Raw genomic sequence first — 113,130 nt, 5'->3', positions numbered from 1 at the left:
ACACCCAAGGTGAAAAAAATCAAAAATTTGGAGCTAAAGGTTATGAGACTGCCAAAGAAGTTGCTTTATGGTATAAAGAGGTTTTTAAAGATGATTTTTATCTTGAACTTATGCGTCATGGTATAGTCGATCAGCTTTTTATCGATGAACAAATTTTAAGACTCGCTAAAGAGCTTGATATTAAAGTTATCGCAACGAATGATACGCATTATACTTTTAAAGACAGGGCTGCAGCACATGAGGCTTTGATGTGCATAAATATGGGCGTAAAGCTCAATGATCCGGATCGTTTAAGACACAGCGTGCATGAGTTTTATGTGAAATCAAGTGAACAAATGAACGAACTTTTTGCAGACTTGCCCGATGCCATTGCAAACACTCAAGAAATTGCTGATAAATGCAATCTTGAGCTCAACTTTGGTAACCCAACTCCGCCAAATTTTAAATTCACAAGAGAATACGCTAAAGAACACAGCTTAAACCTACCAGAACCAGAACTTGAGTTTAGTTTTCAAAACGATGAGCTTGTTTTTGAACATTTATGCAAAATCGGACTTGAGCAAAGGCTTAAATTTATCGATGAAAGCAAGCACGAACAGTATAAAAATCGTTTATCTATGGAAGTTGAAGTGATTAAAAATATGAAATTTTCTGGCTATATGCTTATAGTGCATGACTTTATCGCTGTAGCAAAAAGCAAGGGCATACCAGTTGGACCTGGTAGAGGTTCTGCAGCTGGTAGTTTAGTATCTTATGCTTTAAAGATAACCGATCTTGATCCCTTGCCTTACAATCTACTTTTTGAACGTTTTTTAAATCCAGAACGCGTTTCTATGCCTGATATTGATGTGGATTTTTGTCAAGATAGACGCGATGAGGTGATTGATTATGTGATTGACAAATACGGCTTTGATAAAGTTGCTCAAGTCATCACTTTTGGTAAAATGCTTGCAAAAGGCGTGATCCGTGATGTAGCTCGTGTGCTTGATATCAGCATACAAGATGGAGATGAACTTGCTAAGCTTGTGCCTGAAGAACTTAAAATTACACTTGAAGATGCTTACGCAAAAGAACCAAAAATCAAAGAATTTTTAGACAGCCACATTAAAGGTAAAGAATGGTGGGAATTTGCCCTTGCACTTGAAGGACTAAATCGCCATGCTGGCGTGCATGCAGCTGGACTTGTAATCTCAAATGAAAGTCTATGGAAAAAAACGCCTTTATTTCGCCCGAGTAAAAATGATGAGAAGCACCTTGTAACGCAATATTCAAAGGACTTTTTAGAAGATGTTGATTTGATCAAATTTGACTTCTTGGGCTTAAAAACTCTAACCGTTATTGATAATGCCGTAAAGCTCATCAAACAGCGATTTAACAAAGATATCATCTGGGAAAAGATAGATTTAAATGATAAAAAAACTTATGAAACTATACAAAGTGGAAATACACTTGGCATTTTTCAAATCGAATCAGGCGGTATGCAAGCTTTAAATTCAAGGCTTAGACCGGATTGTTTTGAAGACTTAATAGCTGTTTTAGCTTTGTATCGCCCTGGACCTTTAGAAAGTGGCATGGTTGATGATTATATTGATATAAAACATGGCAGAAAAAAGGCTATGTATGCTTTTGAAGACTTAAAACCTATACTTGAAGACACTTATGGTGTTATAGTCTATCAAGAACAAGTTATGCAAATCGTGCAAAAAATCGGTGGCTTTAGTTTAGGTGGTGCTGATAATGTGCGTCGTGCTATGGGTAAGAAAAAGAAAGAAATACTTGATGGCTTAAAGGCTGAGTATTTAGAAGGAGCAAAAAAGCAAGGCTATGACACACAAAAAGCTGATGAACTCTTTGAGCTTATCTTAAAATTCGCAGAATACGGTTTTAACAAGTCTCACTCTGCTGCTTATGCACTCATCGCCTTTCAAACAGCTTATCTTAAGACTTATTATCCAAGTGAATTTATGGCTGCGTTACTCACTAGTGAGCAAAACAAGGTTGAAAAAGTCGCTCAATACATAGAAGAAATGAAAAGAATGAATATCAAGCTTTTACCACCTAGTATCAACAAAGCTCAAGGTGAATTTAAAGCTATTAAGCTTGAAGATGGCAGCGAGGCTATAGTATATGGGCTAGGAGCGATCAAATCAGTTGGCACGCCAGCGGTTACAAACTTAATGAATGCACGTCCAAAAGAAGGCTTTAAAGATATAGATGAGTTTATGAGTAAAATCGATCCAACTAAAGTTAATAAACGCACCATGGAAAGCCTTATAAAAGTCGGTGCTTTTGATGAATATGGCTTTACACGTAGGTGTTTGATCGAAAATTTACCTAACCTGTGTGAAAACTCAAGAAAGATAGCTGAAATCAAGAGAAATTCAGCTTCATCTCTGTTTGGCGTTGATGAAGTAGCTGATAATATCAAGATTAATTTAAAAAATATAAGCGAATACGATCTCAAAGAAAAGCTAGATTTTGAAAAAGATATCTTAGGTATTTATGTTTCAGCACATCCGCTTGATGAATTTAGCGATCAAATCGCTGAACTTGAGTATTATAAAAGTCTTGATTTTGAAGAGCTTAAGGGCAATGGGCAAATTTTGTGCGTTGGACGCATAGAGGATTTTAAGGCAATGATGAGTAAAAACGGCAAACGATATGCCAAAATGCAAATTTTAGATTTTTACTCAAGCTTTGATGTGGTTGTTTTTGAAAAAAATATAGCTGAACTTGAAGAAATTTTTAAAGATGAAAAAAGAAGAGTAAAAGCTTATGCTTTTGTCATTAATTACAAAAAAGATGAAAGTGAATCAAACTTTATGATTAGCGAAGTTTTAGAGCTTGAGGACGCAAAAAAAAGAGAAATAAAAACTAAGGTTAGCTTTAGAAATAAACACAAAGAAAAAGAATTTACCCAATCCCCAATAGAGTTTGAAAATATGGTGCTAGAGCTTGATCTAAGCAAGCTCAATAAGGACATAATATATGAGATACACGAACTTGTAAGAAAGGCTCACGATCCAAGCAATGCCCAGCACAAAAAACTTGTCTTAAAAGTAAGATATGTCGGCTCTTGCTTGCTTTATAACACAGGCTTTGTTGTTTCAAATCAACTTGAAGAACAAATCAAGCAAAAATGTGTTTAATCATACAAATTGCACACCATTTTTCTTTGATTGAGTTTCTTAAAGCGATATGCTATTTTGCTAAACTCACAAAGTATTATAAAGCCTTGTTATTACCAATTTTTATAAAAAGCAAAGATATCTCAAGTTTGAAAATTATATCGTCAAACTCAATTTTCTTTAAAAAGCTTAGATGCAAACCTGCTTGCCCTACTTCGATCACTATGTTTTGTGATACTTTTATAAATTCTACTCATATATGCTTCTAGCACTTCTTGAGAATTCATACTTTTTTCAGTATGTGGCTTTTTGACATATTCTCCGCTACTTTCAAGTTCATACGCAAGCTCGTTATCACTAAGCTGAAGCCTTAAAAGCTCGGCTAATTTTGCCTTTAAAGTTTCATCAAATATAGGCGTCATCAGTTCTAGTCTTCGTTCTAAATTTCTTGGCATAAAATCTGCGCTTGAGATAAAATAACTCGGATTTGAATGTTTAAAATAAAAAATTCTCGCATGCTCTAAATACTTGCCAATGATACTTTTTACACAGATATTTTGGCTGTATTCTTCCTTAGGTCTAAGGCAGCTTATACCTCTGATGATGAGATCGATTTTTACTCCAACCTTTGAAGCTTCATATAAAGCCTTGATAATATCACTATCCACAAGTGAATTCATCTTTGCGATGATCACACCCTCTTTGCCTTTAGCGATCTCAACACCTATCATTTCAAGCACTTTTTCTTTGATTTGATTTGGACTCATTGCTAAGGTTTCTAAGCGACGATTTTTCGAAAAACCAGAAAGTATGTGAAAAAAAGTTGTGCTATCTTTAGCAATTTCTGCCCTACTTGTAAAATAGCTCACATCAGTGTAAATTCGAGCTGTGCTAGCATTATAATTACCTGTGCTTAGATGAATATAAAACTTAAGCTTCTCACCCTCTTGTCTTATCACTTGACAAATCTTTGCATGCACTTTAAAGCCAGCTATGCCGTAAATCACATGAGCTCCAGCATCTTCTAAGGCTCTTGCCCAATGCAAGTTATTCTCCTCATCAAATCTTGCCTTAAGCTCCACCATAACAGTAACCTGCTTGCCTTCATTTGCGGCATCAATGAGTGCTTGAACTATATTTGAGTTTTTCTCTACCCTATATAAAGTCATGCGTATAGAGATCACCTTAGGATCAGTGCTTGCTTCTTTGATGAGTCGAAACACCGGATCAAAGCTCTCATAAGGATGAAAAAGTAAAATATCTTCTTTGTCTATGCATTCAAACACAGACATATTTTCACTAAATGGTAGCAAAACTTTTGGCGTGTAAGAAGGCAAAAGCAAATGCGTAAAAGCTTTATTGCCGATGATTTGCCAAAGAGGAGGAAGGTTTAAAAGTATCTCGTATTCATACACATCTTTATGAAAAATTTTCATATGTGTATTTAAGAAATTTATGATTTGCTCATCAGCATTTTTTTGAATTTGAAGGCGAACAAAAGCTCCCTTTCTACGAAGCTTTAGCCTTCTTTCAAGTATCATCATAAAATCATCTGCTTCTTCTTCTTCTATACTAATATCAGCATTTCTTGTTACCCTAAAAGCTGCTGAAGCTAAGAGTTTATAGCCCGGGAAAATCTCCTCTGCGTGGCGATGAACTATGCTTTCTATAGGCACATAAACATTCATGCTTACCGCATAAAAACGTGGCAAAAGTCTTGGTATGCGAATCATTCCAAATTTAATCAATTCAGGCTGCAAAGCATCGCAAAGCTTTACAGCCAAAGAAAAAGAAAGGTTGTTTAGATGTGGAAAAGGATGCGTCGCATCAACAGCAATTGGCACGATCACTGGAAAGATATTTGAGAAAAAAAACTCATCACATTTTTCTTTAAGCTCGTGATCAAGCTCCTCATAAGGCTTGATAAATAAATTTTCTTTTTCAAGCTCGCTTCTAATCTGCATAAAATACTTTTCAAGCAAGGATTTTTCTTCGTGAAGGTATTTACGAATTTCTTTAAGCTGCATTAAAGGCGTCATTTCATCAGCCCCACTCAAACTTACTCCAGCGGCAAAAAGTTGCTTGAGTCCAGCTACACGTATCATATAAAATTCATCTAAATTCGTGCAATAAATAGCTATAAATTTGAGTTTTTCAAACAAAGGTATATCACGCGAGCACTGATCTAAAACGCGGGTGTTAAATCTCAACCAAGAAAGCTCTCTATTTAAAAACATTTTTGGGTCATTATGCATCTTCTAGCCTTTGAAAAGAAAATTGCTATATTTTAGCATATTTTTTCTCTCTTGGATAAAAAATAAAAAATTACAAATTCTTACTTTTTTTAAAAAACTCTATTTTTATTGATTTTTTAATGGGTTGCAAAATAAATTCTACTTGTAATAACAGCAAAAAAGGCTTATTCTAAGCTTAAAGATTGATTTGATCGAAATAGTAATAGTTTAAGTAAAAAATCAAAACAAGCCTTTTATTTTTATCAAAATTTAAATTCTAATGCTCAAATTCCTCTAATTCCTTTGCTGTGCCAAGCAAAATGACGCTATCTCCGGCATCAACTAGGGTGGTAAGAAGTTCTGGCAAAAGCTCCCAATCATTTGAGCCTTTCTTTTTGTATCCTATCAAACGCATATTTTGAGCGATTTGTTGCAAACTGCGTCCCACTAGACTATCATTGATGATGATTTTCACAGCACGGATAGTGTTTGCTGAAATATCAATCACCTCAAATTCAGTATGCAACAAAAATTCCTTAGCAAGCCTGATTGCACTTTCTTTTTCTGGATAAATCACCTTTGAAGAACCGAGTTTTGAAAGAATTTGTCCGTGTATTAAAGAAGTTGCTTTTGTAATCACGGTTTCAACGCCAATGTCTTTTAACGCCATTAAAGTAAGTATGCTCTTCTCGACATTTTCACCTATGCTAACGATGACAATATCGATATTGTGAAAGCCAGCTTCTTTAAGAGCAACAACATTAGTTGAATCAAGTATATACGCATAACTCACCTTGTCTTGTAGCTCTTTAAGGCTGTTTTCATCTCGATCAGCGACAATCACGCTTTGTCCGCCATTAATCAGTTCATTTGCGATCACCGAACCAAATTTACCAAGCCCTATAATCCCATAAATTTTTCCATTTTTCATAGATAAATTTTCCCTTCTGGATATTTAATATATTTTTCCTTATCTTTTGTAAAAATTGCCACTAAAAAGGCAAAAATACCAATCCTTCCGCTTATCATCATCACTATAATAATAAGTTTTGCGCTATCGCCAAAAAGCGCACTTAAAGAAAGCGTGCCTCCATCACCAACAGATACACCAACGGTTGCAAAAGCCGAACTTGTCTCAAAAAGCAGATAAATAAAACGCACCTCACCCTCAAGCAAACTTAAGAGCAAAACACAAATTACTATATAAGCAGCCGATCCAACAGCGATAACAAAAGCTCTTTTAACCACTTCATCTGGAATTTCATAATGAAAAACCCGCACGCGTCCGTTTTTAATCACCCAATAAGTATAAATGATCAAAACTGCAAAAGTTGTTACCTTTATACCGCCTGAAGTTCCACCCGGTCCCCCACCGATGATCATAAACAAAGAACCAAAAAACAAACTCGCATCTTTAAAAGTGCTCAAATCAAGCGTATTAAAACCAGAAGTTCGGTAATTTACTGCTGTAAAATAAGAACTTAAAAGTTTATCAAAAAAAGAAAGCGCACCAAGACTCTTAATATTTGCATACTCAAAACAAAATACAGCCAAAGTTGCGCTTAAAATCAGCACAAGTGTGCTAATAAGCACTATCTTAGTATGCACACTCAAACTTGAAAGACGTTTTCTTTGAAACAAATATAACTCTAAAAGCACAAAATACCCTATGCCGCCAATGATGACAAGACTAGTAATGACAAAATTGATCCAAAAATCACCCCTATATGCTACCAAACCTGTTTCAAAAATAGAAAAACCAGCATTATTAAATGCTGAAATTGAGTGAAAAAAACCAAACCAAAGAGCCTGATTTATAGGCATATCAAGGGCAAAACGTAAAAAAAGTAAAATTCCTCCAATGAATTCTGCTATAAAAACAAAAAACAAAATTTTTCGTAAAAAATCCACAACTCCTTCCATATGAGGATAGAGTAAGGATTCTTTAAGCATATTTCTTTCATGAAAACCGATTTTTTTACGTATTAATACATAAAAAAATACCCCAAGCCCCATATAACCAAGCCCACCAATTTGTATTAAAAATAAAATAATAATTTGTCCGCTCAAATTAAAATCAAGAGCGATATTTTTCACAATAAGCCCGGTCATAGAAATAGCTGAAACAGAGGTAAAAAGGGCATCAATAAAGCTAAGCTTTTCTTTAGCTACACCTCCAATACTTAGCAAAAAAGCACCCAAAAAAGCAATGATAATATAACCAAAAAACAAAAATCTCACAGTTTTTCTATCAAAATGCGTTTGCTTCAAAACAACTCCAAATATAAATTTGTATCAAAAAGTTTGTATTGTAGCACAAAAAACTTAAATTTAAGGATAAAATCAAGCTTTTGAATTTTAGCTTTATCTAAGCAAAAAAAAGCTATAATTTCAACTTCTATTTTAAATCGTGGTTGGATAGCTCAGTCGGTAGAGCAGCAGACTGAAAATCTGCGTGTCGGCAGTTCGATTCTGCCTCTAACCACCATTTATATATAAATTCACTGCAAACCAATACAAATCAAGCAAAACTTTAAATTACTGAAACTCCTATAAAATAAAACTTTAAAAGCATTTAAAGCTTATATAAAGTATAACTTGGATAAAATCCCAAGCAAAGAAAAAATTACTAACTTTTCTACTAACTTTTGAAGTTAGTTTTATAAAAGTTAGTAGAAATCTTTACTAAATAACTATTTTATATATATTTGAAAGGTATTGATTGCTAAGTGATAAAGAGATAAAGGCTTTAGAGCCAAAGCTTGATAAAAAATATTTAGTGGCTGATTTTGAAAAGTTATTTGTTCTTGTATATCCAAGTGGCAAAAAATCTTTTGTATTTGATTACAAAGACCCAAAAACAAGAAAACTTAAACGCATAACATTAGGAATATACCCTAAAATGTCTTTAAAGGAAGCAAGAGAGGAAAGAACAAAAATTCAATATAATCTGCTTACTCACAATTCTATCAATGAAAAATCTTCTATAAAAGAAAATTTCAAAGAACTTTGTGAAAAATACTTTATCCAAAAAAACGATGTTTTGCCAAAAACCTTGCAAACTCTTAAATCTAGGATTTATATCCATTGCAAAGATATATTAGATTATCAACTTAATCAAATCAATAAAAACGAAATTTTAGATATTTTTGAAAAGCTAAAAATTGCTAAAAAAGCTTCTGTTGCAAAAAAATTATTCAATGATTTAAATAATATCTTTATCTATGCTATAAATAAAGATTTAATAGAAAATAATCCTATGTCTAGTATCATCAAGAAAAATATTATATATAAAGCTCCTGTAAGGCATCTTGCAACTATTGTGGAAATGAACAGGGTAAGACAACTTATAGGGGATATTTTAGATACTGAAGCGAATATAAGCACTAAGGTTTCTACTTTACTTTCTTTATTTACCGCTCAAAGAAGTTTTAGTATAAGAAGTGCAACTTGGAGCGATATAGATTTGGATAAGGGCATTTGGGAAATACCTGCTGAAAAGATGAAAATGAAGAAAAAACACTTGGTCCATCTTAGCCCTCCTTGTCTTAAAATACTGAAATGGTATAGACAAGTAAGTTTCAATGACAAGCTTTTTGCTTCTTTGCATAATAAAAATGAAATTATGAGTGATAATACCATTCGTATGATGTTTAGGCGTATGGGGTACAGTAATGAAGATTTTACACCTCACGGTTTTCGTTCTATGTTTAGCACGCTTTGTCACGAACATAGAAATGAACATAATTTAAGCAGCGATATTATAGAGCTTTGTCTTGCTCATACTGATAAAAATTCGGTAAGATCAAGTTATAATTTCGCTTCAAATTTGGAAGAAAGAAAAAAACTCTTTGAATGGTGGGGAGAGTTTTTATGCAAGCTTGAACCTAGACTTAGAGATTTTAAGCTTGATTTCGTTTAATTTTTTCTTTAAAAAACCTTTAAAAAAGACTTTTGAAAGAAAAATAAGGGCTAGAGCAAGAAAGCCTAAAAGGGCTTATCTTCCCTATTGTAGTGTATCTCTTAGTTATTGTAGATAGCACACTCATCAGATAATTTATCCATTATAGGCTTAAATGTAAAATCTTAGGAAATGCTCCTACTAGAAGTATATCACTATACTTAGCATCTTTAATTGGAATTAATTTTTTAGGGTTTTTATCAAAATTTGCTACAAACACTTCATTTTTTTTCAATTCCATTTGAAATAATTGACTGAATTACCAAATGAGTAGGCTCATCTCGAACTGTCCATCGATGATTATCTAATGAATAAAACAATTTGAGTAATTTATCGTTAGGATTAGATGTATCCATAATAAACTCTCCTATAGAATAAGTTTTAAATCTTATAATTTTGATGTTTTTATCAGGAATAAGTCCATCTTTAGGTATAGGAGAATAAAATATCTCATCTACAACTTTCTTAAACCATTTTGTGTTTTTAGATAAATACTCATATATTTCTTTATGCTCTTTAATTAACAACATAATCATTTCCTTTCATATTGTTAAACTGATAAACCTGCTTGTTCAAGCACAGCCTTAAGGATAGGAGAAAATTTAGAACTATCTAAAGCGATAATTTCATCTACCAATTCAGGATCAATCTTAATATCGTAGCCAGATTCATCAGAACAAATACTAAAATCCGCATCTACACTTAAATGCAAAAGTTCATCTTCAGCAATTGTTACTGCCCTTAGATTTACTTCGTGAACAGGATCGATAGATTCTCCATCTTTTAGCTCTACATAATTTAGACAAATTAGCTCTGTGATAAGTTCATCTAAATCAAAGCCATACAAATCGCACAACTTCAAAGCTACTTCAACAGATGAGCGAGAACCAAAAAATGTTTCTCCTAAACGAGTATAATAAGCATCTATTCTTTTTTGCATCATATTTTTCCTTTCGTGTAAAGATGAAGCTACGTAGCTTCATCAAATGTTAGGGTATTTAGCTTTTTAGCACACAATAAATCATTTAAGTCTATCCCATCTACACAGTCCCACCTTGCAGTGAGATTAGGTATTCTAAGTAAATTTAAATGTTCTCTTAGTGCCTTTTCGCCATTAATACCAGCCTCATCTTTGTCAAAACTTATTACTATTCTACTCTTACCTTTTAATAAGGTTAAAAACTCTTCTTTATAAGCAAATACGCCATTAAAAGCGATAAAGCATACATCATCTGAGTTTTCATAATATTGCCTTAAAGAAAGCAAGTCGATGTGTCCCTCGCAAATCCATATCCACTTAGACATTCTCAAACTTTCATTTTCTAAGCCAAAAGGCATAGGATAGACTATATCAGAGCAAGAAATATTAACTTCTTTAGCTCCTTTATAAGAGCTATCTATACTTCTAAAAGAAAAGCCTGCAACCATATTTGAATATAAATCAAAATTTGGCACAACAGCTATATTAAAAGCATAATTAAAAGTATTCCTTATCTTTGAGAAAAGCTTAAAGCGGATTAAATCTTCTAAAGGAAAGCGTTCTAGCAAGTATTTTTCTAAGGTTTTGACATCATTGTAACTTAAAAAGCCTATTTTATCGACCAAGTGAAGTTTGGTAATACCTCGTTTAAGGTAATAGCTTTCTTTTGGTTTTTGATTGGTTTTAAGTGAAAACCTATATAAAGAAGTATAAATAAGTTTTAGCTTTTGAGCCTCACTCATTCTAGGATAAAGACTAAGATAAGCATCTAAAACTTTAATGTCCGCATACTCTTTATTTTCATCAAAAATCATATAGACTTTTTCTTTTGTAATTTTTGGTGTAAAAGCTACTTTAACCTGCTTGACAATATTATTATCAAGAGTTGGTATGTTAAAGTGCGAATGTAAAAACTCAGCAGCTTGTTTAAAATCCCCATTGAAAAACGCCTTAGTAATATTTATAGGTGTGCCTGAAATACCGCACGCAAAGCAAGAGCAAGAATTTGTCCTTTCATAGACTGCCATAGAGGCATTCCTATCATTATCTTTATGCAAAGCCACATTAAAGCAATGAAAATTCCTACCATTTCTAGCAGGAACTGCTCCAAGAGCTTCTAAAACATCTTTTATGGGTATACGAGCTAAAGTTTCCAAATCATATTTCATTTAGAGTCCTTTAAAATATGTGTTATAATCAACCAATTTGGCATTTTTAAAGAAAAAATGTGCCCAAGCTGGTAGTTTGCTAAATCTTTCTTTATAATCCTTTGTAAGCGTCTCATACCAATCCTTATCAAGTAAAAAAGAAATTGCTCTGTTTGTCCCTCATCAATATAGTCCATCTTGTAGCCAAGATAGCCTACATTACAAACCTTATCAAGCTCTAAAGCTACAGATTCAATAAAATCTTCGTCTTTAAGCTTATCAAGAATAATCTGCATAAGATTTACTTCTGCTAAACTCTCATAAACTCGAGCAATAAGTGCTTCATTGATAAGATTGTAAAGATGATTTGGGCAATCTTTTAATTCCAAGTCCATTCTGTCGTTATAAACAACATAAAGAGTTTTTATCGCTCTTTGAACTTCTTGATCTGAAAAAGGACTTATCAAACTTTGAAATTCATCAACCAAGCTCTTACTCATTTTTTATCTCCTATAAGCAAGCCTGTAGCAGCTATTTCATAGCAATCATTATTGCTACTATATAAAGTTCCCCAAATAGCTTTTTTGCAATTTAAATCCCTTAAAAGCTCATCTATTTCTTCATCAGAAATAACTTGACAATTTTTAGTATCTAAATGCTCTAAATGCTCTTTTATATCTTTTCTAGCAAACTCTTTGCTGGAAAAAATTTTAAGCTCAGGAATGAGTGTATCGCTATTGGTATAAGCTAATATAATTTGCATAATTTCTCCTTTATAAAATGCAAAATAATATTAAAGTAGGTTTTATTACCTACTAAGAGTGTTGTTGGAATAAGCAAAAGAAATCAAAGAAAGAGTGTTTTAAAGTATGCTATAAGAGCTTGCTTATGAGAATTGACACCATTAAGCACATAAGCTTGGCTTATAGTATCTCTTTGGATATGTCCATCTTCATCTATTAAACAAAATTTAATGCTTTCATAGCCCTCTTTAAGCTCATCAAGCTCAAACTCAGCTATGCTCTTATCTCTTGAAGAAAAACAATGCACTTCTAAAGGTTTAAGCATAGCATCAAGAACTTTATACATACTTGGCACTTCTAACTTTGAAAAATCTTCTAATTTCATTTTGTCTCCTTTTTTTGGTGAGATTTTAAATTTTTATAAAGAGCTAAAGCTCCTAAAAAAAGCCATCTTATTGTGTAAGACACACTTAATATATAAATAAGTAAAAGACTTATACCAGCAATAAGAGGGCAACCTACAAAAGCAAAAATAACCATAGAAAGAAAAAATAAACTTATCAAAGAGATAAAGTCGATAATTTCTTTACTTATTTTTGTTTTAAGTGTTTGATTTTGCATAATTTTCCTTTTTAAAAAATAATGAAAGGGCAGTGCGTAATAATCCCTATAGGGACTTTTGCAAATCCCTAAACTTGGGGTTATGTGTGAGTTAAGAATAAAAGTAAAAAGGTTTAAGATAGAGCAGAATCAATAGAATTTACAAAAGCCAAGTGGGCTTCAATTTCTTCTTTGCTTAACTCTTGACCTTTTTTTATACCAGAAAAATACTTATAAACCATCTTAAATTTGCAGCAACAAGACTGCAAATCATCTCTATGAGATATAATACATCTTGCATAAGATTTTAGCAAATGCTTTTTGCATTCTAAAGCTTCAGCAAGATTCTCATATGCTTTGTCTAACAATAGGCAAGTTTTTTCTGGAACTTCTAATCTCAAGACATTAAACCTTACTCCCAAATTAATAGAGGTAGGCATAATGGTGTAATACATATAATATTTAAATAGTGCTTTATCTTTCATCATTGTAACTCCTTAGATTCTTGAATAAAAACTTCAAAACCACTCAATACGAACAAAACCATCATCTCTAGCATATTGAGCTGTTTCTGCGATACGAATTAAATCAGAAAGATCGACTCTTTCTTGCTCATTAAGTTCTAAGCTATCAAGCTTGTCTTTAAGAGCGAGCAAATCCTCTGTATCAACTTCGAGATATTCTTGATTTTCAGTGTTGTAATACTGAACTCCAAGTCTTTCAAAAAACTCACTTAATTTGTCGTAGTTATCTTCATATAAAGAACCTCTATACTCAACTACTCTTTTTGCAACTAAATGTGCTCTGTAACCCATTGTTTCTCCTTTTAAATGTGTAAAATTGTGTAGAAATAAGAGAATAAATAAATCATTCTCAACTTATGTGCAAAACATTAAAACAAAGTTGGCTCTTTAGATTCGGATTTATAAGCTTGCACTGCTTGTATTATCTTGTCAATAGCCTCATTAACCTTTGTTTTAATTGGCAAATAAATTAAACGCTCTAAGTTAGGATTGGCTTCATTTTTATAAATAAAAAATTCAACACAAATCCTATTTTTATGTTTTACAGTTCCCCAACCTGCTGTAAGCACAAGTTGTTCTTCATCAAGCTCAAATTCCTCAGAGTCATATACACCAAAACTTAAATTTAAAAAATCACAAATATCATCTAAAATTAAGTCATTGTAGTATTTAAAAGCGGATTCTTCTATACTTTTGAAAAAGCCTCTAGCAACTCCTCTACACTTTTCATTTAATTTACGCCTTATTGATTCATACACATCTTTTCTTTTTTCTGCTGATGGAACGCAATATATTATTTCATCAGTATTAGTTTGTGACATTGTTCTTCTCCTTTAAAGCAAAGCATCAAGCTCTAGTATTGACTTAGTCTTATCTAAGATAAGATTGATTTGTTCAAGTGCATCATCAGGGATTGGACTAAAAAGCCAAGCACTACCATAACGATAAAGCGATCCCTTATGTTTAACCTCATACAAACCTATGCTTTTAAGATACTCGCATCTTTCATCATAATCTGAGTTTTTTCTCAAAGCACCTTTTTCATAAGCCATAGCTAAAGCTTCCTCTTGTTCTTTAGTGCCTGCGTGCAAGTCATTTAAATGATACTTGCTCCAAAGTTCTCTAATAAGTGCAAAACTTTTATGTTCTTTTGCAAGTTTATCGAGCTCTTTGGCATCAAGGCATTGACCACAATGAATGACATCTGTCCTTTTTAAATTCCAGATATCTCCACATACACTAAAGCGGTAAGTTCCATCACTCATCACTTTAAGGCCAAAATTAACACTTACTGCATTAATTTTTCTTCCTATGTTATGGTAATCAATCTTACCAAACTCAAGCACTCTACTCTTTTCTTCTACTATTTTAATAACCATAATTTCTCCTTTGTTTTTAGTTAATTTTTGTTTTCTAAGAGTTCTTCTAGCCATAGCAAAGGCTGAGTTAGAAACCAACGCAAAGAGCGTATAGGCTTCCATAATCTCAGATTTTGCTGCATAGTCTTATTTACAGCCCAAGAAATCAAGCTTAAAATAAGACAAAGAGCTAGGTAGAATAAGCTTATATAGCCTAAAATACACACTAAGCTCATAAAATACCTCTCTTTCTTAAGTCCATTACTTCTTCATCGCTTAATAAATTCTCTCCACCTTGCTTATAAGTAGTTACCAAAACAGCTCCCAATTCACCTTGTCTTTCAAGCACTATAACTATGCCTGAGTCATCAACAAATTTTTGAGATACTGCGTTATGATAACGACCATTTTCCAAAGGTTTGGTATTGCGAACAGCCCTTGAAATAGCAGTGTAAAGAATATCTGCTTCTTCAGCAGTAAAGCGTTGCACTACTCTATCCACAAAATGAGTGGTAGTTTTAATGCTATTTTTTACTTGCCTAGAAAACAAAGAGATAAGAAAATCAACAGATTGTTTAGTTTTTTTAGCTTCTTTATAAGCTAAGGCTCTAGCTATTTTTGAGGCAACTAAAGTGATGAAGCTACTGTTATCAGCAACTAATAATGTTGAAGTTTGCATTTTTGTCCTTTCTTGCAAAAACCTCACAAGAAATAGACAAAATCCCAAAGAGGATAAAGCTATCCCCTGTGGGTGTAGTGTAAAAGCCTATAAAAGGCAACTAAAAAATTGTTTGTGAGTATTACCTTAAAAACTAGTCGTCTTCATTATTGATAAAAGTTTCAAAAGTAACTTCTCCTTGCTCTAAAAGCTCCTTAAGCCAATCCAAAACAAGATAGCTATTAAAATATAGAAATACATATCTTGGTTTTAAATTAGCATCAGGATCAGAGTTAAAAGCGAAAAACCCTCCAAAGCCAAACATAGGAGCGTTAGTAATTCCAAAACAATTTGGATAAAGCAAGTCATTGTCAGGGCAATAATCTACTAAATCCATACCATTAGGAATTAAAAAATGATCTCTAAAATCTCCAAAATTATTAGCAAAATCCATCTCTGATGAGATAGATTCTCTATTAAAACCTTGTTCATTTAAATCCCATTCTTTAAACCATTCTTTTAAGGCTCCTGTGTATTTGATAGTAAAGCCTTTTTTACTAAATGTAAAACACTCACTACCATAATCTTTGTTAAGCTCATCAATAATTTCTTGTGTTAATTCTTGCATTATGCTACCTCCTCTAAGTCAAGTAAGTAATTATTGAGTTTGAACCAAATATTCCACATTTTAGGAGAAATATTATTGCCATTAACCCAATTTTTAAACACGCCAAATTTGTTTTCATCAGTCATTCTAAAAGTAACACTTTGATCAAGGCTACTTTCTCTAATAACTACACGAACTCTACCTAAGCGAGAAAAATCTTTTCCTGCCTTATCAAGAAGTTGCTTCAGCTCTTTAAATAAACGCTCATACAATGTTTCTTCGCTACTTTCGGTATAATCCCTATTAAAATAGTATATTACATTGTCATCTGCTTTATGTTGTGGCAAAGCTTTAGCACTTTTTGAATTGTTAATAAAAATATTTAATGTCATTGTGTATCCTTTGTGCAAAATAAACAAACCCAAAGTCTCTAAAATAAAAATTTAAGACTTTAAGCTTTTCCAAGCATAAGACTCTTAAAAGAGCAACTAAAGTTTGTCAAAACTTTCTTTTCTTCGATTTCCTTTCCAACCTGTAATAAGCTTTACTACACCTTTTTCACGCTCAAATTTAGCGACAATGGTAGCTGTTCCATTACTTACTTCAAAAAGATTGCAATGCGGATTAGTATTTTTAGCTATCTCGATATAAATTAAATTTATAACCGATAAGTCAAAATATCTTTCTCCGAGTTGATCTATGAAATGTTTGGTTGGTATAATGGGTAATTTGTTCAATGTCTCTCCTTTTTCTTTTGTAAAAATTCCTTAAATAACAATTGAGAAACTTCCCTATCTTTAAAGTACTCTTCATATTCTTTTATAGAAATGGTGTATTCAGTTGCATAAATTCTGCAAACTTCAATTCTAGGCTCTGGTGGATATTTTCGTTTTTTTAATCACTCAGATAAAATTTCCCATTTGAATGAAAAGCTACATCTATGCCATTTACCATCTTTAAAAAGATAGGTATCTTGTAATTTGACATATTATGTATAAGATTTTAAGGAAGTTTTTTTGGTATTGCTATTATAATTAGGGAGCCAAGAGCCATCATAAGATTTACAAAATCCACAACTGAGATGAAGTGTTTAAGCAGTGAGTTTTTTAGCCCAAATAGCCTTATCCTTGTAAAAAGAATAATTAAGACCTATAAGAGTATCGCTAAGCCCATAAGTAGAACCTACAACCTTAATCCAACCATCTTTATACTCATATTTAAGACCAAGTGCTTCTAGGGCAACTTGTTCTTGTTTAATGAGTTTTGCATTTTCGGCTTGTATATCTACACTTGCTTCAATGGTTTGAGTATCAATTACTATTTCGCCATTTGCATTTTGCGTGCCAATGCCAACTTCTTCAAGAGCCATTAAACCACTGATATTAAAAGCTTTACGCAAGGCTTGAGACTCTGCAACTTTTTTTATCATTGTTTCAGGCTTACTCTGCCAAAATTGTGTAGGCTTGCCTTGATTTGTGAATTGAACATATTCTCCATATGACACTTCAGCAGTAAAAGGTTTTTCGCAACCTTTTTTAAAGACCTCGCAAACTGCAACCAGATCACTTTCCATTTTCCACTTGTTATTTATAAGTTTAGGAACTTCCTTGATGAAAGCCTTTGTTTGTATACCACCAAATTCTCCTGATTTATGAGCTATGGCTAAAAAGCCATCTCTACCAACAAGAGGTTCAACCTTTTCTACCCACACACCATTATCACTTTTAGCTCTACGAGGCACAAAAAAGATTTGTTTTGTGATTGGGTTGAGATTAAATTGTTTGGCAATTTCTAAGCAATAAGCAATATCAAGCTCATTTGCTGTTTGAGGAAAGAATTGTTTTTTAACAAATTCTATTTCTTCTTTGTTTAACCAAGTATCGGTAGTATGTTTGATGATTTGTAAATTTGACATAGTGTTTTCCTTTCAAAAGAACGAGCCTGTCAAAGCTCAAAATGATGAAAGGATAAAAGTATAGTAATCCCCTATTGAGGATAAAACTTTTATCCTCAACGAGGGTTGTAATAATTTAAAAAGACTTTTAAATTTTATCGAGCTATGTTTGTTTAAATAAGATTTGTATCAACATACAATTCAAACTCTGCAAACAGCCTATCGGCCATCTTTCGCTCATCATAATCAAGACCCTTATAAGAAAGAATGTCTCTAGCCTTTCGTTTAAGAAAAGGGCGAGGTGCTTCCATTTTGTAAGCATATATTCCATCTTTTTTGATCTTTTTGACAACTGTATTTCGAAATTTTACAAATTTAGCAAACTGCTCTTTGTTTGGTATTTCGATTTCATCTTTAAACATTTTTCTCCTTAATTAGTGTAGTAAAAATTAAAAATAAACCTAAAAAAATTAAATTTTAGGCACCTTGTTTGAGTTCGTCTTTATTGCAATAATGTCTTAAATATTCTTCATAATAAGACCGAGCAACTATCTCATAAGTTCTTCTAACAAGCCTTGCTATATCAAGCAATAATTTTGCAAATCATGGATTTTCAATCTTTCTTGCTTTGTAAAGTTTATTATTTTCATTAGAAAGTAAAAAAACTTCATTGCTATAAGAACAATATTCTATCCTAATTGCAATATTTACAGCCATATCAAAGCTAATATACTTTTCAAGATAGGTTCTCAAAAAGCTATTTTTCCTTAAAAAATAACAATGTTTGTTAAGAAGATTGTTAAAATTATCGATCAAATCATTATCTGAAGTATCAATATTTATTTCTTTGATGAGTTGAGGATAAGCGTTAAGTTTTGGAAAAATATCCAAATCGTCATCTCTAATAAAACCAAAAGCTAAAGCCTCTCATTCACTACGAAAATAGCGATTATGCCTTATGTCATCAAAAATAAATTCTTTAAGTGTCATAAATTACTCCTTTTAAAATAAACTTAAAGTCAATCTTTAAGCTTATTTAACTCATCTTTAAGCAAAACGAAGTGATTTACAGATATGTGTTTAACCCACCATTGGTTTTGGTAGAATATATACACATACTCTATTGTAAACGAATTCAACTTTTTCAAGTCTTCAAGAGGATTAGTTTTTGAAACTTCATATTCATTAATTTCTAGTTCTTCTCCTCTATCTCTATGACAAGCTACTGTAACACCAGATTCTCTTTTGTCGAAGCTATGTTCTATACCATCACTTGGGTAAAGTTTCTCTTCCAAAAAAGATAGATCACCTAGAACAACAATTTCCTTTGCTTTTTCTAAACTATTAAAATGTTTAAAAAGAAGCTTTCCATTCCACTCTAAATAACCATCGCTATGACAATACACAACCTTAGCTTTTCCATCTTCTACATAACCTATATTTGATCTTGTTGACATTAAAAATCCTTTGAAATAAAAAGTAAAAAAAGAGGATAAAATACCCATAATGGGGCATAATATCCCCAACTTGGGCTAAGATTTAAAAGAGTTTAAGCATAAATTTTATTTTTATGCTTAATTTTACGACTAAACTTGCTTTTATCTTTACTTATCCTTGTATGCAAGGATATTTCACGCCTAAAAGCAAGCTCAATATTGTTATCTCTTTGGGTAAATCTTGTTTTCATTTGTTTCTCCTTAAAAATTAAGTTTATTCATTCTCACGATTAAAAATATCTGCACGCTCCATAATCTCATCGGCTGAAATTTCTACACACTGATCTTCTAAGTCAAAATTCACATAAACTTTGCCATCATTTTCATAAGCGTGTATATCTTTATCTTTGAAATATGCTATGCAGTCTTTTATCTCTTGCTCTGTTAGTTTTGGCTTGAATTGATTATCAAGCCTTACTTTTTTGCAAAATTCATTACTTAGTTCTTGGATTAAAAAATATAGAATTTCATCTTTGCAAAAATCATATATATGCCTTTTTAAAGCATTATCACAATCTGCGAGTTCACAATGCTCTCTCACAAAATTTCTAGCAAAGTTCCTACAATATTTTTTAGTTTTATTGTAAAAAGCTATTTTTATGTCTTTATACATAACACTGAATTCGTCTAATGTGTAATCGTATTTTGCTAAACTTACTATCATTTTGTAGTCTCCTTTAAAAATTGATTTAAAGGATAGAAATATCCTAGCTAGGATAAATCTATCCCAACTAGGGCTGCAAATAGTGTTTAAATCACTTAATGCTCAAATAACCTTTGCGATTTATAGTTTTTTGATATTTTGCATAAAGACTTTCATAAAGCTCAGGTTCGCTGTCTTTTAAAGCCTTTGTATCAAAACTCACGCTAGTGCTATCTTTACTAAGTGAAATAAGATTTTCATCAACCTTAACTCTACTTAGTTCTAAAGACCTCATTAAGTTCTCAAACTCAACTTTAGCTTGCTCCAAAGCCTTTTCAACTTCTTTTTTCTTGGTGTGAAGTTCAGTAAGTTTCCTACCAAGTATCAAAGCGTCATCACTAAGAGTTTGCACTCCTTTAGTGAATAAAGGACAACTTGCTTTATGAGGGCAAGTAGAGCAATAAAGCTGTTCTTTAGGTTCAGGTTCTATTTTTGTTTGCAAAGCTTGAATTAATTTTTTAGCATTGCTAAGCGCAAGTTCAGCTAGAGTAGCGTTATAAGACACATCAAAAACCTTATGCCAACCTGTATTAATATTTAATGCAATAACAAAGGCTCTTAAAGGCTTATTTGTGCTTTGTTTTAAAAGATGAAGCTGATATTGCACCTGAAATACCCAAGATGGATAAGGGGCGTCAACTTCACTTTGCACGCTTTTAGTCTCAACTATTACCAATTCTTTTGGAGCTTTAAGCAAAAAATCAATATGAGATTTTAGCTCAAAGCCCTCAAATTCAGTTTTGCACTCAACTTGTTTATCATAATTTAATCCATCAAGCATAGCAGCAACTATATTTTCAGAAATATGTCCACGCTGAAACCTGATCAGTGTTGCTAAGTCATAATTTGTTTCTGAAATTTTGTCTAAATAGGCTTTGCGTAAGCAACCACCAATGTCAGATGAACCAACATAAGTGCTTCTATCGCCTAAACTATCTTCACTTGCTTTTTTAAGTGCTTTTGGTAAATTTGTAGCAATAAATGCTTCAAATTTATTTACTGAAGTTTGATTTGACATAAATTTTCCTTTCAAAGAAGAACTTATCAAAGCTCAAAATGATGAAAGGATAAAAGCATAGTATCCCTCTATAAGGATAAAACTTTTATCCTCAACGAGGGTGGAGTGTGATTTAATGAGCAATGAGCAAGTTAAGCGATATTACTTAAAGCAAATGAAAGCATTACCCAAACTGCACCGACTATAGTTACAACAGTAGCAACAGCAGTACCCATAAGCCAAAAAATACCTTGATACTTAAGCTTATTGATATCTTCTTTAAGCTCAGTCCTTGCTTCAGCAATTTCAGCTTTAAGTTCAGCTTTTACTTCAGCAATTTCAGCTTTTAACTCATTTTTAGTAGCTAAAGTCTCAGCCCTTAAGGCTTTAATCTCAGCTTTAAACTCATCTTTTGTTACGAGATTCCAAAGCTCTTTGCGAATTTCATCTATAGCAATATTTTTTATATTTTCAGAACTAAGAACATTTTGCCTGCTTATCTCATTAAGCATTTTAATGGCTGATTCTTCAGTTTGTTCTTTAATAAAAATTGCTACAAGAGCTTTGGCACCGTCACTTAAATAATCTTTTTGCATAGTGTTTCCTTGCATATTCTTTCCTTGTATTGTAGCATAAAAATGCGAAAGTTAAAAAATTTGAAGTTGAATTTTACTCTTTGATGTGGAGTAGAAAAAAAGATTAGCTCCAAAAAGGAGCTAAAGTTTGGGCAACAACCTAAAAAGGAAGTTCCTCTCCCACTTCATCATCAGAATCTGTATTACTAACTTCAGTATTAGAAGCAGCAGGAGCAGGAGCTTGTTTTACACCTTGATGATTAGCATTTGGCTGGATAGCTTGATTAGAAGCATTACTATTGCTTTGTGGCTTTACATCAAGGAATTGAATTTTCTCAACAACTATCTGATAAGAAGTTTGACTATTGCCATTTTTATCAGTATAGTTATTTTGAGATAAGCGACCTGTCATAAATACTTTAGAACCTTTTTTAAGGTATTGATTGCATATTTCAGCAATTTTACCACTAGCAATGAAATTCAAGAATGTTGTTTCTTGTCTTTCTTCGCCATTTTTGGTTTTATATTTACGATTGGAAGCAACTGAACCTTTTGCAAAAGCATTTCCTGATTGAGTATAACTCAACTCTATATCTTTTGTAAGATTACCTAAAACTTGGATTTGATTGAACATTGTGATGTTCTCCTTTCAAAAAAATTTAAGACTTTTGTCTTAAACAAACAAAAGAGAACATACCTAACCCTATAAGGGATATGCTCTTATTTTGCTTGTTTAAAACAAAACAAAGCAATCCCAAAAGGGATTGTGAGAAAGTGTTTGAAAGTAAAAAGGGAGAGAATGGCTTAGCTAAAAGCCATTAATGAGAGTTAAGCTTTATTTTTCTTTTCTGTTTTTTTAAGCTTAAGATATTGATAAGCTACATAAGCAATAGTAAAAAGACTAAAGCCTATGCAAACAAGGGTAAAACCATCTCCTGTCATTATTTCTCCTTTTTTTCAAAAATGATACAAGCACCCATTGCAATGGTGCTAACCACAGCTAACATAACATTAAGAAAGGTAAAATTTCCATTCATAAGCCCATAAGTGCTATTGACGAAAAAACCTAAATTAATGTTTTTAAACAATTCTAGCATTATGTCTCCTTGAGTATAACATAAAAATGTAAGAAAAGTCTATAAAATAGACTTTTTAGTGTAAAAGTCTAAAAAGACTAAAAGTTTGGCAATCTCGTATGTTGTGCCTTAGTAACATAGCGATATTTTTCCTGATTGAACTCACGCCAATAAGGAAGTAAAGCAAGTATTCCCGATTCACATTGTCTGTCAAAGAAAAAATAAGCCTTGCTATATGGTTTGCTTTGAAGTCGCCTACTCGCAAAGAAATCGAGCTTTCCCTCAAGAACAAGCATTTTTTGTAGCGTCTTTGCTTTAAATAGCTTTCAATCTCAGATTGAATAGCGGCAGCAAGAACAGCACAAAGAATAGTAGAAACAAGCACAACAGACATTACGGCAATAACTAAAAGTGTAAAATCGTTCATTAGTATAAAATCAAACATTGTTTCCTCCTAGATTTTAGAAACATCAAAGTTGAATGCTCCTAAAAAAAGGAACAAAAAAGCGTGTGGGTATCAGTAAATAAAATTTTCTTGATGTTCTATACAAAACGCAACTTTTGTATACGCCTTACTTTCACATAAAACTACACGCTTGAAAGTTTTTGTGTAAAAAGCAGACAGCTTTATCTCACGATAAAGAACGGACTATATTTTTGCTATTTCTAGCAGAGCCCTCTCTTTGGAATGTCTTGCATATCCAAAATTCCCCTTATTTTTTCTTAGTGGTGGTTTTAATATCCTCTTTAGTCTCTGTTTTAACTTCAGGAGGATTATCTATTTTTTTCTTAGTGGCAATTCTTTCAACAACTGCATTTCTAAGTATTCTATTGTTGATGTCTCTTGGGCTATCAGCCTTTACAAGCAACTCCATACCAACATCTTGAAGCTTGTTAAGTTTATCTTGAACTTCTCTCAATCCTGAGAACCATACTTCCACCTCACTCATTTCAAGCTTATCACCCCACACACGCCTAATAGCCGAATCTAAAGAATCAATCATTCTCAAATTAAAAAATATTTGAGTTCCAGCCTTTGAATCACTTACAAATACAGCGGCATTAGTATTTTGATCGATGACTCTTTTCTTTCTTTCTGTGTTTCTTTGTATAATTTCGCTTCTGCTAAGTGTTGTTCTTGCATTTTGAGCATTGGTGCTTTGTGCATTTTTGCCACTACTAGTGGCGGTATTTTGTTTTTCAGCCATAATGAAATCTCCTCGTAAAATATATGATTAAAAATAGAGTCTTTACTCTACAACTCAATTTGGATAAAAAATAAGGGGAAAAAATTAAAAAGATATACTGCTTACATTCTACTCTACTCATTTGATTTAAGAATCAATTCAAAGGACAAATTTGTGCTTTGTCAGAGTGTAAAACAATTGTAATACAACAATAAGCACACTCCAAGCAAAGTCTTTTGATAAATTTTATGCCCTGCTTATTATTTATGCAAAGCACAAATTTGTCCTTAGTCTTTATTTCTTAAACCCACTTTCGATAGTCTCTGAACCTTTGCCATATATAATATAAATTATACTTAGGCACTTGGCTGCTGATTGCCTCTTGGATTAATGTTTTTACCGTACAATAAACATTACCCTATTTGCCTTGAGACTCATTTCTGAGATCAAGCGGTAATTAATCCCTTTAAAGCATTTCGTTAAAGGATATAAATATCCCTTAAAAGCTACTTTATTGCGTTATCGAGTAAGCACGCAAAACTTATCTTAAAAATCTAACTTTTTAAGAGCTTCCCAGCAATTAAAAGGGTTTTACATCGGCTAAGAATTAACCGATAGTGTCTCAAATAGCTCAACCACGATTTAGACAGTAATGAAACCGCAAGCACGGTTAGGAGCGGGGCGAGGACGCTTTATCCTAACTGCTAAAACCTATTCATAAAATGAATTAAATGTCGGTATTATAACGGAGCAAAATTCAAATGTCAATAGACAAAAATATCATATTTATCATTATTCTCACAGCTCTTATTATATTCATTAAAAAATGCTTTTAAAACACCATTTTATAGTAATTCAAAAAGAATATATATTTTCTTAAAAAATTACTTCTTTTTTTTACCTTTGAAAAAAGTGGAAGTGTCATAATAGAAAAATCACTTTCAAAAATCCTTTTTAACATAAAATGATAACATTCTATCAAAATAATAACTCTCAAAAGCCTATGAAATAGGCTATGGAAGTGTTATAATAGAAAAAAATCCCTATTTATAAGGCATTTTTGTGTTTTTTAATCAAAAATTTTATTCCTTTCTACATTTTTGCGGAAGTGCTATAATAGATTTTGGAAGTGTCATAATAGAAGTTTTCATTTTTTAAAAGGACTTGAAAGCCCATATACTCACAATCCAATTTTAAAAACAATGCTTTGAAAGACTTTTGTAAGCTCATTTGGAATCTGCGTAAATACCTATACAGCAAATATTTTAAAGCATATTTTTTTTCAAAAAAGTGGAAGTGTCATAATAGATTTTGGAAGTGTCATAATAGAAGCCTTATAGTAAATTTATAGAATTTGGTAAATAAAAAAAAGAAAATTTAAATTTAATTTATTTTTTAGAAATTAAATTTAAATTTTAATTTTTCTTTAAAAATTCTAAATTCAAAAAAAAAAAAAAAAAAAAAAAATAGATACCTTTGCTTTAGCTTAACTCTGCTAACAAACAAGACAATTTCATTTGCTTCTTAGATTTTACAATCTTAATATAAGCTCCTTTGTATTTTTATTTTTACATTACAAACTGTCTGCAAGGCTTTTATGGAATTAAATTTTGATAAACTTTAACCTACCTTTGCATTTTCAATTTAGTTTAATATGAAAGGTAGTTTAATCTTGGTTTTTATAACAGAGAGAAGTTTTTTTGATTGGAATATTGTTTTTAACAGCGTATGAAAAAAGTTACTTATATAGACTATTTACGAAGCCCTCTACCTTTTTAAGAGCCTTTTCTTTTTCCTCTTTAAGAGCCTTTTCTTTTTCCTCTTTAAGAGCCTTTTCTTTTTTAAAAAATGAGTCGTTGCTGATAAATTTAGGCTCATATCCTAATAAAATATAATTTGGACTAGCCCCATAAACTTCGTGCATAGAGCAAATCATATCTGCTAGACAATTAACCTTTCCAAGCTCTACTCTTGAAATAAAACTTTGTTTAAGTCCTATTTTTTTAGCAAATTCAATTTGATTTAAATCACTTAGCTCTCTTATTTCTTTTATTCTTTTCCCAATTTCCACTTGATTGGCTATATCTTTATTTTCTTGAGATTCTTGCCCAATATTATTCTTTATCATAACCTTAATTCCTAAAAAAATTATTTATCTTATCATTCATATCTTTAAAATCGACTTAACAAATTTTAAAAATATATTCCTAATTTAATATTAATAAAAATAATAAAGATACTATAAAATAACAATTAATAATATTATTTTATAAAATATGTATAAAAAAATATTATTATTAGTAATATTAATGCTATAATTTTGATTAAAATTTTTATAAGGTATTTCGGTGAAAAGAAAACATCTCGTAGTTATAGAATTATTTAATAGAGGGATAAGAACAGACTATTTTTTAAGACAGAACAATCTTAGCAAAGCAAGCTTTTATAATACCATATCAGGTAAAAATGTCGTTCCAAAGGTTTTGAAAGCACTTGAAAAAAATGGTTTGCTTGAAATATTTTATCACGAGTTTCCGCATTTAAGAGAAAAGAAATGACAAGCTTGGATTTTATACAAGGACTTTCTAAAAAATACAATGTTGAAGTTTATAGAGTTATTAAATGCTTAAAAACAGCCATCATAGAAAGTGGTAATTATGGAGAAATAAGTGATGAATTGAAAAATAATAAACTTTGTTTTTATGAAACTTTTTATAATAGATTTAAAGAAAAAAGAGTTAGAGAAGTTAAAATTACAAGATATACCTACCAAGCTATACTTGACAATTTCATAAGCAATCTTATTGATATATCTAACGAAGAAAGGCTTGCAAATCTTAAATCAAAAACTCTTGCAAAAAATAATATCATCAAAGGTAGAATTACAAGGATTAAAGCCATAGGACTTGATGTAATGACAGAACTTGGTTATGGCTTTGCTCCAAAGAAATTTCTTTTTATAAAAGATGTTAAAAGCCATTTTTATCAAATTGACAAGCAAATGTATTTTCATATTAAAAAATATCGCAAATATTCGCTTAAAATAAAAATTACACTCAGCAGAATTCATAGCGATGTAGATTTAGCCGAAGCAAAAGAATTGCTTAGTGATTGTGGAGTATATGCCACACAAAGAATTTTTGGCAAGGAAGTAAAAGTATATTGTGCAACAAAACCGAGCAAGTGGCAAATCAAGGCTTTGGCTACGCAGCTTAATGAAAAAATTAGCATAGAACTAAGGAGATAAAATGACAGGAACAAACAACACCTCATCATCAAGACCAAGCACTGGTGGTATAGGTAATAAGGGCGATGTTAATCAATATGGTTCAGGTAAATTTGCCCACCCAAACTTAGATTTTGGGGAAGCAAAAGAAAGAGAATGGCTTGGAGGTAGAAATATACTCAATGCCCTAAGCGAAATTCAACGCTATCACATTATAGAAGAACGAAGCGAAGAAATTCCAAAAGAATACTTTACTTTGGAACAAATTTGGGATTATCTTAAAATAGGCTTTAAAAATGGTATGCTTGAAAGTTTTATATTTTCGTGTTTGCTTTGCTTTTTGCAAGTGATTTATCCGAGCTATAAATACTATTTTCAAAATGAGCCTATTACACAAACAGAACAATTGTTTTTTAGCTTAAGCTCATACGCACCTATTGTTATTACAACGCTTTTTATGGTATATATCTCTAAATATTACAAAGGCTTACTTACAAGAAGAGCTATTTTTGCCTTAATGAATGGTAGAAGTGCTTCTTTTCTTCTTAAAGGCATAGCAATTTTTCTTCTTTTTTCGTGGATAATGAAAATTTCACTTGAAAACCCAAAACTTGTATATTCTTGGGCTGATTGGACTATGTGGATTTTTGAACCTTTTATCAGCGGTATTTCAGTAAAACAAGTTTATATATTTTATTATAAATACGCAATTCCATCTTTACACGATGCAGGCTATGAAATTCTCTTTTCTATGTGTATCTTTGCTTTTTTGCCTTATATTACCATTTTTTATAAAGGCTACAAAGAGAGAAGAGACAAACAAATAATCCAAGATGAATACCAAAATTATTAAAGTAAAAGGAAAAAGCGTTATGGATCAAGAAGAATTCATTCAAAAATACAATGAAGAAAGAGACAAATTAAGAGAAACTACTGCCATACTTGCCAAGCTAAAACCTGAAATAGAAAGAGAGCTTATGCGGACAGGAGAGCTTTCAAGGCGTATAGGCGAAGCTTTAAATATCCAAGATGAAGAATACTATCTTGCAGGTTATTATGCGAATTTGGGGTTTTTAGGAATTGAAAATTTTATACTTGATAAAAGACGCATTAACAAGCAAGAATATGAGCTTATTAAACGCCACCCTATAATCTCTGCTGAAATTTTGGAAGAAAAAGAACTACACAGAGCAGCCCAATTTGCTCTTTATCATCACGAAAAACCAAATGGAACAGGATATTTTAGAGTAACTAATTATCCTAAGGAATGTGCTTATATTAATATAGCGGATAGATTTCAAAGCTATATAACTCATCAAATTTATCGCCCTAAATTTACACTTAAAGAAGCTATTGATAAAGCTTTAAAAGACTATAGAGATTATATTTTTATTTCTAAAGATGAAATAGATGCTATCGAGCCTGTTTTAAAGGGATTTTATGAAGTTGTTTAAAAATAAAACATTCATTGGAAAAGGTTTTGAATTTGAAGATATTAAAAGTAAGAAAAAGCTCGTCAATATCTTTCAAGATGATGATAATCGATATAATCACACCTTTGTTTTTGGATCAACAGGAGTGGGTAAGACAAAGCTTATTGAGGGACTTATAGAACAAGATATTCCAAAAGGAAATAATGTTGCTATCATTGACCCAAAGGGCGACATAACTTTATTTTCAAAATTTTATGAACTTGCTAAACAAAATGGTAGGGAAAATGATGTGATGTTTATAAGTCCTATATACCCTGAGTTTTCTTTACAAATTAATCCGCTGAGTAATTACTATATGGAAGAAGAACTTATCGCTCATATAGTTGCAAGTGTGCCAGCTAAAGATGAATTTTTCTTTAATATAGCCAATGAAACCACTACAGTTATTGTTAAAACCTTGCTTATTAAAAGGCGATATGAGAAAAATACCGAGCCTCTAAATTTTAATGAAATAGCAGAAAAAGCATATTACTCAGGTTTAATTGAGCTTAGAGATGATCTTGAAGAGCTTAAAAATAATGGAGAATATGAGGAAGATGAGCTTGATAGACTTCTTGTGCTTTTCAATCAAGTCCTTTCTTCTCCTCAGGATTATTTTGCAAAAGTATCATCAACTCTAAGAACTACACTTACTCAAATGACTATGGGTAATACAGGCAAAATTATAGGATCAGCAAGAAGCAATGCTTTTATAGACAAGCTTGAAAAAGATGAGGGTGTGCTTTTATATGTAATGACAGGCTCTATGCTTACAAGACAGGTTTCAAGTATTATCTCAAAGGTAACTATTTCAATGATACAATCTTGCGTTGGGCGTATTTATGCTTCAGGGAGAAAATTTAAAAAGCCTCTAATGCTCTATATAGATGAAGCGGCTAGCTCGGTATATATAGGCATAGAAGTTTTATATGCTCAAGCTCGTGGTGCAAAAGTAGCCATTACAGGACTTACTCAAAGCTCAGCTGATTTAGTAGCCGAAATCACAAAAGATAGAGCCGATAAGCTTTTGGAACTTACCAATACTAAAATCATTATGCGTTTAAATGATACTAAATCAGCCAAAACAATTTCTGATCTAGGAGGCAAACACAGGGCTTTTTCTTATTTTTTGACAGTTGAGGGTGGCATTACTTCAAGGGAAGTTGAAGAACTTAATATTGAAGCTGATCATATTACAACCTTAGCTAAAAGAGAAATGTATTATTTTGGTTTTGAGGGGAGATTTAAAGGTAAAACTTTAAGAGTAAATGATGGTTCTTTAAAAATCACTTTTCCTGATATAACCAAAAAAAGTGGGGCAAAAGGCGATGCTTGATCTGATAGAAAGCACGATGAATTATATATACAAGCATTCTTTGATTAGAAGTGTAAGCTTTTATATCTTTGTTAGTTTGATTATATTTTTTTCTTTTATCTTTGTTTTACTTATATTTAATACTGAAATTTTTAGCCTAAGTGCTTTTTTTGATATAAACACCTATTGGTTTTTAATGCAAAAATACAAAGATATTATTGCTATCTTTCTTATGGTAGAACAAGTTGGACTTATCTCTATAATACTTTGGCAAGATAGAAAGCTTCAAATAGGCAAAAAAGCAAACACTCAAGTGCATATAGAAGAAATAGCTCATCTTTGGACCAAATACAATACACAAAAATATAAAAATAATAGTGAAAAAACCATATACAATAAAGACCAAAATATAGCCAATATCAACGAAAGTCTCCTTAGCGTGGCTCATTTTAATGAAATGCCAAGCTTGCTCTTTATAAATGAGACACTAAAACCTTATGTAAAAAAAATAAGTAGTGGGCATTTAAAGACTATTATTAAGCTCATCAATCTCCTTGAGCAAAACAAAGATTGCCCTAGTGTAGTTGCTTATGCCAAAACTGAACCTAATATGCTTTATAAAGATAGAGAATATGTGAGCTTTGATAAGAAAACAAGATTTGATATTTATGAACAAATTAGCGTGTATAAACATTCTTTGAGCGTTGCTAGACTCATCTTAGAGCTTATCAAACAAGCTAATGTGAGCAAAAAGGACTTTATAGGTAAGGCTATCATTGTGGCTTTAGCCCACGATATAGGTAAAATCAAAAAATATGAGATGAAAGGCTTTGGTGAAAATGGCAAGAGAGTTAATTTTAAAGAATTTAGCGAACAGCCCCATCAAAATCTTTCTTCAATTATTTTATATGATAGTTTTACTGATTGTCCTGATTTAAAGGAAATTGCTGAAGTGGTGCAAAGACATCATAGCGGAGCTTTGAGCAAAGATGAAGTATTGCTTAAATTTTTAATTGATGCAGATAAAGGCACAAGAGATATAGAGCTTGATTTATATAGAAAAGGCGAAGAAATTTGTGATTTAAAAGCCAAAACAATATCCACAAACACCATAAGCAAGCCAAAAGAAAACAAGATCATACCAAAACAAGAACCTATCCAAAGAGAAATGATCGAACCTAAAAATCTTGTAAAATTAGAAAATATATTTAATGAGTCTATATACACAAGCTCAAAGCCAAACTTAGCTCTTTTAAAACTTGATTTGGGCAACAAACTTGACAATAAAGAATTTGAAAGTCTTAACTCTATTTTGGAAAAAGAACTTCAAATAGATGAACTTAATTTTTGCACCCACGCTCAAGGACTATATCTTGTTTTTATGCAAAAAGATAGAAGTAAGGCGTTTAATCTAGCATACGATATAAGCCAAAGATTAAATTTAAGCGAGTTCAAAACTTACCATATAGGCTTAATAATGTCAAGAGACAGCTTAAATTATGAAGACTGCTTGGAAAAAGTAGAACTTGCACTCAACAAAGCTAAACAGAAAAAAAGCATTATTGTAGATTTTAGGGATATTAAGGGCGATCTTAAAGATAGTGAAAAAATTTCACTAAGTGATGTCAAGCAAGAAGAAACAACAATAGAGCTTAACGAAAAACAAAAGGAGAAAATTTTGGATATGGACTTTGAAGATGTATTTGAAAGTTTTGAAAATAAGGTTAAGGAAGTAAAACCAAACAATCCTATCAAAGAGCAAGCTTTTGATATAGAAAGCATAGAAAGAATTTTCTTAGAGACTTTGAGGACAAAAATCAACACTATGGAAAAAAGGAGTTTTAAAATAGCTAGCATTTCTTATAAAAAATTTGTGCTTTTTACCAAAACCTGCCTTATGCAAACTCTTAAAGAAATTCTCAAAAATGATGAAAATTTGGAACAAAAAATACACTATCTTATTAGATATTATCGCTATCACGAAGATGAAAATAAACGACTCGTTTGGTTTGTAGGCGTTGATAATGGATATTACGAATCGATGTATTATATTAAAAATCCCAATGAAGAGTTAAAAACATTTGCTTGTGTGCCTTTTGAAGCAAAGATGACTTTCAACCTAAGCATAAAAGAACTTGAGAGTATGAAAAAATCTAGTGAAGTATCATCATATAGCATTTTAGAATACAACATAAAAAAGGATACCAATGAAAAATAGACGGACACAAATTCTTAGAAAAAAGAATAGCAGGATTATAGTATCAAGAACGAAAGAGTCGGATATGATCTTAGATTTGGCTCAAAAAACTGATGAAATTTTCTTTAAATTACGCAACCTAGCAGGCATAGAACTTGAATATGAACAAGTCGATACTATGCTTGAAGCTTGGGAAAAAATAATGGTAAAAACTTCTGAAGCTTTAAGAAGTATATCTTCTCGCTTAGATTTAGAATATATAGAACCAAGCCTAATAAGCATTAGTAAAGAAAAAATCAAATAACAACAAAATTCAAAGGATAAACAATGAAAATTAATCAAATCTTAAGATTGATGAATAAAACGCCAAAGCAACTTTTTCTTGTGCTTATTTTAGGTATTGTATCAGCCTATACACTATCATTGAACCAGCAAAAAGCACAAGAAAATACTATTCAAGGCATAGTTATCAAAGTCATAGATGGCGATACTATAGATATGCTTGATTCAAACCAAACAAAACATAGAATTAGGCTATATGGTATAGACGCTCCTGAAAAGAAACAAAGCTATGGTAATAAAGCAAGAGAATTTTTAGCTTCACTTATTGCAGGCAAAGAAGTAAAAGTTCTTATCAAAGATAAGGATAAATATCAAAGAAGTATAGGCTTAATTCTTTTAGATGATATGGACATAAATAAGGAAATGGTAAAAAATGGCTATGCGTGGGCTTATATTGAATACAGCAAAGATTATGCCACAGAAGAAGTTGATGCTAAAACTTTTAAATTGGGATTATGGGCTGATAAAAATTCTATAAAGCCTAGTGAATTTAGAAAAATTCACAGATGAGAAAAATCAGCACCAATAGTATTATTTAATTGTTTTAGAAAGCAAAGTTAAAACAAAACAATATTACAACATCCCATTAAGATATTCTAGGAGGGTTCAAGATATGTCATCGAAATCAATTTGTTTTTTAATCATTAAAGGTGGAGTTAGTAAAACAACCACAACATACAATGTAGGTTGGGCTTTATCTAAGCTTGGCAAAAAGGTATTGTTAGTAGATTTAGACCCACAATGTAATTTGACAGGACTTGTATTATCAAACAAGGCTCTTGACGATGACTTTATGACTAGCTTTTATAAAAATAGCAATACATAACCTTTGAACCTACTATTGATAAAATTATAGCTGGAAGTAACGCGGAAGAATCAGCTAAAGATGGGGAGATATGCCCTGTTGATAATGAAAACTTATTTTTGCTTGCTGGAAGTTTAAATATTTCAGAGCTTGATAGTCAAATAACCACAGCATTAAAAATAACAACAGGATTACCTATACTTGGCAAAATCATAGAGAATTTCTTTTCTACTTTAGAAAAAATAGCTAGATATAACGATATAAACTATCTACTCCTAGATTTAAGCCCTAGCATAAGCGGATTAAATGAACTTGCCTTAATGGAAAGTGATTGTTTTATAGTTCCAACAAGCCCAGATTATTTCTGTTTACAAGCTATTCATTCTTTAAGCAAGAAAGTGATACAATGGCATAATGAAATAGGAAAATTTAAAGAAGAAACTAATATAAAATCAAAAATAAGCCATTGTTTTTAGGAGCTATACAACAAAGATATAGACTAAGAAACAAAGCTCCTACAAAGTCTTTTGAAAAATGTATAGATGAAATAAGGCAAACCATAAATAGTGTTTTTGTAAAACAATTGAATACGATCGGTTGCGTGATTAACGAAAGTAAATTTCAGAATGTTGTTAGTTCTTATTTCCCTAATTTGTCGCCCTACGATTTAGCTCAAATTCCAGATTTCAATACTCTTATTGCCATTAGCCAAAGAAGTAAAAAGCCTGTCTTTTTACTAGATGATAAAGATTTAAGCAATGCAAATCAATTTGGCAATGCCAAAGAAACAAGCGAAAATAAAATTAAAGACTTTAACAAGTTATTTATGAATTTAGCTGAAGTTCTCATTAAACTAACATAATGATATTGGCAATTATGTTGTCAAATTTCACTATTGATTTTCGTCATTATTTGGGCAATAAGACAAAACTTTTGCCATTCTAGCCAACAAATTTAAGTTGTAAAAGTGAATCACCTCTACTTCTTGAGGAGAAATGGGGGGGGGGGGGCGATTCACTTATCAATATCTGCAAAACCAAACATCATCTTCCCTTGCGAAACTCCTTGCCTTTTTTTTGTATCCGAAGCTTCATTGTATATTTGTGTTTTAACAGGACTAACAGCTGTTTTAGAGCTTATTTGAATAGCTTTTTCAGCTTTTAAAACCTTATCTCTAGCCATTTCTTCTTTAGTTCTTCTCTTTCTTTTTGGCTTTGTAATACCATCAAAATGAAAACTGATAGAGGGGTTTTTAGAGGCAAACTCAAGTATCGCTTGTTCTATAAAAGTTCCACGAACACCTCTTGGTACTTGCTTGAGTATTTGGGCAACTTGTTCTGACTTTGGAATAAATTTAACCCATTTATTTTCTTTCATTATTTCTCCTTATCCTTTATATTTTGCTTATCTTCTAAACCTTTACAATACCAAGCTAAGCCTTTTATATCAGCATATATACCAAAGATGAAAATAAAAAATAAAAGCGAAAATATACTTATGCCTGCGATTAGATTTGCTTGGCTATCTCTGTGAAAGAAAGCAATTACTATTATAATGATAAATACAATGCTTGCAAAGATAAGTTTTTGTAAACTTTCCTTGATGTAAGCTTTTATGCTGGTATTATTATGAAAATCTTTAAGCTTAATTGTTTTCATTATTTTTCTCCTTTATGAAAAGGTGTTTTCATACTTGCAATAGTTCATATTTATTGTTTTACTCCCTATGCTTCAATTCATTATCGCTTTCAAAAGCACCTCTATAATAACCTCTAGCATTAGAAAACTCATAAGGGATTTGCGTAAAAAAGATATGAGGGTATTCTTTTTGCATATATTCTTTATCTAAAAAATATGCTCCACCACCTGAAATAACAACGCTATCAGCAAGTTTAATAGTATCTCCTATCTTGTTGTAAAACTCGTCCATCACAAAATCAGCATACTGCATAGTCATTGCATTGATTGTGTCGCTAAAGTCTATGATTTGTCCTGAAATTTGCACTTCTTTGCTCATAAATATCTTTTTAGCCTGCTGTTCGCTAAAATCTATCTTATATTCTTTGGTTAAGAGTTTTTGTAAATCTACGATGATCTTATTTGCTCCTCCTTGATTAGCAAAACACAAATCGCTTCTTGGCTCGTTATCCTCAAAGGCTAAGAAATCAAGCGTGTTATAGCCTATATCAATGATACAAACGAGCTTATTGTCTTTTTGGCAAGGACATTCTATAAATATGCCTTGCCCTTGAGCAAATAAAGAAACATCAAGCTCAAATACCTTATCATCTACAATAAAATTTGTAATCCCAGCTAAAAAGCTTTGTGCTTCTTGGTAATTTAAAAGAGAAAGTCCTGTAGCAAGTGATATAGGCTTATTTATATCAATACCAGCTAAAGCAAAAGCGTGCCTTATGAGTAAAGGCGAATATTTTTGTAAAAAACCAAAACCTCTTGTGGCAATAGCATTTCTTGTAGCTTTTTGCCCTACTTTAAATTTTGAACCATTGAGACTATACACATCGTTTTCATTACCACCTAAACTCACTTGAGCTTGGCGAACCTGTTCTATGGCTGATGGAAATTTAAAGCATTTACCATCAAACATTACCTTTGTGTCGCCATATCCTATATCTATGGCTATGTTTTGTGCTGTCATACATTCTCCTTTAAAAAAATAATGTTTTTGTATTTATTTCTCTTCGTTTTAAACCCTTGTTGCTTTAATTTCTCTTTTCTAGCCTTTTCTTTATTGTAATTTTTAAAAGAAGCAATACAATCCTCAAAGCTCTCTCTTCTTGAACTTTGACTTGGGTTAAAGATAGGATTTATTGCTCCACAACTTACTGCTTCCATCAAACCTCCTTAAAATTTTGATAATTGGGATAATAAGAAATTGTATATATCTTGCCCTTGACTACTTTAATTTTTACCCTAGCTTGCACCCTATTTGGCGGAGTTTTATTTAACAAGCTTTTTTCATCAATAGGAATAAAAGCTTTTATTTCATTTAAAAACTTGGGTTCTTTAAGTTTTATGGTTATTTGACTAATACCAAAACAATCATTTATACTATTGGTATCTTTAATGGCTTGTAATTCTTCTCTTGCAAAGAAAACATTTTTATAACCTATACACTCACAAAGTCTTTCTAAATCTTCTATATGAAGAAATCCTCCAAAATTATCAAGCCAAGACTTTGTTTCTCCAAGCGGTCTTTGTCTTTTCGCAGAGATGAGCATAGCAATGCGTTCTAAATCTTTTTTGCTTTTTAAACCTACACTTTGCATTTTTATTCCTTTTATTTCAAATTATAATCAATAATCACACTTAAAAATTATTCATAATAGTAATATATTTTTACTTAATATTTTATAAAATTATGAATAATTAATTTACTTTTTTTGCTTAAATATATATTAAAATATCGCATAAAAAACAAAAAATATTCATTTGCGTTATCTCATCGTTTTAAACTAAAAAAGATAGGCAAAAGTTTGTTTAAAAAGGAATTTAATGTGATTTTTAAAGAACTTTCAAGGAACTTTTTAAATCAAAACAAAGCTTTATGCCATAAATGTTGCTTAAGATAACTTTAAAAAAGTCTTTCAAAAGAACTTTTAATATCTTACAAACAACTCATTTGCAGGAAATATAAAACTCTAATTAATTTTATGGGATAAAAAGAAAATAACAATTTAATCTGAGGCACAAGATTGCTCTAAGTTATTTTTGATTTCAGTAAAAACTACGGAAAAATAAACTTATGTTTTTAAAAAAAGTAATAAAAAACCCTATATATTCACTATTTTAAGCAACTTATTAGGCTTAATATGCTATAATACCTATGTTATAGTGAGGATTATCTTTGATATATCTTTGATAAAACAAACCTTATGTTCTAACCTAAAAAAGAAAATCCATAGAATGTCGCCACAAACGCTCAAAAACACCGCAAAGTTTAAGCTAATCTAAAAGACTAGCTTTTTTGAGATTTTTGCTTTGTGAGGCATCTTATTGCGTTTATGAGTGCTTTGTGAAATTTTATAATTGCTATACAGAGCCAAAAATGCCTCTTAAATCAAAAAAACTTTGTTTAAGAGGCAATAGGATATGTTTTATTTATCTTTTTTGTTTTTAGAGACATTTAAAGCAAGAATTTCAATAATTTTCTCAAAAGTTTCTATATCTTCATTTGTTAAAGCAAATTTATTGCTTAAGACAGCGTATTTGTAAGCTCGCTCTATTTCTAATTTTGGATATTTTTCTTTAAGAGTTTGAAGTTTTGGTGTTTTTGAAACTCTTTTAAGCTTTTCTCGTATAGTATTTTTAAGTCTTTTGTAGAGATTTTTACTTGCTCCAATAAGCTGTGGATTAGGTTGAGTTTGAGGGCTAAAAATTGATATAATGAAATTTAAACACACTTTTTCTCTATTCATCTTTCTTTTATCATTGGGATTTGCAAGCTGGTATTGAAAGGCTTTGATAATCCAAGTATGTATAATTTTCTCAAGGCGGCTTGGTTGTTTATTTTGTGTTTCTTGCATAGCTTCTACTCCATTATTTTGTGACTGTATTATAACATCATCTTGGCAAATTGTGCGGTATTTGTGGTATGAATTTGCAATTCTTGCATATTGATATTTACTTTGCAATCTTTATTTATAAAGCATTTTATTTGACTATATTGTGTGTTTTTTGAGTATATGAGTTCAAGAATGAGGCAGAGAATAAGGGTAAAAATGAGGTAAAAAATGAGTCCGATAAGCAAGGCTAGATTAAAAGTAGGGATATATGAAACATATAAAGAGCTTGAATTATATTGAAAGGGTTTGTGTGTGTAATTGAGTATGAATGAGGTAGAAAAATAGGTAAAAAATGAGAGGGGTGTTGCGTGTTAAATAATATTGTTTTGTGAGAGTAAAGCAAGGGTGTTAGAATAAGGGGAAAAAGGAGGGAGAAAAAGACGGTTGCTAATTGAAATTTATGGTATGAAAATAGGTATTTATATTACGAAGTAATGTTGCTTGCAACGAAAATATTTTAGCCCTTTCTAATTGCAAAAATCAGCAAATCTATTTTTTGGTATTTTATAAAATTTATGGTATGAAAATAGATATATTCATACTGATTTTATAATGAAAATTTAAACTACCTAAAATTAAGCTTTTGAAAGTATATCGTAGTATGAAAATAATATTATTCATACTGAATATGCAATGAAAGTAAATAGCGGTATTTTATTATGAAACTCAGGTATTTTTTATTTATTAAAGCATAATTAAGATTTTAAAAAATATAAAAAACTTTTAGAGCTTAACTACCTCTGCAAAAATTCTAAATAAAACAGGTTATTTTAATTAATACTTTAAATTTAAGTGCAATTTTAATTATAAATAGTTAATGGGCTTAAAAATAGACCACCATTTTATTTAAAATAACACAAGATAAGATGACTTATTTTTTAATTTAATTAAATTAAAAAATCAGAATAAATTTTATAAAAATAATTAATTATTCACTATAATTTTTATTAATAAAAAATCAATATTTTTATAAATATTATATTCCTAATAATAATATTTTTTTGATATAATTGTATTTGAGATTATAAATAAGGATAATGCTTTGTATAAAAAATATATGAGTATTGCATTAATAAGTTCTTTGTGCTACGCAAATGAGTATTTTAATATAGGAAAGAATGATTTTTTTTCTACTAGTAAAAGAGGCTGGCATTATTTTGAAAAAGATGACGTCAATAAAAGCGTAAATCTTGAAGAAAGAAAAAAAGAAATTGATAAACAAGATGAAGTGTTTATGTCTTCTATACCACTTAATTCCTTAGAGAATCTTACAGCCGAAGAATTTACTCAAACCTTTGAAAAAGCTAGAAAGATAGCCACAATGAAACCTACAAAAGAAAATGTTGCTATTTTACAAAAGATGAATAAGTGGCAATTAGAACAATCTGAAAAATTTGCAATGATATGGCAAGTTAATCTACTAGAAAATCCAAACTTGGAATTTCCTGAACTAGCAAGTGATAAATTTGGGCGTAACGATGCTTTGATACAAAGAGATAAAAAGGTAGAGCAATTCTTTAAAAGCCACAAAGACAACCTTGCTTTTGTGGTTTTTATGAGCAAATTTAACGAAAATACTAATATTAAACAAAAAGATATCTATGATACCATTAAAAGACAATACGATGTTACTGTTGAATATATAGATGTAGATATACGAAAAGATTTAATTAAAACTTTTAAACTTGAGACAACGCCTGAAAATTTTTTTATTTACAAAAACTCAAAGGGCGAAGCGATTTGGAAAAGGATAAGAGCTGGATTAAGCAATAAAGATGACATTATCAACAATACCATATTTTTGTTTGAAAATGCAATTTTAGAGGGGGATAAATGAAAAGGAGCATTTACATAAGCTTACTACTTTGTAATTTAACTTTAGCAGGATCAAGGATAGAGCTTAATCTTGGACAAAACTATGATTTTGCAGAAAAAGATATTTTAGAGCTTATTGATGAGCATATTAACAAAAATAAAGCTAATTTCGAGCAAAAAGCACGAGAAATAAACCAAAAAGGAGCTGAAAATGTTAAAAATTACAAGCCAAAAGATTTAAAAGCTCTTGAACCTGCAACAGAAGATAGAGTATTTTATCCAAATCTAACTTATACGCTGAATGAAGACATAAGAGGGGCTGATGGCAAGATAATCTATAAAAAAGGATATAGTTTCAACCCAGCTGATTATGTAAAAATAAACTATGCAATGATTGTTATTGATGGCACAAATAAAGCTGAAGTGGAATGGTTTAAGACAAGTGTCTATGCCAATTCTATAGCTTACCGCTTACTTCTTTCAAATGGAAGTTATTATGATTTAAATCAAGAGCTTAAGCAAGCTATTTTTTATCTTGTGCCTCAAATTCGTGATAGATTTAATATACAAAAAACACCAAGCATTATCAAGCAAGTGGGCAATGTTATAGAAGTGCGCGAAATTTGCCTTTCTTGCAAGGAACAAAACACCACACTCTCAAAGGCTCATCAATGAATACAAAACATTCCATTCTTGCTTTAACGATAGGATCATTCTTATTTTTTACTCCAAGCAAATCAGAATCTGTTTGCTTAGCTAATCCAGCACAAGTGGTAAATACTATGACTTCGATTTGCTATTCTTGTATGTTTCCTTTGTATATGTTTTCAGTTCCATTAATACAAGGACCAATGCCTGATGTAAGAGGCTCTTCATCAGCACCTATTTGTATATGCGAAGCTCCACCACCTCTTTTTATAAGAATAGGCTTTCCTATAGGATATTTTGAGGCAAGCAGAATGATTGATGTGGTAAAAGACCCATTTTGTTTTACAGGACTTGGATTGAATATGGGAGCCAATCTTATCAATACTTCATCAGGCACAAAAGGCGATGCCATAGATAGACAAAGAGTATTTTACCAATCGCATTATTATATCTACCCTCTATTTGAAATTTTAGGTATGTTTGTTGATTTATTATGTTTGAATGCTGGAGTTGGTATTGATATAGCCTATATGACAGAAGTTGATCCTTTATGGCAAGATGATGAATTGTCAGCTTTAGTCAATCCTGATGCCTTACTATTTGGTAATCCCATATCACACCTTTCTTGTATTGCTGATGCTACTTCAGCACAAACCAATATAGCACTTGATCCATTGTTTTGGTGCAAAGGTTCTTGGGGTAATGCTTATCCACTTACAGGCAATACAGGAAGTAAAGACTATGTAGAAGATGCGGCTTCTGTAGCAGCAGGTATGCTCTACAAGCTTCATAGAGAGTCTGTATTGTGGGAAAGTTCAGGACCACCTACCGTAAGTGGGATATGCACTGATTATCCTTTACCTATATGGCTTAAATCATCTTATCGCTTACAAATTATCGCTCCTATACCACACCCAATGGGTATGGCAATAGGACAATCAGGCTTATTGTGGAGTTATGCTAAAAATTTACCAGCTAATGGGGATAATTTTAGCTTTATTATCTTCAAGAAAAAAGAATGTTGCGTATTGTAAAAAGAAAGGAAAAATATGAAAAAAATAGTATTACTGAGCCTCATAGTCTCAAATATTCTTTTTGCTGAAACAGACAAAGAAAAACTATTCGAGCAAAAATATCTTAAAGATAAGGCTGACTTGCGATCAAGTATCAATGTAGATGAGCTTCACAACAATGCAAAAGATTTAAATCTCACAAGTATTGACACGCAAATGAAAATAACTTCTAAAGATTTCAATGAAAGCTATGGAAGCATAAAATATTATCAAAGCAAGCAAGCACAAAACATAGCTCAAGATATTACTAAGATGAGAAAAAGCAAGGAATTTGCTCGTGAAGTAAGCAAAAATGAGGATTATATTTTAAACGATAAGGGCTTTGATTTTGGTAAGCATACAGGACAATACTCAGAACGAACAAAAGCTATGATAAATGACTTGAAATCTAATAAACATTTGCTCAACACAAATAAATACCTTGAGCCAAACGAAAAAGTTTTTATTATCATAAGTTCATCTTTAAAAGATACCACCATAACAAACTACTTCAAAAGTTTAGAACAAGTAAATACCGATGTAAGCTTTGTTTTAAGGGGCGTTGTAGGTAATAATGTGCGTTATATGAATCCCACAAGAGAATATTTGCAAAATTTAATGATTAAAAATCCAAAAGGCGATTTGCAAAACAAAACAAACTATTATGAACACAAGATAGAAATCAATCCAAAAATTACAAGGCGATTTAAGATTGATAGAGTGCCTGCAGTCTTATACATACAAAATTATAATCCAGCAGTGCAAGACTACAAAGAAATTATAGGGGAACCTGATGAAAACGAAAATTATGTGATAGCGTATGGGGAAAGTGAAGTTGCTTATGCTCTGCAAGAAATCAATAAACAAGCCAAGAGCAAAGGCTTAGATAGGCTTATTAAAGCAATGGGCAGTGGCTCATTTTATAAATAAAAGGAAAGAAAAATGCTAAAAGAAAAATTTGCAAAGTTTTTTACAAATCTCAAAATAGGTTTTAAGCAAGTAGAAAGGCAAATAGAAAAGTCCTTGAATGAGATAACCGATGAGCAACCTCGCAAGAGTTCAAAGGCATATTTACTAGATAAAATTGTGTCAAAATTTAAAAAGAACCACACCAAAGAGGGAAGATAAATATGAAAAAGAGAACACTAGCCATCTTTGCAGTTCTTATGTTGTGTTTTTTAAATTTAAACGCAAAAACTTATGACAACATATACGATGCGGCTATACAAGCACAAAGTGAAGCTAAATTAATGATATTCTTTGTTTTAAGCGATACTTGTCAGTTTTGCCACAAGCTAATGAATGATATATCAAGCAATCAAGCCTTATTAAGTTATTTAGATGAAAATTTCATAGTAGCTACCACAAATTTAAATGCAGATGATGGAGTGATACCAAGAGATTTGCTTTTTAATGGAGTAACTCCAACAACTTACGTACTTACTCCAACAGGTAAAGTTATAGGACAACCTATTGAGGGAGCTATTGATTCAAATATGTTTTTAGGGCTTATTAAAGGCTTGGAGGAATATAAGAAACAAAGGCTTGGGTTTTAATTTTTTTAATATCTATACTTGTTTACTAAATAAAATAAGATATAATTAAACCATCCACCTATTATCTATATGGTAATAGCCACCCATTTTGGGTGGACCTTTATTTTTTGGACTTCTTATGCGTCGTGTTAATGCCTACATAGATGGTTTTAATCTTTATTATGCAATAAAATATCTGAACAATCCGAATTTTAATTAGTGCTTATACAAATTTTAATCCTCATAAAAAAGCTAAGCATCAGCTTTATACACAAGCATTAGAACAATTATCAAAAACAAAAGTAATATTAGGCAAATTTAAAAAGAAAAAACCTAGATACGGAAAATGTGATCAGCAATATGATACCTGCGAAGAGAAAGAAAGTGATGTCAATATAGCTATACAAATTTTAGAAGATGCTTTCTTAGATAGAATGGATAAAGTTTTTTTGGTAACAGCTGATACTGATTTAAATTCTACTATTGTAAGATTTAAACAACTTTTTCCAGATAAAAAAATCATACTTTTGATTCCACCAAAAAGGCTGAAGCAATCTTATGAGCTTCAACAAAACGCAAACACATTAAGGGCTGGGCAGTATAAAAGAAATTCTGTAAATCTCTTCATCTTCATTCACAAATTTATGAATTAAACTAACGACTTGATCTACATCGTTATAATTAAACTGTATATCTCTATTTCTTCTTTGTATTTTTTGAATATCTAATCTTAAATTTTCCCAATCAATAAAAATTGCAAGTTTTTTTCTTCATAGTTCTTCCCAAAGCATAAAAAAAGGGTTACCCTAATCCCCACTGCATCGGATTAAGAATATGCAGTAATGGGGAAGATTAAGATAACCCTTTTACAGCCCACCAACAATAGGCAACCATAGCACTCGGTATACAAATGCCATTTAAGGCATCTTTTCGGTGTCTTGATAAGAAATCATACTTTAAATAAACTTAAAAATAAATAAGTTTTTGTATATTGACTTTATTAACGCTTTTATGCTACAATGCTATAGCTAAAACGATGAAAATATAAAGCTTCAAAGCAAATTTAATCAATAACAAACATATAAAACAACACTCATCTAAAACCAAAGGATTTTACAATGCAAACAATAAGACAAGAAGCCACTCAAAAACAAAGCAAAGCATACATTGCCGAAAGAGAAGCTGTTAAAAAAACTATGGAAAAGATGGCAAAAGAACTTGAAAAACCACAAATTAAGGCTGTATTTCAAAGATTAAAAGATAAATGAAGTATATAGAAATTGACGAAGCTATTGCCATTCACGAAAAAATCATTGAAACGATAGGTGGGCTTAGTGGTTACAATGATACACAAATTTCTTACTTAACAAGTGCTTTGGAGCACATAAAAAATGATAAATACTATCCAACCATTGCTGATAAAATCACTCATTTAATGTTTGCTTGTATAAAATTCCACCCATTCTTAGATGGAAATAAAAGAACTGCTATATTTTTAGGAATGCACTTTTTAGATTTAGATGATAAATATAATGATAAATTTGCCGAAATTATGGAGGATATTGTCGTAGGTGTAGCTGACAATACTATTTCAAAAGATGACTTGAATAAAATTTTAAATGATTTTATTTCAAATTATAAAATGGTAAATTGATACTTCTTATTATATATCATTGACTTTTTAACATTTTTATGCTATAATATCATCATTAAAATAATGAAAATATAGGAGTTTGCAGATGAATTTAAAATTAAATATTTTACTCGCAACTTTAATTTTTACTACTTTTACACAAGCTCAAGAAGTCAATGAAAGATATGTTCTAACTTGTATGGCTAGGGATACAAACAACAAGCCCACAAGACAAAAAATGACAGAATGTATAACTCTTATCAAAAAATTGAATGCTGAAAAAGGTAGTCAATATGTAGTGGATAATTATTCTTTTGTTTGGAGCTCAAAAAAAGAAAAAGATATTTTAGCTAAAATAGCAGCAAGTGCCTCCTTTGAAATGGGTTATAAAGAACCAAACAATCAGGCAATGGAACAAGGGCTCAAAAAAATTGTGGAACTGAGTAATAAAGATGATTGGCAAACATTAAATTGCCTTTACTTATCCCAAATTGGTAAAACAAGGTGCTTGAAATGAGAAAAAGATTATGCAAATTGTTAATTTTACCTATAATAATCTGGAGTGTTTTTATAGGTTATGGTTTTTATATAAACTATGATTATAATCAACTTAAAGATTTTTATCAAGTTTTAATTGCTACTACCATTGGACTTATTGTAGCTATTATTGTTTTTTATTTTCTTGCATATGTAAAATATGGCACCACTATTGCAAGGAATAACCATAGTAATGATAATACACTAGACGATTATTTCGCTTCTGAACAAGATCGTTTAAATCCATATGGCAAAGATATTTCAAGTCCACACAATGTATATAATCCAATAAACCCCAATTATATTTTTAAAAATCCTACCATTGATTTATAATGCCTCCCAATAAGGCACTATAAATCAAAATATCCCTCTATCTAAATTTTTTCCTGTGCTGAATGAACTTCTACCAGCACCAATAGATTTTTGACTGCCAATATCTTTAAATTGTGCAGCTGTATCTGTCTTTCCGCCTAAGTTAGATAGATTTGCAGCCTTTCCGCCATTTTGAAAAGCTATATCATCGGAATTTTGGGAGTGTTCCCTTGTCAATGCCCCTTGAACAATATTACCATTTTTATCCACACCAAAACTTGATTGAAATTTAGCACTTCCAGCATTTTGACTATATTCTCCTGCTACCTTGTCATAGTTGAGATGATTTTTCATATCAGGTTTTTCAAGTCCGCTAGCATTAATGCTTTCATTGTTTTTCATACCAGCATAATGTCCCAATGTCTCAAAATCTCCTCTAGCACCTGCTTGCTCTAAAGCAACTAAAGCTTGAGCTAAGCCTTGATTTCCTTGAAGATTATGTTCATTCATATAATTTTGCACCATTTGTGTTTCTGTATTTGTGCCATATTGTTTAGAAAAGCTTTCTAATGCAGTAAAACTATCCAATTGGCTTTTTAGTTCTTGAGCACCTTTTGATTCGCTTGTGGAAAGATGATTGCCAAATGCTGCTCTAAATGCTTTATCTTGCATTAAATTCGCTACATCATTCTCGGTATAAGTATAGCTTTTACCTCCACTATGAGTGTTGTTTTCCGAAACATTCTCTGTATTTTGTATATTTTTGCCCATTGATTCATTAATTGAGCCATTAATACCTACATTTGCACCAGAAGCCCCTCTATCTCCTTTTGGATTTATACCTACACCTCCACTGAAAGCTGTATTAACATTTGTTTGATCGTGATAAGTGGTAGAATCACCTTTTCCACTACTACTGCTTTCTGTGCTTTGGATACTTGTATTATCCCCAAAACCAAATCCTTTTGCTCTACTACTAGAACTACCTGTAGAGGACATAAAATCTGATAAAAACTGTCGCCCCTCATCGGTAGAAAAATAACTATTAGCAGAATTTGTAATACTAGAAAGCCTAGTTTGACTTTCAGAATTCATTGCAGAAGTGCTTATTGTTGATACATCTCCAAGCCCAACACTACCATCTGAATTTAAAACGCCTTTTGAATTTGCGACAGTTGACACACTAGCATTAGCTCCATATCCACCCAAATTACTTACATTTGACATTTGCACAAAAGAACCGCCTGTATCGCTTGCATACACATCTTCTTTCCTCCCAGCATAAAGAGAGCTTGTCATAGAACCATCAGCAGAACTTATCTCACTTCTTGTAGAAAGTCCTTGTTGAGTAGAAAAGCTACTTGCTGATCTTGCACTGCCTGCTAGTTGTTGGCTTAAGCCTGAAGCTAAAGATACAAAGCCCATTTCAGAGCCTTTTGCTAGAGAAAAAGCTAATAAAGGAGTTAGCATTACGAGGTATTTAAGGTAGCTTGAATGTGAAGTTACAGCTTGAAACACTTCTTGATAATTTGCATAAGTAATAGCCCCTACTCCAGCATTGACAAAGGCGAAAGTATGTTGCAAGGTTAAATCATTAAGATAGTTAATAATGCTTAATATTGGTGTCCAAAGCACTAAAGATAAACATAAAACAAAAAACATTTTTATATATTGATATGAGCCAAACATTATAGATAAAATCGCCATAAGCCAAGAAAGTCCTACGATAATAGCTGTAAGATAAGCTTTAGCTATAGGCAGATAGGTTTGAGCAAGTTTGCCTTGAGCTTGCATGCCTGTAACATAACTTTGTTCTGCAACAGCTGCATTAGCCGCTAATGAATTTGGATCAATTCCTAAAACACTTGCTGTATTATTAATGCCATCATCAAGGGCATTAATAAGCACCATTTGTTGAATTTGCTCCCTTGCACCTTTTGCTTGCCCAAAATAAATTTGTGATACACCATTGAATTTATTCCTCCATTCAGTTACTGTGCCTACATTAGCAATATGAGCCTCAACTGCTTCTCTAGCTCCAGCAACTTGAGCTATGTCTCTTTTTAAATTTTGAGCTGATTCTCCACAAGAAATAAGGCTATCATTCATTTGTCCGTTATTGTTTTCATAATAAACTGTGAGTTTAGAATTTGTAGTTGGGAAAAGAACATTGATTAATTCATCACTTGTATGTATATCATTTATAGAAATTTTACCACTTAAAGTATCGTATTGTAAGCAATTTTTTACATAGGCATTTATATTGAGTTGCACATCAGGATTTGTTTTTTGAATTCTCAAAGTTGGTAAATCCATCATAGCATTTAATGAAAAACCTAATCCTGCTTGAGAATACGCTGTAGAATCAGGCGTTGAAAAATGTTTTTCCATTCCATCAAGCAAAACCTTTTCAAATCGACTCATTAAAGATAAAGTATAGCCTATACCCATTGGCACACGAGAAACAACATAATCTTTATTTGTAACTTCATCGTGAATCATAAATTGATTTTTAGAGGTATTTGCAGGACTTAAAAAGAAAAAATATACCACAGCATAAAGAAGTAAAAATTTACCAAATTCAAAGATAGGACTTGTCCTATCGCCCATAGCTTTTTGTATAGCAAAAATGAAAAAGGCTATAGTCATTGCAGCTTTGATGATATAATCAGCCTCAGTTGTCATACCTTTAACTGCTTGAAGCATATCATTCATTATATTGCCATAGCCCCAAGTGTAGATAAGCTGGGAATCAGGAATGTTTGTCGCTGCAAATACACTTGCAGGAAACAACAATAAAGCATTGCAGAATATTAATTTTTTAAACATTGTAATCCTTATTTAGATATATTATTTAGATTGCCTTGAACCTTGTCTTTGATTTTCAAAGAATCAGCTGAAAACTTACTAGAAATATCATTTGCATTTATCCTACCCATAAGATCAGCAACAAACTCACTTAAATCAATCTCACTAAAATCAAGTTTTTGAAATTCTTCAGGGGTAAAGCCTCTGCATTGTGGTGCTTCAGAGCTACCCCAGCCCATACCTATTTGGGGACGCCCTTGCTCGTGAAATATCCTTGCAAGTTTAGAATTAAAGCAACAAAACGATTTTCTTCTTTGTATGCACCCTATAAATCTCTTTCTTTTAGAGCAATATTCGCCAACTTCAACGCATTTTCTATCTCTATTGTCTTTAGCAAGCTTTTTCTCTCCCTCAGAACAAGATACGAGTCCTAAAAAGACTTTGTCTTTATCACAACAACCTCCACCTGCAAGTCCTCCAAATCTATCCCAACTTTTGCAACGATTATCCTTGCCATTGAAGATATAAATTTGTCCTCCACAACTACCATCGCTATTCCAACCATCATTGTTGGCATCTTGAGAGCCTTGAGGCGTGCCTAATTCTTCTTCATCACTGCCACCACCTGAAGTATTATTATTTTCAGTATCTAGGCTTGAACCAGAATTATCTGCATTAAAACAACTTGGCATAGTTTCAAATTCAAACAAAGCTTTATATTTTGCAGTTGAGCTTACATCACTCCACTTTTTAGATGAACTTGAAAGTATTACAAAATGCTCGCCTTTGTCCTTATCTATACCATTATCATTATTTTTGGCTCGATTATCAGGCTGTTTATCTTCCCAATTTTTAAAGCTCAAAGGCTCGTTATTAATATCTCTAAAGCGTGCATCATCATAGCTACACTGCTTGTTTTCAAAGCAATAATTATTCGTATAGCTTAAATCTGCTACACCTATGAAAGCATTAGAACCAATATCAATCATTGAGCTTAAGAAAGCATTTTCTTCTTTAGTATTTGGCACAGCCAAATAAGCGTTGGTGTCCTTACTTAAATTATAAGCTTCTTCAAAAATCATAGTTTTAGCACTTTGTGCGTAATAATGCCCATCAAACTCTTTAACTGTGCCTATATGAAAACAAGGCATATCAGCTTGGGCAAAAACACTTGCAAAAACTACACTAAGCATTGTTTGTATTGTTATTCTTTTCATTTTTTATCCTTATTTATGACATACGCTATCTTTTGAAACTTCTTCAACAGCTGAAAAAGAAGCTAAAACTTCGCCCATATCATTAATTTTTCCGCACTTGTGTTTAAGCTTTTCGCCTTGTTTTATAGGACAAGTATCTTGCTTACATTCTCTTATTTCAGCCTTATAAACAATATCATTGCTTGTAACATTTTTTCTATTTGTTCCATCACTAAATATAGTTGTATCAGTATTTGGCACACTAACTTCACAAAATTTCATATCAGGGTTATTTACAAGCTGAATACTACCATTGCCACCACTATAAGAGTAATTTGAACCTGACATTTTAGCACTTGATTTAATACTTGCTTCTTCACTCATTAACTCTTGTTTAAAGCTTGTATCAAGCCCTGAATTATCATTATTAAATGCTTCACTAAAGGCTGAATACACGCTATCTTCACTTTGAGCTTGTAAGCTTTTTTGTTGATTAGCAAGAGCTTTTAAATCACTATTTGTATTTGTTTGCACATAACTTGAACCTTTATTTAAAGCTGTATCACAAGCTGAGCTATCTTGCCCCTTATACACAAGCATATCACTTTTTAATTCAGCCTTAGACAAGATAAAATGCGTAGAACTTGCGATAAGATTTGATATAGGTGCAGCAATATCTTGCAAAATCTTAGCTTTATTAGTATGAGCTAAATTACCACAACTTTGGTTGATACAGTAACAACCTCCACAATCTTCTTTTTGAACTTCTTTTAAAGAAAGAATAGAGCCATTATACTGCCAAATATGATAAGCCATCTTATCAATCCAAACATATTTAGGGCGACCAAAAACATCATTACCCACTTTCTGCCTTATAGAAGTTGTTGTTACAACGCCATTGGCACATATACCGCTAACATCAGAAAAATAAAAATTTCTATCTTTTCTTTTATCAAGATTCTCATCAATTGATATGTTAATTTATATGTTTGATCTTGAGTCTATATTGTAAGAAAAACTTATAAAATCAGCACTCTTTGCTTCTTCGCATACTATCTTAGCACTCCCACTACTTTTACCATCAACGCTTGTAATAGCACTTCCATTTGTAATGGGATTATTTATCGTAGTATTCATATTGCTTTTAAAATGCTTAAGAATATCTGCTCCAAAACTTATACCATCATTTGTATCAGTAGCTAAAAGAAAAGATAGGAAACAAAGCATTAAAGATAAAGTCTTTTTCATAATTTATACTCCTAATTTTTGCCTGTATTGGTTAAAGGATTTGTTCTAAGCCCTTGCACGAGCATATTTTTGATTTGATCTGTTACGCCACTATTTATACCGATTTCTTCACTTATTTGGGCTAATTTGCCTTGAACAGCATTATTAAATTCCATTGAAGCTACTGCAATCTCTCTCATAAATTGAGCATCTTCTCTATCTAACTTTTTGCTTTGATTTTGATAAGCAGCAAGAGTTTGATTAAGCTCAAAATACAAATCGTCCATATAGGCTTTAAGAGTAAGCAAGGCGATATATTCGCTAATAGGAGTATTAGTTTTAAAACTAATTTTACCTGTTGAAGCAAGATTAAGCACATCTGCCACAGGTAAAGGAGCACCCTCAATAAAACTCTTATTGTCGGCTGTAAGTGGGGTATTTTGGGTAATATTTGTAAGGATTTCATCAAATTGTGCTTCCATAAGCTCTCTCATACTTTTATTCATCATAAGAGTTGCTTTTGTTGTTCCTATAGCAGGATCATTACACTTGCCATCATCACATTGAATATTATATTTGGTATATTGAACTTGATTTTTTCCACCTTTTTTTTCTTTATTATCCCAAACAACATTAATAAAAGATTCTGCTGAAATTTCAGGGCGTAACACAGCTATCTTTGGTTCTGCATTAGCTCCATTGCCTGTAGCAACAGTAGCTCCCTCTTCGGTGTAACCCACCACATCGCCTACAAGTCCTCTTATGATATGTTCATACTCATCATTACCAAAGGCTTTTTTAAAGAAACCATTTGATTTTTTTGTAGCATTTTTAATCAAACTAAATTGTTCTAACAATACCTTAGCCGCAGTATTATCCTGATCTGCTATAGGCGAATTGCCATTAACCCATTGAGTAAATTGACTAATTTTTTCTTTAGAATTTTTTGTTGTTTCTGAAAAACCACTTACCCAATCAGCTTGCTGACCACCTGTTATGTTTTCACTAAGAACCTTACCTAATTTGTTACTCCAATTTGTTGTCATTTGACAAGTATCAAAATTCATATTATTTATAGCATTAGCTATATCTTCAAGCTCGCTCATTATGGTTTGACAATCCTTGCAAAGTGTAGAAAGTGCTATTTGAAAAGCAAAAGCAGGAGCAGCAGAAGCAATCTTCTTTAATTTATCAACCAAATACTGAAAATTGAGGTAAGAAAAACCACCAAGCACCATATCAATACCATTGCAACCCACATTAAATTTAGGAGCTTGAACAGAAAAAGGTTGTATAGTCTCGCCTCCTCCCCAACGAAATCTTGCACTTCCACCTGTAACAAAGCCTGAAGCTTGTGATTTAAAATACCCAGCATTCTCACTTGTAAAACTTCCTCCAAGTGCTGAACTGATAAAGCTAGACATATCAGCTTTGGCTCCACTTGCCATTATAGCACTGATGCAAGCTATACTTAAACCTTTTTTTATAGCTCCCATATACTCACTCCTTGAATTAAATTTTTATCAACAAAACCCCAATACCTACTATCATAACTTCGCTCGTGAATCCCCATTACAAAATACTTGCCTTGAGGAATAATACCATCAAAAACAAAAGGTTTAACTTCTTTACCATTTTTATCTTTAGTCTTTGCAACACCTATAAGCTTACCATTACAAAAATACTCCAAACCCTTTACACTAAGCATATCTCCATCTTTACAACGCACATATTTGGCAAAATTTGAAAACTTTGTAAAATAAGGAGTGTCTTTAGGTAGCAAAAAATAAATCAGCTTATCTTTAAGTTCTCTGCTTTGAAAATCTTTTCTATAGATCATCACTTGCTTATCGATACTTTGGGTTCTAATAAAGCCTATCCCAAAGAAATTTGTTATAAAACCAATTGCAATGTATAAAACAACAAAAACAACTATAGATAAGGCTATAATGTTAAGAGCTTTGCTGATATTTTCTTTATCCAAGCTCATTATTTATCCTTTCTAATATTTTCATAGATAGCAAGCACATCTTTACTAATATCTTTTGCATAAGCATTGCTATTAGCCAAAGCACTTTTATAAAAAATAAGAGCATTATTCTCATCTGCTATCTTTTCTACTATAGTGTAAATTTCCTTTGAGCGTTCAAGCACATATTCTTCGCTTGGCACAAAACCTTTATTATTTAAAGCTATGCTAAGTATTTCTTTTCTTAGACTATCTTCTATAACTTGCATATCTACAAGATAAATTTTTGGAAATTTAGGAGCAAAAAACTTATCATAAGACACAATACAACAAAGCATTAAAACAAAAAATTAAATTTATAAACAAATCTTTGGTATTCATCTTTATCCTTTTTTGTGTAAAAGCGAAATCAAGTGATCAAAATCATAGCCTCTCGCCATAAGGAGGTTAAATATTAAAGCTATAAATTTTCTTTGAGAAAGTATATTTGGTATCATATAAATATGTTCTAACAAAACAAGTAGCTCTTCTTCTTTGTCTTTTAATTGAATGCTTTCAACTGAATACATATCCTCTTTATTCAAAGGCAAAGCAAAAAGCATATTAAATAAAATTTCTGTTTCTTCTTTTTCATTATTTGCTTGAGAATATAAATACAACTGTTTGATAAAAAATTTTACAAGATGTAGATCACTCACTTTATCCTCAACCATATCCTCAAATTTAAACATTACTTCTCCTTATCATAGTTCTTTGGCAAGTTTTTCTATAGCCTCTCCTAAATTCATTCCACTATCAGTAAGCTCTTTAATTCTTGCCTTGTCTTTTGGATCTGTGGAAGTAAGAAAATAAAAAAACCTATCCATTACAAGTCTATAAGGTAGTTTTATTTCTTCAGGAGTAATTACATATAGCTCTGAATATTCAGGCTTAACTGTAGAAACTGAGCGTAAAATTTGCTTATCCATTTCTCCAAGATTAAAGACTTCAGACTTTATAAGCATATTGATTGAAGTTTCAGTTTGCTTCATAAAGATTTTCCACGAAGAGTTGCTGATGATAGTTGAACCAGCCTTTGAAAGTCCTCCGCTTTTAGCATTGTATATATCATCAAAACCTTGAGTAGCAAGTATGATAGAGCCATCATATTTTCTTGCTCTACGATATGCTTGCTCAATGAAATCATCCATTCTTGGATTTTTACCAAGAAATCTATGAGCTTCATCAATGATGATTTGAATGCGAGATTTTCTATCTGCACTCATATACATAAGCTGATTGATATGATAAATAAGAAGCATTACGAGCGGATCTCTGATTTCAGGGTGGCTTTCAAGTCCTTTAAATTCAACTACTATAAATTCTTTACTGATATTAAACTCATTTGTCCCAGCTAAAAACTTTTCATAAATTCCACCCCTACAAAACGAACCAAGTTGATCCGCAAAGTCTTTAAATCTTAAATCTTGTTCGCCATACATAGCATTAATTGTATCTCTTATATTGGTTACTTCAATTTTATTGCCTATATCAAGATAAAGTTTTTTGATAATATCTTGAAGCTTTGTTTTTATCAGCTTTTCATCTTCTTGAGCTCTATTTTCAGATTTTGAACTACCAAGCATATAGATAAAATCTGCTAAATATGCCAAATCTTCCATTAATTGCTCTTCGTTCTTAATTTCAGAAAATGGATTAAAACTAATAGGCTTTTGAGGATCAAGAAATACATATTGTCCATCTAAAGTCTCACAAAGCTTTAAAAAGGAATTGTCATAATCTAATACAAAAACTCTATCGCCTCTTGCATAAGAATTAAAACCAAGCATATTCAAAAGCACTGATTTACCAGCTCCTGAAGTAGCAACAAGATAAGCATTAAAATTGATATTAGAAACAAACAAATCCACTCCTGCAAGCTGTGCTCTTCTTGAAAAAAGTATTATATTTGGAGTTGTGCCCTTGTAATCTGCTTCAAGAGGAATAAATTGAGACACTTGATCAGGAAATAAAGAACGATATTTACCTGTGGTAGAAAAAATATATTCTTTATTTATGCCCATAGGTAAAGATGCAATGAAATTAAGCTGATGAATACCTAAGGCTTCGTCCATTATCAAAGCTTTGCTTTCTCCGCCCTTGTTCCAATAACTCATCATAGTATGAGCGTTTTGAGCGGCATCTTCATAGCTATCTCCACTTACAATAACATTTAAATCAAAAGCATAAAGTTTTTCTTTTTGATTGTCTATCCTATCAAGGATAGATACACTTTCTTCTCTTGCAGCAGCAAATTGTCTAAACAAAGCTTCACTCCATTTTTGAGAAAGAATGACTGAGTGATTTCTTGCAACAGAACCTGTTTTTTTCTTAGGAAGTCTCATAATTGAACTTGTAATAAAGAAACTATCCTTGAATTGATTGGTGTCTAAAGCCCTACTGATATAATCTCCTATTTTTCTCCAAAATCACTTATATGAGCAATTTTTGGCAAGCTCTGTGTAGCAAGGGAAATATAGCTTTTATCATCTACTTCTATATGCGTGTCTTTAATGATGATTTTTGTGCTAGGAGCTATAATTTGTTTATTGATATAACAATTTTCATCATAAGGAGGGATAATGCCATTAATATCGTGATTTGGATTTAAAATTTCATATAGTATAGGTTTTAATTCTTGTGGTTTTACAAGATGTCCTCCAAAATGATTGGCTGAAAGTATATTTTTTAGAGTATCTTTATATTGAACTATATTTTCTTTTTTATCCGATTTGATACTGATTAAAAGAATAAAATTTTTAATTTTAGCTGTCATAGAGCGAGAAACCCCCTCCTTAGTTTTTGAATAATAAAACTCGCTCATATTGATTACAGCTTTTCTAAGAAGTTCATTGTTTTCAAAATTAGCCCTTTTTAGGTGCTCGTGCTTCCAATACTCTACATTATTTCGTATATTTTTAGAACCAAAAAGCATAAATTGCAAAAAAGTGTCATCAGACAACTTAGAAAGCATTTCTTCTATGGCTGTAGCTGTACTCTCGCCCATTCGTATGCGAGGAGAGGCAAAAAATATGCAACCATAACTATTGTCATTGTTGATGTAAATACCCTCATTTTCATCAAAGCTCATATAGGGCAAAAAATCACTAAATTTATAACGCTCAAATAAGGCATTGTAAGTTTGAGTAGGTAAAGAACTTAAATCCTTTGCAGGCTCTTTAAGTTTATCCATTTTGCTAGCAATAAAATCCATAAAAGACATATTATTCTCCATTTATTACATTGAAATCAAAGATTTTTTCTTTGGCTTCTTCTCCACTTCGTGGATCACTAAGAACAAACTCTCCATCTTTAATTTTAAGCCAGCTTTCACTATAGCTATGATAAAGCCCATCATCACTCACAAAGGGAAAAATAACCATTTGAGCAAATAAAGGCTGTCTAAAAAGTGGCATAGTGTTTGGTAACTTTGTGATATTTTCTCTTACAGCACTTTGTCTATTTTGCTGAGCAAAAGCAGGAGAGTTTGTTAAAAATTCTCTAATGAGCTCATCTTCATTGCCTTTTGGTAAAGCAGTGTAATTTATATCATCATTAATAAGGATTTTAAGCTTATTGTTTAAATCTTTATTTTTTGCCACAATAGGACTATCTTTAAAAGAACAAGCACTCATCAATAAAGAACCTACCAATGCAAATATAAGACTAGTCTTTCTCATTTTTTATCACTCCAAAAGGTAATGTTTTCAATATAAACATACGCTCCTTCATCAAGCTTATACCAATAAGAGCCTGTCTTAGACTGCACCAAATCTTTTACAATAAGCTTGCCACCCACAGGCACAACTGCTACCTTTTGAGCCTTAGTATCAGGTTGTTTTCTTACTGTAACAATCTTTACAGCCTTACCATAACTAAATTTCTTTTTAGCTACACTTTCTTTGACTAAGTCAAAGAAAGTGTAAGGATTTTGTGCTTTACCTTTTGGAGTGGTTTTATTTGGAAAAACATTCTTTTCTAAAAGAGCAATACGCTCTTCTAAAGCCTTATTTTTTTCAAACAAAGAAATAAAAGCTTGCTTTAAAAGAATATCCCCTTGCAATTCTTTATCGCTTTGCATTGCCATTAATAAACTTGGAGCTATTGTTAAACTTACAACAACCAACTTAATCTTGTGTGATAATGCTTTTATGTATAAATGTTCCATCGTTTAGTTTTACCCAACCATCTTGTTCATAAAGTGCAAAAAGCACTTCATCTTTGTTAGCTATCCTTAGCACCTTTGCTTTACAACTTGGCTCTTGTCTTATGTTTGCTGCATAGACACAAACCTTAACCTCTGCATTAATTTCTTTCTTAGTTCCACCGCTTGCAGAACAATTAACTAAAGTCTGTGACACATTGCTTGTATTTAAATCTCCTGCGAGCGTAGAATTTGTCACATTATTTTCTATTTTGCTTGCATTATTTTCTCCTATATTGTCCCATAAAGCACTCACCCCATTGTCATTTGTTTTTGAGCTTGCAAGAGCTTTTGTTTGAGAAGTTTTGGATTTATTGCCTTTTTTTGAAATCTTAGGCTTTTTATTTTTTCTAACCTTTGTCTGCGTGTTTTTACTAACTGTAGCAGAGTAATCACTATTCCACACCAAAGGTGTGCTCGTTGGCACTCTTTTATCTTCATCAAGATAAAATCTAAAAATCGCAGGGTGTTCATTTTGAATATTGCGAATTTCAGTAGCCTCTACCATCTCTTGAAGTTTTTGTTTAGCAAACATATCCTTTTGTCTTTGCTTTTCTGCTTCTAGCTCTTTTGCTTTTTTCTTTTGATCTTGAGCTTTACCACCATCAAGTGTTCTTGTCCTCAAGTCTTCCATATCAGAGCTTAAATCATAAATTTCAGATACCGAGCCACAAACTCCACTATTTTTGCCCTTTTGACACTGAAAATCATCTCTATAAGGAAGCATAGCAGAGCAACCCTGAATTAAAAAAGCTCCAAAGATAACAACACTAGAAAGCTTTAACAAATGTCCTTTCATTCCTTATCCTTAACTAAAAATTCATTTATCCTTTCAAAATTTGCCCCATCAATTACAGCTACAACCTTATTTTGTTCTATTTTGTCTATAACAAAGAGTTTTGGCGTGCCTGTAATATTAAGCTTTTCGCCTAAAGCTATGGTAGCCTTTAAAGTATTTTCAGCTTCCTTGCTTATACTCACATCGTTTAAATTCTTTTGAGTGGTTCTAATTTGCTTCATCGCTAATTTTATATCTTTGCTAGAAAGTATTTGTCCGCTCCATTTCTTAGCATTCTGATGGAAACTTAAAGGAAAAAAATTTACATATACATTCACATTTTGTTTTTCAAAAAATTCCTCAACTTTGGCGCAAAATGGACACTCTGGATCGGTAAAAATAACAAAATCATATCTTTTACTACCACTTCCATACACGACTCTTTTTGCATTTTGCAAAAGTTCTGTTGCATTAGCATCTTTTAAAGCCTTTTCATTAAGTTCAGCCTGCCATTTGCTTGCATCGTTAGCTGTTAAGCTTTCGCCTGTAGCTGTATAAAGTTCTCCTATAAATAAAACACGCTTGAAAGGATTAATGTAAAAGATATTGCCATTGCCTAAATAAGCCTTATAAAAGCCATCAATTTCAGCTCTTTCAACCTTATCTATCTTTGTGCTTGGTATAATACCTTTTACAAGAGCTTCTTCTTGTTGCTCTATGAGAGTAGTAGGCTCGGTTGCATTAAGAAAGCTAAAAAGAGCAAGACTTGATCCTAAAAAAGTTGTCAATTTTAATTTCATTGGTTTCTCCTTATTGATTTTGAATTTGTTGTTGATTATTTTGTTGAACTTGTGTTTGAGTATTTGGTTTTTTGCCATTTGCTGTTTGTTGATTATTTACTGTATCAAGTGCTGTCATTTCAGTTACTAAAACATTAATTTCTCTTCCTGCTGAAATTTCAATCACAGGGGTAACCTGATCAGCCATTTTAAGGTAAAAATCAGCCAATTTTTCAGCCGAACTTGAAAGTCCTTTAAAAGCTCCAGCTTGTAAACTTTCTCCTGCACTCATATTGCCTGTTTGTGTTGTTGTGCCACCCCAACCTGAAGTAATGATTTGATTTTGATTAGCAAATGATTCTCCTACACCTTGTAAAAATCCAGCAATAAGTGTCCTAGCAAGCAAGGCACCTTGCTTTGTAATGACTTCGCCTTTGAGCCCAAGCTTACCATCTTCGCCACTTACTGCACCTCTTAAAGCCATATCAATATGTTCTCTTTTATTAGTAATGCAAGAAATATTATTAACTCTGATATAAGCTCTTTCAGCAGTTAAATCCCCATAACCCTCACCCATTAAAAAACAATCCACAATATCATAGGCAAAATAATTTGGCAAAATAGACAAATCAGTTACTTTCATCAATATAGGCAAGGGAGAACTTTTAGCTTGTGTCATTGTAGGGGCGTCCATACCTGAAAGCAATACAGCTTTAATTATTGATCCCGTAGGTATGATATGCCCCTCTAACTTTTTTGGCTTTTCTTCCTTTGGCTTAGGCTGAGTAACATTTGTAAAAGAAAGTGTCCCCTCTATTGGTGTATAGCGTATCTCTTCTACCTCTTCTAAATCAGGCACTTCTCCAAGTTTTGTTAAACCAAATTTTTCTTCTTGCATTAGTGTTTGACTTTCGATTTTTGCTGTTGGCATTGGAAAATTCTTGTATAAACTATCATTGTTTTCAATGAAATTAGACTGATTGTTTGTATTTGTAGTTGTAGGTTGCAAAGGTATCTCATTGGCTTTAGCTTCATCTTTTGCATTATTTTTCAAATAATTTGCATTTTCTTTTTGCATATCAATAATAAGTTTTTTTAAGTCATTAACTTCTTTAGCAAGGCTTTCATTCCTTGTATTCAAGTTAATTAAATCTTTCTTGGCTAAAGCTAAATCATCGACTGCTGAACCAACCCATTGTGTTTTAGCAGTTGGATTTTCTTCAACAATTTTAAAGTTACCTGCTGTATTGCTACTCGTTGTTTGTTTTTTATCTCCAACCAAAAACATTAAACATCCAAGCGTTACAATGAGTCCTATAAAAATAATAATCTTATTTTTACTTTGATTTTTTTGAGCATTATTTGGATCTTTGTCATTGCTAAAGAATTTCAAAAATGGGTTATTCATCTTACAGCCTTTGTGATGATAACTATGCTAGCTCTTGAATAGGGTAAAAGATGATTAACCTCATTGTCATAATACACACTTATGGCTTTTGGGCTTTCTTTTGCGAATTTAATATAATCTTTTGGATTTAAAACAAGAGCTTTATCGGTTTTATTTCTTACTTCGATTAAAGCAGCACTATATATCACACCATCATAGGTATTAATTTCTTTCATCTCAAGCGTGCTATCATTTGCAATTATTTTATTTATTTTTTTAGTTTTATAACCTTGTGGCACGCCATTTGCAAATATACTTTGTGTGATTTTACCCATTGTAGCTATAAAAGGATCATTGCTTTCATATTTTAAAATTTCTTCCTTGCTTGCTGCAAAATCATTAATAACAATAGTTTCAGCCTCCATTTCCACAGGATTGAGCACAATAGAATAAGTTTTGGACTCAGTGATAAAAAACACCTCAGAACTTTGAGCTCTATCATAAATAGTTTCTGGCTGTCCTATAACTTCAACCTTATTCTTACCTGTTGTGCGTATTTTTTCTTTAAGCACAGGTTGATATTTAATGAAAGCTTGGTTATTCACAACCTTAATATCTACACCTTTTTCCTTAGAGTAAGAAACATCAAGTATAGTGCTTGGCAAGACAAGTCTATTAACACTATTGTTTGACACATTAATTGTGATAGCTTCACTTGGTGGATTGTCAATTACAACTATGGCATTTAGATTTGTAAAAGATATAATAAAAGCCATAAAAATGGCAACTTTTTTCCTAGTTATCACTTTTTCCTCCTTTTTCGTGTTTAATAGGCACAACATCAGTTAAAAAAAATCTGCCAAGTATAATGTCATACCTAATATCAAACTCAGCATTTTCAGAGCGGACAACTTTGCTATCAATAATATCCTTAACCACACCATAAACTTTAATAACACCTTTAACATCAGCATCGATTGAAGAGACAAAAAAAGTCCTTGAAATAGAGTTTTCTATGATATATCTTGCTTGCTCTAAAAGTTTTGATTTTACTTCATCATAAAATTTTGGATCAACTAGAGTGAGGATATTTTCGATATTGTTATTTGCATTAGATTTTGTAACATTCAACAAGTTAAAAGTAATAAATTGCCCCATCTCGTGTAAATAGGTTTTAGAAACTTCATTGCCTGCTATCCAAAATTCTTGATTGACAATTTTTGGTGGAACAAAAACAACTTTTTGAGAATCAGTTCTTGCTACGATGATATATACCAAGAAAATAATCACAATGCTTAGAACAATAGAGATTATTCTAAAAGTAATATTCTCGTAAAGGTATTTATCCATTTTATTTTTGTATTTATCAAATAACATTTATGCTCCTACAAAATATCTCATATAAGAGGGTGGCATTTTTTTAGGTTGTCTTATGCCTGTCATATAGAGCAAATGCAAAAAGAAACCTTTAATCCTTGATTTTTTAAGCTTTTCATAGATTTTTGAACAAATAATGCCTAAAACAAAGAAAATTCCAAAACTAATAGCCCCTTTAGTAAAAAGTATGGCAATAGCCACAAAAACAGAAAAAACAACAAGGGTATCAATTTCCCAATTTCCAAACATAGGCTTAGTATCAATAAATTTATTAATTTCTACATATCCATTTGAATCTTTAGCCAAAAACGATCCTTTCATTCGCACAATTTATATAGAAAAAGGAGGTAAAATCCTCCTTTTTCTTTTAAAACAAGCCTGAATTAAGTGCTTCGATAATAGAATTTCCTTGAGTTACCAAAACAGCAAAACCAAGCATTAAGAAAAATTGAAGTATAGAACCAGCAAAGGCTCTCCACACTCCAACACAAAAGAACAAAAGGGCTATAATTCTTGAAGCGTAAGTATCATCTAGCCAAGAACTTACCGTATCCCATAATCCTTTTGCACCAAGTCCATCAGTATTGCCCGCAAAGAGCGAAATTGCTCCAAAGGTAAATACAAACATTAAAAACAATAAAAGCTTTTTCATTTTTAACCTTAAATTTAGATTTGTAGTTCTTAGCCAAATAAAAAGATTAAAAAACTAAAGAGCCTATAAAAGCCCTCAACGCTTTCTTTGCTGTAAAAACAGCACCCATTATTGATTAAATCAATCTTAAAATTATATCATAAAAATATTATTATTAGTAATATTTTTTATAAAAAAATATAGATATTTATGAATTTATTTGCATTAAAAAATAAGATATTTATTTAGATAAATTCCTATAAAATAGATATATTAAAATAAAAAATATAAAAAAATTAACAATTTATATGAATATTTTACTTATTATTGTATAATATTATTATGAATAAAGAAAATGATATAAATGAAACATTTTTTAATCACAAAATTCAAAATACTATTTGTAGTGTGCAAGAATTGAGATTACCTATTTTTGCACCTATAAAAAGAACAAGTCCGAGTTCTGCCATTTATAAAGACTTCTTGGCAAATAAAAGAACAAGAAGCGTGCAAACAAAATGGGGCAAGGTGCAAATAAAAGGCTTTTTGCTCACTCAAGCTCATAAAGACCTCCTCGATTTGATTATATTTTGTGCAAAATATAAAAAAATTACTAATGATAATAGGCTTTTGGTTGAATTTAGCACCGCAAATGTGCTTAAATATTATGGAGACAAGGGCTTTAATTACAAGTGGTTTAAATCTATGCTTGATGAGATAATGTCTGCAGTTATCTATCTTAAAACAAATGATGGTATAGGCTATGCTTTTCACATTATTTCAACAATGAAATATAATGATAAAGAAGAATTTCTAGGCATATTTCTTTCAAGTGAGTATTTGAAATTTTATAAAGATACTTTTGCCATAAACTATAACAAAGAAACTTTAAATATAGTCAATGTAGAAAATTCCACAATAAAAACAGCTATTCGTTTTTTCATTTCGCATAATGCCTTAAATCTAAGTTTTGACAATCTATTGCTTGCTATAGGTGTAAAAGCAAACAAAGGCGATAGGTATTATAGAGCTATCAAACAAGAATTTAATAAAAATATTCACTTGCTTGCGGAATTTAATATTGTATTTAAAAATGATACTTTTACCTATAAAGGAAATGATAATGTCAGTTTCTTCCTTAACTAAAGAACAAGATCATATTGTAAATTGCGAATTTGAGAACATACTTCTCATTAACGCTTATGCTGGAACAGGCAAAACTTCCACTTTAGTAAAATTTTGCGAACAAAGAGCTAAGTATAAAATTCTTTATTTATCCTACAATTCTGCGATGAGGGTGGAGGCTGAATCTAAATTTAAACATATTAAAAATGTAAGTGTAAAAACTATGCACTCTCTAGCTTATGAAAATACTAATAAATCCATCAAAGAAAGGCTTGGTTCTTTAAGAGCCTTAGATTTAAATCCTCTTTTAAATGATCGTGATGAAAAAGAAAAAAACTTTTATGCAAGCTCTTTGCTTTCTTTGCTTCGTAACTTTTGCAATACAAATTTTAATCTTGAAGATTTTATCAACGAAGTAAGTAAAAATTTAAAAGACTATGGACTTAACCCTCGTATGGATACAAGTTATATTTTAAGAAAGCTAAGGACTTTGTGGCTGGAAAAAATTCCAAATGATAAAAAACTACTTTATGAACACGACTTTTACCTTAAAGATTTTCAGCTTAGCAAGCCTGTTTTAGATTATGATTTTATAGTTGTTGATGAGGCTCAAGATATTAATGGCTGTGTCATAGATATAGTTTTAAATCAAAAAGCTAAAAAAGTCTTTATAGGAGATACTTATCAAAGTATTTATAAATTTAGAGGAGCGCGTAATTCTTTAGAATTTCTAGCTTCATATCCAAATGCAAAAGTGCTTTATCTTACACAAAGCTTTCGTTGCCCTGAAAGCATAACAAAAGAAGCCAATAGATACTTGCAACTCTTGGGAGCAAAAAAAGAATTTAAAGGCTCTTTTAAACCAGATAAGCGTAAAAATTTAAATGAACAAAAAGCAATCATTACTCGCACCAATGCCAAACTTTTTGACATAGCTGTGCAAAACCTAGATAAAAATTTTTTTTAGTAGGTGGAGTAGAAAGCTACAATTTCAACGATCTGCTTGATATTCAAAATTTGCTTTGTGGTAAAAAAGAACGCATTCAAAATGCTTTTATTTCTAGATTTAACAATGTTAAAGAACTTATAGCCTATTCTGATGAAAGTAAGGAGATTGACTTAAAGCAAAAACTCCTTATTTGCTTTAAATATATGGGAGAAAATATTTTTGAGCTTATTAAAAAAATAAAAACAAGTGTAGTTAAGGACCCAACCAAAGCTCATTTAATTCTTAGCACAGGACATAAAAGCAAAGGACTTGAATGGGATAGAGTGGAAATTATTGATGATTTTATCAATTTAAGAGAAATGCTTGAAGAAAATTCAAATGTAGAGATAACCAAAGAAGAACTTAATCTTTTTTATGTTGCTCTAACAAGAAGTAAAGCTGAACTTATTGTAGATAGAGCTTATTTACTTGATGACAAGTTTTTAAAATATTGTAAAGATAGCATAACCATAACATAAGGAGGAATAATGAAAGAGTTTCTTATACTCGTAAAAGATGGCAAAAATATAAAAAAGCGTTATTACAGCATTAAAGAAAGTGCTGAATTTTTTGGTGTAAGTTATCCTACTATTAATAGATGGGTTAAAACAAAAGCTATAAAAGCTTCACGATTTGGCAGAGCTATTTACATAGAAGAAGATGAAATTATCAAACTTCAAAATGATTGTTTACAAGGGAAAGTTATAGGAGAAAACAATGAGTGAAAGAATATATTGCAGAAGAGATGAAGCTGCTAAAATTCTGCAAGTAAGTTGTGCAACCATTATTAACTGGGTTAAACAGGGTTATATTAAGGAATATCGTATTCATAAAAGCACTAAAAGCCCTTTATATAACATCAAAGAAATAGAAGAAACTCTTAAAAATCCAAAGGCTTGAAGATGCAAACTACTATCTTTAGAGCCACTGATAGAGGTAATACAAGGTATTATCAAATGAGTATGGAACAAACCCTATTCAACACTTTTTTAGTAGAAAGGAAATATGGCAATGTTAATTATAAATCGCATACAGGACTAAAAATAGATTATTTTGATGAATTAGAACAAGCCCAAGCTTTTTATGATAAAATGCTGAAAAATAAAGCAAAAAAAGGATATAAATAACATATCTATTTTTGAGATATTATTTATATCTAAAATTTAACATATTTAAAAAAGGATATATAATGAAACACGATGAAGTTATAGATATACAAGGAAAAGTATTTACAGTAAGCAATGAAACATTTGCCAAAGAATATAGACCTTATGCAAATGTAGATGATGCTTTTGTGAATAAAAACACCAAAAACATATATACAGCTGAATTTTTGGGAGACAAGGTAAAACTTGTGTTAGTAAGCCATAGCATAGCTATGGATAAGCTTATGAAAGACTTAATACCTTTTAGAAATAGACTCATTGATGAGCTTGGTTTTGATAAAAAGCTTAAGTGGTAATATATAAATTCTCATCTTTTGCTTTGGCAACCTTATATTAATAGATCGTCATAGTTATAATTTAAAGGTATTGATTGTGTAATATCTCCTATATTAATAGCATCTCTAAGGTTATACCCCATTCTCAAAAGCAAAATTTCCAAATCTTTTTGAAAGCGTATCTTAGTCGGCTTATTATGACAAATTAAATTTCTAGCTATACGAATTTGCCCAACTTTTACATCTAAATGCAATATGTTATAGGCGGGAAGAACTTGTCCTTTATATTGCTTTGAACCCAAAAAAATATCTTCAAATAAAAACCAATATTCTGATAAAATCTCTTGTAAATCTATTAAATAAAAACAATCAAAAATTTCAAATGTACTTGCTGCTTGTATATTGATGCGTGTGCATTTCCTACGAATTCTACTTTTCATTTGTTCTGACATATTGCTATTATCTAAGAACCAATTATCTTTAGCACCATTATATTTATTTGCAATTTTTACTGCTAGAGTGCTACGCAAAGCATTCTCAAAGCAATGCAAGAGTAGAAATTTAGCTTGATGTTGTCTTCTTCTTTTGTTATAAATATCCATAATTAAATCGAATAGATTGATGTCTTTGGAGCTAAGATTATTTTTGGACACCACCTTTTCTGCTTCTTTGCAAGAACCCCATAAATATTCAAAATGAAGAACTCTAATGCTTTTCTTAATTCTTTTTTCAAAATCTTCTGTAAGAATATCGTTATGCTTGTTAAATATTTTTTTTATTTTTAAATACACATTATTTTCCAAGCTAAACATAAAAAACCTTTTTTTGTTTTTTTTATTTACTTAATTATATTATAATTTTGGTAACCTAGAGAGTTCCAACGAAAGTTTGGATTAAAACCACTCTAGGTCTATTAATATTCTATATCCCTCATCGACTTTTTAGATTTTCTTATTTTAAGTCTATTCTAAAAATCTAAAAATTTGTATTTACAATACCAAAGATACTAAATTTATATAGTATAATTATGTAAAAAACATAACGCATTTTACATAATAGAGAATACATAATGAAAATTACAGAACAAAAAATCCATTTTTTTATGGTGGAATAGTCAAAGGAGAGTTTTTTTGCAATCGCATAGCTGAAGAAAAAGAGTTAAAACGAGACATTGCTAGAGGCTATATTTACAGATAAAAAATGAGCTTTTTACAAATCAGTTAAGCATTTTAGTATTGCAGAAATTTCTTTGACATCTTGGAAAGAATTTTTGCAGGATCGTTTTAGGGCTACGAGCAAAGAAATCGATGAAATTTATAAAATAACCAAAGGTTTTCCTTATTACACACAACAATCTGCTTATGAATTATGACATATAGTCAAGTACAAAGCTTCACAAAAAGACATCAAAGATACTCTAATTTTGATACTTCAAAGGGAATATAATTATTTCTTGATCGAATGGGATAATTTGACCAAAAATCAAAAAATTACCTTAAAACTAATCATAGAAAACAACGGAGAAAAGCTCTATGATAATACACAAATTAAAAATTCATCTTTGCAAACAACTGTTTGAGTTTTGGTTGAAAACAATTACAATCGATAATTTCAACCTAAAAATACCTTACAATATGGGAAGATAAGCCCTTTTAGGCTTTCTTGCTCTAGCCCTTATTTTTCTTTCAAAAGTCTTTTTTAAAGGTTTTTTAAAGAAAAATTCTTTTAAAATCCCACCAAAACCTCCGCTACATTTTTAGCTGTAGCTTTTGCATAAATGGTTGTGGTGTTAATATTAGAATGCCTTAGTATTTTTTGTATAACCAAAGGACTAACTCCTCTATCAGTAAGCCTCATTGCCAAAGTATGTCTTAATAGATGCAAACCTTTTTTTGATATAAGACTTTTTTCATAAATTTTATTAATGATAGCAAAGGCATTTGTTCTATTAAGCGGAGTATGATTTTTTGTTTGCATAATCAAAGCTTCATTATCAAGAATACTGCTTAGAAATTCTAAGTCACCAGCTATCTTTTCTTTATCTATGTAGGCAAATTGCTCTTTACCTCCTTTAGCTAATATTTTAATAGCATACATTTCATCTTGATCGCTAAAGTCTTTTAATTTTACACCTAAAGCCTCGCTTATTCTAAGTCCTGCGTGAAGCATTAATTTAACAAGCAAAGCATTTCTATACGATAAAAAATCACTTTTCTTTGCTTTTTGCCTTTCTATATACTCGCTTAATCTCAAAATTTCATCTTCATTAAGATAAATGAGTTTTTCTTCGCTTTTGGTATTGTCAAGCTTGATCTTTTTAAAGGCAAAGTCAAAAGTATAATTTTCATCGTTATTTTCAGTGATAAAAACAAAAAAAGAACGAATTGCTTTAACATAAGCACTTTTTGATGATTTTGAAAGTTTATAACCATTTTTAAGCTTTTTTGCGTTATTGCACACTTTTTCTTCCAAAAATTGCAAGAAAGCTATAATATAAGCTGTTTTTATGTGCTTAATAGACATTTCATCTTGAAACTCAAGGCTATACTCAATAAATTCATTAATCACTCTCTTATATAGCAAAATTGTATTTTTTGAGTAGTTAAGGGCTGATATGTGCAAAAAATATGCCTTAGCCCAAGTCTCCAAATCTAAGATAAAGTCGTTTTTGCTTAGTTTCATTAGAAATTCTCCATTTTGTATAACATACTAAATAGTATGTTATATTTTTATCTTGACTTCTTACAAGAAATGATAATTTTGCAAGCTTTTTTCTTTGTTAAGTTATGTTATATAAATATAATTATATATTATTTTTACTAATAAATATAGCTTATATATAAAATATTTGCAAAAATATGCTATAATATACTTAAATTTATAAAAAAGGACTATATATGGAAAATAATGCAAATAATGAAGTCAAAGAAGCAATTTTAGGCTTAAATGGTTCTAAAAAGACTTTAATGACACAAAAGAGGCTTGCTTTTGATGAAAAGACTATGAAACTCATAGAAATGATGTTACCTCTTTATAAGGAACAATTTGATGATAACCTTAATGAAAATGAAAAAATTACTGCTTTAATTCAAGTGGCATTAAAACATCTCTTTAATACAGACTTTTCTAATAAAATTAAAGAATTTTCTTAATTTCAAAGGTGTAAAAATAAAAGTAGAAAAGTTGGTTTATATATAGCTAACTTTTCTACTAACTTTTTAAAATATATATTCTTAAATTACTATATTAAAGATATTTAAGCATATCTATTCAAAGTTGCCTCTAACCACCATTTTAAAACTTCACTTGCTTATAAATTTTTACTCAGCTCAAAAACCACCTTTAAATTTTTCTTAAATAAGCATTATTTAAATGTCTTACTAAAAACACACAAAGCAAGCTACAAAGTGCCACAAAAACAAAATAATACCCCAAATACTTCTCATAAATTCCTTGAATGACAAAAGGCGTTACAAAAGCTAAAAGTGCATAGGATATATTATATGCAAAAGAAAGTCCGCTAAACAGCAATTCTGGCTTAAAAACACTGGTCATAAAAATAGGCGCAAAAGAAATAATACCTTGCATAAAACACGCCAAAAGATAATAGAATAAAAAGTGTTCATTGTATAAGCCAAGCCCTATACCAAAAATGGCAAAAAGTATGCTAAAAAGCACACAAATTTTAAAATTCCCAAAAAAGCTAGCCAAAGTTCCTTGTATGAGGCTTCCAAAGATGATAGCAACTATGGCTAAATTCGAGTAAATCAAGCTTTGATTTGTATCAAAGCCTAAAAGTGTATTAAAATGCTGGGGAACTATGGTTAAAGTCGCTACCCCGCTTGTTAAAACTACGCTCATTAAAGCACACACAAGCATAGCAAGTTTATGCGTTTTTAAAGCCTGTAAAAGCGGAAAATTAAGCAAAGTCTCATCTTTTTTAAGTTTTTCAAATACCGGCGTTTCGCTGAGTTTTTTTCTCAAAAAGCAAGCTAAAACCCCAAAAAATCCGCCCAAAATAAAAGGCAAACGCCAAGCCCAAGCCTTAAGCTCTTCTTGAGTGAAAATTTCATTAACAAGCAAACTTACAAGTCCAGCTAAAAGCAAGCCTAGTGTTAAAGTTGCTGAAATAAAGCCAAGTGCAAAGCTTTTATACTTTTGACTTACAAACTCGCTCACAAAAACCCAGGCTCCACTTACTTCAGCACCTACAGCCAAACCTTGCAAAATGCGTATCACAAATAAAATTATAGTTGCTGCAAGTCCTATACTTTCATAGCTTGGCAAAAAGGCAAGAGCAAAACTTGGCAGTATCATTAAAAGCATAGTGATGTAAAACACATCTTTTCGCCCCTTTTTATCACCAAAATGTGCAAAAACAACAGCTCCAAAAGGACGTGCTAAATACCCTGCTCCAAAGCTTATCCATACACCGATCTCAGTCCAAAAAGCATTATTTGGCGGAAAAAATATTTCTGCAAAAAGTTTAGCAAAAAAGACAAAAAGTATATAATCATAAAATTCTAAAATTCCACCCAAAGAAGCATATAGGGTGTTTTTAATCGCTTTTTTTCTCAAGAAAAGCCTTTTTAAGGATTAGAAGAAAAGAGGCTTAGAGCCTCTCTTTTAAATTAAAGCTTACCGCCTTCGATAACTACGCTTTCTGGATCAATATCATCAGTGAAAGCTTCTTTTAAAGTTGCATCATAAGCTTTATGAAAAAATTGCTCATCAGCAAGCTTTACGATAAGATCGTTGATAAAGTTTTTAAGTTCATCATTGCCTTTTTTTACAGCTGCAGCGATAACATCTTTGTTACCTAACTCTTGTATAGCAACTTTGAAATTTGGCTTATCTTTTACCCAAGCAAATAAAAGCGTATTATCATGAGCTAAAGCCTGTCCGCGTCCATCAAGCAAGGCTGCGAAAGTCTCGGTATTTTGATCAAATTTCAAACTTTTAATCTCTGGATAATTCGTGGTAAAAAACGCATCAGCTGTAGTGCCTTTGTTTAAGATAAGAGTTTTATCCTTAAGATCATCAACACTTGTTACATTCAAATCTTGTGGCACAACCACGCCTAAAGCCACTTTCATATAAGGCAAAGTAAAATCAACTTGTTCAGCTCTCTCTGGAGTTTGAGTAAAATTTGCCAAGATAATATCAACTTTATCAGACTTTAAAAACTCAACGCGATTTGCTGCCTCAACAAGCACAAATTGCACCTTATTTTCATCGCCTAAAAGTTCTTGTGCTATGCGTTTTGCAAAGACGACATCATAACCTTGATTTGCCCCTTTTTCATCAACAAAACCAAAAGGAGGTTTATCACCAAAAACGCCAATTCTCACTACGCCATTATTTTTGATCGTCTCAAGAGTTGAAGTTGCTTGAGTGCCAGCAGAAGTTGCGTTGGTATCTTCTTTTGAAGATGAGTTTGAGCAAGCGCTTAGAAACGCTACAAACAATGTCAAAATGACAGAAGAAATGATTCTCTTCATTTGTTCTCCTTGTGAAATTTATGATTGTTAAAAATCATATTAAATTACTACGAAATGTAGCCTTGGCATTATACACGCTAAAAGTTTAAAGTATGATTAAATTTGTTTTATTTAATTTAATAACTTATGGAGCTTAGATATAGTCCATTTGCTGGAGCTAAAATTCGGCTTGATATAGCTTTAGCCTCAATTTGATCTTGTAAATCTTTAAGAGTTATTCTACCTTCTAGCACCTTTAGCACAGCAGCAACACTAAGGCGGATTTGAGCTCTTAAAAAGCCATCGGCTTGAAAATAAAAGATCGTATAATGCCTAAATACATAAGCTTTTGCCTGAAACATCGTTTTAATAGTATTTTTATCACTTTGCTTTTGAAAATACACAAAGTCATGCTTGCCAAGAAATAAGCTTAAAGCAAGATTAGCCTTTTTTAAATCTATCTTTGGATAAAAAGTGCAATATGGGCTTAAAAATGGGTTAAAGTGGGCATGATTAAACACATAGCGATATGCCCTTTTTTGAGCATCAAATCTTGGTTGAAAGCTTTGGGGCACTTTATAGATAGCTTTTATATCTAAATTTGGGCGAGCGAATTTATTGATTTGTTTTTTAAGATACTCAAGATCGCTAAAATGCTCGCCACACTCCACGCTTGCGACATTTCTTAAGGCATGCACACCCTTATCTGTGCGAGAAGCAAATAAAGTTTGGCTAGAAATACCAAGATGAGCTAAAGCCTGTATTAAATGATCTTGCACGCTATTTTTGTGAGGCTGAATAGCTGATCCTTGAAATTTTGAGCCATCATAAGCTAAGATAAGTTTAAGTTTCACTTAATACCTGCTAAGAATTTTAATTTTAAAATACAGCACAGAAGTAAGCAAAAAGAGCAAAAATATCGCAATTACAGCAAGTAAAGGTGGTTGATAAAACACACTTAAAGCCCCAAAATAAAGTGCAATCACCCCAAAAATTCCAAAATACACAAAACCCTTTTCATAGCGGTAAGTTACCAAGCCAAAACACAAAGCAAAAAAGGTGCTAGCCACTGGAAAAAGAGCGATAAGCACATAAATAACAAATTCTTTTGCTTTTTTTTCATTTGAGTTCATATCATTCCAATACTTATAAAAAGGTTCTTTGTTTGTATCAAAACCGCTGAGTAAGGTATTGACAACTAAAGTATCAAAATGTCCCAAATACCAAGTATTGTTCTGTTCAAAGCTATATACCTTGCCATCACTTAGCTTAAACGCAAGGCTTTGATCGACTCGATCAAGCACGCCTTCTTTAGCGATGATGAGCTGTTCTTTAGGATTTGCTTCAGTGTTTGGGTGATACATGATGATATTTTCATACAAGCCTTGATTTTCTTTTTCTATAAACACGAGCCAATCTAAAAATTTCTGCCCAAATTCACCGGTTTTAAGATTAAGTTTTACTTGAGTTTTCTTAAAATCCACAAAATTACTCTGTAAAGAAGCTGCTACTGGGATAAATACCAAAGCAATTACAAGCATAAAAGCGCTGATCAAACAAGCGATTTTTAAGAAAAAATAGCCTATTTCTTTGGGCGAGAAACCAAGTGCAAAGCACACTATACTTTCATTTTCCCTTGATAAACGATATAAAGCTAAGGTTAAAGCGATAAAAAAACTTATGGGCAAGGTAAAAATGAGTATGCGAGGAATCATAAAGCTATAGAGTTTTAAAAAATCCAAAAACGAAATTTCAATACTTGCTGTCAAACGTGCAAGCTGGATAAAAAATACCATAGAAACGATGAGAAAAAGCACTAAAAAAAGCGATAAATTTGTACTTAAGAAGTGATTTAGGCTGTATTTATAAACGAGTTTCATAATACTTTTCCATAAAAAAAATACACACAAAAGCAAAGCTAAAAAAAGGCATCATCGCAAGTTTTGGTTCTTGTTGTCCTTTAAGCTTTAAGATAAGTAAAAAAGGTAAGGCTAGGCAAGCTGCTAAAAAAATCATCAAAAAACCAAGCTTAAAGCCTAGTATTCCTCCTAAGGCTGCTACGATTAAAACATCAGCCTCGCCCATACTCTCAAGCACCTCGTTTTGCTTTTTAAAATTTATCACAAGACTTACAAAGCTTTTAAGCAAAAACATAAAGCCAGCAAACACTAAAGCACAAAGCAAAAAACCTTGCCCGAAATGATCAAAAAAGACTAAGTTAAATAGTTCTTCACTTTTAAAACCAAGTAAAAAAGCACACATAAACGCCAGCCACAGCAAAAACTCAGGCACACTTAAAAGATAAAAATCAATCAAAGACAAAAGCAAAAGCACACTTAAAAGTAAAATAAGCACAAGAAATTCACTTAAATTTGAGCTAAAAACAAAGGCAAGTGCAAAAAGTAAAGCAGATAAACACTCCATTATCAAAAGCTCATAAGGAATTTTAGCTCCACAAAAACCACATTTTCCTTTTAAAAATACAAAAGAAAAAAGAGGGATTAAATGATACAATTTTAAGTCATTTTTACATGCAAGGCAAAAAGATCTAGCCTTAAAAAGTGGGATTTGAAAACAAAATCTTTGAGCTAAGGCAGCTAAAAATGAGCCTATGCAAAGTCCAAAAATTCCTATCAAAACTATCATTTACCAAAGGTTCTTTCTCGTTTTTGAAATTCTTTGATGTTTTTTTTAAATTCTCTTTTAGTAAGTCCTGGAAAAAGGGTATTGCTAAAACAAATTTCAGCATAAGCACACTGCCAAAGCAAGAAGTTTGAAAGCCTTTTAGCGTCCCCTACCCTTAAAAGCAAATCTACATCTAAAGCCAAGTCTAAATTTGCACTGATATTAGCTTCATTTGGCTCTAAGCCTTTTTCAATACACCTTTTTACTGCACGCACTATTTCATCTTTTGAACCATAGCTTATAGCCAAATTTACACATAAAAGCGTGCAATTAGCTGTTAATTCTTCAGCTCTTTTAATCTTAGCCTGCAAATGAGGCTCAAGACGGCTTAAATCCCCAATAGTCCTTAATCTAACATTGTTTTGAATAAAACGTTCAATGCTTTCATCAAGCACCTTTTCAAGCAAGTTAAAAATAAATTCAATCTCATCTTTTGGACGAGCCCAATTTTCAGTGCTAAAGGCAAAAAGGCTCAATTCTTTGATGCCTTCTTCAACGCAAACTTGCATTAATCTTTCTATGGTTTTTAGTCCTCTTGAATAACCAAGTTTTGCTAAAAAACCATTTTGCCTTGCCCAGCGCCTGTTGCCGTCCATTACCACTGCAAGATGATTGAGTGTATTCATTTTTATCCTTTAAAATCAAGCCGTTTTTTCACTTCAAAAAGAGCCGTGAGCTTAGTTTGCTGAAAAGTAGCAAATCCTAAATGTTTGCTCAAAAAATTCGCCACCTTAAAAAAAGGTGTATAAAGCTTTACGCCCTCTTCTTCAATGATAAGCTTTAAGCTTCCAAATACGCTAAAATACAAATAAAGTTCGGTTTTTTTTGCTCCCACCCTAAGCTGAAACAAACAAGTCTTATCTTCAAAAACAAAGGGGATATGATAAATATTTTCATAGCTTGCAAAAAGCATAGCCTTAAAAAGCTCAAAACTTGCCTTATCTTTAGCATTGATTAAATTTTCAATTACAAAAGCCTTAAAATCAAAATCTTGTTCTAAAAGCCTTAAAATAAGCTCAAGCCCCTCTTCATAGTATATAAGTTCTGGCTTTTGAGAAAGATTTTTAAAAGTTATTACACCACCTTTATCTGTATAAAGTTCAGCTAAATACTCAGCCCCCACAATAAGATCAATATGACTTTTAGTGCTGACTTTTTTATGATTTAAAAGCAAGATGTAATTATTATATCCTATTTTTTCAAGCACTTTCATTTGCACTGGCAAGGTTGCATTAATCATACTCATTTATAAGCCTTTACACAAATGAGCGATCTCAAAAGCGAGTTTTTCTTTATCCTTAAAATCAAGCTTTACGCTTTCATCCTTAAAGAAAAGCTCAAATTCGCTTTTTTGGGAGCCAAACTCGGCCCTGCCTTTGCTAAGTATATTTAAACATACCATATCAAGTTTTTTTTCTTTAAGCATATCTTTAGCATTTTTAAGGGCATTTTGTTTATCAAACTCCATTTTAAAGCCTATTTTTTTACCCTTAAATTCACAAGTTTTAAGCACATCAATATTTGTTTTTAAATGCAAATCAAGTCCTTGTGGGTGATCTTTTTTCTTTATCTTACCCTTAAAATTTTCACACACAAAATCACTTACCGCAGCTACCATAAACAAATAATCCTCATTTTTATAAGCTTTTAGCAAATTCACAAGTTCTTGTGAGCTTTCAAAGAGCTTTAACTCATAAGGGGTATCAAAATGCACCGAGCTTAAAAACTTAACCTTAGCTCCTAAAAAATAAAAAGCATCAGCTAAAGCCTTAGCCATTTTTCCACTTGAAAAATTACTAATGCACCTTACCTCATCGATCTTTTCTTTAGTGCCTCCGCCTGTGATAAGCACGCTTTTATCTACCCAAAAATCTTGTTTTAAAAGCATTCTTTTGCTTTCATTAAAGATAGTTTGCACTTCAGCTAAAGCCCCCACGCCCTCATCTTTGCAGGCTAAAACTTTTGAAATGGGCTTGATAATAAGGGCTTTGTTTTGCTCTAAAAGCCTTAAAGAATTTTGAGTGCTAAAATGCAAATACATAGCCGTATTTGCAGCAGGAGCGATGATAAGAGGAGCTTTTGTAGCGATTAGGGTTTGGATAAAAAGCGTATCGGCTATGCCTAGGGCAAGTTTGTTAATAGAATTTATACTTGCTGGAGCAAAAAGGATAAGATCACAATCCTTACTAAAAGCGATATGATTTTTATCATTCTCCCAGCTTTCATTTAAGCTACATAAAACCTCATCAGCTAAAGCCTCAAAGCTCATAATACTAGCAAATTTAAGCACACCATCGCTAAGTAAAACCTTGACTTTAAAGCCTTCTTTTTTAAACAAAGAAATAAGCTCATAAGCCTTATAAAAGGCTATGCTTCCACTTACGGCAAGTAAAATCGTTTTCATTGAAGTCCAAATTTTTTATAAAAAAAGTCTTTGACTATCTTTTTTTCAGCTCTATTGATAAATAAAGCTCCCTTTGGCACGCATCCACTTACACTACTACCAGCAGCTATAATAACTTCATCTTCGATCTCAACAGGAGCGATGAGCTGAGTGTCTGATCCTATGAAAACTTTTTTACCTATGATGGTTTTGTGTTTTTTAAGCCCATCATAATTACAAGTGATAGTTCCACAGCCCACATTTGTGCCCTCATTTATCTCACAATCGCCCAAATAACTTAAATGCCCAGCTTTTACACCCTTAAGTTTGGCATTTTTGCACTCTACAAAATTACCAATGTGAGTATTTACAAGCTCGCACTTTGGACGCAAGTGTGCTAAGGGTCCTAAGTCCGAGTTAATCACAACACTATCTTCAATCACACTTGAGCTTTTAATAATAGAGTTTTCAATCACGCTTTTACCCTCAATACGCACATGTTCATAAATTTCGCATTCTCCTTTAAAAACAGCCTCACAGCTAATAAAGCTTGAGCTAGGATTATGAAAAATCACGCCTTGTAGCATAAGCTTTTTTTTGATACGTTCTTGTAGCAAAGTTTCAGCCACACTCAATTCAAATTTATCATTTACGCCCATAAACTCAAGCTCATCAACAAAACAAGCTTTCACGCTAGCATTTAAGCTCTTAGCCAAAGCAATAGCATCAGTTAGATAATACTCCTTTGCAGCATTTTGGTTTGAAATTTGGGGCAAAACTTGAGCAAGAATTTCACTTTTGATCACATACACACCACTATTGCAAATGCTAATTTGCTTCTCGTTCTCACTTGCGTCTTTAAATTCGACGATTTTTTGCACTTCATCATTTTTAAGCACCACTCTGCCGTAGTTTTTTGGCTCTTTACTCTCAAAGACAGCTACCCCAAAATCAGCTTTTAAATCCCTCATTTTTTCCAAACTTTTTTGAGTGATTAAAGGCATATCTCCACATAGCACTAAAAGTCTTTCATATTTTGGTGTATAGCTCTTTAAAGCTCCTGCGGTTCCAGGATAATGTTCTAAGTCTTGAGTAAAAAAACGCACATTTTCAAAGTCTTTGCAAATTTCTTCTTTAATGAGCTCTTTTTGATGAAAAAGCACTACGCTAATATCATCGCTGATTGCAAAAGCTTGTTTAAGTATATGAAAGATCATAGCTTTGCCACTTAAACTTTGTAAAACTTTAGCCTTATTTGACTTCATTCTTGTCCCAAGTCCAGCTGCTAGGATAACGACAGAAATGCTCATTATATTTCCTTGAAAAATTTCTTATATTGTAGCAAGTTAAAGTTAAAAAGGCTTGATTTTGGGATGTAAAATAGACATGAAATTTTTGAATTTATCTTGATTTTTGCACATTTTTAACCCAAATTTCAGTGATGAAATTCTATAATCAGCTTTTAGATTAAAACAAGGCTTCATTTTGAAAATTATCTCTTTGCTTTTTTTGCTTGGCTCTGTTTTATTTGCTGCTCCTGAAGCAACTATACCGACCGTAAATTTAAGCCTAAGTGCACCAAATAGCCCACAACAGCTCGTTACCGTGATGAATATCATCATCGTTTTAACCGTGCTTGCCCTAGCTCCTACCATAGTTTTTGTGATGACTTCTTTTTTAAGACTTATCGTGGTATTTTCTTTTTTAAGACAAGCCTTAGGCACCGCAACCATGCCACCAAATGCCATACTTTTAACCTTTGCTTTAGTGCTTACCTTTTTCATCATGGAGCCAACAGCAACAAAAGCTTATAATGAGGGCGTGCGTCCTTATTTAGCTGAGCAGATAGGATATGAAGAAGCCTTTAATAGAGCAAGTCGCCCTTTTAAGGACTTTATGCTTAAAAATACAAGAGAAAAGGACTTGGCTTTATTTTACCGCATACGAAACCTGCCAAATCCTCAAACTATCAATGATGTGCCCTTAACCATCATCGTGCCAGCCTTTGTGATCTCTGAGCTAAAAACAGCCTTTGAGATAGGCTTTTTGATTTACTTGCCTTTTTTGGTTATTGATATGGTGATTAGTTCAGTTTTAATGTCTATGGGTATGATGATGCTTCCACCTGTGATGATTTCGCTACCTTTTAAGCTACTCATATTTGTACTTGTTGATGGCTGGAATTTACTTGTGCAAAAACTTGTCGAAAGCTATATGCTCTAAATTTTTGTGCCTTTTGTGTGTCTTGCATTTAATATATGCTTAACTTTTCTAGTAATCGTTGTTTTCTGCAAGTATATTTGTAGCGACAAACATTCCTGACTCTCAGCTTATCTATACTTGGGGCTATGGCAATGTAAAATTTTATCATAAAGAAATTTAAAAAGGGACTAAAACAACTTAGTATCTTATCAAAACATCATTACTTGTATCTGTATGTTATGTGATATCATGACTCGTAAAGCTAATCTAAGAAAGATAGATTTTGGTATAGTATTTGATAAAGAAAAAACAGTATTCAAAGACAATGTAAAAGAGAATATAGTAAAATTCTATACACTATAAAAAATAAAAAGAGATACTAGAGGTATATACCTCTAGTAATATTAATTTCCGTTTTTCATTGCTCGTTCTGTTTCTCTTTTCATTTGGTTTAGCATATCTTGATCAAATTCATCTCCGTACATATAATCGATTACCCATTTATTACGGAATTCATCTGTTGACATAACGCCAGTAAACCATCTGCATTTTGGACCATTAGTTACGAACTCTTTAAGATTACTACAATACCATTTCTTAACGTCTTCATAATAGTCTTTGTATGCTTTAATATCGTTTTTTGCTCTAGCTACTTCATCTACAGCTGTTGTGAGATCCATTACGTCTCCTGATCCACCTGTAGCACCATTTAATACATTAACTATATGCGTATGAGCATCATCCCAATCACCATTTAAACTTGCTCTGGTCAACTCTTTATATAAAACAGCAATAGCATAAAAGTAATCTTTATACTCTCTTTTAATATCTATCGAAAGCATCTGCAAATGCTAAACCTGTTAAAAGCACACTACTAAGTAGTAACTTCTTAAACATGTTTAATCCTTTTGAAAGTATTTAACATAGAATATATTATTCTATGTTAAATAAACTAAATTTGTTATAAAGAAATTTAAAAAGGAACTAAAACTTCATTACTATCTTTAATTTTCTAAGCAAACTTAGTGCCGAAAGAAGAGCTTCAGCGTTAAATGTGGCAAAAGGCTTTATGGAGCAGGGAAATGAGAGCTTTTCAAAAAGCTTTGAAAGAATGGAGTTCTTCAGATACTCTAAGCGATACAGAAAAATCAGCTTATAAAGATTTGTAAGCATTTTGCCTCATCTGCATCTATGACATAATAAGTGTAATCTTTTGAATTTTTAGTTGAATTTATACGCCTTGCTATAGCCATTATTTTTCCTTGTTTCCTATCCTTAATGGTTGTGTTACTGTAGCATAATAACTTAGAAAAAGCAAAAAATCTCTTAAATAAACATTAAAAATAATAAAAAATTTTATTTGTCAAACTTTTAGCAAAACTATATTATAACTTTATTTTATTTAAATTTTCGTCTATTTTTTCATAATGCTTGATAATTTTATAATGAATCCACAAAGAAAAAAACATTAAAGCTATGCCTATACTTATACGTACAAGTTCAGCTGTGCTAAAATAAACTTGTTTTTCTGGGAAAAAAAGCCAGATTAAAAGGGCATTTGCTAGCACAGCAGCTGGTATAAGAGCATTATTCATAATGGCAAGCACCCCGCTATCTACCATAGTCGCACCCTTGTTCCACCAAAAATATCCAAGCCCAGAGGCAATAAACCCAAGATAGATCAAAACAGCCCAAGAGCTTGCACTTTTTGGTAAATTTGAACTATCTCCAAGTGTAAAAAAGGCTAAACCAGCAATGAGACTTGCTCCTAAGTGAAAATACCCAAAAATACTTTTTTGATCCTTAATAGGCTCTTTTTCAAGCACTATTTTATAAAGACTTTGAGCTGTGCCAAAGACTAAATTTGCACCTTGAATGAGTAAAAAGCCGATGAGAAAATTTGAGCTTAATTCATTTGCTTTAATAATATAAGCTCCAAGCACACAAATACTTATACTTAAAAGATAAAAGGCTCTAAAACGACTCGAAAACAAATCATAAATCAAACTCACATAAAAAGGTGTAAAAATGGTAAAAAGAGCCACTTCAGCCACATTTAAATACAAAAAAGAATGATAATAAAATATATACATAATGCCAATTTGCAAGCCACCAATACCCATAAATTTAAGCTTTAAAGAGTTTTTGCACTGCCAATTCAAAAAAGGCAAAAACACCAAAAAAGCCAAAAATACACGCATAAAAATAGCAAAAAAGCTATCCATTTGTCCGCTGATAAAATACCCTATGAGGGGAAAAGAAAAAGCCCAAATACAAGTAACAATGATAAGATAATTCATAAGTTACTCATTTTTAGTTCAAAATTCTTTATATACAAGCTCTTTTTTCAAGCTCAATTTTCATACACCTATCTTGAACAAAATAAATTCCAGCCTTTTTGCATTCTTCTTTGACCCTTTCATTTGTGATACCAAGTTGAAGCCAAAAGTTTTTAATGCCTTTTTTCTTAACGATAGGTAAAAGCTCATCTGCAAACTCGCCCTTTCTAAACATCAGCACCAAATCCACTTTTTCATTTATATCCTCAAGACTAGGCACAGCAAGTTTATCAAAAAGCATAAGTTCTTTTGGATAAATAGGAAAAATCTCAAAACCATGCTCTTGCAAGCATTTGCTTACATAATGACTTGGCTTACTCTCATCTGGACTTAAGCCCACAACGGCAACTTTTTTGCAATTTTTTATGATATGTTCGATATTTTCTTGCATTTTCATTTCCTTTCTTTAGCTGTTTTCGCTAAAAATAAAGCCTTTGGAGTGTAAAATTTGCCTCAAGCTTTCTTGGTGTTCTTTGCCCTTAGTTTCAAGTGTAATGTTAATCATAGCATCACCATAATTAAGCTTAGTTGAAAAGCGATCATAATCGATTTTAATGATATTTGCTCCAGCTTCTTTTAAGGCTTCACTAAGCTCTAGTAAGGCTCCAGGTTTATCTACAAGAGTAACTGAAATGAGCATTTTGCGGTGGGCTTTAAAAAGCCCTTTTTCTATGATGATATTAAGCATTTGCACATCTATATTGCCACCACTTAACACTACACCTACTTTTTCATTGTTTTTAAACTCAATCTTGTGCTGAAGTAAGCTTGCTACACCCACAGCTCCAGCACCTTCAACAATGATTTTATGTTTTTCAAGCAAGAAAAGCACAGCTCTAGCAATTTCCTCATCATCAAGCTGGACAAACTCATCAACACTTTCTAAGATAAGTTCTAAATTGACCTTATGAGCGTCCCGAACGGCTATGCCATCAGCTATGGTGCGAACGGATTTTGAGTTTTTAATCTTTTTTGCTTTAAAGCTATCATACATTGCAGGAGCACCTTTTGCACTTGCTGCTATAATTCTTATCTTTGGATTGATTTGTTTTGTAGCACTAGCTATGCCCGAGATGAGCCCACCTCCGCCAACAGGCACGATTATGGTGCTTAAATCACTGACCTCATCAAGCATTTCAAGAGCAAGCGTGCCCTGTCCAGCCATAACCTGCTCGTCTTCAAAAGGATGTATGAAACTAAGTTTGTGTTCTTTGGCATATTGCACAGCAAAGCTATAAGCTTCATCAAAATTGTCCCCTTTCAAAAAAACTTCAGCACCTAAAGCTCTTGTGGCTGAGACCTTAAGAAGGGGAGTTGATTCAGGCATGATGATGATGGCTTTGGCGTTAAATTTTCTTGCAGCTATAGCTACGCCTTGAGCGTGATTACCAGCACTTGCTGCTATTACTCCAGCTTCTAGGGCTTTTTCATCAAGATTTGCGATTTTATTATAAGCTCCTCGTATCTTATAAGCTCCAGTAAGTTGCAAATTCTCATTTTTAAGATAAATCTTTGCCTTGCAAATTTCACTGAGCTGACTTGAGTAAGTAAATGGTGTTTTTATGATAAAATCAGCGATTTTTTGCTTAGCTTGATAAATTTTGTTCAGCTCTATCATTTTTTTAATATTCCTTTTTACTGAAAAAAAATCATAGCCTTATTTTGCTTAAAATTTGCAAAAAATATAAGTTTTATTTTAGCTTTAAATAAAATTTCAAAGCTAAATTATTTTCTTTCTAAAATCACCCCGCATTCAAGATGAGGAGTGTGAGCAAATTGATCAAAGATTGCAAAATGCTTGATCTTATGGCTTTTGCTTAAAACATTAAGATTATCTTTAAGCGTAAGTGGATTGCATGAGATATAAATGATATTTTTAAAGCTAGGGATAAATTCCAAACTAAGCTCGTCAAGCCCAGCTCTTGGAGGATCAACAAAGACATGAGAGAACTCAAATTCATCTAAGTTTATATGTCTTAGCCTAAAAAATGCTCTTTCTTTTTTAAAAGCTTTAATAAGTTCTTGGCTTGAAAGGCGGATAAAATTTATATTTTGACTTTGATTAAGTTTGCAGTTTTGAAGGGCAAATTCTATATTTTTCTTTGAAATTTCACTGGCTAAAACTCTGTGAAAAAGCCTTGAAAGGGGCAGGGTAAAATTTCCATATCCACAATAAAACTCTAGCAAATCGCTTTTATTATCTTTTTTGACTTTGTTTATTACCCAAGAAATCATAGTTTCATTCATGAAAGTATTTGGCTGGACAAAACAATCATTGCTAAAGATATATTCAAATTTATATCCATTTATATCAAGGCTTTGTCTAAGCTCTTCATGACCAAAGACAAGTTTTTTGCCCTTGCATCTTGTGATGATATTGGTATTTAAATCCTTGCTAAGCTGATCGAGTTCGTCTTGGAGCAAATTGATGTCTGTATGATAAAGCAAGGTTATGCTAAAGTCTTTTTTTGTACTTAAAAACTCTACGCCAAAAAGCTTATTTGAAAGGATTTTGCTAGCGTTTAAGCACACAAGCAAAAGAGGCATAAAACTTTGAATTTGAGGCTCTACAAAGTCAAGGCTTTGAATTTTTATCTTTTTCTTGCCTTCAAAACTTGCATAGCTTAAGCCGAGCTCGTCTTTATAAAAAACAAGTTCGACTCTGTTTCTATAAGCTTTTGAATGATTTTGAAATTCTTCGATCTTAAGATCATTTAAAAATTCTTTAAAAAGTTCTTTTGCAAACTGACTTTTTTGGATAAAATCAGACATTTACACCTTTTTGCCAATAAATCTTAAAAGCAAGATCATAACTACAAGTCCTAAAATAAGACTTAGCCAAACATTTAAACCAAAACTCACAGGCAAATACCCACAAAGTATGCTTATAACACAAACGCTAAGTGCATAAGGCATTTGCGTTTTAACATGAGCAAGTAGCTCACAACGACTTCCCATAGATGAAAGTATGGTAGTATCAGAAATTGGCGAGCAGTGATCGCCAAAAATCGCACCGGTTAAAACAGCTGAAATATTTATGACCATATAATGATGAAGTTCTGCTCCGCTTAAGTCATTGTGAAAGCCAACAGCAGCAGCAAGTGGTATGGTAAGAGGCATTAAAATTCCCATAGTTCCATAACTTGTTCCGGTTGAAAAAGAAATGATAGAAGCAAGTAAGAACACAGCTGAAGCTAGCACAAAAAGTGGTGTGGTGCTTGAAAGAAGTTCGATAAGGTATTTTGAAGTGCCTAAGTCTTTGATGGTTGAAGCTAAACTCCAAGCACACAGCAAAATGATAACTGTCATTATCATAGTCCTCCAACCATGAGTCCAAGTCGCTATACCTTCTTTTAAAGTCCAAATTTTACGCCAAATTCCCATGATAATAGCCACTATAGAGGCTAAAAGTGCGGCTTGAAAAAGCACCACAGAAGCATCAGCTGCCCCAAAAGTCTCACGTAAGGCAAAAAGACTTAATGGACTTGCGTTAATCTGTGCTTTTAAAGCTTCATCTTCAATGGCATTATAGCCACTAAAATAAAAGCCCACAAAAGCAAAAATAACCAAGATAAATAAAGGTATAAGGGAATTACTTGTTTTAAGGGCGATATGCTCTTTTGGCTCTAAAAGTTTGTCTTCTATATTATCAATTTGCTCATGTCCATGCGAAAATTTGCCTGCCCTTGCATTAAGTTCAGCCTTAAGCATAGGACCAAACTCACGCCCCATAAAGATAGTCAGCAAAACAAAAACGAGCATAAAAAGATTGTAAAAGCGGTAAGGCAAGGTTTGCACAAAAATTTCAAAAGCATTCAGCGAAGCTCTATCAACCCCAAGAGCTGTAAAAATTTCAGCCGAATCAATCAAATCATATCCACTTCTAATCAGTGAAACTTCAAGCCCTATCCAGGTAGAAATGATAGCAAGCCCTGTAATAGGAGCAGCTGTTGCGTCCATGATAAAGGCAAGTTTTTCGCGACTTACTTTAAATTTATCAGTAACTGGACGCATGATAGGTCCAACTATCAAAGAATTTGCATAATCATCAAAAAATACAAAACACCCCATACACCAAGTAGCAAATTGTGAGCTTTTAGCCTGTTTTGCTTTTTGAGAAAGCCACAAAGCCACAGCCTTAGTGCCTCCGCTTTTTGTGATTAAGGCTACTACCCCGCCTATGGTTAAAACTTGTAAGATAATGCCAGCATTTCCAGCACTTGCCATAGAATTTAAAAGTTTAAAAACAAGTCCGGTAAAAGCACCTATGGTAGAATGATACAGCATAGCCCAAAAGCCTACTTCAGCTGAATTCAAAGAAGTTTGATTTGCAAGCTGAGCATTTAAAAGTGTAGCTTCACTGCTAAGCCCATTTTGTACCAGTGCAAGCATAAAGGTGCCAGTAAAAGCTCCTAAGAAAAGCGATAAAACCACATCTTTACTTATAAAAGCAAGAGCGATAGCAACAATAGGTGGCAAAAGCGTAAAAATGCCAAAAATATGGGCATTTTGACTTGCTAAATCAGGAGTTTGAGCGATTGCAAAAAGTGGCAAAAATAAGAAAAATACAACTTTCATAGGGCTTGACCTTTTTCTACAAAAAGCCCGTTCCAAGTCTGTGTTACAGGCATGAGTTCAAGCTCGTTGATATTGATATGATCGGGCAAGGTTAGTATAGAGCAAATGACTTTAGCTATATCCTCAGCACTTAAATACTTAGTATTTTCATACAACTCATCAGCTTTTTTCTTATCGCCCTTAAAACGCACCTCGCTAAATTCGGTTTTGCAAAGCCCAGGAGCGATATTTGTTACTTTGATATTTGAACCTCTTAAGTCATTTCTTAAAGCGAGTGAAAACTGACGCACAAAGGCTTTGGTGCCACAATACACATTGCCACCAAAATAAGGATTTACCCCAGCAACTGAGCCAAGATTAAAGATATAAGCACTTTTTTGCTTTCTTAAAAGCGGAATTATTGCCCTTGCCACATATAAAAAACCTCTGATATTTGTATCTACCATAGTTTCTATATCCTCAAGAGCAAGTTCGTCAAATTTTTGTGTCTCAAGGGCTAAGCCAGCATTATTAACAAGTATATCTATAGCCTTAAATTCGCTTGGTAGATTCTCTACTGCTTCAAAAACAGCTTCTTTATCCCTTACATCAAGGGCTATAGTGTGGATTTGTTCTTTAAATTCCCTTGCGAGCGTCTCAAGTCTTTCTTTGCGTCTTGCAAGAGCGATGATCTTAAAGCCATCTTTGGCTAATGCCCTAGCTGTAGCTTCTCCAAAGCCAGAACTTGCTCCTGTGATAAATGCTGTTTTCATTCTAAAGTTCCTTCATAAAATAAATTTGCGTTTTCTTTTAAGCCTAATGTTTTAAGATAGGCTATGTTTTCATCTTTGTGTGCAAGTATAGCAAAATCAAGTGCGTTAAAACCCAAATCATCTTTTGCATTTATATCTGCTTTATTAGCGATTAAAAGCTTTAGGATATTCACATCTGCATAGCTTGCTGCGTGCATAAACACATTTTTTGAAGTATGCTCAAGTGCACAAAGCGTGATATAATAAGGCGTATTACCGCTTATAGCTAATTTCTCGTTATTATTGATATATTCTGCATTGACATCAGCCCCTTTTTCAAGCAAAAGCTTGACAATATTTTCTTGATTAAATTCTACTGCATAAAAAAGAGGAGTTTTGCCAAAAGCATTGCTTGCATTAACATCAGCCCCTTTTTGAATAAGAAATTGCGTATTTTCATAGCTTTCAAGAGCAAAAAATAAAGCACTTTCATAACCCTCATTTATCTTCGCACCAAATTGAATCAGCTCATTAATGATGCTTACATCTCTCTTGCTTAAAAGTGCGGTTTGCAAGGCTATGCTAAGATCAATATCGCTTGGTTTATTTGCATAAATATAGCCTTGAATTTGTCTTAAACCTTTACTTTTATCAATAATGAGTTTTTGAAACTCACTAATATCTTTAAAGATTTTCGTCTCACCTACAGCCCAAAATAAAAACTCATCTGCAGCTTTTTGTGCATAAATTCCAGCATCTTGTGCGTTCATCTTGTGCGTTTTTATAAAAAAATCCATAAAGGCTTTCTTGGCTTTTTCAAACTCTTCATTAAATGCACGGTAAAGCCTGAAATTTCCTATACTTTGATATGCCCAGTAACGAAAATATGCTTGGAATTCGTCTTTTTTGTCTGCCAAATATTTTGGCACTTGATACGAACTTGGATCAAGAGCAAGTTGGGCGAGCAAAAGATGAAAAGAGTCAAGACGAGCAAAATAATGAATTCCTCCACAAGAGCTGTTATTGCCTCTGATTTCATTGCTGAGCTCATAAAGTCTTTTACTAAAGGTTTGGTTTTTAAAACTTTTTTCACAAGTTCTTAATGTTTCTATGAACGTAGTATTAAGATCAAAGGCAGAGCGATTATTTGCGATTTGAAAGAGACTTTTATCCTGCTCTAAAAGCTCACAATCTGCATACGCATTAAAAGTAAAAACCGCACAAAAAAGAAAGAAAAATAAAAATCTCAAAAAATCCCCTCAAAAACTCATATTTTAAGGCAAAAGCCTTAAAATACTGTATTGCTTATAAACAAAAGTTAATTATAGTCAAAGTTCTCTTAATCCACAAGCTCAAAATCCTGAATCTCATTAAAATTAAGATATTTGTAAATTTCGCTTTTCTTGCTATCATCAAGCTTGTCTTTAACAAGTTCGAGATATTCACTCACATTTGGTAAGCGTCCTAGTAAGGCACAAACAGCAGCTAGTTCAGCACTGCCAAGATATACTTGTGCACCTATACCCATTCTATTATCGAAATTTCTAGTTGAGGTTGAAAATACTACAGCTCCATCAGCTACTCTAGCTTGATTACCCATGCATAGTGAGCAACCCGGCACTTCTATCCTTGCTCCAGCAGCACCAAATACACTATAATACCCTTCAGTGCTAAGTTGTGCTTTATCCATTTTTGTTGGTGGCACTACCCAAAGCCTCGTATCTATCATACCTTTGCCTTTTAAAATTTCACCCAAAGCCCTGTAATGCCCTATATTTGTCATGCAAGAGCCAACAAAAACTTCATCTATGTGTTTTGGACGTTTGCTATCAGCTAAAACTTCGCTTAAGCTTGCTACATCATCTGGATCATTAGGGCAGGCTAAAATAGGCTCTTTGATATCATTTAAGTTGATCTCGAAGACATAAGCATATTTTGCGTCTTTATCAGCCCTTAAAAGCTCTGGTTTTTCAAGCCATTTTTTCATCTTTTCAGCTCTTCTTGCAAGGGTTTTTTTATCTTCATAACCTGCTTGTATCATGGCTTCTATTAAAGTAATGTTTGATTTAATATACTCACTTACGCTTTCTACGCTAAGATCCACACAACAAGCAGCTGCACTTCTTTCAGCTGAAGCATCGCTTAATTCAAAGGCTTGTTCGACTTTTAAATTTGGCAAGCCCTCTATTTCTAAGATTTTACCAGCAAAAATATTTTTCTTACCTTGCTTAGCTACTGTTAATTGTCCTTCTTTAATCGCATAATAAGGTATAGCATTAACCAAATCCCTTAAAGTAACTCCGGGTTGAAGTTTCCCGCTAAAACGCACTAAAATGCTTTCAGGCACATTTAAAGGCATAGAACCAGTTACAGCAGCAAAGGCGACAAGCCCACTTCCAGCAGGAAAAGAAATGCCTATAGGAAAGCGGGTATGAGAGTCCCCTCCAGTGCCAACTGTATCAGGCAACACAAGGCGGTTAAGCCAGCTGTGAATGACTCCATCACCCGGCTTTAAGCTCACACCACCACGACTTGTTATGAAATATGGTAAAGTTTTATGTAAATTTGAATCACTTACCTTTGGATAAGCTGCGGTATGACAAAAACTTTGCATAACCATATCAGCATTAAAGCCAAGCGAGGCAAGCTCTTTGATCTCATCTCTTGTCATAGGTCCGGTTGTATCTTGAGAACCAACGGTTAAAGCCATAGGCTCTATATACATACCCGGACGCACCCCATCAACCCCACAGGCTCTACCAAGCATTTTTTGTGCTAGAGTATAGCCTCCGCTTGAGTTTTGAGGTTGTTCAGGCTTAATGAAAATTTGTTCTGTTTCTAAGCCTAGAAATTCTCTTGCCTTAGCACATAAACCACGTCCTATGATAAGTGGGATTCTTCCACCAGCCCTTACTTCATCATAGATAGTATTTGGGCTAAGTTTAAATTTAGCTATGACTTCGCCATTTTTGATAATTTCGCCCTTGTAAGGATGAATTTCAAACTCATCACCCATTTCAAGCTTACTTACATCACATACTATAGGCAAAGCTCCGCTGTCTTCAGCTGTGTTAAAGAAAATTGGCGCTATGGTTGATCCCATGACTACGCCAGCTGTGCGTTTGTTTGGCACACCTTTGATATCTTTTCCCATATGCCATTGTATAGAGTTTATGGCTGATTTTCTACTAGAACCTGTGCCTACGACATCACCTACATACACAACTTCGCGTCCGCTTTTTTTAAGCTCTGCTATCTTTTCAAGGCTTCCGGGTTGGCGGTTTTTAAGCATAGCTAGAGCATGAAGTGGGATGTCACTTCTTGTAAAAGCATCCCCTGCTGGACTTAAATCATCAGTATTAGTTTCTCCTGGCACCTTAAATACTACACACTTGATAAGTTCAGGAAGTTTTTCTCTTTTTTCAAACCAAGTTGCATTTGCCCAGTTTTCTAAGACTTCTTTAGCATAAGCATTGTTTTTACTCAACTCGCAAATGGTGTGAAAATCATCATGCACAAAAATGATATTTGAAAGCACTTTTGCAGCTTGCTTGGCTGTGTCATCTTGTTTTAAAGCTTCGATTAAAACCTTGACATTATAGCCTCCAAGCATAGTTTCAAGCATATCTAAAGCCTTTGTTTTATCGATAACTTTACAGCTGATTTTTGACTTTAAAATTTGATCCAAAAACTCACATTTAATCAAAGCTGCATCATCAACACCCGGATTAACTCGGTTTTCAAGTAAAAAAGCTAGTTCCTCGCTTGGTTCATCTTGTAAAGCTTTGCAAAGTGCCTTTGTTTGCTCTACGCTTAAAGGAAGGGGCGAAATGCCTAAGCTTTCCCTTTCTTTTGCATTTTCTTGATAATCTTTGATAAAAGACATTTTCAAACTCCTTAATTTTTTCTTTTAATTGTAACGATAAAAAGAAAAATTTTTCTTGAAATTTAAGAACTTCTTTGTCTTTTATTACAAAAACACACAAATTAAAATTAAAATGTATTTATTTGCAAGTATTTTTGTAGCCGTTTTTAATCCTCCTTAACTCAAAGAAAAATTTCACATATCCTCCTTTATACCAAGCCTTACTTGCTTTTATCAAAGCTTCTCCCAACTTATAACTTAAATGCTCTTTTGCTTTTATAGCTTCGTGATAATCTTCACAAGTTTGCAAAGGTGGAAGTTTTAAATTTGGATTTATTTTGATTTGTTCTTGATAGAGTTTTTGAGTTTTTTTGTGTTTGCTTTGAATCTTCAGTAAAGTAAAAGGTAAGCTTATAATACCTCTTGCATTTTTTGAGTTTTGTATCATTGCTAAGCCAAGTTTATATGAAAGTGTGTTTTGAATTCTTTCCTTAGCTCCTTTTGGTTTAAAAATTTCTAGTTTTTGAAGTTCTTTAAATTCTAAGTCTTTAAAGGCTATTTTGCTCTCATCTTTATATAATTTGCATTCACTAATATCACTCTCTTCAAACAAAGCAAAACGATTTTTTTCTGTGTTGTTGTAGATATAATCATACACAAATTCTAGTTTTTGTAAAGCTGTATCCATACTTTCTAGTTCTTTTTCTATTAAGGCTGGATTTAAGAATTTTTCTTTTTCGAAGGTGAATTTGAAGTCTTCGGTTTGCATGGTTATATGCTGCTTGGTTTGAACTTTACCCCAAGCACACGGATCTAACCTACTCCAAAATATTTCATTTTTTATAAATTGACTTGGATTTCCTGCATAAATTGAATTGGAAAACTTTTTGCCAGAATTTACACTTTTTGCTCCCAAAATGCTTCCACTTGCTACAACACAACCTTTTAAAATCGCACTTTCTTGTCCGCACCACACATGATCACCTATATAAATGCTTTTACTGAAATTATTTCTTGCATAAGTCTTGCTATTAAAAATCAAGTGATAATCGCAGGTGCTTAGCCAAATTCCCCAAGAATACATAACATCATCGCCTAAAATGATATTTTTACCCTCATGTACTCGAAAATCTACACCATTGCTTGTGCTGTTTTTGCCTATATAACAAAGTCCATGCGAATTTAGAACAAAGCTTCCATATAACCAACCACCATTCCCTGAAATAAACAAAAGTGTATTGTCTCCATAAAAAGTTGCATTAACATTTGCACTTTCTGCGGCAAAGAAAAGTATATTATCCCGTCCTTTAAATTCAAATTTAAGATTTTTTTGCTTGCTTAAATCCCCGTAAATGATATTATTTTTCTCATCTTTTTGAAAAGTTATCATAAATATTGTCCCCGCCCCATACTTAATGTTTGAAAAATAAAGTCCTAAATTTACCCTTTTTTACTTTAAAATATCCTAAATTTACCTTGTTGTATTTTAAAGCTAAAAAATATATGCTTGTGTAAAAATTTTTGGAAAAAGTGATGACTCAAAGAGATTTAGCAGGCAGACTTGATATCAATGTCAAAACCTTACGCAAATGGAAAAAAGATCGTCCAAGAGTATATGAACTTTTAATGCTAGGACTTGAAGCTGAAAATATGCTTAAAGAATTACGGCAAAATGTACAAAAATTTGAAGAGCTTTTATACAAGCACAGCGAAAAAGAAGCAAGACAAAAGTCTTAAAATTCAAATCCTTAACCCCATTTTAAGCCAAAATAAGCTAAAATCAGAGCTTAAATTTATAAATTCAAACACACTCAAAAAAAGGTAGAAATGACTTATTTTTCTTTAGAATTCGCACTAATGTTTTGTGCTTTTTTTGTGCTGCATTGGTGTTTTAAAGAAAGTTTTCGCATACAAAATATATTCATTTTAGCATTTAGCTATATAGTATATATTTTGATGAATCCTTATTTTGTTCTTGTGCTTTTTGTTTATACCTTTTTTATTCATTATTTTGCTTTGTTGATTTTTGTGCGTCAAAAAAGATATATTTTTGCTACTTGCATTTCTTTTGTGGTTTTAAATTTATGTTTTTTTAAGTATTTTACAAGTATTAAAGATAGCTTTGATCAATTTTTGGAGTTTTTTGGTTTTGAGTATTTAAACTCTGATCTTATTTTTCCAGTAGGCATTAGCTTTTATACTTTTGCTTCGATCACCTATCTTGTGAGCGTTTATAAAGAACATAAAATCGAAACTTTTTTAAATTTAGCCACTTATCTTTCTTTTTTTCCGACTTTATTAGCCGGTCCTATCATGAGAAGTGAGTTTTTTTTCAAACAAATTCATCAAAAAAAGGAATTTTCAAATGGTGATTTAATCATTTTCTTGCTCGTCTTGGGCATCATTAAAAAGGTATTAATCGCTAATTACTTAGGCATTTACTCTAAAGAAATTTTAGCAAATCCTAGCACGCATAATTTCTTAGAGCTTTTGTGTGCGATATATGCTTTTAGCGTGCAAATTTATTGTGATTTTAGCGGTTATGTAAATTTGGTTACAGCTTTTGCTTTAATGCTTGGCTTTAACTTGCCTAAAAACTTTGATATGCCCTATCTTTCAAAAAACTTAAAAGAATTCTGGAACAGATGGCACATTTCGCTTTCAACCTTTATAAGAGATTATATTTATATCCCTTTAGGCGGAAGTAAAAAAGGGCGTATGCGAACTTATGTGAATTTATTGATCGCCTTTGCACTTTCTGGAATTTGGCATAATAACACTATTAATTTCTTATTTTGGGGACTTTTGCACGGGCTTGGGGTGGTATTTTTACATTTACCATTTGTGCAAAAGTTAAATTTGCAAAAAATTCCATATCTGGGTAGTTTTTTAACCTTTCATTTTGTGGCTTTCGCGTGGATATTTTTTTATTATCCAAGTTTTGATAAAGCGTTTGAATATCTCAAAGCCTGCGTGGATAACTTCTTTTTTGAGCTTGAATACAAGGATATTTATATCTTTGCGTCCTTTGTGGCTTTGTTTATCATCTATCCTTTATTTGTGAATTTTCAAAAACATTGTATGCGAATTTTACATATCACACCTTTGTTTTTAAAACCTATTTTGCTGGCTTTAATCTTGCTTATAGTTTTTGCTTTTATGCCAAATGGAATACCTCAATTTATTTACGAGAGTTTTTAAGATGAGAATTTTTAGATTTTTCTTTGTGATACTAAGCACTTTTTTCATTGTTACTTTTGTAATGAATAAAAGCATAGCTTCGTATCTAGAGCAAAAATACCACTTACACATAGCTTTTCAAAATGATATTTTAGATGAAGCAAACGGCTTTAAAGTAAAGCTTGAACAAATTCGAGCTGTGCTAAGCAATGATACTCAAGCCTTGTATTATGGCTCTTTGAGTGAATTTAATACCAATGATATAAATGATATAAACGTAAGTTCTAATGAAGCTTATCTTATCGGTGAATTTGATGAAAACATAAGCAAAATAATGCTTGATTCTGATGAAAACATAAGCATACAAAGCCCTGATGCGAACTTAAGACTCATTCCAAGCAAACTTGTGATCCAAAAAGGCGAAGAGTTCTTGCTGATAGGGGATTCTTTAATGCAAGGCGTAGCTTTAGCTTTGACAAGAGATTTAAGCAAACTTAAGATCAAAAGCACAAATTTAAGCAAACAAAGTACGGGTTTAAGCTATAAAAGCTATTTTAACTGGGCAAGTGCAATTCAAGCAGCATTTGTGGAAAATAAAAACTTAAAGTATCTTGTTGTCTTACTTGGTGCAAATGATCCTTGGGACATTAAATTTGAGGGTAAGTATAAAACCTTTAACAGCGAACAATGGCGTGAAATTTATGCCAGTCGTGTCGATGAGATTATCAAAATCGCCAAACTTCACAATGCTAAGGTTTTATGGTATGAAATTCCTCCAGTGAAAAAAGACAGCCTCAATGAAAAAATCAAAATCTTAAATGAAATTTATCGTAGTGAAAACCTTAAAAATAATGAAATTTTCATTCAAACAACGCAAGCTTTAAGCGAAGATGGCAAGTATTCAAGCTATATTAGAGATGAAAACAATAAAAGTATTAAAGTTAGAGCTGATGATGGCACGCATTTTAACATAAAAGGTGCGAAACTTATGTCCGAGCTTTTGTTTGAAAAGCTTGATACAAACGAGCTTAAATGAAAAAAATCTGCTTCTTTCTTTTGTGTGTTTTTGGGCTTTTTTTTATCAACGCTTGCGTGTATATGAGTGTGCCAAAAAGCATACGAGTAAGCCAGTCTATCGGCAAAAAAGAGCTTTTAAACAAGCCAAGATCAGCTTTAATTAGCTTTGCAAGCTCAAATGATCTTGAACGTTTAAAAGGATATCTTAGCGATAAAAAAAACTTGAAAATTCGTATTTTTGGCGACTCTCACATGGCAGCTGATTTTTTTTCAAGAGAGCTAAGAAAAATGCTAATACGAGTCAATGCCATAGGCTTTAGCTACCCTTTACAACCCAAATACCAACATAATTTAATGTTAAATTATGAAAGCAAGGGCTTTGAGCTATATAATTCTAAAAACGATAGCACGCAAAACTACGCCTTAGGCGGTATAAGTATAAAAGCCTTAAGAAAAAATGCTTTCGTAAAACTTAGCTCAAATCTCAAAGAGCAAAATTTCAAATTTGGCGTCATTTTTGAAAGCAAAAGCAAAAAAGAAGCCTTTATACTCAAAGACTCTAAAGGCAAAACTTATACACTCAAAACAACGCACTCTGGGCTTAACTATAAAGAATTTAACAATATACATTTTCCTATCAGTATCTATGCCCTTGAAAAAGGGGTAAATCTAAATGGCTTTTTTATCTATAATGAAAAAAATAATCTTATACTTGATACACTTGGCATTAATGGTGCAAGATCTGATTTGTGGCTTAAGTGGGATCAAAAAGCTTTACCAGTGCAATTAAATATAATAAAGAGCGATTTTATCATACTTGCGTATGGTTCAAATGATGTTTTATTGGGAAATTTCAACAAGATTAAATTTAAAGAAAATTATAAAAATTTCATTGCTATGCTCAAACAAGCAAATCCTAATGCCGTGATTTTGCTGATCTCTCCACCAAGCATTACACAAAAAATCGCTAAAGATTATCAACTTTCAAACGATTTTTACCCAGTAAGAGATGCTATTTACGAACTTGCCAAAGAGCAAAAACTCTTGCTCTTTGATATGCATAAATTTATGCAAGAAAGTGGAGGTAAAGACTTGTGGATAGAGCAAGGATATTCAAAAGAAGATGTGCATTTAAGCGTGCAAGGTTATGAGCTTATGGCGGATAAGTTTTATAAGGATTTAAAAGCTTTGTTGCAGTTTTAAATGTTAAATAGGCTGTGTGTTTTTATCGCTTTGCTCCGCACAGCTTTTTGCTTTTGATTATTCACTATGTTTGCTATCTGCACGAAAATCAAATAAATTTAAAAATTTCCTTGCTCTTTGGGTTTTGGGTTGGGTAAAAAACTCTTCTGGGATTGAAATTTCAACGATTTGTCCAGCGTCCATAAACACTATCTTATCAGCCACAGCCCTTGCAAAGCCCATTTCATGTGTAACTATAAGCATACTCATACCATCTTTTGCTAAATTAAGCATAACATCAAGCACCTCACGCACGATTTCTGGATCAAGGGCAGCTGTAACTTCATCAAAAAGCATAAGTTCAGGGTTCATACACAAGCTTCTTACTATAGCAATGCGTTGTTTTTGTCCTCCGCTAAGCTCTCTTGGATAAGCCTTAAGTTTATGTGCTAAGCCCACTTTTTCAAGCCAAGTAATAGCCTCTTGTAAAATTTCTTCTTTTTTGCGTTTTTGCACTTTTAAAGGAGCTAAAAGCAAGTTTTGCTCGACATTTAAGTGATCAAAAAGCTCGTAAGATTGAAATACCATACCAACTTTTTGACGAATCTTTTGCCAATCCTTAAAATTTGTATCAATTTTTTCTTTATCGATATAAATTTCTCCACTTGCTATACTTTCAAGCCCATTAACACAGCGTAAAAGCGTGGATTTGCCACATCCACTAGGTCCTAGTATTACCACGACCTCTTTTTTATTTACACTTAAATTTATATCTTTTAAAACATGGTGTGAGCCGTAGTATTTTTGCAAATGGCTGATCTTTAAAATTTCCATTTTAACTCCATTTTTTCTCTAAAATTTGAGAATACCAAGAAAGCGGATAACATAATAAAAAATATATAAAAAATATTATACCATAAATGACAAAAGAAGCATAAATATTGCTATGATGAAGCTCGATGATTTGTTGCCCTACTTTAGCAAGCTCCACCGCTCCGATTAAAAAAGCAAAAGTTGTGCTTTTGATCATCCTGGTAAGCAAATTTATACTTGCTGGAGTTAGGCGTCTAAGGGCTTGAGGTAAGATCACAAAAGCATAAAGCTCGTAAGTATTTAAAGCAAGGCTAATAGCTGATTCGTATTGATGTTTTGGTATGCTTTGTAGGGCAGCTCGCACCAAATCCATCATTTCAAACACGCCCCAAATACTAAATACTAAAATCGCTGCACTCACTGCACTTAAATTCAGTCCAAACCAACGCGATAAGCCAAAATAAATCACAAAAAGCCACACGATTAAAGGCATAACGCGTATAAACTCAAGGCAAAATCTACAAAATGCGTTTATAAAAGGATTTTTAAGATTATACAAAACGCCCATAAAAAGCCCACCTACAGAAGAGATGATGATACTAACAACAGAAATTTCTAAGGTGATCAAAAGTCCTTCAAGTAGTCTTGAAAAGGTATTTAAAGTAAGTAACTCAAGCATAACGCAACCTTTTTTCAAGATAGCTTAAAAACAAAGACAAAGGCAAAATTATACATAAATAACTCACAAAAAGCATAAATAAAAGCTCATCTGTCTTATAAGTGAGCGAATTTAAACTCGTCATTGCATAAACTAGATCAGGCAAAGCAATGATAGTAACAACTGAAGTTTCTTTAAACAAAAAAATGGTATTTGCACTAATACTAGGCATAGCCACGCTCAAAGCTTGAGGCAAGATCACAAAGCGAAATACCTGATAAGGGCTTAAAGCCAAGCTTAAAGCTGCTTCAAACTGCTGTTTTTTCACCGCTTCAATGCCAGCTCTTAAGCTCTCTGCCATATAAGAACCGCCCAAGAATGAAAGCCCTAAAACCGCACAACTAAAGCTCTCAAGCCCAAATCCAAGCCGTCCAAGCCCATAATACAAAAAGAAAAGCTGAATAAGCAGAGGTGTATTTCTTGAAAACTCTATATATACTCTGCAAATTTGACTTAAAAGTTTCAATTTAAAATACTGCACCAATACACAAAAAAGACCTATACACAAAGAAAACAAAAGCCCCAAAACAAACACCTCAAGTGTAAGTAAGGCCGCATTTGCAAAATTTGGCGTGTATTTGAGTATAAAATCAAAATCCATCTTTTTCCTCTTAAAAATTTTTCAAGGCTAATTTTAGTCTAAATAAGTTAAAAATTCTTTTAAATTTTGTCATTCTTTTTTATCAAGTGCATGAATAGCTTCTAATATCCGCTTGCAATTTTGCCCGTCTTTAAAAGCAAAGGCATTATAAGCATTGCTTTTAAAGGGTTCTTGCAGTTTGCATTCATTTTCAAGTAAGTTTTTAAGGGCTTTTAAAAGCTCATCTTTTAAGCTTACGACTTCACCAAAGCCATCTTTTTTATAATCAAAATAGCCCTTTTGCCAATGTGTTTTAAAAAAATATTCTTCATCAAATTGATAATACAGCACAGGCTTTTGCAAATACGCCATCTCAAAAGCCACACTTGAATAATCAGTAATCATCATACTTGAATGCGTAAAAAGCTCTTGCAAAGAAAAGCTTTCATCCTGCACACATTCTATAAATTCTGGTAAAGCAAAGTCTGAAAGGTAAGGCTTTAAATTTGGGTGAGGATTAAAAAGCACCTTATACCCAAACTTTTTGGCTAGGTTTTCAAGTTCTTTACTGCACAAAAACTCGCTCCAAACTTTAAAAAACTCACTTTGTTTAAAATTTGCATTTTTTCTTCTTTGCATAAGTTTTTTACTAAAGCTTCCTACAAGCTCTCTTCTCCAAGTTGGCATGATAAGAATTTGCTTTGTGTTTAAGGCGTTATTTTTAAGTAAGTTATCATGCCTTGCAAGTCCTGTGAGCTTAACTTCTTTAGAACTAAACTTATAATGATTTATTCCTTTTGCTATAGAATTATATTCTTTTAAGCTTGCTGTGATAAAAAGATCAATTTTCCTTAAATTCAGCCAAGCAGAAATATCATTTTTTATAATACCATGCTGCAAAAAGATAAAATCCTTAGCTAAAAGAGTATTTTTACCAAAAGTCCCATACAAATAACGATCAAGATGAGAAGAGATGATCTTATCAGCCTTAAATAAAAGATATAAAAAATAAAGCGAATTCATATCTACAAGCTTAAAACCTTCTTTTTTTAGTCTTGTAAAATCACTTGATTTTTTACTTAAGACAAAATAGCATTTTTTAACTAAGTTCTGTTCTTTAACAAAGCGGTATAAATGTTCGCTATTATCATCAGCTTTAAAAATCATATCCGCGAAAAGCCAAATATTGGCATTTTTTATCCTCTTTTTTTGCAAAAATTTCATCTTTGCATACACATTTTCTAAGTTTTGAAGTTTTTTATCTTTAAAATAAAGCTCTATTTCACAAGAGTTTTCAAATGCTTGCAAATGCTTAGCTTGCTTTGGTAATTTAAGCCAAATTCTTTTTTCATAGCAAAATACCCTGCTTAAAAAATCATGCTGCATTACTTTTTCATAGCAAGGTTTTACCTCGTTTTCATCAAAGAAAAAAGAAAGCTTTTCATCAAGGCTAGCACAAAAATAAACAAGCAAAATAAACTCTTTTTTTTCATCAAATTCTGTAATAAAAGCTCTTCTAGGAAGACTTTTTTCATGCTTAAAGCAAGATAAAATGCCAAATTGATAAAAAAAATTGAGAGCTTGCATCTTGAAATTCAAGATATTATGTTTTTCTATATATGCAAAATTTTTATCTAAAAGCTGCAAAAATTGCTCTTTCTCCTTTTCATCTAAGCTTTGAAGTAAATTTTTATCTTCAAAGACATCTTGTATTTGCCAAAAAAGATGATATAAAATTGTCTTTTGAATAAAGCTATGAATTTTTTCTTGGGTATTAAGAGCATATTTTGCAAGAGCTAAGGTGCCTATATCATTTACCTTAAGATAAGTATTCTTTGCTTTTACTCCCAAATCAAGAGTTGAATTTTTTGCCCTTCTTTTGCGGTAATAATACCTTGCATTTTTCAAAAAAGCAGTTTTAGAATTTAAATGATGAAGCAAATACTCATTGATGAATTTAGCATCCTCAAAAGCCGGTTTTAAATCTTCATCAAACTTTACTTTGCATTTAAAAAGTTTTTCAAAAGAAAGCAAAACGCTATTACAGCTTAGCTGGATAAAATCATCTAAATTTTCATTTTCTAAAATCGTATTTGTTCTATTAAAACGATAATTTAAAGCATGAGCGTCTTTATAAAGGACTTTAAAACCTTCTCTATAAAAGATAAAATTTGCACTAAGCATTGAAAAATTTTCATTTTTATGCTTGTTTAAAAAACGCTCTACTACATAGAAAAAATTCCTATCTAAAAAATCATCACTATCACAAAAACCTATCCAATCAGCCCTTAAGCCCTCTTTTTTGATATACTCAAGCCCAAAATTCCTTGCACTTGCTTGTCCGCCATTTTCTTTGTGTAGATAGATGATATTATTAGGAAAGTGCTGTTCATATGCTTTGATAATTGAAGCTGAATCATCCTTTGAGCCATCATCAACCAAGATTAAAATGATATTTCTTTTAAAATCAAGCCTTTGCGTGATAAAGGAATCTAAAAAATCTTTTAAATAAATACTTACATTATACACAGCCGAAACGATGATATAGCTATGTTCTGCCTTATATTTTTTAGGCAAAAAACGCTTAAAAGCATTGCTTAGCGGCGTTAAGATAGCTCCTTTGAGAAAAAATGGAGCCATTTTTAAGCTTTTTTCACTGATATAAAACATTTACTTATATTCCTTTATCAAAGCTCTTAGAAAAGGCAATTTAGAATCTTTAAAAAAGTCTTTTGGCGAACAAACTAGCTTTCTAAATAGTCGGTAAAACTTAGTTTGTGAAAGCTTAGCCTCTAAAAAAGCTGGTAAAAGCTTAAATTTAGTATGTTTAAGCTCATAAATATAAGGCTTAAAAATGAGTGATTTTAAAGGATAAAAGCTTTTTTCATAAACTTGAAAATTGCTTATTTTTTCAAGCAAATTTTCATTTATAATTTTGCTTTGAAACTCTTTAAAATGCCAAATTTCAAGCCCTTTTTCATCTTTTTGAAGCTCGCACATTCCATACTCAAGCCCGTGTTGTTTCACGCACTCTAAAAACCGAGCTTGAAGGTGCAAATAAGAGGTAAAAAACAAAATCAAAGCGATTTTTTCTTGCTTAAGAAAGCTTAAAAATTCAGCCTCATCTTGAAACTCCTTATATACAAAAGATCCAAAATACACGCTTGCTATCCTAAAACTCAAAAGCTCCTTACTTAAAATAAGCACTTTTTGATCTTGTGCTTCTTTGCGTTGCAAAACTTGAGGTAGGCTTTGCAAAAAACTTTGTTCATCTTTAAAATACTTTTCTAACTTTGTAAAAAATAAGCGATGATTAGCTTCTTTATTGCCTAGATAATTGTTTTGATTAGGCTCAATGTGCCAAAAATGATACACAAAAAGCGAGTAAAAAGCACTTTCATAGCCAAGCAAGGAAAATAAAGCCCTAAAGCCTTTGAATTCATTAAAATGCCAATTTCTACTATCATAAGCTAAATTTACTGGCATTTTCTCAAAATGCACACAAGCTTTTAAGACCCGAGCAAACAAATCAAAATCCTCATAGCCATGCCCAACAAAAGCTTCATCATTGCCACCAAGTTCAAGAAATTTATATTTATTCACCACAAAAATACTTGATGAAGGGCTTAAAAACTTACACATTTTTTGCTCATTAAGCAAATCATTTTGCACTAAAGTATCCCAAGAATTTGGACTTTGAGTAAGTAAAAATTCACTTGCTTCTTGCTTAAGATAAACACAAGGTAAGACAAGCAAAGCATTTGGGTTTGTATCAATGCCCTTTACACATATAAGATTAAGAAGCTTTACAAGACTTTGAGGTGAAATTTCACAATCTACATCCAAAAACATTATCACATTTGCCCTAGCATTGATCGCAGCTAAATTTCTACATGATCCTAAACTAAAAGCTTGATTTTTTTGCTGTTTTTCCTCTTTTATATAAATATGCCCATATTTTAAAATATACTCTTTTACACTCTTATCAAGCCAGCTTGAAAAGCCCTCAACAAAGATATACTCCACCTTCTCATCGCTTTTATAAGTGCAAGCTTTTTGCAATACTCTTTCTTTGATATAGGCTCGCTCAACACTTAAACCAAAGGGGATAATGATACTTAGCTTGGGATTTTTCATGATTGTATTGTAGCAAAATCTGCCTTTATAAAAGCTTGAAAAGTTCGTTTTTATTTATGATTTTAATCTTGCCCTTGTGTATATTGATTAAAGCTTTATTTTTAAGCAAGAAATATAGAAATTTTTGCTTCAAATCAAGGCTTCGTGTGCCAAACTCTTTTTTTAAAATTTGAATCTTTTTAAATAAAGAGCCAATAAGCATTAAAAATACCTTCAAATCCTTTTCATATAAGGTTTTAGATTACTTAAAATCAAGCTCTAAAACTTCACTTTCTTTTTTGCCTTCAAAAAAACAAAATATTTCCTTTTTAATATCGCTTTTTTCTACCTATGAGAAGAAAAATTGCAAGCACATTTTGCATATTTTTCCTTAGTTTTTTATCTTAATTTTAACACAAATCAATAATTTTTAAAGAAAATTTTCTTATACTTTAGTTTTAATTTAATAAGGAGAAAAAATGAAACTAAACACTATAAATAAAGAAGGTATTGATCGTTTAATGGAAATTTTTTATGAAAAGATTAGACGCGATAAGGACTTAGGAGCGATTTTCAACGCTAAAGTTGGCACAGATGATGAAGCATGGCAAAACCATAAAGCAAAAATCAGTAATTTCTGGCAGGGTATGCTTTTAGGACAAGGCAATTATAACGGACAGCCTATGAAAGTTCATATTGAGTTACCATCTTTTCCGCGTGAGTTTTTTGATACTTGGTTAAAACTTTTTGAAAAAAGCTTAAATCAAGTTTTTAACGAAGAAATGAGTATGGTGATCTTGCAAAGAGCGCAAATGATCGCTAGAAATTTTCAAAATGTTCTATATGCTAGGCGTTAAGGTGTATTGAAAACAAAATCAATCTTAAGTTTATACTTTTTACTTTGTGCGAGGTATAAATTTAAGATTTGTATGTTTAAAAGCGCAAAAATAAGTAAGTTTTTTTTACTCTTTATTTTTATACTCATATGAAAATACAGGCAAAGCCCAACCATAATAAATCGCTAAAAGTCTAAAAGCGACGCCGAAAAAAAGAGTGATTAAAGTAGTACTTAAGCTGTTAAACTTGACAAATTCTATCAAAATATAATACAAAGCCCCAGCACTCATCGAAACAGCAGCATAAAGCTCTTTTTGAAAGACAAGAGGGATTCTTGCACACAATGTGTCTCTTAAAATTCCACCAAATACACCAGTAATTACAGCTGCACTCACAGCGATGATAAAGCCATAACTTTCTGCTATAGCTATGCTCGCTCCTAAGATACTAAATACCACAAGTCCAACCGCATCAAGAGCTAAAAAAAGCCCTTCAAGGCGAGTGATGAGACGTGGAATTTGAGTTGCGATGAGCGCACAAACACAGATTAAGATCACATATTCAGGATGAGCAACCCAAGTTAAAGGATAGTGTCCTAAAAGTATATCTCTAATGCTTCCTCCGCCAATAGCCGTAACCAAAGCAATAAAGATCACACCAAATAAATCCATCTTATGCCGCCCAGCAGCAATCGCTCCCGTCATCGCTTCAGCAGAAATTCCAATGATATAAAGTGTAGTTAAAAGCATAAATTTTCTTAAAAGTGCGTTGCGAATTTGCAAAATGTCAATTCATGGTGCCCAAGGTCGGACTCGAACCGACACAAGGTTGCCCTTACTAGATTTTGAGTCTAGCGCGTCTACCAGTTTCACCACTTGGGCTTATAAAAAAGTGAGATTATACACTATTTAAATTTAAAAAAGACTTTAAAGCTTCAAAAAAAAAGTTTTTAGCCGATTTAGCCTTAAATTTAAAAAATGGAACTCTTTTTGCTTATATCACGCAAAAGAAACTATGATCAAGGACAAATAATGCGAATCACTAATCAGCTCACAAATTACCATTCGATCAGCTCTTTCCAGCAAGCTATGTCAAATTTTTATAAAGTTGGTAACCAAGTCAGCACAGGCTTGCAAATTCAAAACTCCTTTGAATCAGCGAGTACCTATATAGACAATACCCGCCTTGAATATGAGCTTAAAACCCTAGAACAAGTCGAAAAAGCTGGCTCACTTGCCAATGAAATGACAAAAAACACGGACAAAGCTTTAGGTGATACCGTTTCACTTATTGAGCAGTTTAAAGTCAAAATGACTCAAGCAGCAAGCGACAACCAAACGCAAACTTCAAGAGAAGCCATAGCAAAAGAACTCACCCGCATCAAAGAAGAGATTGTAAATATTGCAAATACCAGTGTCAATGGGCAGTTTTTATTCTCTGGATCACTTACTGGAATAAAGCCTTTTGATCAATCTGGAAATTATTATGGTGATAACAAATCAATGAATATCGTTACAGGAGACAGCACACAAAGTGCTTATAATGTTTCAGGTTATGATCTTTTTTATAAAGCGGACAATGACTTTAAAAAGCAAATCACCACAAATGTAAGCTTTACAGACAATCGCTATGATTTAAAACAAAACCCAGATAAAACAACTTATCTTGACGGAAATGCTGCGATTAAAAATTTGATAGGACTTGGCTATGTAAGGGAAAACAATCCTCCTCTTGATCCAACAACGGATTTTGAAACAACACCAAAAGACTTTCCACCAACCGCCCTTTATGTGCAAGGCACAAGACCAGATGGGACGAGCTTTAAAAGTGCTGTGCTTATGCAGCCAGATGATACTTTGCAAGGTATGCTTGATAAAATCGGTGCATTGTATGGTAATACCGATACAAACAAAGTCGTTGATATAAGTATTAACAATAGCGGACAAATTCAAATCACAGACTTAAAACAAGGCAACAACACTCTTGATTTTCACGCTGTAGCTTTTACTCCGCAGGTTCAAAACTCTACTGAATTAGATCGTATCAATGAAGCTTTGCAAGCTCAAGGTAACACCACAACAGATTTAACAAATATAGTTATGCAACAAGCCTTAGGAGCAAATGGCGATCTTACCAATCTTACAAGCCCGGTAAATATAGGCATAAACGGAAATAATTACTCTATAAGTTTGCAACAAACTGATTTTATCTTCAGCAAGATGACTGATACGCTCGGTAATGCAACAAATGGAGCAGATTATGATAATGTCTTTTTTGAAACAAGTGATAACAAAGTTATAGGCAATATCTCACAGATCACAAAAGCAGGCGGAGCGTATGCCACAGCTTCAACCAAGCTTAGCGAAGTCGCAACAGGAGATTTAACCAACACCACGCTTAATCTAGTCGTGAATTCAAAAGGTGGAAACACCTATAATGTTACTATTAACTTAGGAAATTCAAGCGTAAGTTATGAAGATCCAGCAAATCCGGGGCAAAATATTACTTTTCCTATCATGCATACCAATCCAGCTACTGCAAATAACGGCGTAGTAACTCCAAGCAATGATATTACTTATAAGCAACTTAACGATGTGATAGGACTTTTTGCTTCAGATCAAATGCCAACAGCAACTATACCAGCAAATGCAAATCAAGTTACAGTAGCTGATTTTCAAACCTACAATAATGCTTTACAAAATTCAAAATCAACCGTTGAAGTAAGTCTTGATTACAAAGGACGCATTACGATCACAGACAAACTTTCAACCGGCACAAACATAGGCGTGGCTATGCATGATAGCCAAAGCACACAATTTCCAGCTCCACCGCTTACTGCCACAGCCCAAGTAACAAATGGTGCAGCTTTATCCTTTAGTGCAAATAATGCTTTAATCATTGATGAACCTCATGTTGATCTTATAAAAGATTTAGGACTGATGATTGATTCTGTTTTAGAAGGCAATATGAGAGCTGATTTTGAAGGCAAAGATCCAAGAAATACAGGTATGCAAGGAGCACTTGAAAGGCTTGATCATTTAGGCGAACATTTAAGAAAACAAAGAACGCAAATCGGTGCAAATGCAAAAGCTATCGACGATACTGTATCAAGAGTAAAACTCTTAAAAGTCAATATCCAAAGTGTAAAAACAGAAGTCATTGGCACTGATATTGCTGAAGCACTTACAAATATGATGCAAACACAGCTTAGCTATCAAGCAGCGATGAAAGCTTCAACAACGCTTTCTCAACTTAGTTTGCTTAACTATATGTAAAAGAGCTTTGCTATAAATTTAAAAAAATGCAAAAAATTTATAAAAAAGCTTCAATTATATTTTTTGTAGCCGATATAGTCTTGTAAAGGAAAGACTATTCTTAAAAGGACTTAAAATGGAAATAGCAAAAATAAATGGCTCAAACTTGGATTTATCCATGAGTAAGCTTGTAGCAAGCGAACCACGAAACGCTTCGCCAAAGCAAAGTATTCGCAATGCTATACAAAATACGCAACAAAGCAGTGACGATCAGCAAAATGATCAGCTTGTCAAGAATAAGGATTTAAACCAAATCGCACAGAATTTAAACGAGCAAATGAAGTCTTTAGATACAAACATTCGTTTTGCATATAGTGATGAAATAGAAGGACTTTATATCAGTGTTACTGAAAAGGACACAGGTAGGGTTATTCGCCAAATTCCTAGCGAAGAGGCAATGAAAATGGCTGAACACTTTAAAAACGCCATAGGCTTAATATTTGATAAGGAGAGTTAAACAATGGCACTAGGTTCTTTAGGAAGTATAGGTATAGCTTCAAGCGTTTTAACAACAGATCTCTTAAATAAAATGAAAGAGGCTGAAGAAAAAAATATCATCGAGCCTTATACCAAAAAAATGGAAGAAAATACCGCTAAGCAAAAAGCAATTACCGAGCTTAACACCAAACTTTTATCTTTTCAAACCGCTGTTTCTTCACTAGGAGATGCAACAGCTTTTGCCAAAAGAACGGTAAATGCCAGCGTAACAGGCGATAATGCCGCAGCAAGCTTAAGTGCAAGTAGTGGGGTAAATACACAGAGCTTGAATGTAAAAGTCGATCAAATCGCTCAAAAAGATGTATTTCAAAGCAAAGGCATTGCTGCTGATACAGATAGAGTTTTACAAACCGGACAAAATGCAACAAGCTTTACTATCGTGCAAGGCAAGAGCAAATACACCATTAGGGTTGATGCAAATACAACTTATGCGGATTTAGCTGAAAAAATCAATTCAGCAACGAGTGGAAAAGTCCAAGCTAAGCTTGTAAAAACAGGTGAAGCAAACACACCTTATCGCCTTACTCTATCAAGTAAAGAAACAGGCACAGATAATGCGATCAAACTCGTTGATGGTGATGGCACGCTTGATGCGAATGGAAATTTTAACTCAACTCAAGATTCAGCCAATTTACTTGCTAATATCGGTTGGGAACTTGATAAAACAACAGCTAATGGCAAAGAAGGCTATGCTATAAAAGATCCAAACGGAGAATATCATATCAAAAAAGCTCAAAATGCTGAATTTACACTTGATGGTGTAAAAATGATACGTCAAAGCAACGAAGTCAAAGACATAGGTGCTGGACTTACTTTAACACTTAAAAAAGCGGGCGAGATTAACTTTGATATCAAGCAAGATACCGAAGCTTTAAGCAAGGCTATGGATGAACTTGTTGAAAAATACAATGATCTTATGACTCAACTTGAAACAGCTACTAAATATGACACCGAAACAGGTGAGGCTGGTGAATTGCAAGGCTTAAGCGTAGTCACGAGCATAAGATCAAAAATAGTTAATTCACTCTTTCAAAGCCAAGCTGTAGAAGGAACAGAGCTTGATAAAAACGGAAATTCAAAAACTACAACCGTTATGCTTTCTATGCAGGATTTTGGTTTAACACTTGATAAAACAGGAACCCTAAGCTTTGATAAAAGCACTTTTGATGAGAAAATGGCTAAGGATATTGACTTAGCGGAGAAATTTTTCGCCGGAACAAGTGGCTTTGAAAAACTCGAAGTTACAGGTTTAGCAACTCAAGCGAAATTTGATACAGATATAGACTTTAATGGTAAAGAATTTAAGATTACTTTTAATGATAAAACTTATAACTTGTCCAAAGATAAAGATGGCAATATCTTTGAGCTTAAAGGGAACACGCCCCAAGAAAGAGCTCAAAAACTCATCGATCATATCAATAGCTTTGGTATAGAAGACTTAAAAGTATCTATGCAAGAACTTACTATCGGCAATAGTGGCGGACAAGCTATCAAAGGCTATGCGATCAAATTTAAAAGTGATAACGGCTCAGACTTTGAACTTACTGGCGATACAGATGTGCTTGAAAAAATGGGTTTAGAAAAAACCAAAGTTACACCACAAATCGAGCAAGGCACAGGTGTTTTTGCTGATCTAAAAGGTGTGCTTGAAGGTATAACAAGCACAAAAGATAGAAAGAAAGGCTCTTTGACACTTTATAGCGAACAGCTTACTACTGAAAATAAAGCTATGAAGGAATCAAAAGAAAAATCTCAAGCAAGCATAAATGCACGCTATGATACTATGGCAGAGCAATGGATACAATATGATAGGATCATTTCTAAGATTCAAACACAAGGGCAGTATATCACTCAAATGATCGATGCTCAAAACGGCAAAAGTTAATAATTTAAGAGGAATAAATAATGAATAATCTTGCATATAATGCTTACTCTCAAAACCAAGTTGGCATAGAGTCGCCACAAAAATTGGTTGAAATGCTGTATGAGGGGCTTTTGCGTTTTTGTTCTCGTATCAAAGTTTGTATTAAAAATGAAGATATAGAACAAAGAGTATATTATGTCAAACGTGCTACAGCGATTTTTATCGAGCTTTTAAATAGCCTTGATTATGAAAAAGGTGGCGATGTGGCATATTATCTTAGTGGGCTTTATACAAGAGAAATTCAACTTCTTGCTTTAGCAAACCTTAAAAACGATGAAGCTAAGGTTGATGAAGTGATTAATGTCGTCAAAGGCTTACTTGAAGCTTGGCGTGAGGTTCATGAAAATGCAAGCGTGGCTCAGTAATTTAAAACTTGCTATTATAGAAGAGGATATAAATGCTCTTGAAGATTTGCTTGACAGCTTTGCACCCCAAAATATGAATACTCAAGAGCTCATAGAAGCAAAGGCTTTGATCGAAGAAGCCTTTGTTCTTATGCAAAACAAAAAAGCCGTCCTTGCAGTAAATATGAAAAAAATTCAAAGAGCAAAAGAATTTCTTAAATCCTAAAAAATCCTACCCTATTCACTATAAAAAACTCAACTTTTAAAGCAAATTACATAGAAAACACCAAAAATAAATATACTTTGTTTTTATCATTATAAGTCAAAGTAGTATTTGCAAGAAAAAGCGATAGATATGAGGATAAGAAGTTAAAAAAGATAAAATCAAAACATAAAAAATAAGCGATAAAAAAGTCCTAAAAAGATTAAAGAAGCAAATCAAGCCTACTCAATTTTGTTTCGTAGGCTTATATGTTTATCTTATTTGCAAGGTTTTTGCGATTAGCGAGATAAAAAAGCTAAATAAAAGAAGTTTATTTATTTGCTTTGCCTAAATACTCTCCACTTGTGGTATCTACACGCACTACCTCACCTTCTAAAACATGGAAAGGAATTTGCACCACAGCTCCTGTTTCAAGCGTGGCTGGTTTTTTGTTTGAACCTTGAGTGTCGCCTTTGAAATTCGGGGCAGTTTCTATAATTTTAAGCTCAACCACTTGTGGCACTTCTACGCCTATGGCTTTGCCATTGTGAAACAACACATCAACCATCATACCATCAAGCAACCATTTTTTAGCGTCTGCAACATCTTCATCGCTAATTCCCACTTGCTCATAAGTTTCAGTGTCCATAAATTGGCAGTTTTCACCATCATCATACAAATACTGCATTTTTTTATCTTCTAAATTTGGAGCTTCGCATTTATCGCCTGCGTGAAAGGTTTTTTCAAGCACTTTGCCGTCGATGAAAGACTTTATTTTTATACGCACAAAAGCTGGTCCTTTGCCCGGTTTGACATGTTGGTATTCAACGATTTTAAAAGGCACACCATCAATTTCTATCTTTAAGCCTTTTTTTAAATCGCCCATAGAATAAGTTGCCATTTTTATCCTTTTTAGTAAAATTAAAAGTCTTATTCTATCAAATTTTAAATTAAACTCAGCAAAATTTCGCTAAAATACGCTTTCAAGCATAGTAAATGCTCACTTTTACAAAAAGAGGAAAGTCCGAGCTGCAAAAGACAAACATTGTATCTAACAGATACCAGCAGTAATGCTAGGGAAAGTGCAACAGAAAGCAAACTACCACGAAAGTGGTAAAGGTGAAACGGTGGGGTAAGAGCCCACCAGCGAATTTGGCGACATTTTCGGCTTTGTAAACCCAATGTGCAGCAAGAAGGGATGGTTAGTGTCTTTGAGAAAACCCTTCGCTTGATTTTGTTTGCGAAAACAAAACCAGATAAATGAGCATTCACGACAGAACTCGGCTTATCGCTATGCTTTGATTTTATTTCTGCTTTTTTATGTAAAATATTTTTGTAATTTAATCCATTGTTTTAATTTCATAAAATACTTATATTAGCTGTTTTATTACTCACCAAGATTGATAAGGTTTGTATCTATTTTTTTAACTCAGATACTATTTTTGTGAAATGTGCTTATTTTTGATTTACGATTTTGATTTACAATAAAACTATGAAAAAAATATGCTGTTTGATTTTTCTATGTTCTTTCATTTGTGCTGATAATCATGATGCTTGGAAAAAATATGAAAGAAACATCACACAAAAGCCAGATCAATTTGAAGAGCAAGCACCGAATTTTCAAGATAGCTTAAATAATTCTCTAGCTCAAGTGCTTGAATTTGGAAATTCTGCAGACCAAACTTCATCAAATTTTGGTTTTGACTCTCAAAGTTTTGAGCTTAAAAATATGAATTTATTGTATGAAAACCGATTTGGCGTTTTGCTTTTCCAAAAAGAATTTATGATCAATCAAGAGTATTTAGATTATTCAAATGGCTTGATTAACCGCTACCAGCAAGGAAAAATACTTTTTGGACTCAATGGTTTTGCTGATAGAGTGCAGGAAAAAAACAGCTACAGCATAGGCACAGAGCTAGGTTTTAGCTCTTATTTTAGGGCTTATACGAATTATTATATCTTCGATCAAGACAAGCTTAGCGATGAACAAAAGAAAAATTTACAACTTGGCTTTGCTTTTGTCTTACCCATATACACGCCACTTGGTTTTGATCTTAGTAAAGATAATGAAAAAGTGCGTTATACGCTTAATTATTCGCCATTTTCGATTTTTAACTTCAGCCTTAGCCAGCAAAAGTTAAAAAACCCAGCCCAGATCAATGATACAGACACAAGTTTGCATTTTGGCTTTAAACTCAACTTTAAAGAAAATTTTTTAAAACAGCTCAAAAGAGATCAAAATAAACCTTTTGAACTCGATCAATATGAGTTTTACAAAAGAAAAAAACTATAAATTTTTATCATTACAAAAAAATAAGGCAGATATAAGAAAATAAAATAGGGACGTTAAGTGTCAAATTTAAAGCAATGATAAGGATTTAAACAGCTTTATTTTTAAAGTATAGCACTAACAAATAAGACAACTCTAAATATTTTAATAAAAAATCCTAATATTTTATTATTAATTTAAACTTAATTTAATATATTTTTATACAAAAATTTTATTTATATTAAAAATTTAAATTGAAAGTTCATTTTAAAGTATTTTTTTAGATAGATTAAAATAAAAATATCTTTCAAGCTGAAATATCAAGCATAAATACCAATAAAATTCAGTAAAAAATTCAATTTATGATAATATTTTTAATTTTATTATAAAAAATATATAAAAAAATTCTTAAATAAAATTTTATTTTAAGGAAATTAAATATATAATTCTTTGATTTTTTACAAAAAGGAGCGAAGATGAATGCAGCAAATTCAAGCTTTATTATGTTGTGTGCTTTGTTGGTGCTTTTGATGACACCGGCTTTGGCTATGTTTTATTCTGGTATGGTAAGGAGCAAAAACACCTTAAATACCATTATGAATTGCTTTATCGTTTTTGGTGTGATTACCTTACAATGGGTTATCATAGGCTTTAGCCTTGCTTTTAGTGAAGATAGTGGAGCAGGATTGGTTGGAAGTTTTGCAAATTTTATGCTTGAAAATATCAGTGGATACAACGCTGCTGGGGTGCCAAATATACTTTTTGTTGTTTTTCAGCTTATGTTCGCACTCATCGCTTCAGCCATCATTACCGGTTCTTTGGTAGGCAGGATTAAGCTAGGGGTTTTGGTGATATTTTTGATCTTTTGGAGTACTTTGGTGTATGATGTTTTAGCTCATATGATATGGAGTAGCGAGGGCTTTTTACTTCAAAGAGGAAGCTTAGATTTTGCTGGTGGAGGCGTGGTGCATATAAGTTCTGGGGTTGCTGGACTTGTGGGAGCTTTACTCGTAGGAGCAAGAAAAGATAAGTCAAGCAAAGCTTCAGACAATGCTCATTCTATACCTTACGCATTTTTAGGGGCGATTTTGCTTTTCATTGGCTGGCTAGGCTTTAATGCTGGAAGTGCTGGAGCTATCGACGATATAGCGGTAAATGCCTTTGTAGTTACCATACTTTCAGCATCAACTGGCTTTTTGGTTTGGGTTTTAGCTGAGTGGCTCATACATAAACGTCCAAGTCTACTTGGTAGTTTAAGTGGGCTTGTGGCTGGGCTTGTTGGCATTACACCAGCATGCGGTTATGTTGATGTAACGGCTTCTTTGATCATAGGGGCTTTATCAGCTGTGTTTTGCTATGCTGGCTTAAGTTATATCAAATACAAACTCCATCTTGATGACACCTTAGATGCCTTTTCTTTGCATGGCATAGGTGGTGTTTGGGGTGGGATAGCTACTGGACTTTTTGCAAGCGGGAGTGTTAATCCAATCGTCGTGACTGATGGGGCTTTGGGCGGGGGTTTGCTCATCAGTGGAAGCTGGGATTTGCTTTTAGAACAAATTCTAGCTATATGTATTTGCATAGGACTTTCAGCTTTTGTAAGTTTTGTTATCTTTAAGCTTATCTCGCTTTTTACAAGCTTAAGGGTAGAAGAAGAACTTGAATTTGAAGGGCTTGATCGAAGTATTCATGGAGAAAAAGCGTATAGCTTAAGTTAATTTTGAGCCAAAAGGCTCAAAAATTGCAAAGATTTTAAAATACCTTACTTTTAGCTTTGAAATTTATTTTTTTTAAGAACGAAAATTAATTGAGTTTTAATTTTCATTTTTTAACAAACCACAATAGACTATCACAGCTTTTCCGCTATCTGCGTATAATAATTTCTAAATACCCCTTACTCCTAATGAGTAAGTTTTTATAAAGTAGTGTTTGGATTTTTTCCATATCCTTATCATAAACGCTATAAAGTTCCCCTATGAAACACCCTGATTTTTCCCTCTAGCTCTAACATTTTCAAGTCCTGCTAATTTACCTGAAATAGTTGTCTCTCCTCTAAAAAAGTGTATATTTTGACTTCCTGCAAAAAATGCCGTTAAAACACCACCTTTAAACATAGTATCATCTGCATTTTTATACATATTTTCACCTATATTAAATTTTGGTTCGAAAATATCTGCATTCTTATCAATAAAATCTATACTCAATTTATTTAAACTAGGAAAACTTAAATCATCTTTTAAGAATGAACACAAAAGAAGCACAAAATTATAAAAACCTTTTCACAATAGCTTAAGCAAATATATCTAAAAGTTTATCTTTTTTGTTGTCTGCTTTGTTATATTCTTCTTTTTTAGCTTTAACTTCTACTTTTTTTGTATCTTCTTGTTGTTCCATAAGTTTTAGAGTGTCATAGATTTGATGAACTTCCTTAGGCATACACTTATGGAAACGATGATTTGAATTAGGATTTAAAACACTTAACATAATATTCTTAAGCTCTTATATCTATACCCTTTATATTATTTAAACCCATTTGAGAAATAATCTTTCTAAAATTATCATTACTTGTATTATCATCACTT

At 32.3% G+C, this 113,130-nt stretch carries 133 protein-coding genes, 2 tRNA genes and 1 other RNA gene (1 of these 136 only partly in view); 47 read left to right on the top strand and 89 right to left on the bottom strand.

Features of this window, described 5'->3' with window-relative positions; genetic code table 11:
• Window positions 1-3,149, top strand: the 3' portion of a protein-coding gene (gene dnaE, locus DMB91_RS04160; protein ID WP_034902840.1) for a DNA polymerase III subunit alpha. The gene continues 436 nt to the left of window position 1, outside the view; only the last 3,149 of its 3,585 coding nucleotides appear in the window; the start codon falls outside the window, past its left edge; the stop codon is at window positions 3,147-3,149.
• A gap of 149 nt (window positions 3,150-3,298) precedes the next feature.
• Here dnaE and DMB91_RS04155 read toward each other — a convergent pair whose 3' ends face one another.
• The 3 genes from DMB91_RS04155 to DMB91_RS04145 form a co-directional block, all read right to left on the bottom strand.
• Window positions 3,299-5,383 carry an RNA degradosome polyphosphate kinase gene (locus tag DMB91_RS04155; RefSeq protein WP_034902837.1) on the bottom strand — a complete coding sequence of 695 codons (2,085 nt, stop codon included), beginning with the start codon at window positions 5,381-5,383 and terminating at the stop codon, window positions 3,299-3,301.
• A 256-nt stretch (window positions 5,384-5,639) separates the two neighbouring features.
• On the bottom strand, window positions 5,640-6,293 hold the full coding sequence (locus DMB91_RS04150; RefSeq protein ID WP_034902835.1) for a potassium channel family protein: 654 nt from the start codon (window positions 6,291-6,293) through the stop codon (window positions 5,640-5,642).
• Window positions 6,290-7,633 carry a TrkH family potassium uptake protein gene (locus tag DMB91_RS04145; RefSeq protein ID WP_034902832.1) on the bottom strand — a complete coding sequence of 448 codons (1,344 nt, stop codon included), beginning with the start codon at window positions 7,631-7,633 and terminating at the stop codon, window positions 6,290-6,292. The genes DMB91_RS04150 and DMB91_RS04145 overlap by 4 nt, the downstream gene beginning before the upstream one ends.
• 141 nt (window positions 7,634-7,774) lie before the next feature.
• On the opposite strand from DMB91_RS04145, the gene DMB91_RS04140 reads away from it, so the two are divergent.
• Window positions 7,775-7,850 (top strand) — tRNA-Phe (locus tag DMB91_RS04140).
• Window positions 7,851-8,084: 234 nt separating this feature from the next.
• Entirely contained in the window at window positions 8,085-9,284 is a 1,200-nt protein-coding gene (locus DMB91_RS04135; RefSeq protein ID WP_034902830.1) for a tyrosine-type recombinase/integrase, read from the top strand.
• 260 nt (window positions 9,285-9,544) lie between these two features.
• On the opposite strand, the gene DMB91_RS04130 is transcribed toward DMB91_RS04135, so the two are convergent.
• From DMB91_RS04130 to DMB91_RS04000, 29 genes are all read right to left on the bottom strand, one after another.
• Window positions 9,545-9,853, bottom strand: a complete 309-nt coding sequence (locus tag DMB91_RS04130; RefSeq protein WP_034902827.1) for a hypothetical protein — start codon at window positions 9,851-9,853, stop codon at window positions 9,545-9,547.
• Window positions 9,854-9,873: 20 nt separating this feature from the next.
• Window positions 9,874-10,263, bottom strand: a complete 390-nt coding sequence (locus DMB91_RS04125) for a hypothetical protein (protein WP_143116823.1) — start codon at window positions 10,261-10,263, stop codon at window positions 9,874-9,876.
• A gap of 29 nt (window positions 10,264-10,292) precedes the next feature.
• Complete coding sequence (locus DMB91_RS04120) at window positions 10,293-11,471, bottom strand: toprim domain-containing protein (protein ID WP_034902820.1); 1,179 nt, start codon at window positions 11,469-11,471, stop codon at window positions 10,293-10,295.
• Complete coding sequence (locus DMB91_RS04115; protein WP_034902818.1) at window positions 11,468-11,950, bottom strand: hypothetical protein; 483 nt, start codon at window positions 11,948-11,950, stop codon at window positions 11,468-11,470. Before DMB91_RS04115 ends, DMB91_RS04120 begins: the two co-directional genes overlap by 4 nt.
• The gene (locus DMB91_RS04110) at window positions 11,947-12,213 is read right to left on the bottom strand and encodes a hypothetical protein (RefSeq protein ID WP_034902816.1); all 267 of its coding nucleotides are present in this window, start codon (window positions 12,211-12,213) and stop codon (window positions 11,947-11,949) included. The genes DMB91_RS04115 and DMB91_RS04110 overlap by 4 nt, the downstream gene beginning before the upstream one ends.
• An 83-nt stretch (window positions 12,214-12,296) precedes the next feature.
• Complete coding sequence (locus DMB91_RS04105; RefSeq protein ID WP_034902813.1) at window positions 12,297-12,578, bottom strand: hypothetical protein; 282 nt, start codon at window positions 12,576-12,578, stop codon at window positions 12,297-12,299.
• Window positions 12,575-12,814: a hypothetical protein gene (locus tag DMB91_RS04100; protein WP_034902810.1), complete on the bottom strand. Its 240-nt coding sequence runs from the start codon at window positions 12,812-12,814 to the stop codon at window positions 12,575-12,577. The genes DMB91_RS04105 and DMB91_RS04100 overlap by 4 nt, the downstream gene beginning before the upstream one ends.
• Before the next feature lie 113 nt (window positions 12,815-12,927).
• Entirely contained in the window at window positions 12,928-13,281 is a 354-nt protein-coding gene (locus DMB91_RS04095; protein WP_034902807.1) for a hypothetical protein, read from the bottom strand.
• Between the two features lie 30 nt (window positions 13,282-13,311).
• Window positions 13,312-13,608, bottom strand: a complete 297-nt coding sequence (locus DMB91_RS04090; RefSeq protein WP_034902805.1) for a hypothetical protein — start codon at window positions 13,606-13,608, stop codon at window positions 13,312-13,314.
• 77 nt (window positions 13,609-13,685) lie between these two features.
• Window positions 13,686-14,138: a hypothetical protein gene (locus DMB91_RS04085; RefSeq protein WP_034902803.1), complete on the bottom strand. Its 453-nt coding sequence runs from the start codon at window positions 14,136-14,138 to the stop codon at window positions 13,686-13,688.
• Between the two features lie 12 nt (window positions 14,139-14,150).
• Window positions 14,151-14,696, bottom strand: coding sequence for a hypothetical protein (locus tag DMB91_RS04080; RefSeq protein WP_052043137.1), 546 nt, complete (start codon window positions 14,694-14,696; stop codon window positions 14,151-14,153).
• 20 nt (window positions 14,697-14,716) lie between these two features.
• A complete protein-coding gene (locus tag DMB91_RS04075; protein WP_052043136.1) occupies window positions 14,717-14,911 on the bottom strand; it encodes a hypothetical protein in 195 nt (64 codons plus the stop codon).
• Complete coding sequence (locus DMB91_RS04070; RefSeq protein WP_052043135.1) at window positions 14,908-15,354, bottom strand: hypothetical protein; 447 nt, start codon at window positions 15,352-15,354, stop codon at window positions 14,908-14,910. Before DMB91_RS04070 ends, DMB91_RS04075 begins: the two co-directional genes overlap by 4 nt.
• 133 nt (window positions 15,355-15,487) lie before the next feature.
• Window positions 15,488-15,961 (bottom strand): hypothetical protein, encoded by a 474-nt coding sequence (locus DMB91_RS04065; protein WP_034902800.1) that lies wholly within the window; start codon window positions 15,959-15,961, stop codon window positions 15,488-15,490.
• Complete coding sequence (locus DMB91_RS04060) at window positions 15,961-16,332, bottom strand: hypothetical protein (RefSeq protein ID WP_034902797.1); 372 nt, start codon at window positions 16,330-16,332, stop codon at window positions 15,961-15,963. The genes DMB91_RS04065 and DMB91_RS04060 overlap by 1 nt, the downstream gene beginning before the upstream one ends.
• A 96-nt stretch (window positions 16,333-16,428) precedes the next feature.
• Window positions 16,429-16,677 carry a hypothetical protein gene (locus DMB91_RS04055; RefSeq protein WP_034902794.1) on the bottom strand — a complete coding sequence of 83 codons (249 nt, stop codon included), beginning with the start codon at window positions 16,675-16,677 and terminating at the stop codon, window positions 16,429-16,431.
• A 353-nt stretch (window positions 16,678-17,030) separates the two neighbouring features.
• A complete protein-coding gene (bet, locus tag DMB91_RS04050; protein WP_034902791.1) occupies window positions 17,031-17,855 on the bottom strand; it encodes a phage recombination protein Bet in 825 nt (274 codons plus the stop codon).
• Between the two features lie 152 nt (window positions 17,856-18,007).
• On the bottom strand, window positions 18,008-18,256 hold the full coding sequence (locus DMB91_RS04045; protein ID WP_034902788.1) for a hypothetical protein: 249 nt from the start codon (window positions 18,254-18,256) through the stop codon (window positions 18,008-18,010).
• Window positions 18,257-18,437: 181 nt separating this feature from the next.
• A complete protein-coding gene (locus DMB91_RS04040) occupies window positions 18,438-18,725 on the bottom strand; it encodes a hypothetical protein (protein ID WP_034902785.1) in 288 nt (95 codons plus the stop codon).
• A 128-nt stretch (window positions 18,726-18,853) separates the two neighbouring features.
• Entirely contained in the window at window positions 18,854-19,291 is a 438-nt protein-coding gene (locus DMB91_RS04035; RefSeq protein WP_034902782.1) for a hypothetical protein, read from the bottom strand.
• Between the two features lie 92 nt (window positions 19,292-19,383).
• On the bottom strand, window positions 19,384-19,521 hold the full coding sequence (locus DMB91_RS08840; RefSeq protein WP_185900257.1) for a hypothetical protein: 138 nt from the start codon (window positions 19,519-19,521) through the stop codon (window positions 19,384-19,386).
• A 23-nt stretch (window positions 19,522-19,544) separates the two neighbouring features.
• The gene (locus DMB91_RS04030) at window positions 19,545-19,994 is read right to left on the bottom strand and encodes a hypothetical protein (RefSeq protein WP_034902779.1); all 450 of its coding nucleotides are present in this window, start codon (window positions 19,992-19,994) and stop codon (window positions 19,545-19,547) included.
• A 91-nt stretch (window positions 19,995-20,085) separates the two neighbouring features.
• On the bottom strand, window positions 20,086-21,051 hold the full coding sequence (locus DMB91_RS04025) for a PD-(D/E)XK nuclease family protein (protein ID WP_034902776.1): 966 nt from the start codon (window positions 21,049-21,051) through the stop codon (window positions 20,086-20,088).
• A gap of 131 nt (window positions 21,052-21,182) precedes the next feature.
• The gene (locus tag DMB91_RS04020; protein ID WP_143116822.1) at window positions 21,183-21,626 is read right to left on the bottom strand and encodes a hypothetical protein; all 444 of its coding nucleotides are present in this window, start codon (window positions 21,624-21,626) and stop codon (window positions 21,183-21,185) included.
• A gap of 139 nt (window positions 21,627-21,765) precedes the next feature.
• Window positions 21,766-22,239, bottom strand: a complete 474-nt coding sequence (locus DMB91_RS04015) for a single-stranded DNA-binding protein (protein ID WP_034906951.1) — start codon at window positions 22,237-22,239, stop codon at window positions 21,766-21,768.
• 307 nt (window positions 22,240-22,546) lie between these two features.
• Window positions 22,547-22,702 carry a hypothetical protein gene (locus tag DMB91_RS08835; protein ID WP_156104148.1) on the bottom strand — a complete coding sequence of 52 codons (156 nt, stop codon included), beginning with the start codon at window positions 22,700-22,702 and terminating at the stop codon, window positions 22,547-22,549.
• A 55-nt stretch (window positions 22,703-22,757) separates the two neighbouring features.
• Window positions 22,758-23,126 carry a hypothetical protein gene (locus DMB91_RS04010; RefSeq protein WP_034906953.1) on the bottom strand — a complete coding sequence of 123 codons (369 nt, stop codon included), beginning with the start codon at window positions 23,124-23,126 and terminating at the stop codon, window positions 22,758-22,760.
• A 268-nt stretch (window positions 23,127-23,394) separates the two neighbouring features.
• Window positions 23,395-23,889: a hypothetical protein gene (locus tag DMB91_RS04005; protein WP_052043266.1), complete on the bottom strand. Its 495-nt coding sequence runs from the start codon at window positions 23,887-23,889 to the stop codon at window positions 23,395-23,397.
• Window positions 23,890-25,606: 1,717 nt separating this feature from the next.
• Entirely contained in the window at window positions 25,607-25,996 is a 390-nt protein-coding gene (locus DMB91_RS04000) for a helix-turn-helix domain-containing protein (RefSeq protein WP_143116821.1), read from the bottom strand.
• 220 nt (window positions 25,997-26,216) lie between these two features.
• Between DMB91_RS04000 and DMB91_RS03995 the strand changes: the two genes are divergently transcribed.
• From DMB91_RS03995 to DMB91_RS03945, 11 genes are all read left to right on the top strand, one after another.
• Window positions 26,217-26,426, top strand: coding sequence for a hypothetical protein (locus DMB91_RS03995; protein WP_034906568.1), 210 nt, complete (start codon window positions 26,217-26,219; stop codon window positions 26,424-26,426).
• A complete protein-coding gene (locus DMB91_RS03990; RefSeq protein ID WP_034906566.1) occupies window positions 26,423-27,115 on the top strand; it encodes a hypothetical protein in 693 nt (230 codons plus the stop codon). Before DMB91_RS03995 ends, DMB91_RS03990 begins: the two co-directional genes overlap by 4 nt.
• A 1-nt stretch (window position 27,116) precedes the next feature.
• Window positions 27,117-27,947, top strand: a complete 831-nt coding sequence (locus DMB91_RS03985; RefSeq protein ID WP_052043251.1) for a hypothetical protein — start codon at window positions 27,117-27,119, stop codon at window positions 27,945-27,947.
• Between the two features lie 19 nt (window positions 27,948-27,966).
• The gene (locus DMB91_RS03980; RefSeq protein WP_185900256.1) at window positions 27,967-28,548 is read left to right on the top strand and encodes an HD-GYP domain-containing protein; all 582 of its coding nucleotides are present in this window, start codon (window positions 27,967-27,969) and stop codon (window positions 28,546-28,548) included.
• Entirely contained in the window at window positions 28,535-29,902 is a 1,368-nt protein-coding gene (locus DMB91_RS03975) for a type IV secretory system conjugative DNA transfer family protein (RefSeq protein ID WP_034906561.1), read from the top strand. The genes DMB91_RS03980 and DMB91_RS03975 overlap by 14 nt, the downstream gene beginning before the upstream one ends.
• Complete coding sequence (locus tag DMB91_RS03970; protein ID WP_034906558.1) at window positions 29,895-32,099, top strand: HD domain-containing protein; 2,205 nt, start codon at window positions 29,895-29,897, stop codon at window positions 32,097-32,099. The genes DMB91_RS03975 and DMB91_RS03970 overlap by 8 nt, the downstream gene beginning before the upstream one ends.
• Window positions 32,089-32,382 (top strand): hypothetical protein, encoded by a 294-nt coding sequence (locus tag DMB91_RS03965; RefSeq protein ID WP_034906556.1) that lies wholly within the window; start codon window positions 32,089-32,091, stop codon window positions 32,380-32,382. Before DMB91_RS03970 ends, DMB91_RS03965 begins: the two co-directional genes overlap by 11 nt.
• Window positions 32,383-32,405: 23 nt before the next feature.
• The gene (locus DMB91_RS03960) at window positions 32,406-32,930 is read left to right on the top strand and encodes a thermonuclease family protein (protein WP_034906554.1); all 525 of its coding nucleotides are present in this window, start codon (window positions 32,406-32,408) and stop codon (window positions 32,928-32,930) included.
• Window positions 32,931-33,033: 103 nt separating this feature from the next.
• Window positions 33,034-33,246 carry a ParA family protein gene (locus DMB91_RS03955; RefSeq protein ID WP_143116820.1) on the top strand — a complete coding sequence of 71 codons (213 nt, stop codon included), beginning with the start codon at window positions 33,034-33,036 and terminating at the stop codon, window positions 33,244-33,246.
• Window positions 33,243-33,701, top strand: coding sequence for a ParA family protein (locus DMB91_RS03950; RefSeq protein WP_143116819.1), 459 nt, complete (start codon window positions 33,243-33,245; stop codon window positions 33,699-33,701). The genes DMB91_RS03955 and DMB91_RS03950 overlap by 4 nt, the downstream gene beginning before the upstream one ends.
• On the top strand, window positions 33,692-34,087 hold the full coding sequence (locus DMB91_RS03945) for a hypothetical protein (RefSeq protein ID WP_143116818.1): 396 nt from the start codon (window positions 33,692-33,694) through the stop codon (window positions 34,085-34,087). Before DMB91_RS03950 ends, DMB91_RS03945 begins: the two co-directional genes overlap by 10 nt.
• A gap of 152 nt (window positions 34,088-34,239) precedes the next feature.
• On the opposite strand, the gene DMB91_RS03940 is transcribed toward DMB91_RS03945, so the two are convergent.
• From DMB91_RS03940 to DMB91_RS03915, 6 genes are all read right to left on the bottom strand, one after another.
• Window positions 34,240-34,602 (bottom strand): hypothetical protein, encoded by a 363-nt coding sequence (locus DMB91_RS03940; protein WP_034902528.1) that lies wholly within the window; start codon window positions 34,600-34,602, stop codon window positions 34,240-34,242.
• Window positions 34,602-34,883, bottom strand: coding sequence for a hypothetical protein (locus DMB91_RS03935; protein WP_143116817.1), 282 nt, complete (start codon window positions 34,881-34,883; stop codon window positions 34,602-34,604). The genes DMB91_RS03940 and DMB91_RS03935 overlap by 1 nt, the downstream gene beginning before the upstream one ends.
• Window positions 34,884-34,941: 58 nt before the next feature.
• Entirely contained in the window at window positions 34,942-35,883 is a 942-nt protein-coding gene (locus tag DMB91_RS03930) for a ParM/StbA family protein (RefSeq protein ID WP_034906921.1), read from the bottom strand.
• Complete coding sequence (locus tag DMB91_RS03925; RefSeq protein ID WP_034906922.1) at window positions 35,880-36,080, bottom strand: hypothetical protein; 201 nt, start codon at window positions 36,078-36,080, stop codon at window positions 35,880-35,882. Before DMB91_RS03925 ends, DMB91_RS03930 begins: the two co-directional genes overlap by 4 nt.
• Window positions 36,080-36,514, bottom strand: a complete 435-nt coding sequence (locus DMB91_RS03920; protein WP_034906924.1) for a hypothetical protein — start codon at window positions 36,512-36,514, stop codon at window positions 36,080-36,082. The genes DMB91_RS03925 and DMB91_RS03920 overlap by 1 nt, the downstream gene beginning before the upstream one ends.
• Before the next feature lie 828 nt (window positions 36,515-37,342).
• Window positions 37,343-37,771 carry a hypothetical protein gene (locus DMB91_RS03915; RefSeq protein WP_034906926.1) on the bottom strand — a complete coding sequence of 143 codons (429 nt, stop codon included), beginning with the start codon at window positions 37,769-37,771 and terminating at the stop codon, window positions 37,343-37,345.
• A gap of 1,081 nt (window positions 37,772-38,852) precedes the next feature.
• Between DMB91_RS03915 and traF the strand changes: the two genes are divergently transcribed.
• The 11 genes from traF to DMB91_RS03865 all read left to right on the top strand — a co-directional run bounded on the left by traF (window position 38,853) and on the right by DMB91_RS03865 (window position 45,363).
• Window positions 38,853-39,647, top strand: a complete 795-nt coding sequence (traF, locus tag DMB91_RS03910) for a conjugal transfer protein TraF (RefSeq protein ID WP_260604873.1) — start codon at window positions 38,853-38,855, stop codon at window positions 39,645-39,647.
• Window positions 39,644-40,300 (top strand): chromosome segregation protein ParM, encoded by a 657-nt coding sequence (locus DMB91_RS03905; protein ID WP_034903139.1) that lies wholly within the window; start codon window positions 39,644-39,646, stop codon window positions 40,298-40,300. The genes traF and DMB91_RS03905 overlap by 4 nt, the downstream gene beginning before the upstream one ends.
• Window positions 40,297-41,307 carry a TraU family protein gene (locus DMB91_RS03900; RefSeq protein ID WP_034903136.1) on the top strand — a complete coding sequence of 337 codons (1,011 nt, stop codon included), beginning with the start codon at window positions 40,297-40,299 and terminating at the stop codon, window positions 41,305-41,307. Before DMB91_RS03905 ends, DMB91_RS03900 begins: the two co-directional genes overlap by 4 nt.
• Window positions 41,308-41,322: 15 nt before the next feature.
• Window positions 41,323-42,255 (top strand): TrbC family F-type conjugative pilus assembly protein, encoded by a 933-nt coding sequence (locus tag DMB91_RS03895; RefSeq protein WP_034903132.1) that lies wholly within the window; start codon window positions 41,323-41,325, stop codon window positions 42,253-42,255.
• 12 nt (window positions 42,256-42,267) lie between these two features.
• Window positions 42,268-42,453, top strand: coding sequence for a hypothetical protein (locus tag DMB91_RS03890; protein ID WP_034903128.1), 186 nt, complete (start codon window positions 42,268-42,270; stop codon window positions 42,451-42,453).
• 2 nt (window positions 42,454-42,455) lie between these two features.
• Window positions 42,456-42,881, top strand: coding sequence for a thioredoxin (locus tag DMB91_RS03885; RefSeq protein WP_034903126.1), 426 nt, complete (start codon window positions 42,456-42,458; stop codon window positions 42,879-42,881).
• A 182-nt stretch (window positions 42,882-43,063) separates the two neighbouring features.
• A complete protein-coding gene (locus tag DMB91_RS03880) occupies window positions 43,064-43,513 on the top strand; it encodes an NYN domain-containing protein (protein ID WP_081946891.1) in 450 nt (149 codons plus the stop codon).
• 465 nt (window positions 43,514-43,978) lie between these two features.
• Window positions 43,979-44,128, top strand: a complete 150-nt coding sequence (locus DMB91_RS08830; RefSeq protein ID WP_170999484.1) for a hypothetical protein — start codon at window positions 43,979-43,981, stop codon at window positions 44,126-44,128.
• Window positions 44,125-44,514 carry a type II toxin-antitoxin system death-on-curing family toxin gene (locus tag DMB91_RS03875; RefSeq protein ID WP_034903121.1) on the top strand — a complete coding sequence of 130 codons (390 nt, stop codon included), beginning with the start codon at window positions 44,125-44,127 and terminating at the stop codon, window positions 44,512-44,514. Before DMB91_RS08830 ends, DMB91_RS03875 begins: the two co-directional genes overlap by 4 nt.
• An 85-nt stretch (window positions 44,515-44,599) precedes the next feature.
• Entirely contained in the window at window positions 44,600-45,010 is a 411-nt protein-coding gene (locus DMB91_RS03870) for a hypothetical protein (RefSeq protein WP_034903118.1), read from the top strand.
• Window positions 45,007-45,363 (top strand): hypothetical protein, encoded by a 357-nt coding sequence (locus DMB91_RS03865; RefSeq protein ID WP_034903115.1) that lies wholly within the window; start codon window positions 45,007-45,009, stop codon window positions 45,361-45,363. The genes DMB91_RS03870 and DMB91_RS03865 overlap by 4 nt, the downstream gene beginning before the upstream one ends.
• A 24-nt stretch (window positions 45,364-45,387) precedes the next feature.
• Here DMB91_RS03865 and DMB91_RS03860 read toward each other — a convergent pair whose 3' ends face one another.
• From DMB91_RS03860 to DMB91_RS03775, 19 genes are all read right to left on the bottom strand, one after another.
• Window positions 45,388-48,171, bottom strand: coding sequence for a conjugal transfer protein TraG N-terminal domain-containing protein (locus DMB91_RS03860; RefSeq protein ID WP_143116816.1), 2,784 nt, complete (start codon window positions 48,169-48,171; stop codon window positions 45,388-45,390).
• Between the two features lie 8 nt (window positions 48,172-48,179).
• Window positions 48,180-49,367, bottom strand: a complete 1,188-nt coding sequence (gene traN, locus DMB91_RS03855) for a conjugal transfer protein TraN (RefSeq protein ID WP_143116815.1) — start codon at window positions 49,365-49,367, stop codon at window positions 48,180-48,182.
• Window positions 49,368-49,376: 9 nt separating this feature from the next.
• A complete protein-coding gene (locus DMB91_RS03850; RefSeq protein ID WP_052043151.1) occupies window positions 49,377-50,210 on the bottom strand; it encodes a hypothetical protein in 834 nt (277 codons plus the stop codon).
• Between the two features lie 117 nt (window positions 50,211-50,327).
• Entirely contained in the window at window positions 50,328-50,594 is a 267-nt protein-coding gene (locus DMB91_RS03845; RefSeq protein ID WP_052043150.1) for a hypothetical protein, read from the bottom strand.
• A gap of 11 nt (window positions 50,595-50,605) precedes the next feature.
• Window positions 50,606-52,069, bottom strand: coding sequence for a conjugal transfer protein TraH (locus tag DMB91_RS03840; RefSeq protein ID WP_052043149.1), 1,464 nt, complete (start codon window positions 52,067-52,069; stop codon window positions 50,606-50,608).
• Window positions 52,057-52,563: a S26 family signal peptidase gene (locus DMB91_RS03835; protein ID WP_034903112.1), complete on the bottom strand. Its 507-nt coding sequence runs from the start codon at window positions 52,561-52,563 to the stop codon at window positions 52,057-52,059. The genes DMB91_RS03840 and DMB91_RS03835 overlap by 13 nt, the downstream gene beginning before the upstream one ends.
• Window positions 52,563-52,865 (bottom strand): hypothetical protein, encoded by a 303-nt coding sequence (locus tag DMB91_RS03830; protein WP_143116814.1) that lies wholly within the window; start codon window positions 52,863-52,865, stop codon window positions 52,563-52,565. Before DMB91_RS03830 ends, DMB91_RS03835 begins: the two co-directional genes overlap by 1 nt.
• A gap of 60 nt (window positions 52,866-52,925) precedes the next feature.
• Window positions 52,926-53,273 carry a hypothetical protein gene (locus DMB91_RS03825; RefSeq protein ID WP_034903108.1) on the bottom strand — a complete coding sequence of 116 codons (348 nt, stop codon included), beginning with the start codon at window positions 53,271-53,273 and terminating at the stop codon, window positions 52,926-52,928.
• Between the two features lie 12 nt (window positions 53,274-53,285).
• Window positions 53,286-54,926 carry an ATP-binding protein gene (locus DMB91_RS03820; RefSeq protein ID WP_231549659.1) on the bottom strand — a complete coding sequence of 547 codons (1,641 nt, stop codon included), beginning with the start codon at window positions 54,924-54,926 and terminating at the stop codon, window positions 53,286-53,288.
• Between the two features lie 68 nt (window positions 54,927-54,994).
• Window positions 54,995-55,804, bottom strand: a complete 810-nt coding sequence (locus tag DMB91_RS09075; protein ID WP_231549658.1) for a TraC family protein — start codon at window positions 55,802-55,804, stop codon at window positions 54,995-54,997.
• A gap of 1 nt (window position 55,805) precedes the next feature.
• The gene (locus DMB91_RS03815; protein ID WP_034903107.1) at window positions 55,806-56,261 is read right to left on the bottom strand and encodes a hypothetical protein; all 456 of its coding nucleotides are present in this window, start codon (window positions 56,259-56,261) and stop codon (window positions 55,806-55,808) included.
• Complete coding sequence (locus DMB91_RS03810; RefSeq protein WP_143116813.1) at window positions 56,258-56,668, bottom strand: SH3 domain-containing protein; 411 nt, start codon at window positions 56,666-56,668, stop codon at window positions 56,258-56,260. The genes DMB91_RS03815 and DMB91_RS03810 overlap by 4 nt, the downstream gene beginning before the upstream one ends.
• Window positions 56,669-56,708: 40 nt before the next feature.
• On the bottom strand, window positions 56,709-57,584 hold the full coding sequence (locus DMB91_RS03805; protein WP_034903104.1) for a TraV family lipoprotein: 876 nt from the start codon (window positions 57,582-57,584) through the stop codon (window positions 56,709-56,711).
• Entirely contained in the window at window positions 57,581-58,363 is a 783-nt protein-coding gene (locus DMB91_RS03800) for a DsbC family protein (protein WP_034903101.1), read from the bottom strand. The genes DMB91_RS03805 and DMB91_RS03800 overlap by 4 nt, the downstream gene beginning before the upstream one ends.
• Window positions 58,364-58,373: 10 nt before the next feature.
• Window positions 58,374-59,750: a TraB/VirB10 family protein gene (locus DMB91_RS03795; protein ID WP_052043148.1), complete on the bottom strand. Its 1,377-nt coding sequence runs from the start codon at window positions 59,748-59,750 to the stop codon at window positions 58,374-58,376.
• Window positions 59,747-60,535, bottom strand: coding sequence for a type-F conjugative transfer system secretin TraK (locus DMB91_RS03790; RefSeq protein ID WP_231549657.1), 789 nt, complete (start codon window positions 60,533-60,535; stop codon window positions 59,747-59,749). The genes DMB91_RS03795 and DMB91_RS03790 overlap by 4 nt, the downstream gene beginning before the upstream one ends.
• Window positions 60,525-61,106: a TraE/TraK family type IV conjugative transfer system protein gene (locus DMB91_RS03785; RefSeq protein WP_034903098.1), complete on the bottom strand. Its 582-nt coding sequence runs from the start codon at window positions 61,104-61,106 to the stop codon at window positions 60,525-60,527. The genes DMB91_RS03790 and DMB91_RS03785 overlap by 11 nt, the downstream gene beginning before the upstream one ends.
• Window positions 61,107-61,412 carry a type IV conjugative transfer system protein TraL gene (traL, locus tag DMB91_RS03780; protein ID WP_034903095.1) on the bottom strand — a complete coding sequence of 102 codons (306 nt, stop codon included), beginning with the start codon at window positions 61,410-61,412 and terminating at the stop codon, window positions 61,107-61,109. It abuts the gene before it with no gap.
• Between the two features lie 61 nt (window positions 61,413-61,473).
• The gene (locus DMB91_RS03775) at window positions 61,474-61,758 is read right to left on the bottom strand and encodes a hypothetical protein (protein ID WP_034903092.1); all 285 of its coding nucleotides are present in this window, start codon (window positions 61,756-61,758) and stop codon (window positions 61,474-61,476) included.
• Window positions 61,759-62,079: 321 nt separating this feature from the next.
• Between DMB91_RS03775 and DMB91_RS03770 the strand changes: the two genes are divergently transcribed.
• From DMB91_RS03770 to DMB91_RS03745, 7 genes are all read left to right on the top strand, one after another.
• Entirely contained in the window at window positions 62,080-62,883 is an 804-nt protein-coding gene (locus DMB91_RS03770; RefSeq protein WP_052043147.1) for a hypothetical protein, read from the top strand.
• Window positions 62,861-63,829 carry a UvrD-helicase domain-containing protein gene (locus tag DMB91_RS03765; protein ID WP_231549656.1) on the top strand — a complete coding sequence of 323 codons (969 nt, stop codon included), beginning with the start codon at window positions 62,861-62,863 and terminating at the stop codon, window positions 63,827-63,829. The genes DMB91_RS03770 and DMB91_RS03765 overlap by 23 nt, the downstream gene beginning before the upstream one ends.
• 50 nt (window positions 63,830-63,879) lie before the next feature.
• Window positions 63,880-64,329, top strand: coding sequence for a 3'-5' exonuclease (locus DMB91_RS09070; protein WP_231549655.1), 450 nt, complete (start codon window positions 63,880-63,882; stop codon window positions 64,327-64,329).
• Between the two features lie 9 nt (window positions 64,330-64,338).
• Window positions 64,339-64,575 carry a helix-turn-helix domain-containing protein gene (locus tag DMB91_RS03760; RefSeq protein WP_034903091.1) on the top strand — a complete coding sequence of 79 codons (237 nt, stop codon included), beginning with the start codon at window positions 64,339-64,341 and terminating at the stop codon, window positions 64,573-64,575.
• On the top strand, window positions 64,568-64,750 hold the full coding sequence (locus tag DMB91_RS03755) for a helix-turn-helix domain-containing protein (protein ID WP_034903090.1): 183 nt from the start codon (window positions 64,568-64,570) through the stop codon (window positions 64,748-64,750). Before DMB91_RS03760 ends, DMB91_RS03755 begins: the two co-directional genes overlap by 8 nt.
• Window positions 64,751-64,752: 2 nt before the next feature.
• On the top strand, window positions 64,753-64,977 hold the full coding sequence (locus tag DMB91_RS03750) for a WGR domain-containing protein (RefSeq protein WP_034903089.1): 225 nt from the start codon (window positions 64,753-64,755) through the stop codon (window positions 64,975-64,977).
• A 62-nt stretch (window positions 64,978-65,039) separates the two neighbouring features.
• Entirely contained in the window at window positions 65,040-65,312 is a 273-nt protein-coding gene (locus tag DMB91_RS03745) for a hypothetical protein (RefSeq protein ID WP_034903087.1), read from the top strand.
• Between the two features lie 32 nt (window positions 65,313-65,344).
• On the opposite strand, the gene DMB91_RS03740 is transcribed toward DMB91_RS03745, so the two are convergent.
• Together DMB91_RS03740 and DMB91_RS03735 are read right to left on the bottom strand one after the other, a co-directional pair.
• Window positions 65,345-66,103, bottom strand: coding sequence for a hypothetical protein (locus DMB91_RS03740; RefSeq protein ID WP_034903085.1), 759 nt, complete (start codon window positions 66,101-66,103; stop codon window positions 65,345-65,347).
• A gap of 913 nt (window positions 66,104-67,016) precedes the next feature.
• Window positions 67,017-67,973, bottom strand: coding sequence for a tyrosine-type recombinase/integrase (locus DMB91_RS03735; protein ID WP_034903082.1), 957 nt, complete (start codon window positions 67,971-67,973; stop codon window positions 67,017-67,019).
• 215 nt (window positions 67,974-68,188) lie between these two features.
• On the opposite strand from DMB91_RS03735, the gene DMB91_RS03730 reads away from it, so the two are divergent.
• Complete coding sequence (locus DMB91_RS03730) at window positions 68,189-68,443, top strand: hypothetical protein (protein ID WP_034903080.1); 255 nt, start codon at window positions 68,189-68,191, stop codon at window positions 68,441-68,443.
• A 190-nt stretch (window positions 68,444-68,633) separates the two neighbouring features.
• Here the strand turns inward: DMB91_RS03730 and DMB91_RS03725 are convergent, their stop codons facing one another.
• From DMB91_RS03725 to glmU, 9 genes are all read right to left on the bottom strand, one after another.
• The gene (locus DMB91_RS03725) at window positions 68,634-69,869 is read right to left on the bottom strand and encodes an MFS transporter (RefSeq protein ID WP_034903076.1); all 1,236 of its coding nucleotides are present in this window, start codon (window positions 69,867-69,869) and stop codon (window positions 68,634-68,636) included.
• Between the two features lie 53 nt (window positions 69,870-69,922).
• Window positions 69,923-70,792, bottom strand: a complete 870-nt coding sequence (locus DMB91_RS03720; protein WP_034903072.1) for a cysteine ABC transporter substrate-binding protein — start codon at window positions 70,790-70,792, stop codon at window positions 69,923-69,925.
• Window positions 70,793-70,908: 116 nt separating this feature from the next.
• A complete protein-coding gene (gene truA / locus DMB91_RS03715; protein WP_034903067.1) occupies window positions 70,909-71,625 on the bottom strand; it encodes a tRNA pseudouridine(38-40) synthase TruA in 717 nt (238 codons plus the stop codon).
• Window positions 71,626-72,651: an LptF/LptG family permease gene (locus DMB91_RS03710; RefSeq protein WP_034903066.1), complete on the bottom strand. Its 1,026-nt coding sequence runs from the start codon at window positions 72,649-72,651 to the stop codon at window positions 71,626-71,628. It lies immediately after the preceding gene.
• Window positions 72,635-73,417, bottom strand: coding sequence for a prepilin peptidase (locus DMB91_RS03705; RefSeq protein ID WP_034903063.1), 783 nt, complete (start codon window positions 73,415-73,417; stop codon window positions 72,635-72,637). The genes DMB91_RS03710 and DMB91_RS03705 overlap by 17 nt, the downstream gene beginning before the upstream one ends.
• Window positions 73,414-74,082, bottom strand: a complete 669-nt coding sequence (uppS, locus tag DMB91_RS03700) for a polyprenyl diphosphate synthase (RefSeq protein ID WP_034903060.1) — start codon at window positions 74,080-74,082, stop codon at window positions 73,414-73,416. Before uppS ends, DMB91_RS03705 begins: the two co-directional genes overlap by 4 nt.
• Window positions 74,083-74,084: 2 nt before the next feature.
• The gene (locus tag DMB91_RS03695) at window positions 74,085-74,702 is read right to left on the bottom strand and encodes a hypothetical protein (protein WP_034903057.1); all 618 of its coding nucleotides are present in this window, start codon (window positions 74,700-74,702) and stop codon (window positions 74,085-74,087) included.
• Complete coding sequence (gene coaBC / locus DMB91_RS03690; protein ID WP_034903054.1) at window positions 74,703-75,860, bottom strand: bifunctional phosphopantothenoylcysteine decarboxylase/phosphopantothenate--cysteine ligase CoaBC; 1,158 nt, start codon at window positions 75,858-75,860, stop codon at window positions 74,703-74,705.
• Window positions 75,857-77,149, bottom strand: a complete 1,293-nt coding sequence (glmU, locus tag DMB91_RS03685) for a bifunctional UDP-N-acetylglucosamine diphosphorylase/glucosamine-1-phosphate N-acetyltransferase GlmU (RefSeq protein ID WP_034903051.1) — start codon at window positions 77,147-77,149, stop codon at window positions 75,857-75,859. The genes coaBC and glmU overlap by 4 nt, the downstream gene beginning before the upstream one ends.
• Window positions 77,150-77,324: 175 nt before the next feature.
• On the opposite strand from glmU, the gene fliP reads away from it, so the two are divergent.
• Window positions 77,325-78,062, top strand: coding sequence for a flagellar type III secretion system pore protein FliP (gene fliP / locus DMB91_RS03680; protein WP_034903045.1), 738 nt, complete (start codon window positions 77,325-77,327; stop codon window positions 78,060-78,062).
• A gap of 383 nt (window positions 78,063-78,445) precedes the next feature.
• Here fliP and DMB91_RS03675 read toward each other — a convergent pair whose 3' ends face one another.
• The 10 genes from DMB91_RS03675 to DMB91_RS03630 form a co-directional block, all read right to left on the bottom strand.
• Window positions 78,446-78,883, bottom strand: a complete 438-nt coding sequence (locus tag DMB91_RS03675; protein WP_034903043.1) for a hypothetical protein — start codon at window positions 78,881-78,883, stop codon at window positions 78,446-78,448.
• 543 nt (window positions 78,884-79,426) lie between these two features.
• Window positions 79,427-80,341 carry an EamA family transporter gene (locus DMB91_RS03670; RefSeq protein WP_034903041.1) on the bottom strand — a complete coding sequence of 305 codons (915 nt, stop codon included), beginning with the start codon at window positions 80,339-80,341 and terminating at the stop codon, window positions 79,427-79,429.
• 28 nt (window positions 80,342-80,369) lie between these two features.
• Complete coding sequence (locus DMB91_RS03665; RefSeq protein WP_052043146.1) at window positions 80,370-80,771, bottom strand: CoA-binding protein; 402 nt, start codon at window positions 80,769-80,771, stop codon at window positions 80,370-80,372.
• A gap of 15 nt (window positions 80,772-80,786) precedes the next feature.
• On the bottom strand, window positions 80,787-81,998 hold the full coding sequence (ilvA, locus tag DMB91_RS03660; protein WP_034903035.1) for a threonine ammonia-lyase: 1,212 nt from the start codon (window positions 81,996-81,998) through the stop codon (window positions 80,787-80,789).
• A gap of 107 nt (window positions 81,999-82,105) precedes the next feature.
• Entirely contained in the window at window positions 82,106-83,152 is a 1,047-nt protein-coding gene (trmA, locus tag DMB91_RS03655; protein WP_034903032.1) for a tRNA (uridine(54)-C5)-methyltransferase TrmA, read from the bottom strand.
• On the bottom strand, window positions 83,153-84,958 hold the full coding sequence (locus DMB91_RS03650; protein ID WP_034903027.1) for a Na+/H+ antiporter NhaC family protein: 1,806 nt from the start codon (window positions 84,956-84,958) through the stop codon (window positions 83,153-83,155).
• Window positions 84,955-85,710 (bottom strand): SDR family NAD(P)-dependent oxidoreductase, encoded by a 756-nt coding sequence (locus DMB91_RS03645; RefSeq protein WP_034903018.1) that lies wholly within the window; start codon window positions 85,708-85,710, stop codon window positions 84,955-84,957. Before DMB91_RS03645 ends, DMB91_RS03650 begins: the two co-directional genes overlap by 4 nt.
• The gene (locus tag DMB91_RS03640) at window positions 85,707-86,939 is read right to left on the bottom strand and encodes an ankyrin repeat domain-containing protein (RefSeq protein WP_034903013.1); all 1,233 of its coding nucleotides are present in this window, start codon (window positions 86,937-86,939) and stop codon (window positions 85,707-85,709) included. The genes DMB91_RS03645 and DMB91_RS03640 overlap by 4 nt, the downstream gene beginning before the upstream one ends.
• Window positions 86,940-87,028: 89 nt before the next feature.
• Complete coding sequence (locus DMB91_RS03635) at window positions 87,029-89,575, bottom strand: bifunctional aconitate hydratase 2/2-methylisocitrate dehydratase (protein WP_034903012.1); 2,547 nt, start codon at window positions 89,573-89,575, stop codon at window positions 87,029-87,031.
• A 118-nt stretch (window positions 89,576-89,693) separates the two neighbouring features.
• Window positions 89,694-90,944 carry a hypothetical protein gene (locus tag DMB91_RS03630; RefSeq protein ID WP_052043145.1) on the bottom strand — a complete coding sequence of 417 codons (1,251 nt, stop codon included), beginning with the start codon at window positions 90,942-90,944 and terminating at the stop codon, window positions 89,694-89,696.
• A gap of 143 nt (window positions 90,945-91,087) precedes the next feature.
• Between DMB91_RS03630 and DMB91_RS03625 the strand changes: the two genes are divergently transcribed.
• From DMB91_RS03625 to DMB91_RS03610, 4 genes are all read left to right on the top strand, one after another.
• Window positions 91,088-91,291, top strand: a complete 204-nt coding sequence (locus DMB91_RS03625; protein ID WP_034903011.1) for a hypothetical protein — start codon at window positions 91,088-91,090, stop codon at window positions 91,289-91,291.
• 90 nt (window positions 91,292-91,381) lie between these two features.
• Window positions 91,382-92,755, top strand: a complete 1,374-nt coding sequence (locus tag DMB91_RS03620; RefSeq protein ID WP_034903004.1) for an MBOAT family O-acyltransferase — start codon at window positions 91,382-91,384, stop codon at window positions 92,753-92,755.
• Between the two features lies 1 nt (window position 92,756).
• Entirely contained in the window at window positions 92,757-93,770 is a 1,014-nt protein-coding gene (locus tag DMB91_RS03615; protein ID WP_034903000.1) for a DUF459 domain-containing protein, read from the top strand.
• The gene (locus tag DMB91_RS03610; protein ID WP_052043144.1) at window positions 93,767-94,954 is read left to right on the top strand and encodes a GDSL-type esterase/lipase family protein; all 1,188 of its coding nucleotides are present in this window, start codon (window positions 93,767-93,769) and stop codon (window positions 94,952-94,954) included. The genes DMB91_RS03615 and DMB91_RS03610 overlap by 4 nt, the downstream gene beginning before the upstream one ends.
• A 57-nt stretch (window positions 94,955-95,011) precedes the next feature.
• On the opposite strand, the gene DMB91_RS03605 is transcribed toward DMB91_RS03610, so the two are convergent.
• From DMB91_RS03605 to DMB91_RS08825, 6 genes are all read right to left on the bottom strand, one after another.
• Complete coding sequence (locus tag DMB91_RS03605) at window positions 95,012-95,767, bottom strand: amino acid ABC transporter ATP-binding protein (protein ID WP_034902997.1); 756 nt, start codon at window positions 95,765-95,767, stop codon at window positions 95,012-95,014.
• Window position 95,768: 1 nt separating this feature from the next.
• A complete protein-coding gene (locus DMB91_RS03600; protein ID WP_034902995.1) occupies window positions 95,769-96,425 on the bottom strand; it encodes an amino acid ABC transporter permease in 657 nt (218 codons plus the stop codon).
• On the bottom strand, window positions 96,418-97,065 hold the full coding sequence (locus DMB91_RS03595) for an amino acid ABC transporter permease (RefSeq protein ID WP_034902991.1): 648 nt from the start codon (window positions 97,063-97,065) through the stop codon (window positions 96,418-96,420). Before DMB91_RS03595 ends, DMB91_RS03600 begins: the two co-directional genes overlap by 8 nt.
• Before the next feature lie 69 nt (window positions 97,066-97,134).
• Complete coding sequence (locus DMB91_RS03590; RefSeq protein WP_081946890.1) at window positions 97,135-99,714, bottom strand: CDP-glycerol glycerophosphotransferase family protein; 2,580 nt, start codon at window positions 99,712-99,714, stop codon at window positions 97,135-97,137.
• Window positions 99,715-101,181, bottom strand: a complete 1,467-nt coding sequence (locus DMB91_RS03585; protein ID WP_034902987.1) for a galactosyltransferase-related protein — start codon at window positions 101,179-101,181, stop codon at window positions 99,715-99,717. It lies immediately after the preceding gene.
• Between the two features lie 25 nt (window positions 101,182-101,206).
• On the bottom strand, window positions 101,207-101,383 hold the full coding sequence (locus DMB91_RS08825) for a hypothetical protein (RefSeq protein ID WP_156104088.1): 177 nt from the start codon (window positions 101,381-101,383) through the stop codon (window positions 101,207-101,209).
• A gap of 256 nt (window positions 101,384-101,639) precedes the next feature.
• Here DMB91_RS08825 and DMB91_RS03580 point away from each other — a divergent pair, with 256 nt between their 5' ends.
• On the top strand, window positions 101,640-102,017 hold the full coding sequence (locus DMB91_RS03580) for a group III truncated hemoglobin (RefSeq protein ID WP_034902985.1): 378 nt from the start codon (window positions 101,640-101,642) through the stop codon (window positions 102,015-102,017).
• 105 nt (window positions 102,018-102,122) lie between these two features.
• Here DMB91_RS03580 and DMB91_RS03575 read toward each other — a convergent pair whose 3' ends face one another.
• Both DMB91_RS03575 and DMB91_RS03570 read right to left on the bottom strand, forming a co-directional pair.
• Window positions 102,123-102,746 (bottom strand): trimeric intracellular cation channel family protein, encoded by a 624-nt coding sequence (locus tag DMB91_RS03575; protein ID WP_034902983.1) that lies wholly within the window; start codon window positions 102,744-102,746, stop codon window positions 102,123-102,125.
• A 45-nt stretch (window positions 102,747-102,791) separates the two neighbouring features.
• Window positions 102,792-102,878, bottom strand: a tRNA-Leu gene (locus tag DMB91_RS03570).
• Between the two features lie 150 nt (window positions 102,879-103,028).
• Between DMB91_RS03570 and flgL the strand changes: the two genes are divergently transcribed.
• The 5 genes from flgL to DMB91_RS03545 all read left to right on the top strand — a co-directional run bounded on the left by flgL (window position 103,029) and on the right by DMB91_RS03545 (window position 108,303).
• Window positions 103,029-105,272: a flagellar hook-associated protein FlgL gene (flgL, locus tag DMB91_RS03565; protein ID WP_034902980.1), complete on the top strand. Its 2,244-nt coding sequence runs from the start codon at window positions 103,029-103,031 to the stop codon at window positions 105,270-105,272.
• A gap of 115 nt (window positions 105,273-105,387) precedes the next feature.
• Window positions 105,388-105,768: a FlaG family protein gene (locus tag DMB91_RS03560; protein WP_034902977.1), complete on the top strand. Its 381-nt coding sequence runs from the start codon at window positions 105,388-105,390 to the stop codon at window positions 105,766-105,768.
• A gap of 3 nt (window positions 105,769-105,771) precedes the next feature.
• Window positions 105,772-107,694 (top strand): flagellar filament capping protein FliD, encoded by a 1,923-nt coding sequence (fliD, locus tag DMB91_RS03555; RefSeq protein WP_034902974.1) that lies wholly within the window; start codon window positions 105,772-105,774, stop codon window positions 107,692-107,694.
• 17 nt (window positions 107,695-107,711) lie between these two features.
• Window positions 107,712-108,098, top strand: a complete 387-nt coding sequence (gene fliS / locus DMB91_RS03550) for a flagellar export chaperone FliS (protein ID WP_034902971.1) — start codon at window positions 107,712-107,714, stop codon at window positions 108,096-108,098.
• Window positions 108,079-108,303, top strand: a complete 225-nt coding sequence (locus tag DMB91_RS03545) for a hypothetical protein (RefSeq protein ID WP_143116811.1) — start codon at window positions 108,079-108,081, stop codon at window positions 108,301-108,303. The genes fliS and DMB91_RS03545 overlap by 20 nt, the downstream gene beginning before the upstream one ends.
• Window positions 108,304-108,610: 307 nt before the next feature.
• Here DMB91_RS03545 and efp read toward each other — a convergent pair whose 3' ends face one another.
• The gene (gene efp / locus DMB91_RS03540; RefSeq protein ID WP_034902964.1) at window positions 108,611-109,180 is read right to left on the bottom strand and encodes an elongation factor P; all 570 of its coding nucleotides are present in this window, start codon (window positions 109,178-109,180) and stop codon (window positions 108,611-108,613) included.
• Between the two features lie 83 nt (window positions 109,181-109,263).
• On the opposite strand from efp, the gene rnpB reads away from it, so the two are divergent.
• The 3 genes from rnpB (at window position 109,264) to DMB91_RS03525 (ending at window position 112,266) form a co-directional block, all read left to right on the top strand.
• An RNA gene (gene rnpB, locus DMB91_RS03535) (RNase P RNA component class A) lies at window positions 109,264-109,583 on the top strand.
• A gap of 206 nt (window positions 109,584-109,789) precedes the next feature.
• Window positions 109,790-110,572, top strand: a complete 783-nt coding sequence (locus tag DMB91_RS03530) for an inverse autotransporter beta domain-containing protein (RefSeq protein WP_052043143.1) — start codon at window positions 109,790-109,792, stop codon at window positions 110,570-110,572.
• 452 nt (window positions 110,573-111,024) lie between these two features.
• Window positions 111,025-112,266 (top strand): ammonium transporter, encoded by a 1,242-nt coding sequence (locus tag DMB91_RS03525; protein WP_034902960.1) that lies wholly within the window; start codon window positions 111,025-111,027, stop codon window positions 112,264-112,266.
• Window positions 112,267-112,521: 255 nt separating this feature from the next.
• On the opposite strand, the gene DMB91_RS03520 is transcribed toward DMB91_RS03525, so the two are convergent.
• Window positions 112,522-112,809, bottom strand: coding sequence for a hypothetical protein (locus DMB91_RS03520; RefSeq protein WP_143116810.1), 288 nt, complete (start codon window positions 112,807-112,809; stop codon window positions 112,522-112,524).
• A gap of 28 nt (window positions 112,810-112,837) precedes the next feature.
• Window positions 112,838-113,032 (bottom strand): hypothetical protein, encoded by a 195-nt coding sequence (locus DMB91_RS03515; RefSeq protein ID WP_143116809.1) that lies wholly within the window; start codon window positions 113,030-113,032, stop codon window positions 112,838-112,840.
• Window positions 113,033-113,130: the final 98 nt, after the last annotated feature.

The organism is Campylobacter sp. MIT 97-5078, assembly GCF_006864455.1.
Taxonomy (GTDB): domain Bacteria; phylum Campylobacterota; class Campylobacteria; order Campylobacterales; family Campylobacteraceae; genus Campylobacter_D.
The sequence above is the reverse complement of the archived record's forward strand: the minus strand, read 5'-3'. Positions and strand labels throughout refer to the sequence as shown.

Excerpts from the sequence above, each read along its gene's own strand:
- DMB91_RS04155 (WP_034902837.1), bottom strand. The coding sequence starts at position 5,383 with ATGCATAATGACCCAAAAATGTTTTTAAATAGAGAGCTTTCTTGGTTG.
- DMB91_RS04150 (WP_034902835.1), bottom strand. The coding sequence starts at position 6,293 with ATGAAAAATGGAAAAATTTATGGGATTATAGGGCTTGGTAAATTTGGT.
- DMB91_RS04130 (WP_034902827.1), bottom strand. The coding sequence starts at position 9,853 with ATGTTGTTAATTAAAGAGCATAAAGAAATATATGAGTATTTATCTAAA.
- DMB91_RS04125 (WP_143116823.1), bottom strand. The coding sequence starts at position 10,263 with ATGCAAAAAAGAATAGATGCTTATTATACTCGTTTAGGAGAAACATTT.
- DMB91_RS04120 (WP_034902820.1), bottom strand. The coding sequence starts at position 11,471 with ATGAAATATGATTTGGAAACTTTAGCTCGTATACCCATAAAAGATGTT.
- DMB91_RS04115 (WP_034902818.1), bottom strand. The coding sequence starts at position 11,950 with ATGAGTAAGAGCTTGGTTGATGAATTTCAAAGTTTGATAAGTCCTTTT.
- DMB91_RS04110 (WP_034902816.1), bottom strand. The coding sequence starts at position 12,213 with ATGCAAATTATATTAGCTTATACCAATAGCGATACACTCATTCCTGAG.
- DMB91_RS04105 (WP_034902813.1), bottom strand. The coding sequence starts at position 12,578 with ATGAAATTAGAAGATTTTTCAAAGTTAGAAGTGCCAAGTATGTATAAA.
- DMB91_RS04100 (WP_034902810.1), bottom strand. The coding sequence starts at position 12,814 with ATGCAAAATCAAACACTTAAAACAAAAATAAGTAAAGAAATTATCGAC.
- DMB91_RS04095 (WP_034902807.1), bottom strand. The coding sequence starts at position 13,281 with ATGATGAAAGATAAAGCACTATTTAAATATTATATGTATTACACCATT.
- DMB91_RS04090 (WP_034902805.1), bottom strand. The coding sequence starts at position 13,608 with ATGGGTTACAGAGCACATTTAGTTGCAAAAAGAGTAGTTGAGTATAGA.
- DMB91_RS04085 (WP_034902803.1), bottom strand. The coding sequence starts at position 14,138 with ATGTCACAAACTAATACTGATGAAATAATATATTGCGTTCCATCAGCA.
- DMB91_RS04080 (WP_052043137.1), bottom strand. The coding sequence starts at position 14,696 with ATGGTTATTAAAATAGTAGAAGAAAAGAGTAGAGTGCTTGAGTTTGGT.
- DMB91_RS04075 (WP_052043136.1), bottom strand. The coding sequence starts at position 14,911 with ATGAGCTTAGTGTGTATTTTAGGCTATATAAGCTTATTCTACCTAGCT.
- DMB91_RS04070 (WP_052043135.1), bottom strand. The coding sequence starts at position 15,354 with ATGCAAACTTCAACATTATTAGTTGCTGATAACAGTAGCTTCATCACT.
- DMB91_RS04065 (WP_034902800.1), bottom strand. The coding sequence starts at position 15,961 with ATGCAAGAATTAACACAAGAAATTATTGATGAGCTTAACAAAGATTAT.
- DMB91_RS04060 (WP_034902797.1), bottom strand. The coding sequence starts at position 16,332 with ATGACATTAAATATTTTTATTAACAATTCAAAAAGTGCTAAAGCTTTG.
- bet (WP_034902791.1), bottom strand. The coding sequence starts at position 17,855 with ATGTCAAATTTACAAATCATCAAACATACTACCGATACTTGGTTAAAC.
- DMB91_RS04045 (WP_034902788.1), bottom strand. The coding sequence starts at position 18,256 with ATGTTTAAAGATGAAATCGAAATACCAAACAAAGAGCAGTTTGCTAAA.
- DMB91_RS04035 (WP_034902782.1), bottom strand. The coding sequence starts at position 19,291 with ATGTCAACAAGATCAAATATAGGTTATGTAGAAGATGGAAAAGCTAAG.
- DMB91_RS08840 (WP_185900257.1), bottom strand. The coding sequence starts at position 19,521 with ATGAAAACAAGATTTACCCAAAGAGATAACAATATTGAGCTTGCTTTT.
- DMB91_RS04030 (WP_034902779.1), bottom strand. The coding sequence starts at position 19,994 with ATGATAGTAAGTTTAGCAAAATACGATTACACATTAGACGAATTCAGT.
- DMB91_RS04025 (WP_034902776.1), bottom strand. The coding sequence starts at position 21,051 with ATGTCAAATCAAACTTCAGTAAATAAATTTGAAGCATTTATTGCTACA.
- DMB91_RS04020 (WP_143116822.1), bottom strand. The coding sequence starts at position 21,626 with ATGCAAAAAGATTATTTAAGTGACGGTGCCAAAGCTCTTGTAGCAATT.
- DMB91_RS04015 (WP_034906951.1), bottom strand. The coding sequence starts at position 22,239 with ATGTTCAATCAAATCCAAGTTTTAGGTAATCTTACAAAAGATATAGAG.
- DMB91_RS08835 (WP_156104148.1), bottom strand. The coding sequence starts at position 22,702 with ATGCTAGAATTGTTTAAAAACATTAATTTAGGTTTTTTCGTCAATAGC.
- DMB91_RS04010 (WP_034906953.1), bottom strand. The coding sequence starts at position 23,126 with ATGTTTGATTTTATACTAATGAACGATTTTACACTTTTAGTTATTGCC.
- DMB91_RS04005 (WP_052043266.1), bottom strand. The coding sequence starts at position 23,889 with ATGGCTGAAAAACAAAATACCGCCACTAGTAGTGGCAAAAATGCACAA.
- DMB91_RS04000 (WP_143116821.1), bottom strand. The coding sequence starts at position 25,996 with ATGATAAAGAATAATATTGGGCAAGAATCTCAAGAAAATAAAGATATA.
- DMB91_RS03990 (WP_034906566.1), top strand. The coding sequence starts at position 26,423 with ATGACAAGCTTGGATTTTATACAAGGACTTTCTAAAAAATACAATGTT.
- DMB91_RS03985 (WP_052043251.1), top strand. The coding sequence starts at position 27,117 with ATGACAGGAACAAACAACACCTCATCATCAAGACCAAGCACTGGTGGT.
- DMB91_RS03980 (WP_185900256.1), top strand. The coding sequence starts at position 27,967 with ATGGATCAAGAAGAATTCATTCAAAAATACAATGAAGAAAGAGACAAA.
- DMB91_RS03975 (WP_034906561.1), top strand. The coding sequence starts at position 28,535 with ATGAAGTTGTTTAAAAATAAAACATTCATTGGAAAAGGTTTTGAATTT.
- DMB91_RS03970 (WP_034906558.1), top strand. The coding sequence starts at position 29,895 with ATGCTTGATCTGATAGAAAGCACGATGAATTATATATACAAGCATTCT.
- DMB91_RS03965 (WP_034906556.1), top strand. The coding sequence starts at position 32,089 with ATGAAAAATAGACGGACACAAATTCTTAGAAAAAAGAATAGCAGGATT.
- DMB91_RS03960 (WP_034906554.1), top strand. The coding sequence starts at position 32,406 with ATGAAAATTAATCAAATCTTAAGATTGATGAATAAAACGCCAAAGCAA.
- DMB91_RS03955 (WP_143116820.1), top strand. The coding sequence starts at position 33,034 with ATGTCATCGAAATCAATTTGTTTTTTAATCATTAAAGGTGGAGTTAGT.
- DMB91_RS03940 (WP_034902528.1), bottom strand. The coding sequence starts at position 34,602 with ATGAAAGAAAATAAATGGGTTAAATTTATTCCAAAGTCAGAACAAGTT.
- DMB91_RS03935 (WP_143116817.1), bottom strand. The coding sequence starts at position 34,883 with ATGAAAACAATTAAGCTTAAAGATTTTCATAATAATACCAGCATAAAA.
- DMB91_RS03930 (WP_034906921.1), bottom strand. The coding sequence starts at position 35,883 with ATGACAGCACAAAACATAGCCATAGATATAGGATATGGCGACACAAAG.
- DMB91_RS03925 (WP_034906922.1), bottom strand. The coding sequence starts at position 36,080 with ATGGAAGCAGTAAGTTGTGGAGCAATAAATCCTATCTTTAACCCAAGT.
- DMB91_RS03920 (WP_034906924.1), bottom strand. The coding sequence starts at position 36,514 with ATGCAAAGTGTAGGTTTAAAAAGCAAAAAAGATTTAGAACGCATTGCT.
- DMB91_RS03915 (WP_034906926.1), bottom strand. The coding sequence starts at position 37,771 with ATGCAAGAAACACAAAATAAACAACCAAGCCGCCTTGAGAAAATTATA.
- DMB91_RS03905 (WP_034903139.1), top strand. The coding sequence starts at position 39,644 with ATGAAAAGGAGCATTTACATAAGCTTACTACTTTGTAATTTAACTTTA.
- DMB91_RS03900 (WP_034903136.1), top strand. The coding sequence starts at position 40,297 with ATGAATACAAAACATTCCATTCTTGCTTTAACGATAGGATCATTCTTA.
- DMB91_RS03895 (WP_034903132.1), top strand. The coding sequence starts at position 41,323 with ATGAAAAAAATAGTATTACTGAGCCTCATAGTCTCAAATATTCTTTTT.
- DMB91_RS03890 (WP_034903128.1), top strand. The coding sequence starts at position 42,268 with ATGCTAAAAGAAAAATTTGCAAAGTTTTTTACAAATCTCAAAATAGGT.
- DMB91_RS03885 (WP_034903126.1), top strand. The coding sequence starts at position 42,456 with ATGAAAAAGAGAACACTAGCCATCTTTGCAGTTCTTATGTTGTGTTTT.
- DMB91_RS08830 (WP_170999484.1), top strand. The coding sequence starts at position 43,979 with ATGCAAACAATAAGACAAGAAGCCACTCAAAAACAAAGCAAAGCATAC.
- DMB91_RS03875 (WP_034903121.1), top strand. The coding sequence starts at position 44,125 with ATGAAGTATATAGAAATTGACGAAGCTATTGCCATTCACGAAAAAATC.
- DMB91_RS03870 (WP_034903118.1), top strand. The coding sequence starts at position 44,600 with ATGAATTTAAAATTAAATATTTTACTCGCAACTTTAATTTTTACTACT.
- DMB91_RS03865 (WP_034903115.1), top strand. The coding sequence starts at position 45,007 with ATGAGAAAAAGATTATGCAAATTGTTAATTTTACCTATAATAATCTGG.
- DMB91_RS03860 (WP_143116816.1), bottom strand. The coding sequence starts at position 48,171 with ATGTTTAAAAAATTAATATTCTGCAATGCTTTATTGTTGTTTCCTGCA.
- traN (WP_143116815.1), bottom strand. The coding sequence starts at position 49,367 with ATGAAAAGAATAACAATACAAACAATGCTTAGTGTAGTTTTTGCAAGT.
- DMB91_RS03845 (WP_052043150.1), bottom strand. The coding sequence starts at position 50,594 with ATGAAAAAGACTTTATCTTTAATGCTTTGTTTCCTATCTTTTCTTTTA.
- DMB91_RS03840 (WP_052043149.1), bottom strand. The coding sequence starts at position 52,069 with ATGGGAGCTATAAAAAAAGGTTTAAGTATAGCTTGCATCAGTGCTATA.
- DMB91_RS03835 (WP_034903112.1), bottom strand. The coding sequence starts at position 52,563 with ATGAGCTTGGATAAAGAAAATATCAGCAAAGCTCTTAACATTATAGCC.
- DMB91_RS03825 (WP_034903108.1), bottom strand. The coding sequence starts at position 53,273 with ATGTTTAAATTTGAGGATATGGTTGAGGATAAAGTGAGTGATCTACAT.
- DMB91_RS03820 (WP_231549659.1), bottom strand. The coding sequence starts at position 54,926 with ATGAGACTTCCTAAGAAAAAAACAGGTTCTGTTGCAAGAAATCACTCA.
- DMB91_RS09075 (WP_231549658.1), bottom strand. The coding sequence starts at position 55,804 with ATGTCTTTTATGGATTTTATTGCTAGCAAAATGGATAAACTTAAAGAG.
- DMB91_RS03815 (WP_034903107.1), bottom strand. The coding sequence starts at position 56,261 with ATGAGAAAGACTAGTCTTATATTTGCATTGGTAGGTTCTTTATTGATG.
- DMB91_RS03810 (WP_143116813.1), bottom strand. The coding sequence starts at position 56,668 with ATGGCAATGCAAAGCGATAAAGAATTGCAAGGGGATATTCTTTTAAAG.
- DMB91_RS03805 (WP_034903104.1), bottom strand. The coding sequence starts at position 57,584 with ATGAAAGGACATTTGTTAAAGCTTTCTAGTGTTGTTATCTTTGGAGCT.
- DMB91_RS03800 (WP_034903101.1), bottom strand. The coding sequence starts at position 58,363 with ATGAAATTAAAATTGACAACTTTTTTAGGATCAAGTCTTGCTCTTTTT.
- DMB91_RS03795 (WP_052043148.1), bottom strand. The coding sequence starts at position 59,750 with ATGAATAACCCATTTTTGAAATTCTTTAGCAATGACAAAGATCCAAAT.
- DMB91_RS03785 (WP_034903098.1), bottom strand. The coding sequence starts at position 61,106 with ATGTTATTTGATAAATACAAAAATAAAATGGATAAATACCTTTACGAG.
- DMB91_RS03775 (WP_034903092.1), bottom strand. The coding sequence starts at position 61,758 with ATGAAAAAGCTTTTATTGTTTTTAATGTTTGTATTTACCTTTGGAGCA.
- DMB91_RS03770 (WP_052043147.1), top strand. The coding sequence starts at position 62,080 with ATGAATAAAGAAAATGATATAAATGAAACATTTTTTAATCACAAAATT.
- DMB91_RS03765 (WP_231549656.1), top strand. The coding sequence starts at position 62,861 with ATGTCAGTTTCTTCCTTAACTAAAGAACAAGATCATATTGTAAATTGC.
- DMB91_RS03760 (WP_034903091.1), top strand. The coding sequence starts at position 64,339 with ATGAAAGAGTTTCTTATACTCGTAAAAGATGGCAAAAATATAAAAAAG.
- DMB91_RS03755 (WP_034903090.1), top strand. The coding sequence starts at position 64,568 with ATGAGTGAAAGAATATATTGCAGAAGAGATGAAGCTGCTAAAATTCTG.
- DMB91_RS03750 (WP_034903089.1), top strand. The coding sequence starts at position 64,753 with ATGCAAACTACTATCTTTAGAGCCACTGATAGAGGTAATACAAGGTAT.
- DMB91_RS03745 (WP_034903087.1), top strand. The coding sequence starts at position 65,040 with ATGAAACACGATGAAGTTATAGATATACAAGGAAAAGTATTTACAGTA.
- DMB91_RS03740 (WP_034903085.1), bottom strand. The coding sequence starts at position 66,103 with ATGTTTAGCTTGGAAAATAATGTGTATTTAAAAATAAAAAAAATATTT.
- DMB91_RS03735 (WP_034903082.1), bottom strand. The coding sequence starts at position 67,973 with ATGAAACTAAGCAAAAACGACTTTATCTTAGATTTGGAGACTTGGGCT.
- DMB91_RS03730 (WP_034903080.1), top strand. The coding sequence starts at position 68,189 with ATGGAAAATAATGCAAATAATGAAGTCAAAGAAGCAATTTTAGGCTTA.
- DMB91_RS03720 (WP_034903072.1), bottom strand. The coding sequence starts at position 70,792 with ATGAAGAGAATCATTTCTTCTGTCATTTTGACATTGTTTGTAGCGTTT.
- DMB91_RS03710 (WP_034903066.1), bottom strand. The coding sequence starts at position 72,651 with ATGAAACTCGTTTATAAATACAGCCTAAATCACTTCTTAAGTACAAAT.
- DMB91_RS03705 (WP_034903063.1), bottom strand. The coding sequence starts at position 73,417 with ATGATAGTTTTGATAGGAATTTTTGGACTTTGCATAGGCTCATTTTTA.
- uppS (WP_034903060.1), bottom strand. The coding sequence starts at position 74,082 with ATGAATACACTCAATCATCTTGCAGTGGTAATGGACGGCAACAGGCGC.
- DMB91_RS03695 (WP_034903057.1), bottom strand. The coding sequence starts at position 74,702 with ATGAGTATGATTAATGCAACCTTGCCAGTGCAAATGAAAGTGCTTGAA.
- coaBC (WP_034903054.1), bottom strand. The coding sequence starts at position 75,860 with ATGAAAACGATTTTACTTGCCGTAAGTGGAAGCATAGCCTTTTATAAG.
- glmU (WP_034903051.1), bottom strand. The coding sequence starts at position 77,149 with ATGAGCATTTCTGTCGTTATCCTAGCAGCTGGACTTGGGACAAGAATG.
- DMB91_RS03675 (WP_034903043.1), bottom strand. The coding sequence starts at position 78,883 with ATGCTTTCGATAGATATTAAAAGAGAGTATAAAGATTACTTTTATGCT.
- DMB91_RS03670 (WP_034903041.1), bottom strand. The coding sequence starts at position 80,341 with ATGAATTATCTTATCATTGTTACTTGTATTTGGGCTTTTTCTTTTCCC.
- DMB91_RS03665 (WP_052043146.1), bottom strand. The coding sequence starts at position 80,771 with ATGCAAGAAAATATCGAACATATCATAAAAAATTGCAAAAAAGTTGCC.
- ilvA (WP_034903035.1), bottom strand. The coding sequence starts at position 81,998 with ATGATAGAGCTGAACAAAATTTATCAAGCTAAGCAAAAAATCGCTGAT.
- trmA (WP_034903032.1), bottom strand. The coding sequence starts at position 83,152 with ATGTCTGATTTTATCCAAAAAAGTCAGTTTGCAAAAGAACTTTTTAAA.
- DMB91_RS03650 (WP_034903027.1), bottom strand. The coding sequence starts at position 84,958 with ATGAAAGTTGTATTTTTCTTATTTTTGCCACTTTTTGCAATCGCTCAA.
- DMB91_RS03645 (WP_034903018.1), bottom strand. The coding sequence starts at position 85,710 with ATGAAAACAGCATTTATCACAGGAGCAAGTTCTGGCTTTGGAGAAGCT.
- DMB91_RS03635 (WP_034903012.1), bottom strand. The coding sequence starts at position 89,575 with ATGTCTTTTATCAAAGATTATCAAGAAAATGCAAAAGAAAGGGAAAGC.
- DMB91_RS03630 (WP_052043145.1), bottom strand. The coding sequence starts at position 90,944 with ATGATAACTTTTCAAAAAGATGAGAAAAATAATATCATTTACGGGGAT.
- DMB91_RS03625 (WP_034903011.1), top strand. The coding sequence starts at position 91,088 with ATGACTCAAAGAGATTTAGCAGGCAGACTTGATATCAATGTCAAAACC.
- DMB91_RS03620 (WP_034903004.1), top strand. The coding sequence starts at position 91,382 with ATGACTTATTTTTCTTTAGAATTCGCACTAATGTTTTGTGCTTTTTTT.
- DMB91_RS03615 (WP_034903000.1), top strand. The coding sequence starts at position 92,757 with ATGAGAATTTTTAGATTTTTCTTTGTGATACTAAGCACTTTTTTCATT.
- DMB91_RS03610 (WP_052043144.1), top strand. The coding sequence starts at position 93,767 with ATGAAAAAAATCTGCTTCTTTCTTTTGTGTGTTTTTGGGCTTTTTTTT.
- DMB91_RS03605 (WP_034902997.1), bottom strand. The coding sequence starts at position 95,767 with ATGGAAATTTTAAAGATCAGCCATTTGCAAAAATACTACGGCTCACAC.
- DMB91_RS03600 (WP_034902995.1), bottom strand. The coding sequence starts at position 96,425 with ATGCTTGAGTTACTTACTTTAAATACCTTTTCAAGACTACTTGAAGGA.
- DMB91_RS03595 (WP_034902991.1), bottom strand. The coding sequence starts at position 97,065 with ATGGATTTTGATTTTATACTCAAATACACGCCAAATTTTGCAAATGCG.
- DMB91_RS03590 (WP_081946890.1), bottom strand. The coding sequence starts at position 99,714 with ATGTTTTATATCAGTGAAAAAAGCTTAAAAATGGCTCCATTTTTTCTC.
- DMB91_RS03585 (WP_034902987.1), bottom strand. The coding sequence starts at position 101,181 with ATGAAAAATCCCAAGCTAAGTATCATTATCCCCTTTGGTTTAAGTGTT.
- DMB91_RS08825 (WP_156104088.1), bottom strand. The coding sequence starts at position 101,383 with ATGCTTATTGGCTCTTTATTTAAAAAGATTCAAATTTTAAAAAAAGAG.
- DMB91_RS03580 (WP_034902985.1), top strand. The coding sequence starts at position 101,640 with ATGAAACTAAACACTATAAATAAAGAAGGTATTGATCGTTTAATGGAA.
- DMB91_RS03575 (WP_034902983.1), bottom strand. The coding sequence starts at position 102,746 with ATGCTTTTAACTACACTTTATATCATTGGAATTTCTGCTGAAGCGATG.
- flgL (WP_034902980.1), top strand. The coding sequence starts at position 103,029 with ATGCGAATCACTAATCAGCTCACAAATTACCATTCGATCAGCTCTTTC.
- DMB91_RS03560 (WP_034902977.1), top strand. The coding sequence starts at position 105,388 with ATGGAAATAGCAAAAATAAATGGCTCAAACTTGGATTTATCCATGAGT.
- fliD (WP_034902974.1), top strand. The coding sequence starts at position 105,772 with ATGGCACTAGGTTCTTTAGGAAGTATAGGTATAGCTTCAAGCGTTTTA.
- DMB91_RS03545 (WP_143116811.1), top strand. The coding sequence starts at position 108,079 with ATGCAAGCGTGGCTCAGTAATTTAAAACTTGCTATTATAGAAGAGGAT.
- efp (WP_034902964.1), bottom strand. The coding sequence starts at position 109,180 with ATGGCAACTTATTCTATGGGCGATTTAAAAAAAGGCTTAAAGATAGAA.
- DMB91_RS03525 (WP_034902960.1), top strand. The coding sequence starts at position 111,025 with ATGAATGCAGCAAATTCAAGCTTTATTATGTTGTGTGCTTTGTTGGTG.
- DMB91_RS03515 (WP_143116809.1), bottom strand. The coding sequence starts at position 113,032 with ATGTTAAGTGTTTTAAATCCTAATTCAAATCATCGTTTCCATAAGTGT.